Genomic DNA, 112,199 nt, shown 5'->3' on the forward strand with positions numbered 1-112,199 from the left:
GAGACCACGGGCAAGGAGTACAAGGCCGACGTGGTGGGCACCGACGCCACGAACGACGTCGCCGTCCTGAAGCTCGAGAACGCGTCCGGTTTGTCCACCGTCACGCTCGACGACGACGGCGAGCCGAGCACCGGCGACACCGTCACCGACGTCGGCAACGCGGAGGGCACGGGCAACCTCGTCGCCGCCGAGGGCACCGTCACCGCCACCGACCAGGACATCCAGGTGCAGAGCGAGTCCGGCACCGGCACCGAGTCGCTGTCCGGTCTGATCGAGATCGCGGCGGACATCGTCTCCGGCGACTCCGGCGGCCCCGTCGTCGACAGCGAGGGCGAGGTCGTCGGCATGGCGACCGCGGCGTCCTCGGGCACCGCGGACGTCACCGGGTACGCCATCCCGATCACCACCGCGAAGGCGATCGCCGAGAAGATCCTGGACGGGGAGTCGTCGAGCACGATCACCATCGGCCTGCCCGCGTTCCTCGGGGTCCAGGTCAGCAGCACCGCGGGCACGACGAGCGGTGTGGCCGTCGCCGGCACGGTCGAGGGTTCCGGGGCCGCGAGCGCCGGCCTGGCCGAGGGCGACACGATCACGAGCCTGGGCGGGACCACGGTCACGACCTCGGACGAGCTCACCGCCGCCGTGCAGTCGCACTCCGTCGGTGACAAGGTCGTGGTCGGCTACACCGACAGCACCGGCGCCGCCAAGACCGTCACCGTCACCCTGACCGCCGGCCCGGCCGCCTAAGCGGAAGGAAGCAGCGCCCGCACCACCGACCGGTACACGTTGGCCGGGGAGTCCGTCTGGAAGACGGTCTCCCCGGCCTCCGTCTTGCCCACCCGCGCGAAGCCGATCCCCTCGGCGCGCACGATCGTCACGGGCTTCGGCTTGCCCGGCCGCCGCAGGTACGACACCGTCCACGGCGCCGCCCAGAAGCGCGCGAGCCGCGGGTCCGCCTCGATGAGTGCCTCCGGCAGGTCCGGTGCGTCGGAGCCGCCGGCCAGCCGGCGGCCGAGCAGGTGCCCTGGCAGCGACCCCGTGCGGAACGGGAAGGTCCACGTCGGACCGATGCCGAGCCTCCCGGCCGTCAGCGCGACCGCGCGGTCCGGCGTGACGGACGCGACCACCGCGCCCGCCTCGGCGGTCCCGTCCACGACGGTCTGCGACCAGGCCTGGAGGCGCGACTCGCCACCGTCGGGCAGGTGCTGTTCCAGCGTGACCGGCTGGGCATCGCCCTGCCACGGTTCGAGCAGTGTCTGGGTCGACTCCGGCAGCGTGCCGAGCCGGCCGACGAGGCCCGCCTCGATGAGTTCGCGGCCCGCCGCCGTGCGGAGGAGCGTCGGGTTCCAGCGACGTCCGGCGAGGCTCTTGAGCGTGCCGACCGCGTCGGCGCTCAGGCGGGGGCCGTCGAGCTCCGGGCCGGGCACCGGGGTGGGCAGTGGTTCGAGGTCCCGCTCGGGGCGGACCGGGGACGGTTCGGTCGCGCGGACGCTCTCGAGGACGGCGAACACGAGTTCGTCGGTCTCGAGGAGTCGCGCCAGGGGCCGTTCGATCGTCAGGTCGACGCGGTGCCGGCCGGTGACGAAGAGCAGGTGTGCGCCGGCGACGTCGCCGTGTTCGTCGGGACGGACGTACTCGACCAGGCGCGCGGGAGCACCGGCGGCGGTCCAGGTGTCGCAGCCGACGAGCAGCAGGCCCTCGACGGAGCCGGGCAGTCTCGCGAGGAGCCCCGTGTTCTCGTCGCCGATCGCACGGTCGCTGGGGCGGGATCGGACGGTGAGGACGATGTCGTCGCCGGTGACGCGCAGGTCCGCCTGGGCTGAGTCCTCGCGGCGCCACTGGTCGGGGCGGCGGAGGGTGAGGCGGGCGGTGCGGTCCTCGGTGCCGAGCGGGACGGGGACTGCCATGGCACGAGGCTACGTCGGGTGCGGGGCGCGGAGGGGTGCGGCTCGCCGTGTGGGCGCGGGCGGGTGCGTGCGCCTCGCACGGTGCGGGTCTCGTCGCAGGGTGCGAGGTTGGCGGCTCCGTGCAGCGCAGCAAGCTCGCACCCAGCGACCTCGCTTGCGCGGACTGACGAACCCTGCACCGTGCGGGCGCGGCGACGCGAAACGTGCACGGTGCGTCTGCCGCCAACCGGTGCGAGGTTGGCGGCTCCGTGCAGCGCAGCAAGCTCGCACCGAGCAACCTCGCTCGCACGGCCTGACGAACCCTGCACCGTGCGAGCGCGACCAACGGCGCACGAACCTCGCACGGTGCGAGGTCAGCGGCGGGGCGCGCGCGGGGCCGGGGGCGGTGGGACGGGCTTCGCGGCGACGACGTCGGCGAGCCGGACCTCGACCAGGCCGCGGCGGGTGGCGATCGTCACGGTGTCGGGGCTGCGGGCGACGAGGTCTCCGAGGGCGTCCTGTGCACCGTCGCCGTGGTGCGCCCGGACGACGAGCCGGTCCCCGATCGCGGCGTCGTGCAGCACGCCGAGCGCTCGGGCCCGCGCGATCGCCGCCTGCTCCCCGGTGCTCACCCGCCCAGCGTAGGGGCCGCCTAGAGTGAGGGGATGGCCAAGGCTCGCGTGGACAGCTGGATCTGGGCGGTGCGGATCACCAAGACCCGCTCCGCTGCGACCGCCGCGTGCAAGGCCGGGCACGTCCGGGTGAACGGCGAGCGCGCGAAGCCCGCGCAGCCGATCGGCCCCGGCGACGAGGTCCGGGTGCGGCAGAACGGCTTCGACCGGATCGTCATCGTCACGGGCATCATCCTGAAGCGGACGAGCGCACCCGAGGCCGCGAAGCACTTCGAGGACAAGACCCCGCCGCGGCTCTCCAAGGAAGAGGCCGGGTTCGTCCCGATGCGTGACCGCGGTGCCGGACGCCCGAGCAAGCGGGAGCGCCGCGACCTCGAGAAGCTCCGCGGCTACTGACCCCCGCCGGACCTCAGACGAAGCGGACGGTCTGCTGCAGGCGGTCGCGGATCTCGAACACGTCGACCGATCCGGGCGGGGACCACACGCCGTTCAGGACCTGCCCGAGCGCACTGCGACGGACGACGAGCGCGGTCGGCTTCTTCGGGGAGCCGACGAGCTGCACGTCGACCTCGACGGCGGAGTCCGGCACGACGAGCAAGCGGCCGGTGAACCGCACCCGGGTCTGCTTCTGCACGGCACGGGCGGCGCGGACGAGCTCCTTGACCGGTCGTTCCCCCGGCGCCAGGGTCTCGCCGACGATGTCGCCGTGCTCCACCCGCACCGGGGCGCCCCAGTCGATCGACTCGACGGCCCAGAGTCCGCTCGGGGTCAGGACGGCGTGGTCGAGCTTGCCCTCGGCGCCGGCGTCCAGGTCGTGCCACACCGTCACGCCGATGCCCATGTCCGAGACGATCGAGGCGGTGGCCTCCTCGGCGAGTGCTTCGCCGAGCAGCCGCCTGATGTGCCGGGGCGCCGACCGGATGAGGGTGGGGTCGTAGGGGTCCTCGATGGGGTCGCCGAGTCCGACCCACTCGCGTTCCGCCTGCAGGAAGACCTCGCGGGAGCGTCCGCCGGGGTGTCCGTGGGACCGCGCGCGGGGGCGGGTGTCGCGACGGGCTGACGGAGGTGCGTAGGCGTCGCGACCGGAGTCGGGCCTCCCGGTCGACGAACCGGACGCACCCGACGCACCGGACGCACCGGACGTGCTGAACGGCCCGGTACCGCTGCTGCCGAACGAGCCGCGGGAGCCGGCGTCGTAGGCGCGGCGCGCAGCGGGCGTGCCGATGCGTTCCCAGGCGAGCTGGACGCGCCGGAAGTGCTGCGCGTCACCGCCGAGGTCGGGGTGGGATTCGCGAGCAGCGCGCCGGTAGGCGCGGCGGAGCGCGTCGTCGTCGGCGGTCGCGGGGACGCCGAGGACTTCGTACGGGGTGGCGTCGGCCGGGCTGTCGGTCATGGCCCTGCGACATTACCCGAGGCAGGGTACGAGTCCGCCGCGTGGTTGCTGGGGACGGCCTGGAGGCTGGGATGGACTCGACACCACCGGCTGCGGTCAGCGGCTGGTCGCCTCCACCACCCCGAACGCGACGGGCGCATCGAGGAACCGCGCGTACCGTGCGGCGGCCGCCTCGAGCGCGCGCACCGCAGCGGTGTCGAGTGCCGCGAAGGGCGTGACGGTGACGAGGACCCCGCCGGCGCGCTCGGTCCGCTTCCAGGTGCCGACGACCCGACCGCGGACGACGGCCATGGGCAGGAACATGCCGTTGGCCCCCGGCACCACCCGGTCGGCGTGTGCGGGGTCGAGCTGGGCGGAGCGGTCGGCGTACCCGAGCAGGTACTCGTCGAACCCGGGCAGCAGGTGCCCGGTGGGTGACCCGCCGGTGGTGGGACGGTCGGCCAGCGCGAGGAGTCCGTCGCCGAGGTCCTCGACGGCGTCGCCGGCTGCGGCTCGGGCACGGCGGAGGTCGCGGAGCGGGAGCTTCGTCCAGCCGGCGGCGTCGGTCTCGGTGGCGGGACCCCGGCCGCGCAGGTAGCCGACGAGGACGCGGCGGAGTGCTTCGTCGCGGTCGGGGACCTCGGCGGCCGCCGGTGCCCACTCGTCGAGGAGCACGAGTCCCTGGCCGACGCGGGCGGTGGGTCCCCAGGCGACGAGTCCCTCCTGCGAGAGCTGCAGCAGCAGGTGGTAGCCGCGGCCGGCGGCGGGGTCGATGCCGGCGGCGCGGTACTCCTCGAAGAGTTCGTCGCGGACGAGGGCACGACCGCCGGAGAGCGCGGCGACGGTGGTGTCCCGTGCTCGGTCGAGCAGGGGCCGGTCGATGCCGAGTTCGGTGGCGCGCCGGGCGATGCTCCGCAGGGTCCGTTCGGCGGTCAGGGAGAGCAGGAGTCGCAGGTCGTCGGGGCGCACGGCGTGCAGGGTTCCCCGCATCGGCCAGGAGCGGACGAGTGCACCGCGGTCGAAGGCGGCGCGGACGTCGTCGCGGGTCGCTCCGGGTGCGCGGACCCCGATGGCCCAGAGCGCCTGGCCGAGGTCCTGCCCCTGCACGGCGGTCATCCGCTCGACGGCGGCGGTGGGGTCGAGCCCGGGGACCGCGATCCCCTGCGCGGCGAGCCGCAGCGTGCGGAGCTGCGCAGGGGTCGGGGTCACGCGACGGCGGCGGCGATGGCGTCGGCGTGCTGCTCGAGGTAGGCGACGTCGGCCCGGTACAGGTCGGCGTGCCCGTGCGCCAGGTCACTGACGAACTTCGGGTTGCCCGCGGCGGCCTCCGTCTCCATGGTGGTGACCATCGCGACGAGGGACGCGGTCATCGTCTCGGCGAGGACGCTGCGGGAGCGGGCGTCGAGGTCGTAGGCACGGCAGAACTCCGCGGCACGGGCGAGCCTGTCCTCGAGGGCGGGGGCGGTCATGCCCTCGACGGCCCCCGTGGTGAACGGGGCGAACCGGTACACGGCACTCGCGACGTCCCAGACGCGGGGCCCAGGGTGGGCGGTGTCGAAGTCGATGAGCCCCACGGCCTGGATGCCGTCGTAGACGCAGTTGTACGGGGCGAAGTCGCCGTGCACGATCGTCTCGACGGGTGTCCGCTCGGCCTGGGACCAGCAGTCCCGCGATGCGTCCAACGGATAGGTGGCTGCGGCGTCGTGGAACTGCCGGAGCAGCCGGGCGCTCGTGACGAGGGCGGCTTCGCTCGCGACGTCCTCGGTCCACGGGTACTCCCCCGCGACCCCGGGGACGAACGACACCGTCTCGAGGGTGTCGCCGTGCTCGATCGGCTCCGGTGCCGCGACGAACCCCTGTTCGTGCAGGTGTGCGAGCAGCCGGTGGACGGTCGGTGTCCACGGCCCGGCCGGGCGGTGGACTCGGTCGTCGGCCCTGGTGATCCGCTCCATGGAGAACCTCCTGTGTGTGCGTCTCCGTTGACGTCCGGCCAGCGTACCGACGAGTGGGTCCGCTCGTGACACAGCGGTGTGAACAACACGTCACGGCGAGTGACACGGCGCGCCGTGTCACTCCGCCCCGCTAGGACTGGTCGCGCAGCCAGGACGGTCCGTGCACGACGGCGCCGATCGCCTCGACGCGGGCTCGGAGCTCACGGTCGGCGGTGACGACCACGACGGGGCCGTCCCCCGCGTCCACCGCGGACTGCGCAGCCGACACGATCGCGTCGTCGCCGGAGCCCGGAGCCTGCACGACCTCGACCGGTCCGGACCCGTCGGTCCCGTCCGCCGAAGCACCACGGGCTGCACCCTCGAGCACCACCGTCCACCGCGGCCACCACCGGGCGAACGGCAACGCGAGCAGGTCGGCCGGCACCCCGGACGCGGCGAGCGCCGTCACCGACGACAGCAGGCGCGCAGCGGCGCCCGCGCGGTCCTTCCACCACCCGTCGGGCACGCTGCCGACGACGTTCGCGGCGTCGACGACGATGTGCGGCGTGGTGGTGATGGACGCGCGGAGGGCCGGCCACGACCTGCCGAACCCGGGGTGCAGCGGGAGGTCGTCGACGTCGTCGACGGGGATCCAGGAGAGCGCGATGCTCTCGCGGTCCGCGATGACCGGTTCGAAGGGCCGGGAGGCGCGCCCCACGACGGTCGTGTAGGTCCAGAACCCCAGGTCGAGCAGTGCGGTGTGGCGCAGGTCGACGCCGTCGTGCGGCACCCCGGCTTCCTCCGCGGACTCGCGGAGTGCGCCGGTGACGGCGTCCTCGCCCTGGTGTCGTGCGCCGCCGGGGATGCCCCAGGTGCCGCCGTGGTGGCTCCACTCGACGCGGTGCTGCAGGAGCACGCGTCCGGCGCCGTCGTCGACGAGCAGTCCGGCGGCGCCGAAGAGTCCCCAGGCCTTGGTGCCGTCGGGGCCGACCGCCCAGGCGTCGCCGGGGTCGCGGGGGCCCGGGGGCGGTCCGGGAGGCGTGGTGTCTGGCACCCGTCAACCCTGTCACACGGGGCCGGACATGTGACCGGAGACGACGGCCGTGGCACCACGCAGCGGCTCGTGTACGGTGTCGCTCGAGACACGGGGTGCCGCAACCAGCGGCTGAGATCACACCCGTCGAACCTGCTCGAGCTCGTACTCGCGAAGGGATCGTCCATGGAAACCGCTGCGCCCTCCCCTGATTGGGCCCACCGAACCGCCGAACTGCTCGAGGCCGTCCGTGCCCGGAGTCCGTTGGTGCAGTGCATCACGAACACCGTGGTGCAGAACGTCACCGCGAACGTGCTGCTCGCGCTCGGTGCGTCACCCGCGATGGTCGACGTCCCGACCGAAGCGGGGCCGTTCGCCCGGGTGGCCGATGCCCTGTTGGTGAACACCGGCACCCCGCACGCCGAACCGCGGGTGGCCGCGCTCGAGGCCGCGCACGCCGCTCGCGACGCGGGCACCCCGTGGGTGCTCGACCCCGTCGCCGTCGGCTCGCTGCCGGTGCGCACCGCCCTGGCCCGCGACCTGCTCGGGTTGCACCCGACGGTGCTGCGGGGCAACGCCTCCGAGGTGCTCGCCCTGCTCGGCGACTCGGCCGGTGGCCGCGGCGTCGACAGCACGGTGGGCACCGAGGACGCCCGTCTCGCGTCCGTGCAGGCGTCGACCGGGAGGCTCGTGGCCGCGGTGGCCGTGTCGGGTCCCGTCGACCTGCTGGTCGCGCCGGGCACCGGTGTGGTGCGGGTCGCGAACGGCACCGACCTGTTGACGCGGATCACCGGGGGCGGGTGTGCCCTCGGCGCGGTCGTCGCCGCGTTCACGTCGGTCGCGCCCGACGACGCCGGCGCGGCCGCCGTCGCCGCGACCGCGGTGCACACCATCGCCGCGGAGCTCGCCGCACGCGAGGCCGGCGGCCCCGGCACGTTCCAGCCGCTGTTCCTCGACCGGTTGGCGTCGCTCACCCCGGAGGACGTCGTCCGCGAGGCCCGGATCACGGTCGAGGCCGAGCCCGCGTCCCTGGTGGTGCCGGCATGAGCGGGCCGCGGCGGGACGTCGGCGTCTACCTGGTCACCGACGGCGCGCTGGCCGACCGGCACGGTGTCGGGGTGCTCGGGGTGGTCCGCGCCGCGGTGCACGCCGGGGTCGGGATCGTGCAGGTGCGGGACAAGGACGCCTCGGCCCGTGACCTGCTCGCCCTGACGGCCGCCGTGGCCGACGCCGTCGGGGACCGCGCGATCGTGGTGGTCGACGACCGGCTCGACGTCGCCCTCGCCGCTCGGCACGCGGGGCACCGGGTCGCCGGGGTGCACCTCGGCCAGTCGGACGTGCCCGTGACGGCCGCGCGGGCGCTGCTCGGGCCGGACGCGCACGTCGGGTTGACGGCGAACACGCTCGAGCACCTGGCTGCCGTCGAGCGGCTGCCCCGCGGCACCGTCGACCTGCTCGGCGTCGGGGTCGTGCACCCCACGGCGACGAAGGCCGACCACCCGCCGGCGCTCGGCCACGACGGGTTCGCCCGGCTGGCCGCCGCGACCGAGGTACGGTGCGTGGCGATCGGCGGCGTCACGCTCGACGACGTCGTGCCGCTTCGAGCAGCGGGCGCTGCCGGGGTCGCGATCGTGTCGGGCATCTGCGCCGCGGCCGACCCGGGATCCGCGGCGGCCGCGTACGTGACCGCGTGGGGCTCTGGAACCGGGCACGGGGCGGAGCGGGGGCGGTCCACCCAGGGTGATCCGTTCCTCCCGGCCTCCTCGCACCACGGGGCGGACTCGTGACCGTCCCGCGCGTCCTGGCCGTCGCCGGGACCGACCCGACCGGCGGCGCCGGGCTGCAGGCCGACCTCAAGGCGATCGCCGCGCACGACGGCTACGGCATGGGGGTGGTGACGGCCCTCGTCGCGCAGAACACGCACGGCGTGCGGTCGGTGCACGTGCCGGACGTCGCGTTCCTGCGGGAGCAGCTCGACGCGGTGTCCGACGACGTGGTGATCGACGCCGTCAAGATCGGCATGCTCGGCACATCCGAGGTCGTGCGGACCGTGACGGACTGGCTGCGGGAGTACCGGCCGCACGTGGTCGTCGTGGACCCGGTGATGGTGGCGACGAGCGGGGACCGGCTGCTGGACGAGGACGCCGCCGCCGCGATGGGCACGTTGTTCGCCCTGGCCGACCTGGTCACGCCGAACCGGGCCGAGCTGGCGGTGCTGGCGGAGCTCGCCGGGGCTCCGTCGCGGGCTCCGCTGTCGTCGCTGGATGCTGCGCGGCTCGTGGCGTCGACGTGGGACGTCCTCGTGCTGGCGAAGGGCGGGCACGACGAGGGGCCGACCTCCGACGACGTGCTCGTGTCGCCCTCGGGGTCCGTTCGGCGGTTCACGGCTCCCCGCGTGGCGACGAGGAACACGCACGGCACCGGGTGCTCGCTGTCGAGCGCGATCGCGACGCTCGCCGCCCGGCACGGGGACTGGGAACTCGCGGTCGGGGTGGCGAAGCCCTGGCTGACGGCGGCGCTGCAGGGAGCCGATGCGCTGCGGGTCGGGTCCGGCAACGGGCCGATCGACCACGGCGCCGTGGTCCGCGCCGCGCTGCCCGTGATCCCGTCCACCGACGTGTGGTGGGAGGACGTCGGCTCCCTGCTGCGGTCGACGATCGAGTGCGGGTTCCTCGTGGGGCTGCGGGACGGGACGCTCGATGCGGACGTGTTCGCGGGGTACCTCGCACAGGACGTGCACTACCTGCGGGCCTACGAGCGGCACCTCGCGGCGCTGGCGGCGAGCGCTGCCGGTGCTGGTGCTGGTCCTGCGGCTGCCGCGTTCTGGGCTGCGGCGTCCGAGGGGTGTGCCGCCGAAGCCCGCGACCTGCACCACCGACGGCTCGCCGGCACCCACGCCGACGACCCAGTCCACCCGACGTGCGCCGGGTACCTGGCGCACCTGCAACGGGCGGCGGACTCCGGGTCGGCGGCTGTGCTCGCCGCGGCGGTGCTCCCCTGCTTCCTGGTCTACGCCTGGGTGGGCGCGCAGCTCGGCACGGCGCCGGACGGACACCCGTTCGCGGACTGGATCGCCGCGTACGGCGACGAGGGCTTCGCGGCGTCGAGCGCCGAGGCGACCCGGTTGGTCGAGGAGACGGCAGCAGCCGCGACCCCGGCCGAGCGAGGACGGATGGCGCGGGCGTTCCGCCGCTCGACCGAGTGGGAGCTGGCGTTCTTCGAGATGCCGCTGGGGTTGGGTGCCGGCGCTGGTGCCAGGGTCATTGCCGCGGAAGCGTCACTTCTACGCTGACGACCGCCGACCACCCCGCGAAAGCGACAGATGTCCGCCGATGTTCCGCGGGGATCTGTCGCTTTCGCGAACGGGGTGGCTGGGGCGGATCTCGGGTCAGCGCGCGGGCGGCGGCAGGCGCACCAGCTCGACGGTCAGGTCCGCGCCGGTCACCGTCCCGCGCATCCACGTGAAGTCCGGCTGCCGGCGACGATCGGTGGGCGACCCGGGGTTGAGCAGCCGCAGGCCCGACGGCGCGACGGTGTCCCACGGGATGTGCGAGTGCCCGAAGACGAGCACGTCGACGTCCGGGTACTCGGCGGCCATCCGGCGCTCCCGGCCCGTCGCGGCGCCGGTCTCGTGCACCAGGGCGAAGCGCAGGTCCTCGACGGCGAAGCGGGCGACGAGCGGGAGCCGGTCGTCGAACTCGGCGCCGTCGTTGTTGCCGCGCACCCCCTCGAACCGGCGCGATCGGGCCTGCACGGCGTCGAGGGTGGCAAGGTCGACCCAGTCCCCCGCGTGCACCACGAGGTCGGCGGCGTCGACGTCGGACCAGAGCGCCGCGGGCAGGTCCTTCGCCCGCTTCGGCAGGTGCGTGTCGGAGAGCAGGACGAACGAGGTCGTCACGTCGTCGCGCGCCCGGGCATCGGCAGCCCGGCCTCGTCCGAGGCGCCGAGCCGTTCCAGCAGGCCGGCGAGCAGGGCGATGTCGTCGTCGGACCAGCCGGCGAGCCGCTCCTCCAGCGCGTCGCGGTGCAGTTGCACGGAGCGTTCGAGCGCGGTGCGGCCGGCGTCCGTCGCCTCCAGCGGCTTCGCGTTGCCGGTGCCGCCGTCGGTCGTCCGGATCAGGCCCGTGGCGAGGAGACCGGAGAGCTGGCGGGAGATCGTCGAGCGGTTCAGGCGCAGGTACCGGGCGATGTCGATGGCCATGCAGCCGGGGTGCTGCACCACGAAGTCGACGAGGGACTGGTCGACGACGCTCAGCGCGTCGTCCGAACCGCGGGCGCGGATGCTCGCACGCCGGGTGATCCGGGCGAGTTCGGTGTACGCCCGGCCGATCTCACTGTTCCGGATCTGGGAGCTCGGGTGGTCCATCGTGGCTCCAGCCTGTCGGTGCCGGCGCCGGCCGGCGGTCTTCCGTGCCGACACCATACCGGGCGGTACGCGAGGTTCGGACTCAGTGGCCGGCGGCTGCGGCCCGGAGTGCGGAGATGTCGAGCTTCTGCATCGTCATCATCGCCTGGAAGACACGGGCGTTCGACTCGGGATCGCCCGACCCGGTCATCAGCTCGCCCATCATCGACGGCGTCACCTGCCAGGCCACACCCCAACGGTCGAACAACCAGCCGCACATGGTCGGCTTCCCGCCGTCGGCGAGCAGGGCGTCCCAGACGCGGTCGAGTTCGTCCTGCGTGTCCACGTCGACCTGGAACGAGACGGCGTCGGTGTGCGGGTGTCCCGGGCCGCCGTTCATCGCCCGGTACGGCTGCCCGAGCAACGTGAACTCGACGACCAGCGTCGCGCCGTCCGGGGTCTTCGCCACGCTGTCGATCGAGCTGCCGGGGAACAGGTCGACGTAGTACCGGGCAGCCTGCTCGGCCTGGTCGTCGTACCAGAGGAACGGGGTGATGGTGGGCATGTGGCCCTCTTCTCGCGTCGGCTCAGTCCGCGGCACTGCGGATGAGCAGGTCTGACTTCTCGGGGTGCTCGTCGAACCACTTGCCGACGAACCAGCACATCGGCACGACCCGCTTCGTCGAGTTCGACTCGACGTCCGCGACCGCGTACTCGACGAGCTCGGCCGCGTAGCCGTGCCCGCGGTGCTTCGGCACCGTGTACGTGTGCGGGAACGCGATCGCGTCGCCGTTCTCGCGGTAGTCGAGCACGCTCACGAGCTCGCCGCCGACGTACATGGCGTAGCGGTCCTGGTCGGTCTCGTCGCGGAACTCGTGGTCCATGCCGCCATCATGCTCCGCCCCGGGCGCACGCGCTCCACGGGGAATGCTCGTGGCCGCCGAGCGTTGGATGGACACCATGACAACGATCGGCATCATCGGCGCAGGCAACATCGGATCCCAACTCGCACGACTCGCGGTGCAGCACGGCCACCAGGTGGTGATCGCGAACTCCCGCGGCCCCGAGACCCTGACCGACCTGGTCACCGAGCTCGGCGACCGGGCCCGTGCGGCCACCCGCGACGAAGCAGCCGCCGCGGGCGAGGTCGTCGTCGTCACCGTGCCGCTCGCCGCGATCGACACGATCCCCGCGGAACCGCTCGTCGGCAAGGTCGTCATCGACACGAACAACTACTACTGGGAGCGCGACGGCCACATCGCCGCGCTCGACGACGGGTCGACGACGACCGCCGAGCTGCTGCAGGACCACCTGCCGGGCGCCCGGGTCGTCAAGGCGTTCAACCACATCGGCGCCGCGGACCTCACCGGCCACGCCACCCCGGCCGGCACCCCGGACCGCCGCGCCCTCGTGGTCGCGGGCGACGACGCCGAAGCGAAGCAGGTCACCACGGACCTCATCGACCAGTTCGGCTTCGACGTCGTCGACGCCGGCCCCCTCGCCGAGGGCTGGCGCATCCAGCGGGACACCCCCGGCTACGGCCCGCGCCTGACCGCCGACCAGTTGCGCGAGGCCCTGCGGGCAGCGACCCGCTGACGCCCCGAGCCTCGGCCCCCGCGGCGGGCGGCGGGCACTACGCCCGGTCGAAGATCTCCGTCATGTCGGCGATGTCGTCCTCGGTCGGCGTCCAGGTGGTGCCCGCCTCGACGTTCTGCGTGATCTGCTCCGGCTTCGTCGCTCCGGCGATGACGCTCGACAGCCCCGGCTGCGCGAGCAACCAGGCGAACGTCGCCTGCAGCATCGTGACGCCGCGGTGGTCGCAGAACCGCTGGTAGTCGTCGAGGACGTCCCACGGGGCGTCCTCGAGCAGCTGCGGCTTCGACGTCGACAGGCGCCCGTCGGCCGGGCCCCCGGCCTTCGTGTACTTGCCGGTCAGCAGCCCGTTGTACAGCGGGAAGAACGGCAGGAACCCGAGCGCGTACGCACGGACGGCCGGCAGCACCTCGGCCTCGGCGGCTCGGGCGAGCGGGCTGTACTCGTTCTGCGCGGACACGAACGCGGTGGTGCCGGCGATCGACGCCGTCAGCTCGGCCTCGGCGATCTGCCACCCGGCGAAGTTCGAGTGTCCGACGTACCGGATCTTGCCCTCGCGGACCAGGTCGTCGAGGACGGACAGCGTCTCCTCGATCGGCGTCACGTCGTCGGGCCGGTGCATCTGGTACAGGTCGATCCAGTCCGTGCCGAGGCGACGGAGCGACGACTCGACGGCCAGCCGGACGTACCGCCGCGAGCCGCGGACACCCCAGTCCGGGCCGTTCGCGCCCTGCATGTCCATGCCGAACTTCGTCGCGAGCACGATCTCGTCCCGCCGACCCGCGATCGACCGGCCGAGCATCTCCTCGGACATGCCGGGCCGGCCGCCGTAGATGTCCGCGGTGTCGAAGAGCGTGACACCGGCGTCGAGGGCCGCCCGCACGACGGCGTCGGTGCCCTCCTGCGACTCGGAGGCGGTCCCCGGTCGCCCGAAGTTGTTGCAGCCGAGGCCGACGGTGGAGACGACGAGCCCCGAGGGGCCCAGTGGACGGTGTTCGATTCCGGTCATGCCCCGAACGTACCGGCGACCCCGGAACTGGGGCTGCGACATCCGCGACCGTTGCCGCTAGAACTGACGATGGATCAGTCGACGAAGGGAGCACCGCAGTGGCGTCGCATCGCATGCAGGATTCGGAACGGCCGCGCCGTCCCGTCCCGTCCTGGGTGACCGCACCGGTCGTCGAACCGGCCGTGGCCGTCGAGCGGCTCGCCCCCGACGTCGCAGCGAGCACCGGCCAGGAGGCTCGCCCCACCCCCGCCACGTCGCGCACCACCCACGGTGCGCCCGCCCCCACCGCCGTGGTCGGCTCCGCCCCGCAGCCAACGGCCACGCTCGACCCGACGCCGGAGCCCGCGTCGATCGCGACCCTCGTCGAGGACGACGTCGCGGTCCCCGACTACCCGCCGCAGCAGGACCTCCTGCCGCCGGCGCCGACCTCACCGTCCGTGCACACCGTGCCGTTCGACACCGCCGCCGTGGCCTCCACCCCCGCCCCGGTCTCGCCGATCGACGCCGCTCCCCGCACCGCACCGGCTCCCGCGCCGTCGCCCGTGCCCACCGCCGGACAGCCCCGGTTCTCGGTACCCGGCCTGGAGCACGTCGTCGTCGAGGGCACCGAGCCCGAACCCGTCGGCCCGATCGGCTTCCGCACGCCCCGCCGCTTCGCCCACCAGCAGGCCGCCGCCACCGTGACACCGGCACCGACCCCGGCGTCCGCCCACGTGCGGTCCTTCGACGCGGTCCTGCAGGCGCCGTCGGTGCCGACCGCCTCGTCGACCGCACCGATGGCGCCGAACCCGGTCGTGCCCGTGACCGCACCCCGTGCCGAGGCGAGTGCGTCCGTCGGGGCCGACCCGGGCCTCCCGACCGAACTGCTCGACCAGCCCGTGGCCGCAGCCGCCGAGCCGGAGCCGCGCCGTGCACTCGGTGCGACGCCCGGCGCGGTGCTGGGCGCCGTGGCCGGCATCGCGACGCTCGGACTCGCGGCGTGGTGGTTCACCGCGCCGGCGACCGTGCACGGCGTCGGCGTCGTGCTCGGACTCCTCGCGCTGGTGGTGTCGATCGTGACGCTGCGCGACCGTGCGGCGACGTGGCAGCGGCCGGTCGCGCTGCTCGGTGCCGTGCTCGGTGGCGTCGGCGCGCTCGTGCTGCTGTGGGCCGTCGCCTCGGCGCTGCTGCCGCTCGCCGGGGTGACGCTGCCCGACCTGACCGGCACCGGGACGACCCCGACCCTCGCGCCGTAGCCCGCGCGTCCGCTGCACGCCGGTCGCGGTCAGACCGCGCGGACGACCCCGCGGGACAGGATCGCGTTCGTCAGGGCGTCGATCGGCTCGCGCTGCACCGTCGGGTTGGCGATGAGGACGTAGTCGACCGCCGGCAGGTCCGGCAGCCCCAGCCGCTGCGACACCTTCACCAGGTCCGCCGGGATGAGCGAGTGCGGGAACACCGCCACGCCGATCCCCGCCCGCACCGCCGCCAGGACACCGTTGACATCGCGGGTGTTGCAGGTGATCCGCCAGGTGCGGCCGGCGGCCTCGAGGGCGTCGATCGCCATCTGCCGGCTGATGCTCGGCGCCTGGTACGCGATGAGCGGCACGGGCTCGTCGCGTTCGACCGCGATGCCGTCCTGCGCCATCCACACCATCTGGTCGGTCGCGACGCGGGTGCCCTCGGCGGACTCCCCCGCGGTCTGCTTGATGAACACCAGGTCGAGCTGGCCGGCGTGCACCCGGCGCAGCAGCGGCGACGACTGGTTCACCGTCAGCTCGAGGTTCACCTGCGGGTGCAGCCGCCGGAAGTCGCGGAGGATGCGCGGCAACTGCGTGATCGCCAGGTCGTCGGCCGCGCCGAACCGGAGCCGCCCGCGAGTCGCCGACCCGGAGAAGTACGCGTCCGCGGTGGCGTGCGCGGCGAGGATCGTCCGGGCGAAGCCGGCCATCGCGTCGCCGTTGTCGGTGAGGGTGACGCCACGGGTGTCGCGTGCGACGAGGGTGCGGGACACCGCGGTCTCGAGCCGCCGGACGTGCTGGGACACGGTGGGCTGACTGATGCCGAGGCGGGCTCCGGCCTGCGTGAAGCTCTGCGTCTCGGCGACGGCCAGGAAGGTCTGCAGCAGGACCGGATCGAGCACGGGGCACCTCGTTCGTTCGCGCGGTCGTTCGCGCGGTCGTTCGCGCGGTCGTTCGCGCGGTCGTTCGCGCGGTCATTCGACATCGCAATGGATTGATAGCCACCATAGGGGTGTCGAATAGACCTCGGTCACGTAGTTTCGTTGGGGTACCAGATCCGCAACGACGTCCGGAGAACCCCTCACCGTGAGTGCGTCATCGACGACCCTCCCCCCGCCCACCGAACCGCTCCCGATCCAGGCCACCCGCCCGCCCTGGCGGCACACGCTCATCGCCCTGTCCGTGCCGAACTTCCGGCTGTTCACGGCCACCAACCTCGTCGCGATGACCGCCGGGTGGATGCAGCGCATCGCCCAGGACTGGCTCGTCCTGCAGCTGACCGGCTCGGTCGCGCAGGTCGGCATCACCGTCGCCTGCCAGTTCGCGCCGATGCTGCTGTTCGGGCTGCTCGGCGGGGTGCTCGTGGACCGGTTCTCGAAGCGTGCGCTGATGATGATCACGCAGGGCGCCTTCGCGGTGCTGTCCGCGCTGCTCGCCGTGCTGACGCTGGCCGGGGTGGTCGAGGCCTGGCACATCTGGGTGATCGCGTTCCTGGTCGGCATGGTCACCGTGATCGACAACCCAGCCCGGCAGGTGTTCGTCACCGAGATCGTCGGGCACCAGCACCTCCGCAACGCGATCAGCGTGAACTCGTCGGTGTTCCAGCTGGGCGGCATGATCGGACCGGCGCTGTCCGGCGCACTGCTCGTCGCCGTCGGGGCCGGGTGGTCGTTCGGCGTGAACGCGATCGCCTGCGTCGCCGTCGTCGTGACGCTCGGGTTCCTGAAGGTCTCGGAGCTGCACCGGACGCCCCCGGCGCCCCGCGGCAAGGGGCAGCTGATCGAGGGGCTCCGCTACGCCGTGAACAAGCCGACGATCATCGTGCCGGTGATCCTCGTCGCGTTCTTCTCGGTGTTCGCACTGACGATGCCCGTGCTGCTGTCGGCCTTCGCGTCACAGGTCTACGACGTCGGCGCCGCCGGGTACGGCGTGTTCAACTCCGCCGTGGCGATCGGCGCACTCGTCGGCGCCCTGCTCTCCACGCGGCGGGCGGTCGTGCGGCTCCGGACCATCGTGGGCGGGGTCTTCTGGACCGGGGTGCTGCTCGTGGTCTCCGGGTCCATCCCCGTGATCGCGCCGTTCACCGTGGCGCTCGTCGCCGTCGGGATGTCGCAGCTGCTGTTCCAGACCGCGTCGAACTCGCTCGTGCAGCTGTCCTCGAACGTGGCGATCCGCGGCCGGGTGATGTCGCTCTACGTGCTCGTGCTGCTCGGCGGCCAGGCGATCGGCGGGCCGCTGATGGGCCAGGTCGTCGACCACTTCGGGGCCCACGTCGGCATGATGGTCGCCGGCGGGGTGCCCGCTGCGGCCGCCGCCGTGATCGCGCTCGTGCTCGCCCGCCGCGGAGGCCTGCACGTGGCGGTGCGCATGCGCCACCACGTGCCGCTGCCGGCGATCGTCGCGCACTGAGCGGGCGCGGTCGCGAGATTGTCTGCCGGAACCAGGTTCCGGACACTGAACCACGCAAATCCGCGGTGCTGTGTCCGGAACCTGGTTCCTGAGCGGGGTGTGCCTCAGTAGGCGACGCCGAAGCGCGTCTGGTGGTGCGCCGGGTTCGCGATCTCGTCGACGAAGGCCAGACCGAAGTCGTCACCGGAGATGTCCGAGTTGCCCTCGGCGTCGGCGAGCAGGACCTCGTCGGTCGTGCGGTACGTGCCGCGACGCTCGCCCGGGTTGTAGCTGCCGTAGCCAGCGGCCGGGCTGACGTAGAACCAGTCGACGTCGGTGTCCGATGCACGGAGCGCGTCGAGGATCTGCGCGTGGCTCTTCGCCTCGCCCTTGAACGCGTCCGGGAACTCAGCCGAGTCGAACAGGCGCGGACCGCCCTCGGCGACGAGCAGCGAACCGGCGCCGCCGACGATGCCGAGCCGCGCACCGGCGCTGGCCGCAGCGTCGACGAAGTGCTGGAACTTGTCCTTGAGTTCACTGCCGTCCGACTGGACCGCGTGCAGCGCAACGACGATGACGTCGGCGTCCTTCGTGACCTCGGCCACGAAGTCGGCGTCGAACGCGTCGCCCTGCGCCAGGGTCAGACCCTCGGCGGCGTCGAGCTTGCTCGTGTCGCGCGCGACGGCGGTGACGGCGATGCCGCGGGAGAGGGCTTCGCGGGTGATGGCGGAGCCGGCGTAGCCGGTGCCTCCGAAGACGACGATGCTGGTCATGCTGTTCCTTTCGTGGGGCTGGTGCTGCTCACCGTACAAGAGTTACTCTCTTTGAGTAAGTAGGCACCTCACAGTGCGTAACGGAGCCCGTCGTCACGGAGGCCAGGCCAGGATGTCAGCACTCGAGTACAGCCCCTACGCGGCGGACTGCCCCAGCCGACAGTTGCTCGACCGCATCGGCGACCGCTGGAGCGTGCTGACGATCGGCACCCTCGCCGACGGTCCGCAACGGTACTCGGCGATCGCGAACCGGGTGCAGGGCGTGTCGCAGAAGATGCTCACGCAGACACTCCGCGCGCTCGAACGGGACGGGCTCGTGACGCGCACGGTGTTCCCGGAGATCCCGCCGCACGTCGAGTACGAACTGACCGATCGCGGGCGGTCACTCCGCCGGGTGCTCGAGCCGCTCGAGGCGTGGGCGACGTCCCACATGGACGACGTCGCCGTGTCGCGCGAGGAGTACGACGCGCGCTGAGCTGGCGGCGGCGGGCGGGCGGGCGGGGGCGCTTCGTGAGCAGAAATGGTCGGGTCCGCCGAACGCACCCGACCATTTGTGCTCACGAAGTGTCGCCACGCCCACACTCGGAATCCCCGACGGCGGCGAGTGGTTGCCTGGGGGCATGCGATCGATCGTCTACACGAAGCCCGGTGACAGCAGCGTCCTCGAACTCGTCGAGCGGGACGTCCCCGAACCCGGCGCCGGCGAGGTCCGCGTCCGCGTCGTCGTCTCCGGCGTGAACCCGACGGACTGGAAGGCGCGGGCCGGCGGCACCTACGGCGACGGCCTGCCGTTCCCCGAGATCACGCCGAACCAGGACGGCGCCGGTGTCGTCGACGCGGTCGGCCCGGGCGTCGAGGACCTCGCCGTCGGTGACCGTGTCTGGCTCTTCATGGCCGCCGCCTCGCGCCCGACCGGCACCGCGCAGGAGTACACCGTCGTGCCGGAGAGCCGCGCGGTCCGCCTGCCTGACGGCAGCTCGTTCGACGTCGGCGCCTCGCTGGGGGTGCCGGCGATGACGGCACACCGCGCCCTGACCACGCACGAGGACGGTCCGGCGCGACTCGGTCCCGGATCCCTCGACGGCTTCACCGTGCTCGTCGCGGGTGGTGCCGGCGCCGTGGGGCACGCTGCGATCCAGCTCGCCCGCTGGGCCGGCGCGACCGTCATCACGACGATCAGCTCGGACGATAAGGCGGCGCTCGCCACCGCCGCGGGCGCCCACCACGTCGTGAACTACCGACAGGACGACGCCGCGGCTCGCATTCGCGACATCGCTCCTGACGGCGTCGACATCGTCGTGGAGGTGTCGATCCCGCAGAACGCCGCCCTGGTCGCCGACGTGCTCGCGAACCACGGCGTCGTGTCGATCTACGCGAACAACGGCGGCGACGAGGCCTCGCTGCCGATCCGCCCGAACATGAGCGTCAACGCGCGGTACCAGTTCCTGCTGCTCTACACGATCGGCGACGAGGCCCTGGCCGCCGCGGCCGAGGACGTCACCGAGGCACTGCACGACGGCGTGCTGCCGGTCGGCGAGGACGCCGGGCTCCCGCTCACTCGGTTCACGCTCGAGCAGACGGCCCAGGCGCACGACGCGGTGGAGCAGGACACCGTCGGCAAGGTCGTCATCGACGTGACGAAGGCACCGTAGTCGCGACGCCCGGCGCCTCGACGCTCCACGACGAACGGCTCCCACACACGTGGGAGCCGTTCGTCGTGGAGGATGCGGGAAGGGTCAGCGACCCAGGCGCGCGGCGATGGCTGCGGCGACCCGGATCCGGGCTGCTTCGCGCTCGCGCTCGATGTTGGCGGCGATGACGTCGAGGTCTTCGTAGTCGGCGTCGGTGGTGGTGTCGTTCCAGTTGGGCGATGAGATCCGGGCACGCCCGAACGACGGCGGAGCAGGGTTCACGGTCGTCATGGGGGCATCGTACGTCGAGCGTCCGACAGAGCGTGTGAGCATCACGGGCCTTTCCTTGGATTGCGGTCGCGCTCGGGGAACGAGTAGGTCAACGAGAACGCCACGGCCATGAACGAGGCCATCATCGCGATGTTCTTCGCGTCGAGTTCGGTGAAGGCGTCGGGGACCGGGGAGTCGACGGTGAGCATGCCGAACGAGTACTGGTCGGACCGGATCACCACCGAGACGTACGAGGAGTACCGCGGTTCGAAGCCGGACACGTCCTGGTCGACATCGACGTCGGCGGAGCGGTCGCCGACGATCCGGGGTGATCCCCCGATCAGCACCCACTCGAGGTTGCGGTCGCCGTAGGGCGTGCCCGCGCGGAAGACCCCGGCGGTGTCGCCGGCGCCCCCGTGACCGATCGGCTCGAGCGCACGCAGATCGGTGGACAGCTGGTACACGTTGGCGCGGACGTCGGGCACCTTCGGCAGCAGGTAGAACGCCAGGGCCACGGCGACGCGGTCGGCGACGACGGAGAGTTCGCCGTGGCGCTCGGAACGGGGCAGTTCGGCGAACCGGACGAGCCGGGTGGCGATCTGGCCGAACGCGTACCGGACCGCCGTCGACTGTTCGAGCTCTGCCGCGGTCGCGTTCTCCTCGGCCGCCGAGCGCGCGGCGTCGCCGTGCCGAGTCCGGACCACCTGCACCGCCACGGCGACGGCCAGCACGACGAGCCCGAACACGACGAGTGACAGTCGGACCGCCGGGGTGGCGAACAGGTTCGGCAGCTGGAACGCCGCGGTGGGCGCGGCCGCCACCAGGATCGGCCACCCGACCGTGCCGACCCGTCCTGAACGCTGTTGCCCCATGACCACGACGCTAGGTCACGCCACCGACGCGATCGGAGTTGTCCACAGGGCAGTTCTCCACAGCGAGACCGGGTCTCCACCAGCGCGTCGCCGGCAGCTGGTAAGCAGGACCCATGACCGACGTCGCGACGCCCGTACCCGGAACCAGAGCCCTCGTCCTCGGCGGTGGTGGTGTCGCCGGGATCGCGTGGGAGGTCGGTGTGCTCTCCGCCCTGCAGGACGCCGGCGTCGACCTCGACGCAGCAGACCTCGTCGTCGGCACGAGCGCCGGCAGCGTCGTCGGGGCCTTCGTCCGCAACGGCGCGGTACAGCAGGCGTACGACCAGCAGCACACCCCGGCGCCGACGACCTACGTCGAGCCGCCGGCCATCGACACCGACGCCGTCCAGCAGCGGATCGGCGGCGCGCTCGAGGGGGCGACCGGCGAGCAGGACGCCCGCGCCCGCCTCGGCCTCGCCGCCCAGCAGGTCACCGACGGACAGACCGACGACGACCGCGTGGCGACCTTCGCCGAGACCCTGCCGTCCACCGAGTGGCCGGGCAAGCCGCTCGCGATCACCGCGGTCGACGCCACCGACGGCACGTTCCGGCTGCTGACCGCGGCCGACGGCGTCCCGCTCCCCCGCGCGGTCGCCGCGAGCTGCTCCGTGCCCTTCGTGTGGTCGCCCGTCGGCATCGAGGGCCGACCGTACGTCGACGGCGGGGTCCGTTCCGGCACGAACGCCGACGCCGCCGCCGGCCACGAGCGTGTCCTCGTCATCGCCTGCGGTCCCGAGGGTCCGTCGCCGGTCGGCCCCTGGCTCGACGTCGCGGTCGAGTCGCTCCGCGCCGGCGGCAGCTCGGTCGAGGTCGTCGTGGCCGACAGCACCGCGCAGGAAGCCTTCGGCACGAACTCGCTCTCGCTGGCCACCCAGGCGCCGTCGGCCGAGGCCGGCCGCACCCAGGGCACGGCGGTCGCCGAGCAGATCGCCGCGTTCTGGGCGGACGACCTGGTGAGCGTGGACGCATGACGACACCGTTCTCCGACCTCGACCAGTACATCGCCCTCCCCCGAGTCGACGGGATCGCGATCAGCCCCGACGGTGAGCGCGTCGCCCTGACGGTCAGTGCGCTCGACCCGGACCGCACCGGGTACCGCCGCTCGATCTGGCAGGTGCCAGCAGGGAACGACGCCGACGCGGCCAGCGGAGACGCACCTGGTACCGCCGTCCGCCTCACCCGCTCCGCCAAGGGCGAGGGCGGGGTCGCCTTCACCCGCACCGGCGACCTGCTCTTCGTCTCCGCGCGGCCCGACGCCGACGCCGACGAACTCGAGACAGCTCAGCTCTGGGTGCTCCCGGCGACCGGCGGCGAGGCCCGTCCCCTCACCCGGCTCGCCGGGGGCGTCGGCGGCGTCCTGGCCACCGCGGCGTCGTCGGACGTCGTCGCGCTCACCGCCGACCTGCTGCCGGGTGCCGGCTCCGAGCCGGAGACGGTACTCGAGGCCGACGCAGCACTCCGCAAGGCCCGCACGGACAAGAAGGTCCGCGCGATCCTGCACGAGACGTACCCGGTCCGGTACTGGGACCACGACCTCGGGCCGGCCCAGACCCACGTCCTCACGCTCGACACCGCCGGCGGCGCGGACGAAGTCGCTCAGCCCGTCGACCGCACACCGGCCCCGGGCCGGTCGCTGGACCACGTCGCCGGGGCGCTCACGCCCGACGGATCGGTCCTGCTGGCAGCCGTGGGCGTCCGGGAGGCCCGTGGGGACCGCTCGACGCTCGTCACGATCGACTGCACCAGCGGCCACCGCACGGTGCTGTTCGACGACGTCGACGTCGACCACGAGATGCCCGCTCTGAGCCACGACGGCCGCACGATCGCGTGGGTCCGGACGGTTCGCTCCACGCCCGCCGGCGCGGCCCAGCAAGAAGTCTGGACCGCCGGCATCGACGGGTCGGACCCGCACCGCATCGCCACCGACTGGGACCGCTGGCCGAGCGAGCTCGTGTTCGAGCACGGCGACCGGGCACTGCTCGCCGTGGCCGACCAGGACGGCCGGGCGCCCGTGTTCCGCATCCCGCTCGACGGCGCAGCCGTCGAGCAGCTGACCCACGACGACTGGGCGTACTCGAGCCTGCGCGTGGCGGAGGCGACCGGTGCGGTCGTGGCGCTCCGGGCCTCCTGGGCGGCGCCGCTGCACCCCGTGCGGATCGCGACGGACGGGGTGGTGACCCCGCTCGCGACGCCGGCGGCCCTGCCCGACGTCCCCGCGCACCTGGAGGAGGTCGAGACCACCGCGGCCGACGGTGCGCGCGTGCGCGGCTGGCTGGTGGTGCCGGAGGGCGACGGGCCGCACCCGCTGCTGCTCTGGATCCACGGTGGACCGCTCAACTCGTGGAACCAGTGGTCGTGGCGGTGGAACCCGATGCTCCTGGCGGCGCGCGGGTACGCCGTGCTGCTGCCGGACCCGGCGCTGTCGACCGGCTACGGGCTCGACTTCGTGAACCGCGGGTGGAACGCGTGGGGGCAGGCTCCGTACACCGACCTGATGGCGATCACCGATGCGGTCGAGGCGCGCGCCGACATCGACGAGACCCGCACGGCCGCGATGGGCGGGTCGTTCGGTGGGTACATGGCGAACTGGGTCGCCGGGCACACCGACCGGTTCCGCGCGATCGTCACGCACGCCAGCCTGTGGGCGCTCGACCAGTTCAACGGCACCACGGACTCGTCGCAGTACTGGTCGTCGATCTTCGACGCCGCCGGCATCGAGGCGAACGACCCGCACCGCTTCGTGGCCGACATCACGTCACCAATGCTCGTGATCCACGGCGACAAGGACTACCGGGTGCCGATCGGCGAGGGGCTGCGGCTCTGGTCCGAGCTCGCCGAGCACCACGCGGCGCCGGACGGCACGATGCCGCACCGGTTCCTGTACTTCCCGGACGAGAACCACTGGGTGCTCTCGCCGCAGCACGCTGTGGTTTGGTACGAGACGGTGTTCGCGTTCCTCGGGCAGCACGTGATCGGCCAGGAGTGGGAGCGGCCGGAGCTGCTCGGGTAGTCACGGCCCTGGACGACCCGGAACGACACGATCGACGTCGTACGACATCGTGGATGTCGTTCCGGGTCGGACCCGCCGAGCCGACGCGCCTAGACGAACGCGGCCTGCCCGGTGATCGCCCGTCCGACGATGAGCGTGTTCACCTCGCGTGTGCCCTCGTACGAGTAGATCGCCTCGGCGTCCGCGAAGAACCGGGCGACACCCTTGTCGAGCACGATGCCGTTCCCGCCCTGGACCTCGCGGCACCAGCCGACGGTCTCGCGCATCTTCGCGGTCGCGAACGCCTTCGCCAGGGCGGAGTGCTCGTCTCCCCCGACACCGGCGTCCTGCATGGCCGAGGCCTGCGTGCAGAGCGCGATCGAGGCCGTGATGTTCGACAGCGACTTCACGAGCAGGTCCTGCACGAGTTGGTGCGACGCGATGGGCTTGCCGAACTGGATACGTTCGCGGGCGTAGGCGAGCGCTGCTTCGTACGCGCCGACCGCGATGCCGACGGCCTGCCAGGCCACCTCGGTGCGGGTCAGGCGCAGCACCTCGGCCGTCGACCGGAACGAGTCCGCACGCTGCAGTCGACGCGACTCGGGCACGCGGACGCCCTGCATGACGATGTCGGCGTTCTGCACCCCGCGCAGCGCGATCTTGTCCTCGATCTTGGTGGCGGTGAAACCGGGGGTGTCAGTGGTGACCAGGAATCCCTTCACCTGCTCGTCCGCGACGTCCTTCGCCCAGATGACGACGACGTCGGCGAAGGTGGCGTTGCCGATCCAGCGCTTCTCACCGTCGAGCACCCACGTGTCGCCGTCGCGCCGGGCGGTGGTGCGCAGGCCGCGGGCGGAGTCGCTGCCGGACAGCGGTTCGGTCAGACCGAACGCCCCGATGAGCTCGCCGGCCGCCATGCGCGGCAGCCACTCGCGCTGCTGCTCCTCGCTGCCGGCCACCGCGATCGAGTTCATCGCCAGGCCGGACTGGACGCCGATGAACGTCGCGACGCTCGCGTCGACCCGTCCGAGTTCGAGCGCCGCCCACCCGCGGTACACGGCCGAGTTCTCGAACTGGCGCACGAGCGGGATCCCCGGCCCGTACATACCCAGCTCGGCGAGCGGAGCAATCACCTGCATCGGGAACTCGGCGCGTGCCCAGTACCCGTCGGCGATGGGCGCGACCTCGTGTTCGAGGTACTCGCGGAGTCGCCCGATCGACGCGCGCTCCGGCTCGGTCAGCTGCTGTTGGAAGCCGTAGAAGTCCGATTCGAGGAGGCCCGTCGTGGGCGTCAGCGTTGACATGGAACCAACGATGCATCATTCTCGAAAACGTTGCAAGGGAGGGTCGCGTGTACACATCGGATTCTGCGCTGCGCGCCTTCCGGGAGGCCCGCCACACCTTCATCGACGGCGCACGGATCGACATGGGCGCCTTGGCTGCCGCACTCGGCGTGGACCGTACGTCGCTGTTCCGGTGGGTGGGCAACCGTGACCGGTTGCTGTCCGAGATCCTGTGGTCCCTCGCAGTCCCGACGCTCGACCGGGCGTCCCGCGCTGCCGACACGATCGGGTCGACCGGCGCAGCACGCATCGTCGACGTGCTCGACCGGTTCACCGTCGACCTCATCGACGCCACCTACTTCCGCGCGTTCCTCACCCGCGAGCCCGCGCGGGCGATGCGCCTGCTGACCACCTCGGAGAGCGACGTGCAGAGCCGGTTCGTCGACCGGATCACTGCACTCGTCGTCGAGGAACAGTCGTCCGGCGAGTTCGATCCGGCCCCGCTCTCCGCCGAAGAGCTCGCCCGGCTGCTCGTCCGGATCTCAGAGTCGTTCACCTACGCTGAGTTCATCTCCGGTGAGGCCCCCGACCCTGTCCGGGCACGCGCCGCGTTCGAGTACGTGCTGCGCCCCGCCGCCGATCACGCCACACCCGCACCTCCGATCGGAGACCGATGACCATCGACGAGTACCCGTTCCGCCGCCTCTACCCCACGCGGTGGAACGACAACGACATGTTCGGGCACGTCAACAACACGATCTACTACTCGGCGATGGACAACGCGTCGACGTACTGGTTCCGCGAGCAAGCGGGGCTCGACCCGTTCTCGTCGGAGTGGATCGCGGTGCTGGTGTCGTCGAGCTGCCGGTTCGTCGAGTCCGCCGTGTGGCCGGACGTCATCGAGGTCGGGATGCGCTCCAAGCACCTCGGCACCACGAGCCTGTCGTGGGAGTTCGGCCTGTTCCGCCAGTCCGACGGCGCGCTGCTCGCCACCGGCGAGTTCGTGCACGTGATCATCGACCGCGAAGGTGCCCGCCGGCCGATCCCCCTGCCGGAGTCGCTGCGCGAGCTCGTGACCGGCACGATGGTCGCCCAGCAGCCCGCCGTCGCCGACTGACCGCGCGCACGACGCCCGGTCAGGGGCGGTAGTCGTCGCGGCTCGGCCGGTTCAGCCGCGCGGCGAGGTCGTCGCCCGCGGGCTTCGCGCCGTTCAGGGTCCCGAGCACCTTCGCGATGGTCGACGACACGAAGCCGATCCCCCGGCCGATGGCGTGTACGAAGCGCATGACGTCCCCTCTCGTCACCCCATGCTAGCCCGCGGCCCGAGGACTGCTCAGGACTTGAGGGCTGCGAGCTCGAGGTTGATGTCGTCGGGGTCCTGCACGGAGAGGATCACCATGCCGGCGTCCCCGAGGTCGGTCACCTCGCCGTGCTCGACCCCCGCGGCGTCGAGACGTGCGGCCGCCTGGTGCAGCTCGTCGACCGACCCCACGACGAAGCTCACGTGGTCGAGCCCGACGGTGTCCGGGTCGAACGTCTGCCCCGCCGGAGCGACCGGGCGGAGACCGAAGACCTGGTCGCCGAGCCGGAACACGGAGCCGCCGTAGAAGCGCTCGCGGTCCTCGCGCACGCCGGGCTCGTCGACCTGGTCGCTGAAGTCGATCGCCGGGTCGGTGCCGAGCAGCTGCTGGTAGAACGCCTTGCTGCGGTGGATGTCGGTCACGGTGACGCGGACGTGGGCCAGGGCGGTCGGGCGTGCGAACGGTTCGGTCATGGTGGAGCTCCTTCGGGTTCGACCCGACGCAGGGCCGTCGGGTGCGCGCCGTGGTTGCGACGCACACCCGAGGCAACCCCAGCCACCTCGGTGCATCCCGACACCGTGCGGCGACCGGACAGCGGCGCTGGACCCGAACGCCAGCGCCGCGGTCCGGTCAGATCAGGTCGTCGGTCAGGTGGTTCGGCGTGCCGAAGCGGTGCGCCGTGATCGACACCGCCTGCTCGCGGACGAACGGCAGGATCTCGAGCCGCCCGGCCTCGGTCACGGGGCCGCCGTACACCGCGACGTCGGGACGCCCGCCGATCGCCGAGTACAGCGCCGAGGTGTCGCCGCCGATGAGCCGGACCCGGGTCGACGGGCCCGCCGCGATCGACGACGCGAAGGCCTCGTCGGAGGCCGACTGCGTCACGGACCGGACGATGGGCAGCGAGCGGAGCGCCGATGCGACGGACTCGGGCAGCGCGGCGGCCGTCGAGACGTCGATCGCCGTGCCGGCCCGGAGCGCAGCCGCGACGACGCGGACGAGGTCAGGAACAGCATCCTCGTCACCAGAAGCCAGGCGCACCTGCACCGACGGGAACGGCAGGTACCGCGCGATGTTCCGCTCGGCGCTCAGGGCCGAGACGTCGGTCGCGGTGCCGAACAGCGTCGACCAGGCCTGCTCGTCGGACGCCAGCGCACGGTCGAGCACCGGCGACGACACCTCGGCCGCCCGGACGAACGCCCGGATCGGGGCCGACGGAGCCGCCGAAGCGGTAGCAGCAGCGGGGGTCCACGACCCGAGCCCGAGCAGGTAGTTCAGCCCACCGGCCTTCGTGCCCGCGCCGACGGCCGACTTCTTCCACCCACCGAACGGCTGGCGGCGGACGATCGCACCGGTGATGCCGCGGTTGACGTAGAGGTTGCCCGCCTGGATCCGGCCGAGCCACGTGTCGATCTCGGCCGGGTCGAGCGAGTGCAGGCCCGAGGTCAGGCCGTAGTCGACCTCGTTGACGATGTCGATCGCTTCGTCGAGGGTGTCGGCGGTCATCATGCCGAGGATCGGACCGAAGTACTCGGTGCGGTGGAACTCCGAGCCGCGTCGGACGCCCTGACGGACACCCGGGCTCCAGAGCTTGCCGGTCTCGTCGAGCTGCTTCGGCTCGACGGCCCAGGACTCGCCCGCGCCGAGCGTCGTCAGGCCGTCGAGCAGCTTGCCCGACGCCGGCTCGATGACCGGGCCCATCTGCGTCGCGGCGTCGGTCGGGTAGCCGACGGTGAGTGAGGACACGGCGTCGAGGAGCTGGTTGCGGAAGCGCTTCGACTTCGCGACCGACCCGACCATCACCACGAGCGACGCGGCCGAGCACTTCTGGCCGGCGTGCCCGAAGGCCGAGGCGACGACGTCCTTCACCGCGAGGTCGAGGTCCGACGACGGGGTGACGATGACGGCGTTCTTGCCCGAGGTCTCGGCGAGCAGCGGCAGGTCCGGACGGAAGGAACGGAACAGCTCGGCGGTCTCGTACGCGCCGGTGAGGATCACCTGATCGACCATCGGCGAGGCGATGAGCTGCTCGCCGAGCTCGTTCTCGGACACCTGCAGGAACGCGAGCACGTCGGCCGGGGCGCCGTGTGCGTCGAGCGCGGTCTCGATGATCGAGGCGAGGACTGCGCCGGAGCGCTCGGCGGGCGGTGCCGGCTTGAGGACCACGGCGGACCCTGCGGCCAGCGCGGCCAGGGTCGAGCCCGCGGGGATCGCGACCGGGAAGTTCCACGGCGGCGCGACGAGGGTCAGGCTCGCCGGGGTGAACGTCGCGCCGTCGACCTCGTCCAACGAGCCAGCGAGCGTGCCGTAGAAGTGCGCGAAGTCGATCGCCTCGGACACCTCGGGGTCGGCCTGGTCGATGGTCTTGCCGGTCTCGGCGGCCATGACCTCGATGAGTGCGGCGCGGTTCGCCTCGAGCGCGTCGCCGACGGCGTGCAGCACGGCGCCACGAGCGCCACCGGACCAGGTGCCCCAGACGGCACCGGCGGCCTTGGCGCGGCCGAGCGCGGCGTCGAGCGCCGTGGCGGAGTCGACCCGGGCCTCCTGGACGGCGCGGACGCCGAGCGTCGACGACGCGACGCGTGCGGTGATGGCGTCGCCCCAGGCGCGGACGGCGCCGACCGAGGGGTCGCTGTCCGGGGTGTTCTCGAAGTGGCCCGGACCGGGGCGGCCGACGGCGGCGTACCGGTCGGCGACGCGGTGCGACGGCGGTGCGTCGAGTCCGCCGGGCTGCGCGAGCGGCTCGAGCGAGGCGCGGAAGCGGGCTTCCTCGCGGGCGAACAGCGGCGGCGAGGAGACCAGCGAGAAGACCGCGGACATGAAGTTGTCCTGCGACGCGCCCTCTTCCAGACGACGGATCAGGTAGGCGATCGCGACGTCGAACTCGCCCGGGTGGACGACCGGCGTGTAGAGCAGGAGCGAGCCGACCGTGTTCTTCACGGCCGACGCCTGCCCCTGCGCCATGCCGAGCAGCATCTCGAACTCGATGCCGTCCCGCACGCCCCGCTCACCGGCGAGCAGCCACGCGTGCGCGACGTCGAACAGGTTGTGCCCGGCGACGCCGACGCGGACGTTCGCGACGCGCGACGGCGTGAGCGCCCAGTCGAGCACGCGCTTGTAGTTGGTGTCGGAGTCCTGCTTGGTGTGCCAGGTGGCGAGCGGCCAGCCGTGCACCGAGGCCTCGACCTGCTCCATGGGCAGGTTCGCGCCCTTGACCAGTCGGACCTTGATGCCGGCACCACCGCGGGCACGGCGAGCGGCGGACCACTCCTGCAGCTGCTCCATCGCGGCGAGGGCGTCGGGCAGGTACGCCTGCAGCACGATGCCGGCCTCGAGGCCGAGGAACGCGGGCTCGTCGAGGAGCTTCGTGAAGACCGCGATCGTCAGGTCGAGGTCCTTGTACTCCTCCATGTCGAGGTTGATGAACTTCGACGGGGTCGCGGCGGCGGCACGCTCGAACAGCGGGCGGAGCTGCTCCACGATGTCGTCGACGGCGTGGTCGAACGCCCACGGCGAGTGCGGGTGCACGGTCGACGAGACCTTGATCGACACGTAGTCGACGTCGTCGCGGGCCAGGAGCTTGTGCGTGCCCTCGAGCCGTCGTGCGGCCTCGCGCTCGCCCAGCACGGCCTCACCGAGCAGGTTCACGTTGAGCCGGACGCCGTCCCGCTTGATCTTGGCGATCGCGGGGCCGAGCTTCGAGTCGGTCGCGTCGACGATGAGGTGGCCGACCATGCCGCGCAGCACCCGGCGGGCGATGGGCACGACGACGTTCGGCAGGACCGGTGCCATGCCGCCACCGAGGCGCACGAGTCCGCGCATCGCGGCGGGCAGGAACCCGGGGGCGCCGGGCGCGATCTGCCGGAGCTTGCGCGCGGCGACGGCGAGGTCTTCCGGGCGGACGACGCCGTCCACGAAGCCGACCGCGAAGTCCAGACCGGCGGGGTCGGCGAGCACCCCGGCGAGCTGCTTGGCAGAGCCGTCCACCGGGAACGACTCGGCCTCGGCCAGCCACTGTCGGACGAGTGCGACGGACTGGTCCGCCAGGGCGTCGTGGTCGGTGGCGGGGTGCTCCTGCAGGGTCGTCATGGGATCAGTGTGGAGGCCCGGGATACGGTAGCGGAAGCGACCGTTCCTGATGGGTACCGTTCAGTTGCACTACCGAATCCGCTGCGACCCCGCTACCGTCGGATCATGCTCGACGTCCGCCGCCTGGTCCTGCTCCGCGAGCTGTCGATCCGCGGCACCATCGCGGCCGTCGCCGAGGCCATGAACTTCACCCCGTCGGCGGTGTCGCAGCAACTCAGCGCCCTGGAACGCGAGGCCGGTGTCCAGCTCCTGCGCAAGGCCGGACGGCGGTTGCAGCTCACCCCGCAGGCCGAGGTGCTCGTCGCCGCCGCCGGCCACGTGCAGGACGTGCTCGAGCAGGCCCAGGCGCAGGTCGAGGACACCCTGCCGTCCGTCCAGGGGCGGGTGCGCGTCGCCGTGTTCCAGTCCGCCGCCCTGGCCCTGATGCCGAACGCCCTGCACGAGATGGCCACCGAGCACCCCGACGTCCGCGTCGAGATGGTGCAGCGCGAGCCCGAGACCGCGCTGAACGAGACGTGGGCGCGCGACTTCGACATGGTCATCGCCGAGCAGTACCCGGCGCACGCCGCACCGCACCTGTCCGGGCTCGACCGCTCCGACCTGACCACCGATGCGGTCCGGTTGGCGTTGCCGCCGCTGGACACGGCGCTGTTGCCGGTCTCGAGCCTCGAGGACGCCGAGGCCCTGCCGTGGGTGATGGAGCCGCGTGGGACGGCCTCGCGACACTTCGCCGAGCAGGTGTGCCGACGCTGGGGCTTCGAGCCGGACGTCCGCTACGAGACCGCCGACCTGCAGACCCAGATCCGCCTGGTCGAGTCCGGCAACGCCGTCAGCCTGATGCCCGACCTGATGTGGACCGGGCGCACGACGACCTGCCGCCTGCTCGAACTCCCCGAGCAGCCCCGTCGCACGATCTTCACGGTCGTGCGCGCGGCCGGGGCGTCCTCGCCCGCGGTCCGTGCACTGCGCGCAGCGCTCGAACGCGCCGCGGCGGCCGTCGGCGACTGACGGGGCCTGTCCCCGATCCGGCTGACCGCACCGAGACCGAACCGAGACCTGACGCGCCGTCAGGATCGCTGGATCGACGACATCTCCTTGGTGAGGGCACTTCTCGTTGCCCCGTCCGGTATCCGAGGGGGATCCCATGAGTCAGCCCTGCACGTCCACCACGCGTCGCGTCGCCGCGATCGGCGCCGCCGTCGCCATCGTCGCCGCCTCGTCGGCCCTCGGCATCGGCGCCACGACCGCCGTCGCCGCCGCCGAGGAACCGACCGCGACCAGCACCGTGACACCGGCGGCGACGAGCGCCGCGACACCCGCTGCGTCCGCCTCGCCCGAGACGCCCGTCCCGACCGACACCCCCGACGAGCAGCCGGGAGGCACGACTCCCGATCCGACGCCGGCTCCCGCCGACGAGTCGGAGACCCCACCGCCCGCCGAGCCAGCCGACGACGCCGCCACGCCGAAACCGACAGCGACCTCGACTTCGACTTCGACGGAAGCGGGAGCGGGAGCACCGGCGGACATCCCCGCCGCCGAGGACGGCAGCGACCTCGCGTTCACGGAGCCGTCGACCGAAGACGCCCCACTCGCCCTCACCGCGACCGTCGGCACCCCGTTCTCGCACACCTTCCAGACCACCGGCGGCAACGGCACCGTGGGCTACGCGATCCAGGACGCCCCGTCCTCGGCCGCCGGGCCGTCCGACTACAGCGTCAACGTCGAGACCGGCGTGCTGAGCGGCACCCCGACGGACGCCGGCACCTTCCGCTTCGAGGTCGTCGCCCTGAGCGGCTCGACCCAGATCACCGAACACGTCGAGCTCACCGTCTCCCCCGCCGCAGAGCCGGACGTCATCACGTTCGACGAGCAGTCGAAGCCCGAGTCCCCGATCCGCATCGAGACCACGGCCGGTGACACGGTCGACCGGACCTTCACCGCGACGGGATCGTCGAGCGAGCTGCACTACATCCTGCTCAGCGGTCCGACCGCCTTCCCGGTGCCGGGCAACGCGTACCCGACGGCTCCGGCGGGCCTGTCCGTGGACGAGGCGACGGGCCGACTCAGCGGTGCACCGACCCAGGCGGGCGAGTGGGACTTCCAGGTCATGGCGATGAACGGCGCCCGCGCGGCGACGCAGTACGTCCACCTGTCCATCCGTCCGGCCGCCACAGCCCACCTCGAGCTGCTCATCGGGGTCATCGGGACGGGCCAGGCCTGGCAGGCGGGCGAACACGGTCTGCGCGAGATCTTCGCCGAGAGCCCCGACGCGAACCCGGTCGACGCTGTCCCGGCAGCCCAGGGCGCGACGATGTCCGTCCGGGTCACGCCGCTCGACGCGTACGGCAACCCGACCGAGGACCACGAGGGAACGACGCCGACGGTGACGAGCAGCGTCTCGTCGGACGAGGTCTCGTTCCCTTCCGACCCCTGGAACGCTCGCGTCGGGTTCCCGCACGCGTCGCCGCACACGATCACGGTCGCTCTCGACGGGGTGTCCACCTCGTTCGACGTGGACGTGCAGCCGGCGGCAGCGACCATCGGCACCACGACCCCGACAGTCGGCTCCGGGACCGGCACCCTCGCCTACACGGGCGCGGAGACGTCCGGCCCGCTCGCCTGGGCGCTCGGCCTGCTGGCCGCCGGCGGCGGCCTGCTCGTCCACCGGCTGCGTCGCCGACGCGCCTGACGCGGTGCAGCGCACCGGATGACGGACGGGAGGCCCGTGGCGGATCCGCCACGGGCCTCCCGTCCGACGCGGGTTCCCGCACGGACCCCCAACCATGGTCACATTCCGGTCACCGACCCCTGACCGGCCACGCAGCCGCACTACGATCCGAGCAGGCCGAAACTCTCGGCAGATTCTTACGATCCGGCCACCCAGCCGGACCTGAACATGGGGGGAACCCGTGCACCGCAGCACCTCCGCCGTCCGTCGCGCATGCGCCGTCGGCACCACCGTCGCACTCGTCGGTCTGACCACCGGTCTCGGCATCATGTCCGCGACCGCCGCCAGCGCCGTCGAGCCGGTCGACTCGACGCAGCCCGTCGTCTCCGAGGAGACCCCGGCACCCGTCGACGCGACGGAGACGCCCGCACCGACCGACGACCCGTCGGCCCCCGCAGACGAGACCCCGGCCCCTGCCCCCGCCGAGGAGACCCCGGCCCCGACCCCGAGCGACGACGCGACCGCCCCGGCCGACGAGCCGGCCGCTCCGGAGACGACGGCTCCGGCCGCCGAGACCCCGGCGCCGACCGCGAAGCCGACCCCGGACGTGACCACCAAGGCCGCCGACGCCACCGTCACCATCGACGGCGCGGCGAAGGTCGGCACGCTCCTGAGCGCCGTCGTCACCGGCTTCGACGAGGACTCCTCGTACAAGTACGTGTGGGCTGACCAGGACCGCAACGTCCTGTCGAAGACCGCGACCTACCGCATCGACCCCACCGACGTGCGCAAGACGATCACCGTCACCGTGACCGGCACGCTGCCCGGTGCCACGGACACCACCTCGGTGACCTCCGACGCGACGGCGCCCGTCAGCCAGACCCCCGCTTTCCTCGGCGAGGACGGCAAGCCGACGAAGGCCGGCGCCGACGTCGACCACCCGCTCGAGCTGAGCACCACCGCCGGTGACGCGTTCTCGTACACGTTCCGTGCGCAGGGCTTCCCGGAGCCGACGTACAAGCTCGCGTACTTCTTCGACGAGGATGCCGAGTTCAACGACTCCCCCGCCGACCAGCTGCCCGACGGCCTGACCTTCGACGCGTCGACCGGTGAGCTCAGCGGTGTCACGACCTGGAGCTCCGACTGGACCTTCGCCGTCACCGCGACCAGCGGCACCGAGACCGTCACGCAGTACGTGGACCTGACCGTCGAGGCAGCAGCACCGCTGGGCGTGGTGGTCTTCACGACGGACCGTGCCGGCGCGTTCGACTTCGACGACGACGACACGAGCACCCGGACCACCTGGGTCATCGACCCGGAGGGCAAGGTCTACACGATCACCATGAAGGGTGACGGCGAAGGTGGGTCCGTCGGGACCGAGGTCGACGGTGGTCGACCGACCATCAAGCAGGGCGGCACCCTGGTCGTCTCCGGCAACCTGGTCGACCGGTACGGCAACGAGATCCTCGACGAGAACGACGAGTCGATCGTCCCGACCGTCACGTCCGACGTCGCCAGCGACGTCATCGCTCCGGACCCCGACCTGGACTTCTTCGGTCTCGTGAACGTCACGTTCCCGCACGCGTCGATCCACAACCTGACCGTCGCCGCCGGCGAGTTCAGCACCTCGTTCGCGGTGGACGTCCAGCCGACCGCCGTCCCGGCCGTGCCCGGCGTCTCCACCCCGGTCGCACCGGTCCCCGCGGCCGCACCGGTCACCCCGACGAACCGTGGCGGCCAGCTGGCCTACACGGGTTCGGACGCCACCGGTGCCCTGCCCTGGGCCCTCGGCCTGCTCGTCGCCGGTGCCGGCCTGATCGGCGCCCGCACCCTGCGCCGTCGCCGCGCACAGCGCTGACGTACAACGAGCGCTGACGGCCCCCGTCGTCTCCCGTCCGTCACGTGCCCGCGTGACGGACGGGAGGCCCACCTCGGCCCCGCCTGACCCCGCACCGGGGCGGCGGGGCCGTTTCCGTGCCACCGTCGGTAGCGTGGGCACCATGCCCACGCTGCTGCACATCGACTCCTCGGCCGACCTCGCTCACTCCCGTTCGCGCGCGCTGACCGCCGCGTTCGCCGACGCCTGGCGCGCCCGCGGACCGGAGTACACGGTGGTCCGCCGCGACCTGCACGTCGACCAGCTCCCGCACCTCGAGACCTCGGCGCTGCACTGGGCGGCAGCGGACCGCACCGCGGACGAGACCGTCGCCCCCGAGGCCGAGGCGCTCCGCCAGGAGGTCATCGACGAACTCCTCGCCGCCGACGTCGTGGTGGTCGGTTCGCCGCTGTACAACTACACGGTGCCGTCGACGCTCAAGGCGTGGATCGACCGCATCCACGTCCCCGGCGTCCTGGCCGGCGACGTGCAGCCCCTGGCCGGCCGTCAGGTCGTGACCGTGGTCAGCCGCGGCGCGACGTACGACGCCGGCACCCCGACCGAGGACTGGGACCACGGCTCGCCGGTCCTGCACCTGATCCTCGGCACGGCGCTCGGCATGAAGCTCTACCCGATCACGGTCAGTGCGACCCTGGCCGACCGGCTGCCCGACCTCGCCCCGCTCGCCGAGCATGCGTCCGCCGAGCTCGCCGACGCAAAGACGACGATCGAGCGCTTGGCCACCACGCTCGGCTGAGCGATCAGGCGGGACGGATCTCGTCGGAACGTCCGAGCAGCTCCGCGTGGAACGCCGTCTGCGTCAGCGCACTCGCGAGCAGGAAACCGGTCATCGACTCGATCCCGCCGCTGAACGGCACCCGCGCGGCGACCTCGAACAGCGTGGGCCGATCGAGCACGTCGAGCGCCTCAGCGACGTGCCGTGACCGTTCCTCGCGGTGCCGCGTCAGCGTCCGTGCGCGGGCGACGACGTCGGTGAACCGGTACTCGTGGCCCGGGCAGACCTCGAGCCCGGCGTACACGTCGAGTCGGCCGAGCGACGCCAGGTAGTCGCCGAGCGGGTTCGTGGCGGTCCGACCGCCGAGGCCGATCCCGGAATTGATCCGCGGCAGCACGTGGTCGCCGGTGAACAACAGTCCGTCGGCCTCGTCGACGAAGCACACGTGCCCGGCGGTGTGCCCGGGCGTCCAGAGCGTCCGGATGGTGCGACCGGGGATCGGCAGCACGTCGCCGTCCGCCAGCAGCAGGTCGGCGTACGGCGCCTCGCTCCGCCCGAGCCCGATCCGTCGCCCGCTCCCCCAGGCCGCGACGACGCCGTCGTGCAGCTCGGGCGGCAGGCCCCACGTGGCGATGTCGGCGTCGTTCTGCACGGCGTCGGCGCGCTCGCGGTCCAGCGCCTCGACCTCGAGCCCGTGCATCGCGACCCGCGCACCGGTCGCTCGGCGGATCGCGGCGGCGGCACCGAGGTGGTCGGCGTGCAGGTGCGTGACGGCCACCAGGGACACGTCGTCGAGCGACCGGTCGATCGCCGACAGTGCGGCGCGGACCTCGTCGACCCCGCCGTCGGCCGACCACCCGGGGTCGATCAGCGCGAGCGAGCCGTCCACCCCTTCGACCGCGTAGACCAGGGTCGCGTCGGGCACACCGAACCGGAACGGCACCGCGAAGGTCCAGATCCCCGGCCGCACCTGTTCGACGGGCGGCAGGACGCCGTCGCGGAGCGCGGCGGCCTGCACGGGGCTGATCGGTTCCGGAGCCGGCGCTGCCGACGGGGGCACGGTCGTCACCCGCACCACACTACTGACGCGCGCCGAGCCGCCCAGGGCGAGCGGTGCCTCCCGGCCGCACTTCGTGAGCAGAAATGGTCGAGTCGTCGCGCCGGACCCGACCATTCCTGCTCACGAAGCGCACACCCCGCCCACGCAAGCCCAACCCGCGCCCGAGTAGACACGACGCATGGAGATCGCACCGATGCTGGCCAAGGCCGTCGCCGACGTCCCGGACCCCGACAGCGTGACCGGCGGCCTGCGGTACGAACCGAAGTGGGACGGCTTCCGCGGCATCGTGACGATCGACGGCGACGACGTCGAGATCGGCAGCCGCGGGGCGAAACCGCTCACCCGCTACTTCCCCGAACTCGTCGAGGCGTTCCGCGCCCAGTTCGGCGGCCGCGACCATCCCGTCGTGCTCGACGGCGAGGTGATCCTGCGCTCCGGCGAGCCCGGAGCCGAACGTCTCGACTGGGAGGCGCTGTCGCAACGCATCCACCCGGCGGCGTCACGGATCGCGAAGCTCAGCGCCGAGACGCCGGCCCAGTTCGTGGCGTTCGACCTGCTCGCGGCGGACGGCAACGAACTGGTCGACCTGCCGTTCGACGAGCGACGCGAACGCCTGGAGCAGCTCGCGAGCGGCATGTCCGACCCGCTGTTCGTCACGCGCACCACGCTCGACGTCGAACAGGCCCGCGAGTGGCTCACCACCTTCGAGGGCGCCGGACTCGACGGCGTCGTCGCCAAACGCCGGGCCAAGCCGTACGAGCCGGGCAAGCGGACGATGCTCAAGATCAAGCACCACCGGACGGCGGACGTCGTCGCGATCGGGTACCGCGTGCACAAGAGCGGTTCGGGGGTCGGGTCGCTGCTCGTCGGGTTGTACGGCGACGACGGCGAGCTCCGCCAGGTCGGCGGCGTCTCCGCCTTCTCCGACAAGCGCCGGCTCGCCCTGGTCGACGAGCTCGAGCCCGTCGTGCTCCGCGATGCGGACGGGAGGCCCGTCACCGGCGACGGGGAACGGTCGCGTTTCTCGTCGGGTCGCGACACGTCGTTCGTCCGGCTGGCGCCGGAGGTCGTGCTCGAGGTCCGGTACGACCAGATGGAGGGCGACCGGTTCCGGCACACGGTGCAGTTCGAACGGTGGCGCCCGGACCGCGACGCGGAGTCGTGCGGCTTCGACCAGCTCGAGGTGCCCTCGGCCTACGACCTGCGGGATGTCCTGTCCTGACGCATCGTTGTCCGTTTTTCGACGTGTTCGCGGCACCAGCAGGAAAGTAGTTAGGCAAACTAGCGACGCACTGCCAGCATGGTGATCAGCAGCACGAGGCGCCCATCCCGGGAGCCCCAGGATCGAAAGCGGATCGACATGAGCACCAGCACGCTTGTCCGCCACTCGCAGCGGAACCCCTTCACCGAGGTGCGCGAGGCACGCCGCCAGCGCACCCTCCAGCTCAGTGCGGTCATCAGCGCCATCGCCGGCGTGACCGCCACGGCGCTGGCCCTGGTCACGATCGGTCTGGGCTCGTGATCGTCGACGGCATCAGCGACGCGCACCGCGGCACCTGGTCGCGGCTGACCCGCCTGCACACGGCGAGCGTCGGGCTGCCCCTGCAGACGTCACGTGTCGACGACCCGGATCGTTCGACGGACACGCTGCCCGCCGTCTGACGGTTCGCGCTGGCCCCGGTCAGGGCTTCTTCGCTCGCGACGGCTGCACGCGCGGCGGTTCCCCGGGCATCTTCGGGAAGTCCGGCGGGAAGGGCAGCTCGCCTTCGCCGTTCTCCAGGTCGCGCTCCCACCACTCCAGCAGTGTGGCGATGCTCGCGTGCTCGTCGTGCATCGCCTGCCACGGATCACCGATCGTCGCCAGACGTTCCGGGACCGTTCGGATCGTGAACGTCGTCGGGTCGGCTGTCGGCAGTTCGTCCCAAGTGATCGGCGTCGACACCGAAGCGTGCGCCAGTGCCCGCGGACTGTAGGCACCGGCCATCGTGCGGTCGCGGTTCGCCTGGTTGAAGTCGACGAAGACCCGCTGGCCCCGCTCCTCCTTCCACCACGCCGTCGTGACCCGGTCGGGCATGCGCCGTTCGAGTTCGCGGGCGGCGGCGATCACGGCGTGCCGGACGTCGAGGAACTCGTGCTCGGGTGCGATCGGGGCGAACACGTGCAGACCGCGGTTGCCGCTCGTCTTGATCCACGCCGACAGGCCCGCTTCCGCCAGGACCTTCCGGAGCTCCTGCGCCACCGGCACCGTGTCCGAGAAGTCCGTGCCGGGCTGCGGGTCGAGGTCGATGCGGAGCTGGTCCGGGTGGTCGCTGTCCTCGGCGCGCGACGCCCAGGGGTGGAAGACCACGGTGTTCATCTGCGCGGCCCAAACCGCCACGGCCGGCTCGTCGACCACGAGCTGCGGGTGCTTCCGGCCGCTCGGGTACGTCACCGTGACCGATCGCACGTACTCCGGGGCGCCCTTCGGCGGGTTCTTCGAGAAGAACTGCTCGCCGTCGACGCCGCCGGGGAACCGCTGCAGCGAGATGGGCCGGTCGCCGTTGGCCCGGACGAAGGCGTCGCCCACGGTCACCAGGTACTCGGCGAGGTCGAGCTTCGTGATCCCGGCCTCCGGCCAGAGCACGCGCGATGGACTGCTGATCCGGACCTCGCGCTCCCCGTCGGGCCCGGGTACCCGCACCGTCGTCGCTTCGCTCGCCATGCAGCGGAAGGTACTCGGTGCACGATGGACGAGTGAGCGCGTACCTCGGAGTGGACCTGGCGTGGGGGCTCGGCACCGCGAGCCGCGCCCCGAACGAGACCGGACTGGTCGCGATGGAGTCCGACGGCACGATCACCGATGCCGGATGGGCCCGCGGGGTCGACGACGTGACCGACTGGATCGCGGCGCACCTCGGGCCGCGGTCGCTCATCGCGGTCGACGCCTCACTCGTGGTGACGAACCCGACGGGCATCCGCGAAGCGGAACGGCAGGTGGGGCAGCGGTACGGCCGGTGGAAGGTCGCGGCGAACCCGACGAACCAGGCTTCCGCGGCGAGCGCCGGCGCCCAGCTGCTCGACCGGCTCACCGAACTCGGCGTCGAGTACGTGTCCGACACCGCATCGATGCACGACAGGACCGGGCCGGCGGTGTTCGAGTGCTACCCCTACACGACGCTCGTCGGGGTGGAGGAGCTCGGGTACGACGTCGAGCGTCCCCGCTACAAGCGACTCGACCTCCGGATCCCCGCCGCCGAGGCACGTGCCCGTCGCGCCGAGGCGTTCGACGAGCTGGTCCGGCGTCTGCGAGTGACGCCGCTCGACCCGGCGCTGCTGCTCGACTCGCACCCGCTGACAGCGCGGCTCGCCGACCCGTCGGTGCTGCACGGTCCGACGCACAAGCACCGCGAGGACCTGCTCGACGGTGCCCTCTGCGCCTGGACGGCGGCGTTCTGGGAGCGACACGGCGACCAGCGCGTGCAGATCCTGGGAGGCGAGCCGAGCCTCCCCACCGATCCTGTGGACGAGGCGGGCCGCCGGCCCGTCGTGGTGGCGCCCGCGCGCCCGTCGCAGCGGAGACCGCGCGGCTAGGGTTGACCGGTGAGCACGACGAGCGAACCCCTGCACATCGGGCTGGTGTCGCTGCACACCTCCCCCGGAGACGAACCCGGGTCGGGTGAGGTCGGCGGCATGAACGTCGTCGTCCGACACCAGGCCGAGGCGTTGGCCGACCGTGGCCACCACGTCGACATCATCACGCGGCGATCGGCGCCGACGCAGCCGGACTCGGTGTCGCTCGTACCGGGTGTGTGCCTGCGGTTCCTGTCGGCGGGTCCGGCGGAGCCCGTGCCGAAGGGCGAGCACGACGCGTTCATCGGGCCGTTCCGGCGCGAGCTCGAGCAGCTCGGGCCGTTCGACGTCCTGCACTCGCACCACTGGTTCTCCGGTGCCGCTGCGCTGCCGGTCGCCCGTGAGCGCGGCATCCCGCACGTGCAGTCCTTCCACTCGATCGCGGCCGACCCCGAGACACCGCTGTCCGAGGGCGAGCGGCCCGAGTCGGCCGGGCGCATCGCGGGCGAGCAGCTGCTGGCCCGTGAGTCGGACGCGGTCGTCGTGGTGTCCGAAGCGGAGGCCTCGACGGTCCGGACGCGGCTCGGCGGTGCCGACGCGCGCATCTGGATCGTGCCGCCCGGGGTCGACGGGTCCGTCTTCCGCCCCGCCGCCGTCGGTGCGCGCCGAGCCGCCACCCCCTACGTCGTCGCAGCGGCTCGCGTCCAGCCGTTGAAGGGGCTCGACCTGGCCATCGAGGCGATCGCGGGCATCAGCCAGGAGGCCCGCCCCACGTTGGTCATCGCGGGCGATGCCTCGAGTGAGGCGGGTGACTACGTGGACGAACTGCGTCGGCTCGCCGCCGCGCGTGGCATCGCCGACCGCGTCACCTTCATCGGGCCGCAGTCGCGTGCCGACCTGGCGTTCCTGTTCCGTGGCGCGGCAGCCGTGCTCGTGCCGTCGCACTCCGAGACGTACGGTCTCGTGGCGCTGGAGGGCTCGGCGTCCGGCGTGCCGGTCGTGGCCGCTGCTGCCGGGGGTCTGCGCGAGGCCGTGGTCGACGGGGAGACGGGCGTCGTGCTCGAGTCCCGTGAGCCGTCGGTGTGGGCTGCCGAGATCGAGCGGATCCTGACGGACTCCGGGTACGCGGCGGGGCTGGCCTCGGCGGGCCGCGAGCACGCGGAGCGTCTGAGCTGGGAGCGGTCGGCTTCGGGCCTCGAGGACGTGTACCGCCGGGTGCTCGGCAGCGGGTCGCGGGTCGGATCGTGAGGTGACGGCGTTCGACGCGTTCTGGGCGGCGCTCGACGCCGTGCCGGTCGAGCCCGACGCCGAAGCGCTGTACGACCTCGGTTCGGCCGAGGGACGACTGCGCCGGTCGAACCTGCAGCGGTACCTGGAGCGCTTCGGGCCGGCGGCGGACACCCTGCTCGTGGCCGAGGCGCCCGGGTGGCGCGGCATGACGAACACCGGCATCCCGTTCACGAGCATGCGCGAGCTCGGACCCGGGTACTCCGCACCTCCTGAGCCGACGGCACCGTGGGAGGCTTCGTCGCGCGTCGTGCACGCCGCGCTGGAGGGCTGGCGCGGTGCGCTCCCGGTCGCGTGGGCGATCTTCCCGCACCACCCGTTCGTGGCACCGGACCGGCTGACGAACCGGACGCCGCGGCCCGCCGAGGTCCGCTCGGGAGCACCCGTCGCCCTCGCGCTGCTGGAGGCCCTCGGCGGCGTCGACCGGGTCCGGGTGGTCGCCGTGGGTCGGAAGGCCCAGGGTGCGCTCGCGCTGGCCGGCATCGAGGCGATCGCCGTCCGGCACCCGGCGCAGGGCGGCGCGACGCAGTTCACCGAGCAGCTACGGGCGCTGAACCGGTAGCCCGTGCCGGTTCCTCCGCTCAGGCCGAGCGGACCTCGACGCCCTTCGCGGCCAGGGCCTCGGCGACGTGGGCGGGCAGCGGTGCCGCGGCGTACACGGTGCGGAGTGCCGGCAGGTCGAGGACGTCGTCCCAGTTCTGCGGGTCGAAGCGGTCGTCGGAGCCCTCCCACCCGGGGTGCACGTCCTGGAGCACCTCGAGGTCGGTGTCGACGGTGAGCTCCGTGACGAGCGACAGGTGCGACGGCAGGAGTTCCAGGTCGTCGTAGTACTCGCGGGCGCGGTCGTCCTGGCCGTCCACGTCGAGGTCCTCGTCCGTCTCGTCGGCGGTCTCCGGGTCGTACGGGTCGAGGACGTCGAGGTCGTAGCAGAGGACGTCGAGCACGAGCAGCTTCGCGTTGAAGTCGGCGAACTCGACGGGCTCTTCGGTGGTGTTCGACTCGTGGTCCATGGCCCGGAGAGTATCCGTCGCCGTGCGACCGTGTTGCGATCGCGAGAAACCTTCCTGTGGGACTAGACAGCAAGGCGTCCCGCGCGCAAGGGTGACGCATGGCCACCACCAAGACGGACCGACCACAGCAGGAGCAGCCCGAGCTCCGCAGGGTCATCGGTCCCAAGCTCCTGCTGCTGTTCATCGTCGGCGACATCCTGGGGACGGGTGTCTACGCGCTCACCGGTCAGGTCGCGGCAGAGGTCGGAGGAGCAGCGTGGCTCCCCTTCCTCATCGCCTTCGCGGTCGCCCTGCTGACGGCGTTCTCGTACCTGGAACTCGTGACGAAGTACCCGCAGACCGCGGGCGCTGCGCTCTACGTGCACAAGGCGTTCGGCGTCCACTTCATCACCTTCATCGTGACCTTCATCGTGATGTGCTCCGGCATCACCTCGGCGTCGACGGCGTCGCGTGCGTTCGCCGCCAACCTCGGCGTCGGGTTCGGGCTCGAGTTGCCGAACGTCGTCGTGATGCTCATCGCCATGGGCTTCATGCTCGCGGTGATGGCGATCAACTTCCGCGGCGTCAGCGAGAGCGTGAAGACGAACGTCGTTCTCACCCTGGTCGAGCTGTCCGGTCTCGTCATGGTGATCCTCATCGGCTTCTGGGCCATCGCGGGCGGCAACGCGGACTTCTCGCGCGTGGTGATGTTCGAGACCCCCGAGGACAAGACCCTGCTCATGTCGATCTCCACGGCGACGTCGCTGGCGTTCTTCGCGATGGTCGGCTTCGAGGACTCGGTGAACATGGCGGAGGAGACGAAGGACCCCTCACGGATCTTCCCGAAGGTCATGCTCACCGGCCTCGGCATCACGGCCGTGATCTACACGCTCGTGTCCATCTGCGCCGTCGCCGTCGTCCCGATCGGTGAGCTCGCCGGCAACGAGACTCCGCTCGTCACCGTCGTGCAGACCGCGGCGCCGGACTTCCCGATCGCCGACCTGCTGCCGTTCATCTCGATGTTCGCCGTGGCCAACACCGCCCTGATCAACATGATGATGGCGTCGCGACTGCTGTACGGCATGAGCAAGCAGGGCGTGCTGCCGGGCTTCCTGGCCCGCATCTCCCCCGCCCGGCGCACCCCGTCGAACGCGATCGTCTTCACCACCGCGATCTCCCTGCTGCTCATCGGCTGGGTCTCGCTCGACCCGGACTCCCCGATCGTGGTCGTCCTCGGTGGCACGACCTCGCTCCTGTTGCTCACCGTGTTCGCCGTCGTGAACCTGACGGTGCTCGTGCTCCGCCGCGACAAGGTCGACCACAGGCACTTCCGTGCCGGCGTCATCATCCCCGTCATCGGCATCATCACCTGCCTGTGGCTCGTCCTGCCGTTCTCGTCCGGACGTGACCCCCAGCAGTACCAGATCGCCGGCGCACTGCTGGCCCTCGGCGTGGTGCTGTGGGCGGTGACGTGGTTCACGCACGGCCGCAAGCAGCCGGAGAAGGCACCGACCGGCCTGGTCACCGAACCGACGAAGGTGCAGCACCCGCCGCACGACCACCGCGACGTCTGATGGACGCGACCGCCGTCATCTGGACGATCGTCATCGCGGCCATCGCGCTCGTCTCGCTCTCCGCCGGCGGATGGGGTCGGAGCAGGTCACGCCGACGCCGCCGCTGACGTCGGGCCGAAGCTGACGTCGGGCCGAAGCTCGTGTTGCCGTTGACGGTCCTGGTTCCCGAACCCCGCGTTCGGCGCACCAGGACCGTCAGCACGTCACCGCGGCCCCCGATCGGGCGGGTGCGGTTCCCAGGCGGCGCCCGTACGCTCGTCGTGCTCCGCCTGCCCCGCCCCGTCCGTCGAGAGGTCCCGTCATGCGCCGTGTCGGCATCACGCTCGCGTCGGTGTTCGGCGCCGGCATCGTGGTCGTCGGCATCGGGGTCGTGGTGCTCGTCGTCATCGCGGTCAACTCGATCGCCGGGATCGCGAAGTCCAGCGCCGCCGACGCCACCCCCACGTGCCCGAAGGTCGCCTCGAAGACCGTCGGTGGCATGGTCGTCCCCGCCGGTCCCATCGCGGGATTCTGCCAGGACCGCCTGGTCAACGCTGCGTCGGTGATCCAGGCCGCGAAGGCGCTCGGCATCGGGCCGCACACCCAGGCCGTCGGGGTCATGACGGCGATCGGCGAGTCGAGTCTGGTGAACCTGGACCACGGCGACGCCGCCGGCCCGGACAGCCGCGGCCTGTTCCAGCAGCGCGACAACGGCGCCTGGGGCACGTACGAGCAGCGGATGGACCCGTACACGGCGGCGTCGATGTTCTACGCGAAGCTCGTCAAGGTGCCCGGTTGGAAGACGATGACGCCGACGCAGATGGCGCACGCGGTGCAGATCAACTCGGACCCCGAGCACTACGCGAAGTCCTGGCCCGCGGCCAAGGCCGTCGTCGAGGGGCTGACGGGCGAGACCGTGCCCGACACCGCGCCACAGGGCTGACCCGTCACGAGACCACCGGGCCCGACGGTCACGCCACTTCCTGGTCGTGCTCGTCGAGTTCGATCATCGCGGCACCGCCGTCGTGGACGATCACCTGGGCGCGCAGCCGGATCGCGTGCTCGTCGAGGGCGCAGGCGCACGCGTCGACCCACTCCCAGTCGACCGGGTGCACCCGGTCGACGCCAGGCCGCTCCCACGCGAGCACCACGTCGACCGCGCCGAGCTGCCCGACGATCTCGGAGATCAACGACGCGAAGTCGTTGACGTGCTCGTCCGGCTGGTACGGCAGGTCGGCGATGGGCAGCAGGAACGGGATCGACATCCCGAGTTCGTCGAGGAACACCACCCAGCACTGCCGGCGCACCGGGCGGTCGACCAAGGCGGCGACGAGTTGGACGACGTCGTCGTCGGTACGGACAGGGGTTCGGATCAGGCGGTCGAGGGTGTCGGTGTCAGGCATGCCTCCAGCGTCGCGAACACCACCCGCTCACCGACGACCATCGCGTGTATCTGTGGACAACCTCGCCGCCGCAGCCACCTGTGGAGGACGACCTTGAGGCCGCGAGCCGACCGACTTCGACCAGCGCGATAACGACGTTGGACGAGCCTTCAGTCCGGACCTGACCGGCTCGGCGAGGTTCCACGACATGCTGCACGCTGATCGCCGAGGTTCCAGATCTCGACAAATGGGACGCCGACATGCCGAGATTTTGGAACCTCGGGACGACTCGGGACGACTCGGAACCTCGGGACGGCAGCGCCGTTCAGATGCCGTGCGTCACCGAGCTCTCGATGAGGAGCAACGCCGCGAAGAAGACGGCCACCACCGCAGCCATCCCCACGAGCACCACCGGCCACGCCAGCCGACGCCGCACCAGCCGCAGGATGCACACCACGATCGACGCGACCAGCACCAGCGCGATCAGGATCGGCCCGACGGTCACGACCGAGTCGCCCAGCCCCACGTTGCAGGTGTTCCCCGGGGCCGCGCACGACACGAACGCCAACGACATGAGCTTGATGCCCCACCCCGCTGCCAACGCTTCGAGCGTCAGCACGACGAGCAGGGCGATGGAGGCGACCATGTCCGCGACGCGGCGGCGTCCTGCCAACGGGTGGCGGGCCTCCCGTCCGAACCGTGCCGGAGCCGACCCGAGCGGATCGAGAGCCGAACCAGGAACCGACCCTCGGACCGACTCCGGACTCGACCCGGGAACCGGGCCGACGTCGGCCGGACCGGACGACCGAGCGGGCGCGTCCATCAGGACCGCCGGCCGCGCGTGGACCAGAGGGCAGCAGCGATGAGGAGCGGCTGACCGAACAGGCGCGCGACCCGCTTCTCGTCGCTGTCGAGACCGAAGGCGTCGCGGCGGTTCACCCACTGCGACAGGTTGCCCGGGAAGATCACCGTGAAGAACAGTGCAGCGACGGAACCGACGAAGCGCCGAGCCGGCTTCGGTGCGAGGACGAGCGCCGAACCGAGGGTGATCTCCGCGACACCCGACGCCAGCACGGTCGTGTCCTCCGACAACGGCACGAACTCGGGCACCTGGGCCGTGAACTCCTTGCGCGCAAAGGTGAGGTGACTCGTGCCGGCGAACACGAGCGCCAGGCCGAGCAGGACGCGGAGGAAGGAACGCATGCCTCCATGGTGCCCGCTCCCGGACGACGGCGCTCGGGCGTGTACGGAACGCGGCCCGCTCGGTAGATTCAGACGCATGGGAGCACCCGCTCGGGACCACGAACCGCCAGCAGCCCCCGCGACCGTCGCGGTGCTGCTCGGCCCGGTCGCGTTCTACCTCGGCATCATCGTGCCGGCGCAGGGCACGGTCCGGCACGTCCTGCTCGGCGCCGCGTTCGGCATCATCTGCGTGCTGAGCGGCTGGCGCGCGATCACGATCGCCGGCCGCCGTCGCCGGGCGGTGCAGGTCTGGGCGTGGATCGGCATCGTCATCGGTGCGGCCGGGCTGATCATGATCGTCTGGCAGCTGCTGGTCATCGCGACCGCCGGCGCGTTCCCGCCGCCGTTCTGGTCGCCCTACGCGAACCGCTGACGCGGGTCACCAGCCGAGCGTGCCCGGCGCCCCCTTGAACGGGCCGACGACGTCCGACGTGATCCAGCCGCCGTAGAAGTCGCCGTCCTGCGACTGCACGATCTCGCCGCCGACCTCGCACGAGTCCATCGCCGACGGGTAGATCGCGACGCGGTCCCGGAGCGACTCGTAGCCGGGCTCGGGCGTCGGGTAGTTCCACGCGGCGCGGCTCGCGACGGTACCGTCCCCGCCGACCACGTCGAAGTACCGTGCACGGCCCTTGAACTCGCACATGCTCGACCCCTGGGCGGGCCGGAGGTCGAGGTCCGCCATCGGCAGGTAGTACACCGGCGGGTGCGAGGTCTCCAGGACCCGCACCGCATCGGTCGTGTCGGCCACGACGGCGCCGCCGAACCGGACGACGACGCGGGCGGTGACGGGCTCGACGGCGGGCGGGCGGGGGTAGTCCCAGACCGATTCCTGTCCGGGGCCGGGTTCGATCCGTTTCGGGTGGCGCATGGGGTCATGTGTACGCCGCGCGGCTGCGGTCGGCCTGCGCGGTGCGGGCCTGAGACTCGGCCCGCCGACCGCCCGCGCGCGGAGCCGCCGCAGGGTGCACCATGGGCGGGTGACGACGACGACACGCACGCTCTTCCGACGGAAGCCCATCGAGACGATCGATGACGACACCGGAGCCGAGGGTGGCCTGAAACGGCACCTCGGCCTCTGGCAGCTCACCGCGATCGGCATCGGCGGCATCATCGGCGCGGGGATCTTCACCCTCGCCGGCACCGTGGCCAACGGCGTCGCCGGTCCCGCGGTCCTCATCAGCTTCCTGGTGGCCGGCGTCTCGAGTGCCGCGGCAGCGCTGTCGTACGCCGAGTTCGCCGGCCTGATCCCGAAGGCCGGCAGTGCGTACACGTACGGCTACGCGGTCCTCGGCGAGATCGTCGGGTGGTTCATCGGCTGGGACCTGCTGCTCGAGTACACCGCGATCGTGGCGGTGGTCGCGATCGGCATCTCCGGGTACGTCGGCTTCCTGGTGGGCCAGTTCGGCATCGACCTGCCCGCGTGGATGCTCGGCGCGCCCGGCACCGGCGACGGCCACGTGATCGACGTCTTCGCGATCATCCTGTGCCTCGTCACCGCGTTCGTGCTCACCCGCGGCATCCGCAGCGCCGCCCGGTTCGAGTTCGTGGCCGTCGGCATCAAGGTGGCGCTCGTCGTGCTCATCGTCGTGCTCGGCGTGTTCCACATCAACAGCGCGAACTACTCCCCCTACTTCCCGTTCGGCTTCGGCGGCGTGATGACCGGTGCCGCGACGGTGTTCTTCGCGGTGTTCGGCTACGACGCCATGTCCACCGCGGCCGAGGAGTCGACCGACGCCCGCAAGCACATGCCGAAGGCGATCCTGCTGTCGCTCGGCATCTCGATGGTCCTGTACGTGCTGGCCACCCTTGTGCTGACCGGCATGCAGAAGTACACCGACATCGACCCGGCCTCGGGCTTCTCGTCGGCGTTCGCCTCGGTCGGGCTCGGCGGGGTCGCGAACGTCATCGCGATCGGAGCCATCGTCGGCATCGTCACGGTGCTCGTCACCTTCATGCTCGGTGCCAGCCGCGTCTGGTTCTCGATGAGCCGCGACGGCCTCATGCCGAAGTGGTTCGCGAAGACCGACCCGAAACGCCACGTCCCGACCCGCGTGACCTGGATCCTCGGCATCGCGTCGGCGATCCTCGCGGGCGTCCTGCCGATCGGCGTCGTGGCCGAGCTCACGAACATCGGCATCCTGCTCGCGTTCGTGGTGGTCTGCTCCGCCGTGATCGTGCTCCGCTACCGGCAGCCCGACCTCGACCGCCAGTTCAAGCTGCCGTTCATGCCGGTCATCCCGATCATCGGCGTCATCGCGTCGCTGTGGCTCGTGACGTTCCTGCAGTGGGAGACGTGGGTGCGGTTCGCGATCTGGTTCGCGATCGGCCTGGGCGTGTACTTCGGGTACTCGCGGAAGCACAGCAAGCTCGCGCAACAGCCGCAACAGCCGCAACAGCCGCAGCAGGACTGATCCCGCTCAGCGCCGCAGCGTCTCCCGCGGGTACTCCCCGAACCGGGCCGCGTACGCCGCAGCGAACCGGCCCAGGTGCGCGAAGCCCCACCGCCGCGCGACGTCGGCCACCGAGGTCGTCGACGGGTCGAGCGTGCGCAGCTCCTCGCGCACGCGCCCCAGCCGGACCTCGCGCAGGTAGGTCATCGGTGAGCGCTCGAACGCCCGCTGGAACGACTCCTGGGTCCCCCGGACACTCAGGCCGGCGGCCTGGGCGACGTCGGAGACCGTCAGGGGTTCGTGCGCGTGTGCCTGGACGTACTCGACCGCGGCGCGCAGACGTCCGTCGCTCCGTGTGCTGTAGCCCGCGGGGAACCGCTCGGCCTGCAGCGGGTACATCCGGAGCAGTGCCCGCGCGACGTCGCGCTGCGCCTCGTGCCAGGCGAGCGAGCCGTCGCCGTGCTCACGGAGGGCTCGCAGGGCCCCGGCGACCGAGGTCCGCCACTGCGCGACCGCCTCGGCGCCGGGTTCGGTCAAGCGGTCGAAGGTCATGGAGCCGTCGACCAGGTGGCGTTCGGCGGCGACGTCGAGCACCAGGTCGCGGCGCAGGTGCACCAGGCGCTGGTCCCAGTCCTGGTACTCCATCTCGAACCGGCGCTCGACGGGGAACAGGGTCGGCACACCGGGGCGCATCCGGACCTCGTCGCCGCCGACGTCGACCCGGGCTTCGCCGCGCTCGAGCCACTGCACGACGACCTCGCCCTCGGTGGCGACGTCACCGCGCAGGTACCCGTGCATCTGCGAGCGCCGGATGCTCAGGTGCTCGTCACCGACGCCGACGTACTTGAACCAGTAGTCCTGGTCGAGCGCTCGCGAGTACCAGGCCTTCCCCGCGTACATGCCGGCGAGGGAGGCGATGGCGGAGTCGGTGTCCCGTCCGCCGAGCGCGACGAGCGAGCGTGCCGCGCCGGGCGTGCTCGGGCCGGGCGTGCTCGGAGTGGGCGTCGACGTCTCGGTGTCGGTCATGCGGGCGCCTCCTCCACGGAACAGCACCGCGGGCATCAGCGGTGCCCCTACACGCTACGGACCAGCGGGCCGGCGAGTGCGTTCGTTGCGCTCCGCGGCCTAGCGTCCGCTCCAGCGTACCCAGCCCTGCACCTGCGCCGCGGCGCTCTCGAGCGACGAGTGCGCCCCAGCGATCGAGTTGTCGGGCGAACCGACGGTGAACTGGTCCGTCCGGGTGACGTCGCAGACGACCTCGGAGCCCAGCCACACGTTCCAGTGGTCTGCAGAATCGTGCACCCACCGCAAGCGGTCCGGCATGAGCGTGTCCAATCGAGTGGAGAGCGGCGAGCAGTCGTCGCCCGTCCACGCAGACGGTAGCCCCGTCCGATGTGTGTCGTTCGGGTCCGCTACGACAGGGGCTCGTAGTCCATGACCTGGCCGTCGTCGGTGCACACGGTCGAGGTCGCGCCGGAGTCGTCGATGACGGTGTACTTCGGCGACCACCAGGTCGGGGTGAGTGCGTCGTCCTTCGGGAACGTCCCGACGATCGTGTCCCCCGAAGTCTCGGGTTCACCGTCGATCGGGTCGACGGCGTTCGATCCCTGCGGCATGACGCCGTACGTGGTGCCGGTGACGGTGTCGTACTGGATGTACAGGTCGACGCCGCCCTGCATCTCGTCGTTGCCGAGCTGCACCTCGTAGGTGGTGCGGTTGTCGTCCGGGTCGACGGGGACACCCGTCCACTCGATGCGGTAGGCGTCGGCGGTCTCCTCGAGCGTCACGCTGCCGCGGCCGGTGACGAGGTCGCAGGCTGCGGTCCCCGGCGTCGTCGCCGCGGTGGTCTCGGTCGGTGTCGGTCCCGCGTCACCGGACCCGTCCGTCCCTCCGGATGCGCACCCCGCGAGCGCAGTGGTCACGAGCGCCGCTCCCGCGAGCAGCATGCCGATCCGTCGGTTCATCCCCATGGTGTTCCCCCTGTCGTGGTGCGCCGCTCCGGCGCGGTTCCACCGTAGCAACGGACGTCGGTGGCACCTGGCACGATTGACCCGTGCCAGCAGCCCCGATGATCGACGCCGTCGACGTCATCCGCTTCGTCGGGCCGCAGACCTTCGGTCGCGCGCGCGACGTCGTCCGCGCGGGCCTGGTCGACGACGCCGTCTGGGACCCCGACGACGGCACCGTCACGGCGACCGTCTCCGGCACCGCCGACGACCCCTACGAGTGCCGCATCGACATGACCGTGGCCCGCGGCGACTTCATCCGGCCGGTCCGCAGCACGTGCAGCTGTCCCCTCGGCGGCGACTGCAAGCACGTCGCCGCTGCGCTGCTCACCATCAACGCGCGTGCCCTGGCCGCGAACGCCGGCCCGCGTCCGGAGGCGCCGGCTCCGCCGCCCTCGGACTGGAGGCACGACCTCGCCCGCCTCGCCGGTGACGACGCGCAGGCGGTCACCCCGCAGAGCACCCGCATGGGTCTGCAGTTCGAGTTGCGTGACGCGGTCCCCGCTGCGCTCGCGGCGCGAGCCCGGGCCGCCGGGCGCGCGCTGCCGGCGCCGTCCCGCAGCGTGCGGCTCGGGGTCCGGCCGGTGACCCGGAGCGACGCCGGCAACTGGGTGCGCGGGCAGCTGACCTGGGGCACGCTCCCCTACTCGCAGAACCGCCTGGGCCTCGGCGCCGAGCAGCACGGGTGGTTCATGCAGCTCGCGGCCCTGCACCGCGCCGGTCAGCTCGCGGGGCTGCCCGGCGAGAGCGACTGGCTCCACCTCGACGACTTCCGCAGTCCGCTGCTGTGGCCGTTGCTCCGGCAGGCGTCGGGGCTCGGCATCGCCTTCGTGACCGGCAAGCGCGAGGGCGGGGCGATCCTCGGCGAGCAGGCCCAGGTGCTGCTCGACGTCGCCCGGCACGACGACGCCGTGGTGATCGGTGCGAGCGCGGTGCTCGACGGCCGCCCGGTCGTCCACGGTGCAGCGCGGATGGTCGGCGACCACGGTGTGTACGTGTTCCGCGAGAGCCCCGAGTTCACGGTCGGACTCGCACCGACCCCGGCGCCCGTGCCCGAGGACCAACGCCGCATGCTCCTCGAGGGCACCCGCATCACGGTGCCGACGGCAGAGGTCGACGAGTTCCTGGCCGACTGGTCCCCCCGACTGCGCGGTGCCCTCGGACTCGTCAGTTCCGACGGGTCGGTCGAGCTGCCCGAGCGCACGCCGCCCGAACTCGTGCTCACGGCGACGTTCGAGCCGGCCCGCGCGCCCCGCACCGACGACCGGGTGCACCTGCACTGGCGCTGGCACGTCGACGGCCGCAAGGACCCGGTCTCGCTGCACGGCCCACTCCCCGACCTGTCCGGGCTGCGCGCCGCGGACGATCCCGCCAGCACCGACGATCCTGCGGACGCGGCGGACGCGGCCAAAGCCCTGGACCCGGCCACGTCGACGGCGCTGGCCGACGACGCGACGGCAGCCGAGCCTCCCGTCCGCCCTGCCGGCCCCGGTGGCGGACTGGACTGGTTCCAGGACGGCACCATCGACGGAGCCGACGTCGCGGTGTTCGCGAACGAGTTCCTGCCCGAGCTGCCGGCACTCGGCGTCCGGACCGTCGTGCAGGGCGAGCGGCTCGACTACGAGCGACTGAGCGGGCGGCCGCACATCCGCGTCACGACGATGCCGTCGGACAAGCACGACTGGTTCGACCTCGGGATCATCGTCAGTGTCAACGGCAAGCAGATCCCGTTCACGCCGCTGCTCACCGCACTCGCGGGTCGGCAGCGGCGGCTCAAGCTCGTCGACAACTCCTACCTGTCACTGGCCGACCCCGCGTTCGACCGGCTCAAGGAACTCATCGACGAGGCCCGCGACCTCGACGAGTGGGAGCCCGACCAGCCGATCCAGGTGACGCCGCTGCAGGCCGGGCTGTGGACCGAGTTCGACCTGCTCGCCGACGAGACCTCGCACGACGAACGCTGGCAGGAGATCACCGCGGGGCTGATGGGGGCGACTCCCCCGGGCGACGTCCCCGTGCCGGACACCGTGCACGCCGAACTGCGGCCGTACCAGCACGCCGGGTACGCGTGGCTGTCGTTCCTGGCGTCGCACGGCATCGGCGGGGTACTCGCCGACGACATGGGCCTCGGCAAGACCCTGCAGGTGCTCGCGATGGTCGCCGCCCGCCGTGCAGCAGACCCCGAGGCGCCGCCGTTCCTCGTCGTCGCCCCCACCTCGGTCGTCGGCAACTGGGTGGCCGAGGCCGCGAAGTTCACGCCGTCACTGCGGGTGGCCGCCGTCACCTCGACCTCGCTGAAGGACCCCGGGCTCGTCGCCCGCACCGCGTCGCAGGCCGACGTCGTCGTCACCTCGTACGCGCTGCTCCGGCTCGACTCCCCGGCGTGGACCGACCTGCCGTGGTCGGCGCTCGTGCTCGACGAGGCGCAGTTCGTGAAGAACCCGCAGTCGCAGACCCACCGGGTGGCGTCCGACCTGCGGGCTCCGGTGAAGTTCGCGATCACCGGCACCCCGCTCGAGAACGGGCTGACCGACCTGTGGGCGCTGTTCCACATCGTCGCGCCCGGACTGCTGTCCACCTGGACCCGGTTCGGCGACGACTACGTCAAGCCGCTCGCCTCCCCCGACCTGCGGGGCGAGGCCCGTCAGCAACTGACCGCGAAGCTCCGGCGTCGGATCCGGCCGCTCATGCTCCGCCGGACGAAGCAGGCCGTCGCCGCCGACCTGCCACCGAAGCAGGAGCAGGTCGTCCGCGTCACGCTCGACCCCGCCCACCGCGAACTGTACGAGCGCACGCTCAACCGCGAGCGGCTGAAGGTCCTCGACCTCATCGACGACCTGTCGAAGAACCGGATGATCGTGTTCCGGTCGCTGACGCTCCTGCGGATGCTCGCGCTGTCGCCCGCGCTGGTCTCGAGCGGTTCGGGCACGGCGGATCCGGACGTCACGTCTCCGTCGACGCCGATCCCCTCCGCCAAGCTCGACCTGCTGCTCGACGAGCTCGAACAGCTCGCCGCCGAGGGCCGCCGCGCCCTGGTGTTCAGCCAGTTCACGTCGTTCCTGCGGATGGTGTCCGACGCCCTCGACGAGCGGGGTGTCGGCTACGAGTACCTCGACGGGTCGACCCGCAAGCGCCCGGAGGTCATCGAGCGCTTCCGGCAGGGCACCGCGCCGGCGTTCCTCATCTCACTCAAAGCCGGCGGCTTCGGGCTCACCCTGACCGAGGCGGACACCGTGTTCGTCCTCGACCCGTGGTGGAACCCCGCCGCCGAGTCGCAGGCCGTCGACCGCACCCACCGCATCGGGCAGACCCGGTCGGTCAGCGTGCAGCGCTTCATCGCCGAGGACACCATCGAGGAGAAGGTCCTCGCCCTCGCCGCGCGCAAGGCCGAACTGTTCGCCACGATGATCGACGACGACGCACTGTTCGCCGAGGACCTGACGGCCGACGACATCCGCTCGCTGCTCGCCTGACGCGCCGGAGCGATCAGGCGAGCGCGAGCGTCAGCGCGGGCGCGGGCGCGGGCGCGGGCGTCAGCGTGCGAGCGCGTCGATCGCCGTGACCTCGTCCGCCGAGAGCTCGATGCGGGCGCCGGCGGCGTTCGACCGGATGCGCTCCGGGTTCGACGACTTCGGGATGACGACGAAGCCGTGCGCGACGTGCCACGCGACGATGACCTGGGCGCTGTCGGCGTCGTGTGCGGTCGCGATGTCGAGCAGCGTCGGGTCCTGCAGGTTGCTCGCCTTGAAGGGGCTGTAGCCCTCGAGGACGACCCCGCGTTCGGCCAGCCCGTCCGCGATCGTCCGGTCGTACTCGACCGGGCTCCACTTGATCTGGTTCACGGCGGGGGTGGTGCCGGTCGCGGTGACGAGTTCGTCGATCTGGTCGAGCGAGTAGTTGCTCACGCCCACGGCCCGGGTCAGTCCGTCGGACTGGGCCTGGACGACCTGCTCCCACACGTCCGGGCGGGCCTCGCCGTTCGGCGGCCAGTGCACGAGCCAGAGGTCCAGGTGGTCGAGGCCCAGCTGGTCGAGGCTCTCCTCGATGGTCTCGCGCACGCGGTCGGCGTTGTCCGGCGGCAGCTTCGTCGTCACGAACACGTCGTCGCGGGCCAGGCCGGACTCGGCGAGGGCCGTGCCGACGCCGCGCTGGTTGCTGTAGCCGGTGGCGGTGTCGATGTGGCGGTACCCGGCCGCCAGTGCTTCGCCGACGGCGGCGGGGGCCTCGCCGTCGGGGATCTGCCAGGTGCCGAAGCCCAGGAGCGGCATCGACCCACCGGTGACGGACACGGACGGATTCGCGTAATCGGTCATGCCCCCGTGTCTACGCCGTCGGCGTCCGCCCGTTCGGAGCGTGGCCTCCGCGGCGGTGTCCGAGGTCTCCGGCATGATCGTCGAGGCCACCCGGCCCGCACCACCGCACCACCGCACCACGCAGGAGCCCCACCCGCATGACGTCCCGCCGACGCCGCCGTACCCGCATCAGCCTCACCTCCGTCCTCGTCGTCCTCGCCCTCGCGGTCGGTGGCTACGCGCTCGACGCCACCGGCGTCCTCGGTCCGGACGCCGACGCGGCTGCCGGGCCCACGGCAGTCGCCACGGCCACCGTCGGCACGGACAGCGGCGCACCGGAGCCGAGCCGCGCCTCCAGTCCGACCGTCAGCTCGTCGACCGACACCGACGCTGCGGACGCCCGCGCGCTCCTCGCCACGCTGCCCGTCAAGGGCAAGGCCGCCGGCACCGGGTACGACCGCACCGGTGCGTTCGGCAGCGCGTGGATCGACGTCGACCACAACGGCTGCGACACCCGGAACGACGTGCTCGCGCGCGATCTCAGGAGCATCGTTCGCCAGGGTCCGTGCAAGGTGATGACCGGCACGCTCGTGTCGCCGTACACCGGGGCGACGATCGACTTCGTGCGCGGGAACACGACCTCGACCCTCGTGCAGATCGACCACGTCGTCGCACTCGAGAACGCCTGGCGCACCGGCGCGCAGCAGCTCAGCCAGTCGGAGCGGGAGGCCCTGGCGAACGACCCGTCGAACCTGTTCGCCGTCGACGGCCGGTCCAACTCGCAGAAGGGCTCCGGCGACGCAGCGACCTGGCTGCCCGCCGACAAGGCGTTCCGCTGCACGTACATCGAGCACCAGGTCACGGTGAAGGCGAAGTACCACCTGTGGGTGGCCCCGGCAGAGCGGGACGCGATGGTGCGGGTGCTCGACGCCTGCTGACGTCGAGCGGTCAGCCGCTGCTGGGCGTCAGCCTGGAGGCCCGGCACACCTCCGCCACGCATGGCAGGCTGCGGACATGGCTGAGCAACTCACGGTCCCGCAGGCGTTCGCGCTCCTCCAGATCGAGCCCGATGGCCGGAAGTCCCTCGACGGGCAGACGTTGGACACCGGTCTCGCGGGCGCGGTCCTCGCCGACCTCGCGCTCCGCGGTGCGGTCTCGCTGCAGAACGGCCTGGTCACCGTCGTCGACGGCGCTGCCACTGGCGACCCGGTGCTCGACGGCGTCGTCGGCTCGATCGCGGCGTCCGGTGTGCCGCGCAAGGCGAAGTGGTGGGTGAGCCGGCTCGGGAAGCAGCGACTCCGCGACGACGTCGTCGCCGGACTCGTCGAGCGAGGGACCATCAGCGTCGAGCAGAGCAAGGTCCTCGGGCTCTTCCCCACCACGAAGCACCCGGAGCGCGACGGAGCCCCGGAGGCACTGCTGCGATCCGGCATCGCGGACGTCCTGGCTCGGCGGGCGGAACCGACGCCGTTCTCCGCCGCGGTCATCGGGCTGCTCGACGCCACGAACACGCTGCGCAAGCAGTTCGGCGCCGTCGACAAGGACCTGGTCAAGGAGATCACCTCGGGCACCTGGGCCAGCCCCGCGGTGAAGGCCGTGCTCGAGGAGATCCAAGCGGCGGCGATGATCGCCATTATGGCGGCGACCACCGCGACGACGACCACGATCGTCACGAGCTGAGGTCGGTCGCGCGACGGGCCCTGGTCGCGATTTAAAACAACAGGTGTAGTCTAGACGTCTCGATGCAGATGCATCGATCGGACTCGCTGCCCCACCGCGGACCCCGAGCCCTTCACCGTCGAAGACCTCAGGAGGCCTCCCCCATGCCCGAAACCAACTCCGTCACGTCCCGCTTCGCCGACCGCGTCGTCCTCATCACCGGCGGCGGCTCCGGCCTCGGCCGTGCGACCGCCGTCCGCCTGGCCGCCGAGGGCGCCGCGCTCTCCCTCGTCGACGTCTCCGAGCAGGGACTCGACGCCACGAAGGCCGCCGTGCTCGAGGCCACCCCGGACGCACAGGTCCTGACGACCGTCGCCGACGTGTCCGACGAGGCCCAGGTCGACGCGTACGTCACCGCCACCACCGAGCGCTTCGGCCGCATCGACGGCTTCTTCAACAACGCCGGCATCGAGGGCAAGCAGAACCCCACGGAGTCCTTCACCGCCGCCGAGTTCGACAAGGTCGTGTCGATCAACCTGCGTGGCGTGTTCCTCGGCCTCGAGAAGGTCCTCAAGGTCATGCGTGAGCAGGGCTCCGGCATGGTCGTGAACACCGCGAGCGTCGGCGGCATCCGCGGCATCGGCAACCAGTCCGGGTACGCCGCCGCCAAGCACGGCGTCGTCGGCCTGACCCGCAACTCCGCCGTCGAGTACGGCCGCTACGGCATCCGCATCAACGCCATCGCCCCCGGCGCCATCTGGACCCCCATGGTCGAGAACTCGATGAAGCAGCTCGACGCGGAGAACCCCCGCAAGGCCGCCGAGGAGTTCATCCAGGTCAACCCCACCAAGCGCTACGGCGAAGCCCCCGAGATCGCTGCCGTCGTCGCCTTCCTGCTGTCCGACGACGCGTCCTACGTCAACGCGACGGTCGTCCCGATCGACGGTGGGCAGTCGGCCGCGTACTGAGCCGCTCCGTGACAGCATGGCTGGCGTGAGTACCGATCAGACCAACGGATCAGCCTTCGGCCGAGGCGTCGACAAAGCCCCGCCGACCGCGGCCGCCGAACTCCGCCGCCGGATGGCAGCCTCGCCAGCGGGCTTCCTGCGGAGCGCGGCGTGGGTCCCCTGGAAGCCGGCGGGCGCTCCGGAGGCCGGCAGCGTCGCCCACGTCATGATCCGTGACAAGCCGTTCGTGCCCGTCTTCGCCGACCCGGACGAACTCGCCGCTGGTCTGCCCGACGCCGAGGGCCGTCCGGTGCCGATGTCCGAACTCGTGTCCGCGCTCCCCGAGGAGTTCGGCATCGTGGTCGACCCCACCAGCGCGGCCGAGGCGAACTTCCTGCACGCGGACGTCCTCGCCGAGATGCGGGCGCAGATGCAGAGCGGCGTCCCGACCAGCGACGACTGACCCGCTCCGTCTGACCCCCCGCTCCGGGGCGAGTGCGGGGCATTTCCGCTGGGTGACGGTTCTGGTTCGCGATCCTCGGGTTTCGTGAACCGAAACCGTCAAGCGGGCGTCAGGAACCCGACGCCGCCCCAATCACCGCAAGCGTCAGTGCGATCGCGATCGCTACCGCCGCAGCCGTCCCGAGCGCGACGAGCCACCCGAGCGGCCGCTTCCGACGGACCTTCGCCGCGAGCACTCCGCCCGCCGTGCACACGAAGACCAGGAAGATCGCCTCGACCACTGCGGTCTGCATGCCCATGGACCGGTTGCACACGCGTGTCGAGGACTCCCAGTCACACCCGTACTGCGACATCGTGCCGAGGACCCAGCCGAACAGCACCGCGAAGCCGCTGAGCATCGCGATGACCACGAACAGGGCGACGGTGACGACCAGGTCAACCGTCCGAGCCACGTTCGGCTTCGGTGCCGCGACCGTGTCCGGCGCTGGTCCCCCGGCCGGCAGTGATCCTTGCGATCCTGCAGACATCGTCCCCCGCTCCCCTGGCCCCCTCGGCCATCTGCAGCCTAGAGGACTCGGCGCGTCGACTCGGTCAGCGAGCCGGTTCGACGAGCTCGACGAAGCGGGACAGCAGCGAGAGTCCCGCGATCGACGGCGGCAACCCGGTGGTCAGCGCCGGCGAATGCACGAGGTAGGCCGCCCACTTCGCCCGCGAGATCGCCACGTTCAACCGGTTCGGCATGAGCAGGAAGTCGAGGCCGCGCGGGATGTCGGCCGCACTCGATGCCGCCAGGGACACGATCGACACCACGGCCTCGCGGCCCTGGAACAGGTCGACCGTGCCGACCTGGGTGCCGGTGAAGCCAGCGCGGTCGAGCTCCTGCCGGATCAGTGCCCCCTGCGCGTTGTACGGGGCGACCACGATGACGTCCTCGTCGGTCAGAGAGCGGGTCTCGGAACCGTCGGTCCACGTGCGGTCGACGATGTCGGCGACGAGTGCGACGACCCGTGCAGCCTCTTCAGCAGAGGACGTCGTGTTGCCCGCGTGCACGACCGGCACGGGGTGCACGCCCGCGTCGATGCCGTCGAGGTGCCGACCGGAGACCATCGACGCGAGCTGCCCGTCGTAGGACAACGCCGAGACGGACTCGGTGAGCGCCGGCTCCATGCGCCGGGTGCGGGCCAGGAAGTAGCCGAACTCCGGCGGCAGGACGTGCTCGCCGTCCGCCAGCCAGCCCAGCGCCGACTCGTCGACGGGCTCCGGGTGCGAGCCCTGGGAGACCTGCGGGAGCTGCTGCGGGTCCCCGAGCAGCAGGAGTCGGGTCGCGGCGACCGACGACGCGATGGTCGGAGCGAGGGAGAACTGCCCGGCCTCGTCGACGACGAGCAGGTCGAGGGACCGGCGCTCGATCGTCGACGCGTTCGCGAACGTCCACGCGGTCCCGCCGACCACGCCGCCGGTGCCAGACGCCTCGCACGATGACAGGAACGCGGCGACGGCGGCACCGTTCTTCACGGGCGTCCACGCGGCGACGTCGAGCTCGTCCTCGGTCGCACCGGACTTCGGCACCTTCACGACCCGGTCCGCGGGCACGCCGGCGCTCACGACCGAGGACAGGAAGTTCTCCGACGTCGCGTGGGACTGGCCGACGACGCCGACCCGCCAGCCGTGCTCGCCGACGAGCCGTGCGACGACGTTCGACCCGACGTAGGTCTTGCCCGTGCCGGGAGGCCCCTGGATCGCCAGGTACGAGTGGTCGAGGCCGAGCAGCGTCGACACCACGGCGGACACCGTGTCGTCGCCCTGTACGGGCACGATCGCACCGCGCGGCGGCACCCGGCGCAGCAGGTCGAAGGCCGGGTCCGCCACCATCGAGGGCAGCTCGTCGAGGACCTGCTGCCCCCACTCGGCGATCGCCTCGGGCTGCGGCTTCGCGCGGGGCGGTGCGGACGGCGCGAGCGCGACCGGGAACTCGTGGTGCGGCTCCGCTCCGACGGGCAGCCCTTCCTTCACCAGCACCTCGACCGCATCGCCGTCGTCCCACACGTCCACGATCACGGCGCGAGATGACGTGCCCTTCGACCCGGGGCCCGGAGACACGACCGACGGCGGGAGTGGGTCGTCGTAGACGAGGTGGGGCGTGCCTCCCGGCCGGAGCCGCGAACCGGGCGCGAGCGTCCCCGACAACCGGAGTTCCCGCGACTGCGAGCGGGCACGCGGCAGCGTGTCCCAGTCCCGCTCGACGGACGCACGCTCCACGACGAGCACATCGCGGGTGTCGGCCCAGTCGTCGACAGGGTTGCGCAGGCGGTCGAAGTGGTCCTGCCAAAAGGTCTTCGCCTCGCGCCGGTGGTAGTCGATCGCCGCTGCGGCGAGCGCCAATGCGGTCTCGTCCGGCGTGCGATCGAGGGCGTCGACACCCTCGAGGTGCGACGCGAGTGCGACGTACACCGGGTTCGGCTCGCGCTCGACGGGGATCGGCGGGAGCTCGAGTTCGAGCGCGGGGTCGGCTGCGTCCGGGTCGTCGGTGCGCAGCGACCGGAGCCAATCGCGCAGGCGCAGGGTCGAGCGGCAGTCGTAGGCGTTGTAGTCGGCGACCTCGTCGAGCATGTGCTGGCCGGCGGCGGGGTCGCCGTTCCGGAGCTCCTCGATCGCGTCGACGTAGGCGGTGATGCTGTCGGCGGCGTTCGTGACGTCGCTCTCGCGCAGGTCGTCGCCCATGTAGAGCGGCTCGAGCTTCTTGATCGAGTAGCTGTGGCTCCCCACGACCAGGGCCTTGCGGACGATCGGGTACAGGTCGACCAGGACCCCGGCGCGCAGCAGGTCGTCGACGGCCTCTTCACCGACGCCGTGCCGCGCGGCGAGCGACAGCAGGTGCGTCCGCTCGTAGGCCGCGTAGTGGTAGATGTGCATGCCCGGGTACTGCTGCCGCCGGGCTTCGATGAACGCGAGGAACTGCTCCAGCGCAACTCGCTCGTCGCGGATCGTGTGCGCCCAGAACGCGGTGAACGCCGCGCGGTCGTCGACCAGGCCGAACAGGTAGTCGAGGCCCCAGTGCACGCCGTCCTCGGTGTGCAGCGGGTCGCCCTCGAAGTCGAAGAACACGTCGCCCGGGTCTGGTGCCGGGATCGCGTCGAGCGCGCGAGCATCGAGGACCTCGAAGCGCGGCTTCGCGGGCTGGTCCGGCCGGTCGGTGCCGTTCCGTCGGGCGGTCTCCGTCTCGATCTGGAGGCTCGCCTGGCGCACCAGCCGATCCTGCGTCGCGCGGGACAAGCCCGGCACTGCCCGGGTGCGGACCGCCAGTTCGTCGATCGTCCGCACCTCGTGCTTGATGAGCTTCGCCCGCTGATCCAGGCGCATTCCCGCGACGAGGACGAGGTCGCGGTGCTCGGCAACCTGGGTCGAGCAGACGTCGCAGCGGCCACACGAGGAGTAGCGCGGGTCGCCCCACTGCAGTGGCTCGTCGGCGGTGATGCGCTCGGCGATCACCCGCTGCAGTTCGGCGCGCTGCGTGCGGTACACCGGCGCGATGTCGGCGAGGTCGTGCGTGGTCGTCGTACGGTCGCCGAGCACCAGGTGCACCTGCTGCCCGGTGGGGATGCCGTGCGCCTGCATCTGCTCGGCGTAGGCGGCGAGCTGCAGCAGGGCGCTGATCTTGGCGTGCCGGGCGAGCTTGGTGTCGTAGACCTCGTACTCGCCCTGGTCGTTGCGGATGATGAAGTCCGCGAACCCGATGAACCCTGGGCTGTCCGTCGAGGGCGCCGCGTGGAACGTCGGCTGGTACAGGACGTCGGCGCCGTCGGCGAAGGCCTGTCGCGCTTCGGCTGCGGCGCGTGCGTAGTCCGGCGGGGCGGGGCGGTCGAACTCGACGACGTTCCGGGTCTGCTTGAGGATGTCGAGATAGTCGAGCTCGTGCTGGTCCCCCAGGCGGGCGGTGCGCTCGAGCATGTCGTCGTGCGCCTCGGGCAGGGCTTCCCCGCGGCCGAGCTTGACGTCGAGGCGGCGCAGGAACGCCCACTCGCAGGCCGACCACGTGCTGAGGTCGCTCGGGCTGAGCAGCACGTGCCCGTCGACGCCGATCTGCATGCGTTCCCCCGTCTCTCTGGTGCCCTGCGAGCCTAGGGCCGCCCGCCGACACCGGCGCCGCGCGCGGTCAGACGGCCGCGGCCGGCGTCAGCGCACCTCCGCGGAGTCCCAAAGGCGGCGCACCAGCCGACCGGCCTCGAGGACGGCAGGCCAAACGACCACGGCGAGCAGACAGCCGTCCGTGAGGGCGCGTGTCAGCGGAACGAGCAGCAACGGCACCTGCGTCCAACTCGCGAGCATCCAGCAGCCCGCGGCGATCCCGATGATGCACCCGAGACGGCACAGTGCCGTGGAACCGGCCCGACGGGCGATCACCACGCCGATGGCGAGCGCGAGGACCGGCCCGAGCATGTGCGCAACCGACACCGACCAGTACACGGCCATCGGTTCCACATCGACAGCCATGCGACCAACCACCTGAACAGCCAGGGCACCGAGCGTCCAGCACACGATCCGGTCTCCACGCCAGCTGAGCACGCCCCCGATCAGCAGCAGCACGATGCTCGCACCCGCCAACACGGCGGACGAGCCGGCCATCGGACTCTCGAAGAAGATGCGGGTGAAGTCATCGGCTGCCTGGATAGTCACTCCGAGAGCCCCGAGCGTCCCGGCGCTTCGTCCGATCGACACAACGCGCATCAGTCCTCCGCTCCAGACCGGAGCAGGTCGTCGTGCCGTGACATGGCTGTTCGACACACCTGTTTCCACGCGGGGCCGCGCTCGGACAGAATCGATGGCCATCGCGCCTCGTCGTCCTCCGCACGGAGGAGCGCCAGATCACGCTGGTCCAACGACGCTCGCACGGCTTCGCCGACGCCAGAGAACGCCCGGTCGTAGTACGCGCCGTCCGTCTCCGTCACCCGCTCACCGCGGATCGCACGGACGGCCTCGTCGAACGTGTACTGGGAGCAGTTGGTCAGGAACTCCTGCTGCGCCGTCGGGGCAGGGGCGGATGTCGACGACGACCGCACCTCGGGATCCTCGCGAGGCGGATCGACCTGGGAGATCAGATCGCGCGGTCCGACGACGAACCAGTTCACGCCGCGCCGGACTCCGCGTCCGTCCACGAGAGCGTCAGCCCATGACGGGAGGATCTGGTCGACGGACCGGCTGCTGCCGTACACACGAACGGAGACCGTGTCGGCCGCGTCCACGCAGTCGTAGCCACGCATCGAGTCCCAGAACGTCACGTCGTCCTGGTAGTCGTCCCGGTCCTCACATGGGAGCCCCGCAATGAGCACATCGGCAAGACGCTGCTGCGAAACGGTCTCGATGATCCGGGCGCTTTCCGTCGCCGGGCGGACGGTTGTGGTGGTCCGGGGCGTTCGGGTCGTCGTCGGGTCGGGAGCACCGCACCCGGTCGCGGCGACCGCGACGGCGCAAGCGCCCGCCCAGATGAGCGAGCGCCTGCGCCGACGTGTCGCGATCAGCCCCACTGCACGCCCGCGACGCCCGAAGCAGTCATTCCCCGGATCTGCTTCGATGCCGCAACGATGCCCCAGTTGATGACCACGCCACGGCGACCGGTCCCGCATCCCGACGCGGTCCACGTCGTCTGCGCACGAGCGTTGAAGCCCTTGCTCCACACGCAGACCCCGACCCGGCCTTGGTCGCGGTACCAGCTGTACGTGACCTTCGTCTTCGTGCTCGACCCGATGATGCTGCACCCCGACACGGACGTGAGCATCTTCGGGATCGCCGCGAACGCGCGGTCATGGCAGGGAGTCTTCCGGCTGATCGAGTTCCCGTCCTCGTCGACCCGGGTCGCGTTCGCGGGGTCGAAGGTCGGGTCGACGACCACGTTGTCGGGAACGGCCGACGATGGGTCAGGTTCGGCCGCGACCGCCGGGCCAGCTGCCAGCAACGGTGAGACCACCGCGGCGACCGCGGCGACGACCAGCATTTGCTTCATGGTGTGCTGCACTGCACACCCCCCTCTCAGTCAGACAACCGCTCTGGTTGCCGCTGCCAGGTATATCAATGTGGTCGATGATATGACAAATCCAGCTGGTCCGCGCTCGGTGCCGGCACGAACCGCGGCCCGTCGTACCCGTCACGGGTCACGTGCGCCGTGAAGTCCGCGAGCGTGCGGACCCAGTGCCCCCGCTCGCCGTACAGCGCCTGGTAGACGACGACCGGTTCCTCGGTCTCGACGTCACGGGCAACGAGCAGCACCTCGTAGTCGTTGCCCTTGAAGTGGCGGTACCGGCCAGAAGTCACGTCGTCGCTCACACCCGCGATGCTAGGGCCGGCTGGCAGAGCGCTCCTACACTCGGGCCATGACCGAGCACGCTCGAACGGACCGCGGCCTCGACCGACTCGTCAACTTCTCGGACGCCACCGTCGCCATCGCGATCACGCTCCTGATCCTGCCGCTGGTCGACATCGCCAGTGACCTGCGCGACGGCGAGGGCGCGGGCGACCTGCTCAGAGCGCACTGGCCCGCCCTGCTCGAGTTCCTCATCACGTTCTGGTTGATCTCGCGGTTCTGGATCCTCCACCACCAGGTGTTCGAGCACGTCCGCTCCTACAACGCCCGGGTCATGCAGTTGAACTTCGTGTGGCTCATCAGCATCGTGTTCCTGCCCTTCGCCGCCAACCTGCTCAACAGCGGCGAGAACGACGACCGGGTGGCCCACGCGCTGTACCTCGGCAGCATGGTCGTGACGAGCCTGGCGCTCACCGGCATCGAACTCGTGCTGCGCCGGAACCCGGAGTTGCTCGCCACACCGCTGGGCGACTCGGCGCGGGGGCTCATCGCCGCCGGACTGCTGTCGCTCGCCCTGGTCCTGTCGGTGGTGTTCCCGAGCATCGGCCTGCTCTGGGCCCTGCTCCTCGTGCTGCAGGGCACGGTCGCTCGGCTGCTCCGCCGAATCTGATCGCGGTACGGTCAGCGCATGGGCCTGGGCGACGCGGAGACCGTACTGGCACGCAAGAACGCGAACTTCGTCATCGACGACGCGGCAGCGGAGGCCGGCCTCGTCCGTTCGATCGCAGCACCCGGCCGGTTCGGGATGCGCCGCCACGAAGCCGCGGGAGGCCGACTCACCCTCACCCCCGCGGTCCTCTGGTTCCGCGCGCACCCGTTCAACTTCGTCCGGCCGACGTTCGGCATCCCGCTCGACTCCATCGCGGAGCTCCACGACACCTCACGCAACGTCTCGCGGCAGATGCAGGTCGTGCTGCAGGACGGGCAACGCTTGACCTTCGTCATCTGGGGCGTTCGAGCGTTCATCAAGCGGATCGACCAGGCGCGCGCCGCGCTCTGACGACACGCGAGCCCACCCGCGTCACGTCGCCGGCCCACCGCGTCCGGCGACCGCCGAGCGCCGCCCTGGGCGGCGGTCCAGGTGTTGGTCCCGGTCCCGGTCCCGGTCCCGGTCCCGGTCCCGGTCCCGGTCCCTTGAATAGTATGCCTATTCTAGGCGCCGGCGACCGGCCGCCCGGTCTGACCTCCGGACGCGAGCCCCTCCACGATCGTCCGACCCCACCGAGACCGTCACGTTCGGTCACGTTCGGTCACGGACGCACCCGAACGACGTACCGTCACGGCATGACCGTCATCGTGGCCGTCGCCGTCCTGGTGGGAGTCCTCGCACTCGCCACCGTGATCGGCCTGCTCCTGCGCGCGAGGACGGGCCGAGCCGTTCCCCAGACCGGCAGCGCGCTCAACACGCCAGCCAGCCTCAACAGCAGCGTCGCCGACATCGCTCCCCCGACCGCCTTCGGCACCCGCGCCACCCTCGTCCAGTTCTCCACGCCGACCTGCGCCCGCTGCCCGGCGACGGCCCGCCAGCTCGACGCGCTCGCAGCGCAGCACGCCGGCGTCGAACGGCTCGAAATCGACCTCGCCGAGCACCCGCACCTCGCCACCCGCTTCAACGTCCTGCAGACCCCCACGGTCCTGCTCGTCGACGGCGCCCGTGCCGTCCGCACCCGCTTCGGAGGGCCACCCCGCCCGCCGGAGCTCGCCGCAGCCCTCGACACCGTCCTCACCGGCCCACAGGAGTCCCGATGACCACCGCCCCCGCCAAAGCAGGCATCGACCCGCGCTCCCCGCGCTTCGGCGCCGCGATCACCACGGTCCTGCTCGCGCTGACGATCGTCCTGACGCTGATCCCCGCGACGTGGGTCGTCGGCATCGTCCTGCTCGCGGTCATCGTCGTGCTCTTCGCCATCGGCGGCATCGCCGGCATCCGCCGCCACCCCTACGGCGCGATCTTCCGTCGCTTCGTCCGGCCGCGGCTCGCCCCGCCTGCCGAGCTCGAGGCCCCCGAACCCCCGACCTTCGCCCAGCAGGTCGGCGTGTTCGTGACCGCGGTTGCGCTGCTCCTCGCCGTGCTCGGCGTCCCGTACGCGGCCCCGATCGGAGCCGCCGTCGCCCTGATCGCAGCCTTCCTCAACGCCGTCTTCGACGTCTGCATCGGGTGCTTGCTCTACGTGTGGCTGGTCCGCGCAGGCGTCTTCCGTCCGCGACGCGGCATCGCCTGACGGCGGTCGACCGGGAGGCCCGGCTCACCTCCGCCTCGCCCGGCGGCGGAGGCTCCCCCCACGGCAGCCTCCGACGCCGGGTCGGTCAGACGGCGAGCGCCTGCTCACTGAGCGCGACGAGGTCGTCCGCGCGCAGGTTCGGCCAGCCGTGCAGCAGCTCCCGCCACTGGGCCGGCAACGACGACGCCCCGTACAGCGCACCTGCAAGGCCACCGGCGATCGCGGCGACCGTGTCGGTGTCGTTGCCGGTGCGCACTGCGCGGACCAGGGCGTCCTCGAGCGAGGAGCTCTGCTTGACCGCGGCGTAGGCGGCCTGCAGCGCGGACACCACCCACCCGTTCGACTCCGTGAAGTCCACCGGCTCCGAGTGCTCGGCCGTGACGATCCGGTCCACCCACACTCGGCGCCGGTCGAGGTCGAGCAGGTCGACCCCACGCAGGACGTCGAGCTCGCCGGTCAGCACCGCGTGCCGGATCGCCACGCACCAGAGCACGCACGCGTCCCCCGCGTCCGATTCGAAGTGCGTCAGGTCGCTGATCGCGCGAGCCGCCGAGGCGAGCCGCTCCTCTTCGCCGGCGTCACCGCGGAGGTAGGCGAGCACCAGCGGTGCGGTCCGCATCAGCGACCCGTTGCCGGCGGAGCGGCCCGTGAACTCGTGCTCCTGCCGGGCCGCAGCCCGCGCGACGGAGGCGATCCGCGCCTCCAGACCGGTCAACACGTTGCGCGTCTGGATGCCGACGTCGGGCGCGTTGACCGACCACGCTGCCCAGGCGGCCACCAGGCCGTCGAGGGCTGCCTCCGACGCCGGGTCGCCGCCGCGGGCGACCGTGCGGAGGATCGGAACGGCCATGCTCGTGTCGTCCGTCCACTCCCCCGGCGCCCACCCGAGGGAGCCGCCGCCGGTCATCGTGATCGGGGTCGGCGCGGGTACTGCCGGTCGGAACTCGTACCCGGCACCGAGGGCGTCGCCGGCGGCGGAGCCGAGGACGGCACCGACTGCTCGGTCGTGGATCTGCGGGGTGGTCATGTGGGACCTCCGGATCGGGTTTGCGCGGAATCGCGTAAAACCGATCCTGCACCACCCGCCGCGTTTACGCAAGTGTGCGTAAAATCGCGAGCATGACCGAGGAGTACCGCGACGCGAGCGGCCGACGACTGACGGACTACCCGCGACCGTCCGTCGCCGTGGACACCGCCGTGCTGACCGTCCCCGTGGGCGGGCCACTGTCCGTCGTGCAGGTGCGCGATGCATCTGAGGGCGACTGGCGACTCCCCGGGACGTTCGTGCACGAGGGCGAGCGGCTGGCGGACGCGGTGCTGCGGTCGCTCTCCACGAAGGCGGGCGTGACGGGGCTCGCACCGCAGCAGCTGCACGTGTTCGACGACCCCTCGCGGGATGACCGTGGGTGGGTGCTGTCAGTGGCGCACCTCGACGTGGTGCCGGCTCATGCTCTGGACCTGGACGAACCCCAGGTGCGACTCGCGCCGGTGACCGAGGCGCGCGGGATGGTGCACGGGCACGACGACATCCTCGAGTTCGCGGTCGCTCGGCTCCGGTCCGTCTCCATCGACGCACCGGATCCACACGGGTTGCTCGAGGAGCCGTTCACGATGTCGGAGTTGCGGCAGCTGCACGAGGCAGTCCTCGGCGAGCGCCTGCTGCCGGACTCGTTCCGGCGAGCGATGCTGCCGAAGCTGGTCGCGACGGACACGAAGCGGGCGGACGGGCCGGGGAAGCCGGCGACGCGGTACCGGCGGGGGTGACGGAGCCGGTCGCTCGCCGAGGGTGCGCGCGAACGCCGAACTCACCTACTGGCTGTTCGTCGCGCCGATCGTCATCGTCGCGACCGTCGTCACCGTCGGGCGATCCGCTCGTAGGGTGGGGGCATGGGGGAACTCGAACTGACAGCACGGCGCGCCTGGCGACGGACGACCCTGCTCGCACTGATCGGAGCCGTCGTCGGCGCCGTCATCGGCGGGCTGCTGGCCACGACCGAGTCGGGCGCCGTCGCAGTCCTCACCGTCGTCGGTTTCGGCGCGTCCGTCGGTGGCCTGACCGGTACCTTCTCGATCCTCGTCACGACGATCGGGATGTCGACCGCGATGCTGGCCACCACGGCGGGGCTCTCCCCTGCCGGCAAGCGCCTGGTGACGCAAGCGATCAGGACCGGCAGCCCGATCCAGCCGCCCGAGTCCGACCTCGCCCTCCGGGCACGCGAGCATGCACGACTGCTCTCCACCTACCAGCCGCTCGCCCTCGCCCAGTTCCTCCTGCTCTACCTCGGCATCGCTGGCGCCCAGTTCCCGATGTTCGCTGACGACGACGTCTCCGGCTCGGCGTTCCCCCGGTTCCTCTGCGCAGCACTGCTCATCACCGCACTGATCATGACGCCGATCCTGCTGCGCGCCGTACGTCGATCGCGGCGGTACCTGCGGGCGGCGACTGTCGTGGCATCCCCGTCCCCGCAGGCCTGACGAGCGCGACCGCCCAGGTTCGCGTCCGCCGCTCATCGAGTGAGCAGAAAACGTCGAGTCCGCTGCGGCGACTCGACCTTTTCTGCTCACTGAACGCGCGAGCCCCCGCCACGCAGCCACCGCACCACCCGTAACACGCAATTTACTTTCACCACTGGCACTCGCGCACGAAAGACGCTTTCATAGCGGGATGACGATCACCGAGCGAGCCGATCGGGTCGAGCGCGCCGACGCCTTCGCCCTCGTCCGCACCCAGTCGGCCACGATGCCGTCGAGCATGCGCGCCATCGCCGACGCCGTGCTCGAGGACCCGGCAGCCGCCGCCACCACGAACGCCGCCGAGCTCGCCGGCCGCGCGGGCGTCTCCCCCGCCACCGTCTCCCGCTTCGCCCAGCACCTCGGCTTCGCGAACTTCGCCGGCCTGCAGCGCAGCATGACCCGGGCCGTGGAGCGCGGCATCCACGAGCGCGAACACACCGAGATCCACGCCGGCGTCGCTGTCGACGACGACGTCGCCACCGTGATCGCGAAGGTCACCGAGGACGTCCGCGCCGTGATGGCCGACACTCGTGCCGCGCTCGACCCGCACGCCCTCGAAGCAGCGGCCGCAGCCGTGAGCGAAGCCCGCCGCGTCGTCCTGTACGGCGTCGGCGCGAGCGGCATCGTCGCGCGGGACCTGCACCTCAAGCTCGAACGCATCGGCATCGTGAGCTCGATCGCCGACGACCCGCACAACGCCCTGACCCTCGCGAGCGTCATCGGCGAGCACGACGTCCTGGTGCTCGTCAGCCACTCGGGCTCCACCACCGAGACCCTCGAGGTCGCCCACGCCGCCGCAGCCCAGCGGTCGACGATCGTCGCCATCACCGGCCACGCCAACGCCCCGCTCGCCACCACGGCCCACCACGTCCTGCTCGGTGTCGCCGGTGCAGAGAGCGCCCTCCGACCCGCCGCCATGGGCAGCCGGATGAGCCAACTCGCCATCGTCGACGCCCTGTTCATCGTCGTCGCGCAGCGCACCGACGAGCGGTCCCAGCCGCTCCTCGCCCGCAGCCGCGATGCCGTCCGCACCCACCACCGGAACTGAGCACCACCATGACCCACACCCACGACGCCCTCCGCGACGAACTCGCGGCCCTCACCACCGAGGCGACCGACCACTCGCTGGACGACATCGACACGATCTCCACGCTGGAAGCTGCCCAGCGCATGAATGCCGGAGACCGCAGCGTGCCTGCGGCACTGGAGCCGTGCCTCCCGGCCATCGCCCTGGCGGCAGACTCGATCGCCGCAGCGTTCGCGCGCGGCGGCAGACTCGTCTACGTCGGTGCTGGCACGCCGGGCCGGCTCGGCGTCCTCGACGCCAGCGAGTGCCCGCCCACCTTCGGCACCGACCCCTCGCAGGTGGTGGGGCTCATCGCCGGCGGCGACGTCGCCCTGACCACCGCCGTCGAGGGTGCGGAGGACGACGAAGCAGCGGCCGTCCGCGAACTCGACGCACTCGGCCTGACGGCCGACGATGTAGTCGTCGGGATCAGCGCGTCCGGCAGGACGCCCTACGTCATCGCAGCCATCCTGGAGGCCCGGCGCCGCTCCGCCCTGTCGGTCTCCGTCGCGTGCAACCCCGACTCGGCCGCGGGACGGGAGGCGGACATCGCCATCGACGTCGTCGTCGGCCCCGAGTTCATCGCCGGCTCGACCCGCCTGAAGGCGGGCACCGCGCAGAAGCTCGTGCTGAACATGCTCACCACGCTCGCGATGGTGCGCAGCCACAAGACGTACGGCAACCGCATGGTCGACGTGCGGGCGACGAACGCGAAGCTCGTCGCCCGGGCGTTCTCGCTCGTGCAGGACGTCACCGGCGCTGCTTCCGCCGAAGTCCAGGCGGCGCTCGATGCCTCGGACGGCGAGGTGAAGACCGCCATCGCCGTGATCCTGACCGGCGCCTCGGCTGCTTCGGCCCGTGAGCGCCTCGTCGCTGCTTCCGGCTCGTTGCGCGCCGTGCTGTAGATCCCGTTCCCCTTTTTCGTTTCCTTTCCCCCGAGGAGCACCCCATGCCCGATGCACAGCAACTCGCCCAGCAGATCCTCGACTCCGTCGGAGGCTCCGCGAACATCGCCGACGTCGAGAACTGCATGACCCGACTCCGGGTCGAGGTTTCGTCTCCCGCGTCGGTCGACCTGCCGGCTCTCCAGGCCACCGACGGCGTCATGGCCGCCATCGCGGCCGGCTCGAACCTGCAGATCGTGCTCGGCCCGGGTCTCGTCGACCGCGTGGCCGTCGACCTGGAGGCCCTCCGCGCGGCCGCCCCGGCGGCTGCGGCTGGTGGGGCTGGCGCGTCCAGTGCCGCAGGTGCGTCTGGTGCGTCGCCTGAGGAGCTCGCCGCTCGCGGCGCGTCGATCAAGGCGTCAGCGCGGTCCCGCTCCGACGGCCGAACCATGCGCGCGATCCGGAAGATCTCCGCGATCTTCATCCCGCTCATCCCCGCGCTGATCGCCTGCGGGCTCATCGCCGGGATCAACGGCATCCTGACGAACCTGGGGTGGGTGCCCGGAGTGACGCCGTTCCTCGGGGTGCTCTCGTCCGGCTTCCTCTCGCTGCTCGCCGTGTTCGTCGGGATGAACGCCGCGAAGGAGTTCGGCGGCACGCCCATCCTCGGCGGTGCGGTCGGCGGCATCATCGTCGCGGCCGGCGTCGCGAACGTCACAGTGTTCGGCGAGACCCTGGCTCCAGGGCAGGGCGGTGTGCTCGGTGCGCTGGCCGGCGGCATCCTCGCCGCCTACGTCGAGCGCTTCATGCGCCGGATCACGCCCGACGTCATCGCGCTCATCGTCGTGCCGACCGTCACCGTCCTGGTCGCCGGCTCGATCACCCTCGGCGTCCTGATGTCCGTCGCCGGTGTCGTCTCGGTCGCGATCGGGACCGCTGCCACCTGGCTGCTCGCGAACGGTGGGGCCTTCGCCGGCTTCGTGCTCGGAGGACTCTTCCTGCCGCTCGTCATGACCGGCATGCACCAGGGGCTCATCCCGATCCACACCACCCTGATCGACCAGACCGGGTGGACCGTGCTGCTGCCCGTGCTGGCGATGGGTGGTGCCGGGCAGATCGGTGCGTGCATCGCGCTGTGGGTGCGGTTCCGATCGAATGCCTCGCTGGTGCGGACCATCCGCGGTGCGCTTCCGGCCGGGTTCCTCGGTGTCGGCGAGCCCCTGATCTACGGTGTGACGCTCCCCCTCGGTCGGCCGTTCATCACCGCGTGCATCGGTGGGGCGTTCGGCGGCGGTGTCGTCGGACTGTTCGACCAGCTCGGGCACTCCGTCGGGGCGATCGCCATCGGGGCCTCGGACCTGTCGCTCATCCCGCTGCTGAACGGCTCCTCCGGGTTCGGCTGGGCGCTGCTCGGGTACGGGTCCGGGCTCATCGTGGCGTACGTCGTCGGGTTCGTGGCGACCCTGCTGTTCGGGGTCTCCGACTCGGTGCGAGCTGACCTCGAAGCGCAATCGTCTGCGCCGTCCGGCGACCCCGTCGCTCCGGAAGCCCCGCTCGACGTGCAGGTCACGCCGGCTCACTCCGTGGGAGCTGCACGCTGATGCGGTTGGGCGCGAGCGCGTACCTGGCGCACGGTCCGCTGGCTGGTCCGACCTTCGAGGCCGCCGCGGCCGCGGGTGCGACGCTCGCGTTCACCTCGTTGCACATCCCGGAGAACTCCCCTTCGGGTGCCCGGGCTGCTGCAACCGCGATCGTGTCGGCTGCTCTTTTGCGCGAACACGGAGTCGCCATGTCCGGGATGTACCCGCCAACCGGTCGGAAACTGTACCTCGGACGACGCGGGCGCGGGCGCGGGACGGCCTGCGGGTTGGCCGGACGCGATATAGCACGTGATGGGTACCCCGTCACCGGTGGCATTCGAACCCATCGCCGTCCGGTCACTCGGGCGCACCCGCGCGTCCGATCGCTACAACTCAGGCGATGTAGCCAACCGCTCGAGCCAGGCGAAGCCGTCCCTACCAAGTCGGGTCGCACCACCATGCACCACAGCACCGACTTCTTGGGTCAACTGAAGCGAGTTCGACCGTCAGCGGGTTGGGACAACCTTGGCTGTTCATAGCACCGTCCCCCACGAGGTGACGGCTTAGTCGAAGTTGTCTGCTTGTTTGGCGGCCACGAGGCTGCGTCGAGGTTGATGCTGAGAATCACGGGTGACCCGCGTTCGGCAGCTGCGCGCTTCGGAGCCCTCGACCGTCCCTTCGCTCAACATCTCGAAGCACCTAACTACGGGAGCGGCTGATCCGTGCGGGGTCGTCCAACCATTACCCTGAGAGCGCCGCACATCTTCCTTCCAGCGGCGAGAAGGAGCCTCAACCTTGGACACCTATTCGCCTGCGCAGGGCCGCGTGTCCGAACGGCCAGCAAACGAGGCGACTCACTTCGACCGACTCCTCGACGAGCTGCGCAGGCTGGCCGACAGCGAGCGGATGAAGGGCAACTACCTCGAGCAGCTAGCGAAGCACTTTCTCACGATCGAACCGCTATGGGCCGATCAACTCGGCAGCGTGTGGCTGTGGAAGGACTGGCCGGCACGTGCGGGCCGCCCCGACACCGGCATCGATCTAGTCGCTGAGATTCAGGGCGGCGGTTTGCTGGCCGTCCAGGTGAAGTTCTTCAAGGAGAACCACCGCATCGACAAGAAGGACCTCGACTCGTTCTTCGAGGCCATGGGCAAGGAGCCCTTCACAGAGGGCCTGGTCATCGACACGACCGCTGGTCCCTGGTCGGCGCACGCGGAAGAGGCGCTACGTAACCGAACGAAGCCAGTGCGGCGCGCGAGTCTTGATGAGCTGCGGCACTGTGCCATCGACTGGTCCAGCTACGAGCTGAAGTACCCGGCGAAGGCGCCAACACGCCATACCCGGAAAACCGAACGCGCCCATCAGCGCGCAGCAATCTCCGCCGTCATCAACGGCTTCAGCGGAACCGGAGAGGGAGCCGGCGTCGATCGCGGCAAAATGATCATGGCCTGCGGAACGGGCAAGACTTTCACCTCGCTCAAGCTCGCCGAAAGGTGGACACGCGAGTACTCGGCCGGCACCTCGTCGATCCTCTTCATGGTTCCCTCTCTCGCCCTCCTGCAGCAATCGCTGACGGAGTGGAGCGCCGAACGCGACCCGGAGTTGGGGTTCCAGGCCTTCGCAGTAGGCAGCGACCTCAACATCGGACGCACCAAAAACGACGACCTCACCAGCGTCAGGCTGGAAGATCTTGGTGCGCCAGCCACCACCGACGGGCGGCGTCTGGCCGAGCTGCTGGACGAACACGATGGCATGGACGGTATGACCGTCGTTTTCTCGACCTATCAGTCAGTCGACGCAATCGCTAGTGCCCAACAGCTGGGCGCTCCGGTCTTCGATCTGATCATCTGCGACGAAGCTCATCGCACCACCGGCGCGACCCTGCCCGGCGAGGACGAATCACACTTCGTGCGGATTCACGACGACACGTACGTGGCCGGCATCAAGCGCATCTACATGACGGCTACTCCTCGTATCTTCGCGCCGGAGGTGAAGAACCTGGCGCGGCAGAAAGACGCCGAGCTCATCTCCATGGACGACGAGTCCCTGTTCGGGCCGGAGCTGTACCGCATCGGCTTCGACGAGGCCGTGCGCGCCCAATTGCTTACCGACTACAAAGTCATCGTGCTCGGCGTCAGCGAGGACCAGATCGTCGAAGGCTTCCAGCGAGAACTCGCCGACGATGGTCACGAGCTGCAAATCGGCGACGTCGCCAAGCTCATCGGCTGTTACAACGCCTTAGCCAAGCGGAATGCAGGACAGCTTGCAGACGGGTTTGGAACGGACCTTGAACCGATGCGAAGGGCTGTCGCATTCGCAAAGGACATCAAGACCTCCAAAGGCATCGCCAATGACTTCGAGACGCTGGTCGACGGGCACCTGTCAAACATTCTCAACGACGACCCCACGGACGACTTGACAGTCCAGGCGCGACACATTGACGGCACCATGAATGCCACCGAACGCGGCGTACTGCTGGACTGGCTGAAGTCCGAGAACGTCACCGACCGCTTCGACAGGTCGGTTGCGCGGGTTCTCACGAACGCCCGCTGCCTCAGCGAAGGCGTCGACGTGCCGAGCCTGGACGCAGTGCTCTTTCTGCACCCGCGCAAAAGCCAGGTCGACGTCGTCCAGGCGGTCGGGCGGGTCATGCGCCGCGCCGAAGGGAAGCGATTCGGATACATCGTGCTTCCGATTGCGATTCCCGCCGGCCTGGAGCCGGAGGAAGCCCTGAACGACAATGACCGCTACCGGGTGGTTTGGCAGGTGCTGCAGGCGCTGCGCGCCCACGACGAACGCCTGGATACCGCGATCAACCAGGCGGCGCTGACAGGCGTCCCGCCGGAACAAATCACCGTTCTACGACTCGACCTCACCACGAAGAAGGTGTCCGACAGCCACGGGATCGGCGACGGGGGCGGACATGACGACACCCTCGAAGGAGGAAGCGGCACCCAATCGGCGGCCTTGACCGCACAGACCCCACTGTTCGCTCTGGCGGATGCCGGAAAATGGAAAGACGCCGTCTTCGCGAAGCTCGTCGCGAAAGTCGGCGACAGAATGTATTGGGACGATTGGGCTGGAGGGATCGCCGACATCGCTCAGCGCTTCATCGCCCTGATTCGCGCGCATCTGGACGCCCCCGGAACCGACAAAGATCCGTTCGACACCTTCCTCGCCGCACTGCTGGCCACCGTCAATCCGGATGTGGGTGAGGAAGAGGCTATCGAGATGTTGGCCCAGCACCTTATCACCAAGCCGGTCTTCGAAGCGATGTTCCCAGACAGCAGCTTCTCTCAGGACAACCCGGTTTCTCTTGCGCTCGAAGCGGTCCTGGACACGTTCCAGGACAACTCTGCTTTCGAGCGCGAACGCGAGCCCCTAGACCTGTTCTACGCACGAGTAACCGACCGCATCCGACGCCTGCCCACCGTGCGCGCGAAGCAGGAGCTTCTGCGAACCCTTTACGACAAGTTCTTCACGAAGGCCTTCCCGCTCCTGGCGGAAAAGATGGGCATCGTGTTCACCCCTGTCGAATTGGTCGATTACATCCTTCGCTCGGCCGACGAGCTCTCGAGGACCCACTTTGGGAAGGGGGTTGGCGCCCCCGGCGTGAACATCATCGACCCGTTCGTCGGAACGGGAACCTTCATGACCCGCCTCTTGCAGATCGGCCTTGTCCAGCCGGCAGACCTATCCCGCAAGTACAGCCGGGAGATGTTCGCAAATGAGATCGTGTTGCTGAGCTATTACATTGCCGCCGTCAACATTGAAAGCGTCTACCGCGAGATATGTGCCGACCACGGAATCGAGCCCGAGGCCAGCGGCTTCCAGGGGATCAGCCTCACGGACACCTTCGCGATGGACGAGCGTGACAATGAACTTGCCGGCGGCGTGTTCCCTGAGAACGCAGCGCGCCTGGAAAAGCAACGGTCGATGCCCATCAACGTAGTCGTCATGAATCCGCCATATCGCGCCGGTCAGTCGAGCGCGAACGACGACAGCAAGAACGCAAAATACCCGACGATTGACGAACAGATTAAGCGCTCCTACGTTGCGCTCTCGTCTGGCACCCGCAAGGCCGATTTGTACGACTCGTATTATCGGGCCATTCGTTGGGCGACCGACCGCATCGGCGGAGCTGGGATCATCGCCTTCGTCTCGAACTCTGGCTTTCTCGAAGGGGCGACTGCTCAGGGAGTGCGCCTGAGTTGGGTGACAGAGTTCAGCCAGGTCATCGTCTACAACTTGCGCGGGAACCAGCGCAAGAAGGAGTGGAGGGCCGAGGGCGGCAAGGTCTTCGGCGAGGGCAGCCAGACCGGTGTGGCGATCACATTTCTGATTAAGGAACCGGATCACCAGGGGCCGGCCCACGTTCACTACCGCGACATCGGCGACTCCCTCAGCCGCGAAGAAAAGCTCGAACGGCTTGTGATGGAGGTTTCGGTCGAGGGCACCGAGTTCACAACGGTGACCCCCAATGAGTCCGGAGACTGGATCAATCATCGCGACGAGCGCTTCGGGACGTTCCAGCCGATTGGCGACAAAGCCACTAAGGGCAAAGTGGGCACCCCGGGCGTTTTCGCCACCTTTGCGCTTGGCACATCGACGAACCGTGACGCATGGGTGTACAACTTCAGCCGAGCCTCCCTGCGCAATCATATTGGGCGGCTCATCGACGAGTTCGCTGAGCATGTCGACGACCCGCAACGCAAGATCGACGGTGCCCGCATCGGATGGTCGAGCAAATTCGATACGCTCCGGCGGCGTGGGAAGAAGCTGAACCTCGAAGACGGCTCTGTGCGCCGCGTCAATTATCGTCCCTTCTTGCCGATCAATCTCTGGTACGACACAGCGATGATCGACAGGCCCGGAATCTCTGAGAAACTCTCACCCACGGAAGGGCACCATAACCTTTCGATCGCGGTCACCACCGATTCCCGCAAGCCGTCTCCCCCGCTGATCGTGCGAGGCTTAGTTGATCTCAACCTGAACTGGTCGACGCAGGTCTTCCCGCGATACATCTGGGAACCGACAGCCCTCCCTGACGGTGGGATCAACCTGGATGCGCTGGAGGGCAAGAACGAGACAAACGCTGGCTATCGCCGCATCGATAACATAACCGACGCAACTCTCGTTCGATACAGAGAGTCCTTCGGAGCCTCCGTCTCGAAGGATGACATTTTCTACGGCGTCTACGCGCTGCTCCATCACCCCTCGTATCGGGAGCAATACGCGGCTGATCTTACAAAAATGCTTCCGCGAATCCCGCTAGTGAAGAATTTCCCGAGATACTCCGAAATCGGGCGCGAGCTTGCGGAGCTGCACCTCAACTACGAGGACGCGCCGCCTCACCCCGATGTTCGCGAGGAGTGGAAACCGACAGCGCCGGACGAGGCGACTGCGCGACTTTCCATCACAAAGCCAGCGTGGGCTTCACGGAAGGACCACACTATGTTGCGCTACAACGAGCACTTGACCTTGACCGGCATTCCGGAGGCGGAGGCGTTTTACAAAGTCGGAGGGAGGAGCCCGTTAGAGTGGGTTATTGATCGCTACTACATCAAGGCCGACGCGGCCAGCGGCATCGTCAACGACCCAAATGATTGGCTCCGTGAGCAGGGCAATCCCCGTTACCTCGTCGACCTCATGCGGTCGCTCGTTACCGTGAGCCTGGAAACTCAGCGCCTACTCACCCAGCTTCCCGACTTCGTGGTGACCGAGTCTTAGGTTGGGGGGGTAAATCCCACAAGTATTCGTTATGAATTTATTGGTCCGGCCCTCCCTGCTCCTCAGCTTCCCCTCCCGCGATCGGATTGATCTGAGGTCGGATATCGGCGGCCCGCTCGAAGGTGCTCACTACAGCATTACCCGCCGGACCTGCGATGCCCGCTTCGCAATGCCGCTACCGGTGCCCAGAAGTTCATTCCAGGGAGCCTCCGAGAACAGCGCGACCCGCCGAATAAGCGGGCCTTCGATCACATCAACACGGCACGCGGCGCCGTCACCCGCCGCGTACACCAACCGCCCCTCGCCTAACCCGTACTTCCTGCAGTACGCCGCCATCTGGTACAGATCAGCGTTCGGGTACTGACCGTGCTTCTCGACCTTGTACTTCACATCGATGCACGCCCGTACCTCTCCGTCGACGAGCCACACGAGGTCAGGCGCGATCTTCACCGTCCCTTCGACGTCGAGCGTCGACTGGTATTGCGACACCAGCACTCCCCCTTACGGCTTGAATGCCTCACGCAGGGCAGCCAATACGAAGTCCTTGGAGACCGACCACATGTCGACCAAGAAACCGGGCGCGACAACCTCCCAGCGCGTTGTTCGACCGACGACCCCGCCAGCACGAGCGATGCCAACGCCAGCACCGACGTGTACCGCGCGTTCTGTCGATCCGGCCGGAAGACCGGCACCGGCGCCCCGACGGGGATCACCGACACTCCGTCGAGCACTCGCACGATCAGTCGCAGCGCCCCGAGCACATCGGCTGGCACACCCGGCGGTCGCAACAACCGCGTCGTTGCGGAGAGCCGCACCTGGTTCTCCGCGATGTCCTCGACGTAGTCGTCGAACGATACCTCGACCGGCAGCGGCTGCCCACCCCGCCGCGTCAGCTGGTCCCCGATCCGCCACCGACCACGCACGAGCGGCAGCGCATCCTCGCGCGTGACGTATCCACGGAGCGGGCCACCGGCCAGCGCCCGCGAGGCCTGCCGCACGAACGCGTGCGCCAACGCCGGCACGAGGTCCTCGTCCTCCTCGAACCCGAAGTCGTCCTCGGTTCAGATCGCACTCCCCGCCCGCGCGTACTCGAGCATCGCGAAAAGCCGCCGCACCGGCGTCTTCGGCTTCAGCCACACCGTGTGCCCGGCGATCCGCACGACGCCGACCTTCCGCACACCGCTCATGCGGTACTCGTCGTCGCCGAGCGTCGGCGCGACCGTCGCGATGTTCGCCGACGCAAGCCCGACCGCCACCGCCCGCGGCAGCCGGTGCACCACCGGCTGGTCTGCTTCCCGCAGCTCAATCGTCGACGGAAGCACCCTCAGCCCCGTCCGCAGAGGAGGACGTTGCTTGGCGACGCAACGTTGCCAGGCCGTACCTCGCCTCCAGGTCGCCCCCTCCGCCTTAGTGGTGCTCCGCCAGGAGCGGCAAGATCTCGTACCGCCACACGTCCTGCAGACCGGTTCCGGCGAGATCGCGCATCAGGAACGACGGCCCGACCTTGGCATCGTGGTCCTGGATCTGTGCGTTGACTCGCGTCAGCAGGTCGACGCCGCTATGTGGATCAGCTTCGAACTGAGCGCAATCCGTCATCTGAAGCGGCGGCCTCGAGCAGGCTGACCGCCGGGATCTCCTCCGCAGGCAGGTTCATGAAACTGGCGATCAGCTCCCCGAAGCCTGCCGCGGATCGGCGCGCTGCACCCGTCTTCGCCCACGCGGGGAAGCGGAGGGTTACGTCCGCGTCCTTGGTGATGATCTCGACGACGGGTGGCCGCTCCGGAGCGTCCGAACGACGGACGTACCGGATGTTCGCGAGGCTCAACTCGGAGTCGATCGCACCAACCCGTCGCAACGAGTCCTGCTTGGTCAGGAGCAGACGTCGGTCGGTAACGGCAACCCAACCGTCGCTCAATCGGGGAAGGGTGATCCGGTCGAACGAGACGTCCGCCAGGGCGAGCACCTGCTCCCCCGGCTGGAGGCGGAACGGGAGGATCCGAACGAGCTCCTCCGGAACGTCGTCCTCGAAGACCAGCAACGACGGAAGCTCGAGGGACTCTCGGTCGCGGGCCGCCTCGAGGCCTCGGATGTGCCCGAGGGCGTCCTGGAGCTCGCGCACCATGAGGTGCGACTCCTTCGCCGCTCGTGCGGTACCCCCGATCTTGAACGTCCGCTTGCCCGGCAGTTCGGCGATGATCGCGAACTCTCGAGCGAGTTGGTCCAGCAGCTCGTCTGTCTGGGCAAGCGACTGCTCGTGCAGATCGCGCGCGTCGGTCACCAATCCGTCGAGCAGCTTGGCGTCTGCCTCGTTCGTCTTCGCACTCCGCAACAGGTGGCCTGCGCGGAGGGATTGGTAGACGAACCAGGATGTCTGCGAGAGCAGCAGCGCCTGGACATCGGCGATGATCGCCTGCCCGTTGTCGGCGAGGTACTGCTGGCGGTCCTTGTGCCCGATCTTCTTCTCGAGCTCGTCGACGTATCGCTGGACTGCGTGCTTGTTCGCATCCCACTGCGACGTGAGCTCACCCTGGTAGCCACGCACCTCAGCGAAGACGGCGTCGGTTACTTCCCCGATCCGTCGGGCGTGCCGCAGTTCGCGGATGAGGGTCTCGTAGTGTCCGGTCACCGCGGACCACTGGCCCTGGCGCACGACCTGCAGCACCTTCGAGGTCAGTTCCAGATTGTGCTGGGCAACGGCAGCGATCTGGTTCAGCTGGAACTGGATGACCATCAACGTGATCGCGGGCCCCATCGAGGCGAGGACCGAGGCAGTCGTCGCTGCAGTGGCGGGGAGCCAGCGGACCGACGCTGTGAACGAACCGCCGCCGCTCGCGAGGGTCCCGAGGTTCCAGCCGTCCTTGACTATCGGTGTCGCCGTCTTGAGCGCCTCGAGAGTCTGAGGTGCCAGTCGCACGAGTCCCTGGGCCTGCATCGCTGCGTTGACGCCCTGCGCGCCGACGCTTCCAAGGCCGACGGCGTTCCCGACGGCCGTCGAGACTGCGCGCAGCGTTGGCTCGTCGATGAACGAGAACGGAACGACCTCGAGTCCATCCGGGACATCGGTGCCGAAGAAGATGGCGAGACCGTCCTCGAACTCGACCAGCCCCGACGAGGGTGCCTCGTCGTTCTGTGACTCATCCTCGTGCACTTCGTCGTGGAGCTCATCGCTCATCGGTGTCTCCTTCAGCGTTCTGTGTGTTGGGATTGAGCTGGTCGACAAACCACCGCAGCGCGTCAACGACCTGCTCGCGGGCAGCGGTCGCGTTGAGCACATCGATCGCGAACGACGGCCGCTTGTCGATCCTGCTGGCGGCGAGGTCGATCCCCGGCACGGCATTGAGTCGGCTACGGAACTCTTGCCGCAGCGCGAGGTCATCGAACGGCGGGCGGACTCGTAGGTGCTGGAACACCACCTCGACGCTCCCGGAGATCGGGTAGATCGCGAAGGGCCAGTGCGACGGCCCCTCCTCGGAGCGACGCGGTGCCGTCATGAACGCGCTGCTCTCCCGGTTCGACCCGAACTCGACAGTGCCGCCGAGTTCCTTCCATGCGGCGAAGAGCTCGGAGACGGCGTGGAACGTCGTCGGCGGGTTCGCGCTGGAGAGTTGGCCCATGAAGGTGCCATCCGACACGGCGTCCGTGCCGTTGACTCCGTCAGTGACGAGGCCGACGCGCTCGGCGAGCGCCGCCGTTGAGAGACGGGCGGCCTCGTCGGCGGCGCCGTTCGTCCAGAACCGCAGGCCCTCCTCTTTCAGAACCGCACGGGGGTCTCGATCATCTGACGGGTCCGGCCAACGGAACCCAGGCGAGATCGTGCCGCCGCCCTGCAGCACCCGGTGTGCTCCGATGACCTCGTGGCTCGCTAGATGAACGCCGAGCGGGACCGGGTGCGTGCCGACGAGAGCAGCGACGTCACCGTACGACGACCAGTGGCCGGCGGGGATGGCCATGATCGCTTGGTGTACGAGCGACCAGTCGCGGCCGGTGTCGGATGACTGCAGCCGTTCGTTCGGGCCGGCCCACTGCTCGACGATCCGTTCGGCGAACCAATCACCACGAGCAAGGATCTCGGCGCGCCCCCACGTCGAGGCTTCAAGGACAAGCCGGTTCAGACCGCTGAAGCTGCTCTTTCGGAAATCTTCCTGCTTCGAGGGGAAGGGCCGGTTGCTGAGCTCGGAGTTGTACCCGGTCAGCGTCAGGTTGCCGAGCGAGTGCACGAGCTGCTCGTGCACGAGGTCGGCCGTCTCGTCGTCGGCGAGATTGACATCGAGTGCTGCACGCCATTCTGGGGTCAGCGTCTGCGGCAAGATGTGCTCGATCGTCGACTTCTCGACGTCGACCGGTTCCTTCGCGTTGAGTTCCTCCTGCACCCACTTCAGGATCAGCTTCTGCTGGGTCCGCAGACCACGTAGGTAGAACGGCTGGGTGCGGACCGCGTCGCGGATCTGGTCGTCGGTCGAGAAGTACTTTCGCCCGGTCGAGAAGTAGTCGACGAGAACCCGGTCGACCGGTCGATCATCAAGGACGCCGCACGCCTGCAGGATGGTGCGGTTGAGGCCCTGGCCCGAGCGCCCACCGATGGTCCGGCGAACGATGTAGGACTCGACTGCTGCGAGCGCGCCCGCGACCTGCTCCGTGCTGCTGGCGCCGGCGGCGCGCCGTGCGAGGAGCCGAAGGGTGAGCGGCACGGTGGTCGTCGACCCCCACTCCGCCAGGTGCTGCAGGTGCTTGCGAACACCGGGGTCAGGCTCGCGGGAAGGCTCCCGGATCACCTCGAGCTGCTCGGACAAACGGCTGAAGCGTTCGATCTCTGCGAGGATCTGCTCGTCGTCCATCTTGGCAAGCCGCGCCTGCTGGTAGCTGTAGATGTCGCCCTGCTTGAGCAGCGGTTCGTCTGCGACGGCGTCGAGCCAGAAGATCAGCTCGAGGTCGTTGACGCTGAGCCGGCGCTGCATCGGGAGCCACCACGACGTGTACACCGACTCCCCACGGGACACGAGTCGCATGAACAGGTAGTTGCGGACGAGGTCACCCTGCGTCAGTCGGAGACCCGTGTTGTTGAGCGACTCGAAGATCCGGTAGACGTTGTCTTCGTCGCGAGCGGTGATGGACACGAAGCTCAGACCGCCGAGGACGGCCTCGCGGATCCGTTCGATGTCGTGGGGATCGTCCGGGTCGTCGGCGAGCTCGAGCTCGCGACGGAAGAACGAGTAGGCGTCGCCCACCCCGGAAGTGGAATCGGCGCCGACTGCGCCGTCGACGACGGCTCGGAAAGAGTCGCGATCCGCCTGCGTGGGCAGGAGCTTCAGTCGGGCGTCGCCGGGCTTGAAGCGGTCCGCGATGTACTGCTCGTGGATGCTCTCGGCAAGCATCGGCGCGTCGGTCTGGTGCACCCGGAGGTAGTCCCGGAGCGCGCAGAGCAGGATCGACAACGTTGTCAGTCGCTGCTGGCCATCGACGACGAGGAACTCCATGCCGGTCGGCACGATTGCGCCGGTCGAGAGCACGAGTGAGCCCATGAAGTGCGTCGCGCTCGGGTTCGTCCGGCGGGTCTCGGCGAGTTCGAGGATGTCGCTCCACAGGCGCCTCCGCTGACGCACCTCCCACGCGTAGGGCCGCTGGTAGAGCGGCACCAGGTACTGCTTGGGTCCGCCGAGCAGTTCCTGCAGGGTGGTTTCACGTACGTCCATGTATCGTCCTCCGTCATCGAGATCCTAGAGACAGAACCGAGTCCTTCTCGACACTGCCCATTGGGCATCGGAAGTAATCCCGGAAATCCGGCGGAAACCCGCATTGCCAGTCCTATTGATGTGTAACGTATCAACGGGAGTTTGGGTCAGCAGCACCCCAGAACAGGTGCTCCCGAGGCGGCGTCACATCCACGAGGATGAATCAGCACCGCGCGCTACGGGGACGGCGAACGGTCGAGACGAACAGATCCACCGAGGGGCAACACCATGACGATGGCCGGAGAATCCGCAGGGGTCGAGGCACACCGCCAGCGCAGCCATGCACGCGAACTCCGCCGCCAGGCAGACGACGCCGAGCAACGCGCTGCCCGCTTCGAGATCGCCCACCGCACCGAGAGCGAGACCGCGCGGATCCTCGCCCCCCTCGCCGGCATCGGCTACCACCTGCTCGCGGACCGCAGCTGGCCAGGCAGCCGCACAGCGCAGGTCGACATGGTCGTCGTCGGCCGCGCCGGCGTCTTCATCGTCGACACGAAGGCCTGGCGCGAGGTCGCGGTCCACGGCGACCGGATCACCCGCGGCCAAGAGGACGTCACCGACGACATCGCCCGACTCGCCGATCTCGCGTACAGCACCGAGGCAACACTGGCGGACACGGGCCTGGCGCCCGGCGAGGTGCATGCGGTCGCCGCACTCGCAGGCCAGAAGCGCATGCACGCTCGCGTCGCCTCGGTCGATGTCATCGGGGCGCACGACCTCGTCGGCTACATCACGAAGCGTGGAGCCCGATTGTCCGCGTCCCGCGTCGACGAGGTCCTCGCCGCGATGCTGCACCACTTCCCCGTGATCGGCGACGGCGGAGCAACACCGCCACAGGTCGTCGTCCCGGCACCGGTGCTCCCCCGCGAACCCGACGTCCTCGTCCCGAGGGTCGACACCGCGGACGACGAGCTGACCGACCAGCTCCTCGACGGCGTGCTCGAAGCGCCGATCGAGGACTGGATGGCGTTCCTCGACCCGGCACAGGCCAAGCTCGTCCGCCGCAGCTTCAACGGCCCGGCACGCATCCGCGGCGCTGCCGGCACCGGCAAGACCGTCGTCGGCCTGCACCGGGCCGCGTACCTCGCACGCGCGACCGGCGGTCGCGTGCTGTTCACGACGTACATCAGCACCCTGCCGAAGGTCCTCGAGTCCCTCCTCGAACGCCTCGCGCCCGACATGGTCGGTCGCGTCGACTTCATGGGCGTCCACGCGTTCGCCACGCGCCTGCTGAAGGAACGCGGCATCGCGTTCCGCACTCCTGGACGGGAGGCCCAGCTTGCGTTCGACGACGCGTGGAACGCGATCCGCGCCTCCAGTCCGTTGCGGTCGTCGCGATTCTCGCGCTCGTACTGGGAAGACGAGATCAGCCACGTCATCAAGGGCCGCGGCCTGACGCGGTTCGACGAGTACGCGGACCTGGCTCGCGTCGGGCGCAAGCACGCGCTCCCGCTGGAGACGCGGCAAGCCGTCTGGGACCTGTACGAGGCGTACGCGCGCGGGCTGCGTGAGCGACGGGCGCACGACTGGCAGGACATCGTCCTGCTCGCACGCGATGCGGTCCGCGCGGTACCGCTCGAGCGGTACGACGCGGTCATCGTGGACGAGGCGCAGGACCTGTCCTGCGCGATGGTCGCGCTGGTGCACCAGCTCGTGGGTGACCGGACCGACGGCCTGACACTCATCGGTGACGGACAGCAGACGATCTACCCCGGCGGGTACACGCTCGGCGAGGTCGGCATCAATCTTTCGGGCCGAGGCGTGGTGCTCGACGTCAACCACCGGAACACCGCTGAGATCCTCGAGTTCGCGAAGGAGATGGTGGCGGACGACCAGTTCGTGGACATCGAGGGCGTTGATGGGGTCGGTGACGCGGTGTCCGACGTCTCGCGCTCCGGTGCTGCTCCGACGATGACGCGGTTCGCGAGTCGTGCCGACCACGACCGGGCGATGCTCGACCGGCTGACCGAGGTCCTCCGGCTGGTCGGGACCGGTCACGGTGACGTCGGCATCCTCACGGCGACGAACCGGCAGGCGGACGACGTCATCGAAGCATTGGGGCGAGCCGGCGTCCCGACCGTCTCGCTGCAGCAGTACGCGGGACGGAGCTCCGATGCGGTCCGCGTGGGGACGGTGAAGCGTGCGAAGGGCCTCGAGTTCAAGCAGGTGCTGCTCGCGCACGGCGATCCCCGGCTGCTCGATGCTGCCTCGGCCGATCCGTCGGAGACCGAACGGGAGCGGCGGGAGCGAGGCCGCCGGGAGCTCTACGTTGGGATGACACGAGCACGAGATGGTCTGTGGGTGGGCGTCCGGAGCGGAACGTCACGCGGTCGCTGAGTCGATGGCGAATGCGAGTGCAGATCGTCAGCGCGAGTCCGACATCTGATATTGTCACCGCCGGAGGGGCAACATTGGGGAATCTCATGGTCGATCTCGCAGCGATGAACGCAGCGAGCACGACCATCACGAGGATCAGCGCAGCGCTGAACGAGGCAGCTGGCGCTGCTGGCATCGCGGCGGACTTCGGGAGCGACGCGGTCGCAGCAGCCCACAGCGAGGCCTCGACGTCACACGAGCGATCCGTGCGGGCAATCGCAGAGATGACTGACACCATCGGCGGGTGGGTGCGAACTGCAGCTGAAGAATTCAGCCGCCGCGACGCTGACCTCGCGGGCGACGCCGAATGACGGCTGATCCGACCCGCGGCGCTCCGGCTTCGATCAGGGTCACCGCGCGGCGGCATGAGGCACGTGCCCAAGCGCTCCGCGACGAGCAGACCCGTCTGGAACGCGCAGCGGGAGGCCTGAGCGCCGGTGAGTGGTCCGGCTCAGCCAAACGGCAATTCACGTCGGCGGCTGGGACCCTCGGACCGTCCTACTCACGGACGGCATCCCTCATCGAGCACGTCGCACAGACGCTGTCGCGGTACGCCGACGAAGTCGAGCGCATCCAGGATGAAGCCGCCCGCATCCGCTCCGCACAGGACAGCGCTGCGGCCGATCGGGATCGGCTCGTCACGGACCGCTCCCGGCTCAATGAGGCTGTCGACTCCGGGACGGATGTGGAAGCCGATCACGTCATGCTCCGCCGGGTCGCTGACGCGCTGACACAGCAAGACACTCTGGACTCTCAACTGTCCACGCGATGGGCCGAGCTCGTCGCTGAGCGGACACGACTGGACGACTCGACGGCCGCGGAGCTCTCCGACGTCGACTCCGTCGGCGTCGTTGCAGTTCAAGCACACTCAGTGGGCCGGATGTCGGATCGTCAGCTCCTGACCTGGTTGGGTTCGTTGACACCTGACCAGCTCCTTGCACTGCGCGACGATCCCGCGATCGCCGACCGGCTTGGTTCGGTTTCCGACCCTGAGTTGATCGCTGACTGGTGGTCCTCGGCCGGCGGGTCACACGAGCGGGGAAGCAACGACGGGCACTCTTCCGAGCAGGACGCCTTGATCGCAGCGTTCCCCCGCCGTGATCGGCAACCTGAACGGCGTTGCGTACTGGGCAAGGGACAGGGCGAACCGCAGCCAACTCAAGACGCTCATCGGGTCTGCGTCAGGCGAGGACCTCGCCGCGTACAAGAACATCCGCGCGTCCCTCGGGAAGTACAAGGGGGTCCAGCTGACCTCGCTCGTCCCACACCACCCGCCACTCGCCGCTGTCTCGATCGGTGATCTCGACAGAGCTCACGATGTCACGTACCTCGTCCCCGGGATGGACTCGGACACGAGGAACATGACAGTCGTGGAGCGAGCCGCTTACAACCTCCGGGTCCGCCAACAGGACTACGTCGGAGACGCAGCAGTCGTCGCATGGATCAACTACGAGACCCCGACGCCGAAGACGGTTCTGCACGGCGATCTCGCTCGGGCAGGCAGCGAACGACTCGGGCAGGACCTCGCGGGGTTCAATGCTGCCCGCGGCTCGACCAAGGGAACGCTCAACGTGGTCGGGCACTCCTACGGGTCAACGACGTCCTCGCTCACCCTCGCTGACGGTGATTACGGGGTCGACTCGTACGTGACGGTCGGATCGGCCGGACTGGAACGCGAGATCAAGACCGCCGACGACATCCACTCCGATCAGGTCTTCGCCGCGCAGGCTCCGCGTTCGATCCCTGGCCTGCCGGGCGACAACTGGTCGTGGATCGGGCAGGCTTTCAGCATGACTCGCCGAGATCCAGCTAGCCCGTCGTTCGGCGCCACATACCTGCCGACAGCTGGTCTCCCGCACGACCCGACGATGAACGGCGTGAATCGCCACGATCCGATCTGGAACAACGCGACTGACCACGCCGGCCAGTACGGGTACTTCGACAAGAACACCGAGTCACTCGACAACATCGCCCGCGCGACCACCGGGAAGGTCAGCGACCGATGAGCACACGCACTACGACAGTGATCCTGAGCTTGGTCCGCACTTCGGTGCTGCTCGCCGGATGTGCGCAACAACCGAAAGGCAGCGAGATGGACGCCGAACAGGCTCGAGACGGCATGGTCAGCCTGGTCAAGCAGACGATGGATGCTGCCGGTGGGGACTGGACGTCGCTCTCGGACACACCTGCATCGTCGGAGTGCTCGACGGCCAACGTCGCGGGTGTCACGTTCTCGTGGGACCAGGAGCGCGCTGGCTCCGAGAACCCGGAATCCCTCGTTCGCGCGGTCGCGAAGACGTGGAAGCAGCACGACTACGACGTGACGATTCGGCAGGACACGATCGACGACGGACGGCCGCTCTGGTCCGCGGTCACCACCGGCCAGGCTGTGGAATCGATCTCGGTCAACGCCAGTCCTCGACGGGTATCGATCGAGGTGCAGTCGGCTTGCGGCACTGGTGACATCGCAGACTACGAGTGACCGACGACGTAGCACTCCAGCGGAAGGACTGAGCAGATGGTGACGGCAGGCGCTCGCGCTTCGGTGCTGGACCGGGTGCTCATCGAAGCTGGACTGATACGGGCTACCGCACGACCGCGACCACCGCGACTCGCGGACCTTTCCGGGCCGCTGCGGAGCGAGGTCCTCGGCCTCTACCGCCAGCTCGGAGGCAAACTCGATGAACCACTCCTTCGACCGGGCGCTTGGGATCTGCCGTACTCGGACGTAATCGTCGAACTTGATGAAGACATGCACTTCAACCGGTATCGAAGACGCTGCAAGCGCCGTTCGCAGCAGTACTTCCGTGGGCGGCGGCGTACCGTCAGCACGCTGGAGCCCACGAAGGCCGCGCAGGGACCGGTGGCAGACGATGGACCAGTCCCCCGGCCGAGCGCATGTTCGGGCCAGCCGACGAGAAGTGGGTGTTCGACCACGGCGGGGCTCCGCGATGGAAGCAACGAGCGCTGTACGACGCGATCAAGGATGCTGCGGCCGCAACTGGACTTGTCCAGCTGGCGCGCATCTCAATCTACGACGCTGTGGACGGAATCTGTATCGAGGAAGCTCTTCGTGGTCGCGAGACGATCGCGCCGGACTCGCTCCGACGGTTCGTTGAGTCGCGTTCATTTACTCAGGCATGAGGGCCGAAAGACAGAAGAGGCACGATGCCAACCAGCACCGCGCCTCCCGTCCATCACCGCGTCGTCAACTCACCAAGTGAGCACAAACCGCCCCCGCGTTCCCCCGGCCTCCAACCGCTCATGCGCCTCCACAGCCCGCGCAGCCGGCAGCGCCTCGGCAACCCGCGGCGTCAACGTCCCACTCTCCACCGCGTGCCGCAGCTGCTCGAGCTTGTCGAACGACCGGTACTCCGAGAACACCATCACCTGCACGAACTCGATCCCCCGAGCCCCGTTCCCCTGCCACCCACGCACGTCGAAGAACACTCCGCCGTCGCGGACCGCATCCACGACCGAGGACCGCTGCACCGCAGCATCGGCGAGCGCATCGGCCCCGTCCGGCACGAGCTCGCGCACCGCGGCAGCAAACCCATCACCGCGAGGCACGATGTGGTCCGGCCCGAGCGACCGAACCAGCGCCTCGTCCTTGTCAGCAGCATCCGCGATCACGGTCAGCCCGGCGGCCTTCGCCAGCTGCACCACGTAGTTCCCGAGCAGCCCGGCAGCACCGGTCACGGCGAGTGTGTCCCCACGCGACAGCCCGGCGAGCGACAGGATCTGCAGCGCGGTCAGCCCGTTCATCGGCACCGTGGACGCGGCCTCGAGCGACGTCCCCCGCGGGATCCGCGTGAACGACCCCACCGGCGCCACGAGCTCCTGCACGTACGCCCCGCCGTGCGTGCTGAGCGGCAACGCGATCGCCATGACCTCGTCGCCGACCTGCCATCCGGTGACGTCGGGCCCGACCTCGTCGATGACGCCGGCGGCGTCCATCCCTGGCACGTACGGCGGTGAGGCTTGCGAGCTGTCCCGCTCCCCGGCACGCACCCCCGTGTCGGTCGGGTTCACGGCGAACGCCTGCACCCGGATCCGCACGGACCCCGCACCGGCGTGCGGCTCCGGCACCTCGTGGACGGCGAGGGCCTCCGGCCCTCCGAACTGTTCGACTCCGACGACCTGCATCCTCCCGGTCTACGCGCACCCTCCGCAGCACAACCAGTGAACGTTCTGAATTTGGGGCGAACCGACAACGGGCCTACGGTTGATCCGGATTTCAACTGTTCCACATCGGGCGCAAGTGCAAAGCTCGTTGGCCCTTTGATCCCTGGTCGCTGGCCCGATGCGCGTCGTTCCTGGGGAGTCAAACGCTTCAGCACTGTCTTGAGCGCAGCCGACGTCCGATCGAACGGACGACAGGCGAGCCGTATTTTCACTGCGTACAGTCGTCTCTGTAGCGCGAAGCCGCTCTGGTAAGCCGCAACTTGCAGCCGGTTCGATCGAACACGACTAGCGCCGACAGAAGGGCCTCTCCCGCCTCGTGCTCGATAGGCTCTCGGTCATGTCGGATTACAGCCTCGCTCCCAGACCTGGCAGCCAAACCACGATCGTCTTCACGATCTTGGAACCAGGCGGGCTCACGCTTCCCACGCTGAAAACCAACCTCGACGATTTTGCAAGGCTGACTAGCTTCTCTACGCTACTCAACGTCGACGAGTATCGGTACTGGTCCCGTACCTCTCAACCGGACCTTCGAGTCGACAGGTTGCGCTACGGAAGTCCTTTTGAAATCGTTGGCCAGCTTCCGGAAGTAGCAAACGCCTTGGCCCCACATCTCGTGTGGCCTTCCGTTGGCTTCGGAGTGATCCTCGCAAATCAGGTTCTCAAGCAGGTGAGGGGCTTATTCAGAGACTGGACGGGCGGATGGCGAGAACTGAGCGAGTCAGCCAAAATGCGAGCGGAAGCAGATCTAGCTCGCGCACAGGCCGAGGAGAGTCGGGCTCGATCGAGCCGCGAGAGGTGGGAGCTTGAAGCCCGACGCCAGCGTGAAGCAATTGAAGTGCCGGAAGCCGAAGCCCTAACACGACTGATGATGCCCGACTTCCTGGCAGATGCGGCAGCAATCGCAGACCTGCCTCAGGAGGCTCGGGATAATCTCCTGAATATGCTCAGGGAACTCGACCGGCAGGATAAGACTGCATTGCACTGGAACGCAACCAGCGTTCCCGTGACCTCGAGACCTTCGAAGGAGAGGGACATGGTCCGAATGTTCAGCCGCTTGGTATTCAAAGAAGAAGCCGAAATTCGACCAAATGGAGACCCGCGCCCCTGACAGCTTATCGTCGATGGGTCACATCTACCAGGTTTCTGGAATGTCTCGCTCGTTGTCTCGTAATGGATCATTCAATCACACAGTTCAGCGAAGCCATGCTTGCCGCGGTTTTGCGGAACGCCGAGCCGGACGGCCGTGCGGCGCGCACGCTTCGACGTGCCGACGGCATGGATTCGCCCGCGGTGACGGACTGGATCCGCCCGCAGTACTGAGACGGTGACGGTTTCGGTTCACGATCCCCGACGATCGCGAACCAGAACCGTCACCGGCCGGAAGCCGAACCACCTTTCCCGGCCGCACCATCCCCCGATCGGACGATGCCGAGACCACCGCCCCCACCGATCCCCCGCGGCGCCCCACCGGCCAGGCTGGACCCATGCCCGAGTCCCCCGCCATCGAGGTCCAGCACCTCAGCAAGCAGTACGCCACCGGCAAGGTCGCCGTCGACGACGTCAGCTTCGACATCCAGCCCGGCGAGACCTTCGCCCTCCTCGGCCCGAACGGCGCCGGCAAGTCCACCACGGTCGAGATCCTCGAGGGGTACCGCTCCCGCACGGCCGGCGAGGTCCGCGTCCTCGGCCACGACCCCGCACGGACGAGCCGCAGCCACAACGCACGCATCGGCATCGTCCTGCAGACCAGCGCCGAGTCCCCGAACGTCACCGTCGCCGAGCAGCTGCACCACTTCGCGACGCTCTACCCGAAGCACCGCAGCGTCGACGACCTCATCGCGGCCGTCGGGCTCACCGCCCAGCGCAACACCCGCATCGCCCGACTCTCCGGTGGCCAGCGCCGCCGCGTGGACGTCGCCCTCGGCATCATCGGCCGCCCCGAGGTCCTGTTCCTCGACGAACCGACCACGGGCTTCGACCCCGAGGCCCGCCGCCAGTTCTGGGAGCTCCTGCGCCAGGTGCAGGCCGAGGGCACGACGATCCTGCTCACCACGCACTACCTCGACGAAGCAGCCCAGCTCGCCGACCGTGCAGCGGTGATCGCGGACGGGAAGCTGCTCGACATCGCCCCGATCGACGAGATCGGCGGCGCCGCAGCCCGCACACCACGGGTCCGCTGGCGCGACGATGCCGGCGAACACCACGACGAACGCACGACCGACCCGACCGCACTCGTCCGCAGCAGCACCACGGCCATGCACGACCTCGAAGTCATCCGCCCGTCCCTCGAGGACGTCTACCTCGGAATGGTGGGCCAGCAGTGAACACCGCGACCAGCCGCATCTCGTACGAGATCCGCTCCTACTTCCGCGCCCCCGACGCCGTCTTCTTCACGTTCCTCTTCCCGATCATCATGTTGGCGCTCTTCTCGGTCGCTTTCGCGGACGCCGACCCGATCCGCGCCGTCGCCAGCAACGGGCGGCCGATCAGCGTCGACTACGCCACCTACTACCTGCCGGGTCTGGTCGCGACGGGCATCCTGCTCTCCGGCACCCAGTCCCTCGGCGTCGACATCGCGACCGAACGCAGTGACGGCACGTTGAAGCGCCTCGGCGGCACACCGCTGCCGGTCCTGAGCTACTTCGTCGGCAAGATCGGCATGGTCCTCGTCACGACCATCGTGCAGACGGCGTTGCTGCTCGGGATCGCGAGCCTGGTGTTCGGCGTCGACCTACCGACCGCGGCGAGCAACTGGGGCGTCTTCGCGGGTGTGATGGTCCTCGGTATCGCGACCAGCTGCGTCCTTGGCATCGCGATCTCGGCGCTCCCCCGCGAGGGCCGCCGCGCCACCGCCACGATCGTCCCCATCGTCCTGGTGTTGCAGTTCATCTCCGGCGTCTACCTGCCCTTCACGCAACTGCCCGATTGGCTGCAGAACGTCGCGTCCGTCTTCCCCCTGCGCTGGATGGCGTCCGGCATGCGGTCCGTCTTCCTGCCCGACGCGTTCGCGTCCGCCGAGCCGGGAGGCGCGTGGCACCTCGCCCTCGGAACGCTCGTCCTGGTCGCGTGGCTGGTCGGGGGCACGGTGGCCTGCGCCCTCACCTTCCGCTGGAACCGCAAGGACGCCTGATGGGGCCTGTGGAGAACCGCTCCGCGGTCCTGCATCGATGGGATGCTGTGGTCATGAGCGGCGAGACGTGGGTGCGCAACCGGTGGTTGCACGTGTTCTTCGCGGGCACGATGCTCCTCACCGCCGTGATCACCGCGCTCGGCTGGTCCCCGTGGTCGACCCGCTGGCCGGCGTACCTGGCGGTCGTGGTCCTCGTCGTGGCGTACCTCGCGTACGGGCACCGCGGCTACGACAGCCCCCGAGCCGCCGCCGCGTTCCTGCCGCTCGTCGTCGTCGCCGCCCTGGTGCTGCCGGCCGTCGTGCCGAGCACCGCCTTCGTGCAGTGCATCGTGTTCCCGCTCGTCTGGGTGCAGTCCGAGCGGGTCCGCACCGCGGTCCTGTTGTCCATCGCGGTCGGCGTCGCGAGCGGCATCGGTCTGCAGGTCTCCGAGGGCCCGGACGCCCTCGTCAGCACCCTGCTCATCGAGGGCATCAGCGTCATCGGCGCCTGCGCGATGGGCGTGTGGATCTCGAGCGTCGCCGGCCTGTCCGAGGAGCGCCGCCAGCTCGTCGAGGAACTCCGCGCCACCCAGCAGTCCCTCGCCGACGCGAACCGCACGGCGGGCATCGCGAGCGAACGGGAGCGCCTGGCCCGCGAGATCCACGACACCGTCGCGCAGAACCTCGCCGGGATCGTCATGCTCACCGAACGGGCTCGCGGGGACCTGGCGAACGACCGCTCCGACGCGCTCGAGGAACGACTCACCGTCCTCGAGGAATCCGCACGCGCCGCCCTCGAGGAATCCCGCACCCTCGTCGCAGCCGGGGCAGCCGGCATGACCCACGACAGCCTCGCCGGCGCCCTCCACCGTCTCGCCGAACGGCACACCCGCGAGACCGGAGCAGTCGTCACCGTCGACGCGTCCGACTGCGTGCTGGATCGCGATGCGCAGGTGGTCCTGCTGCGGGTCGCGCAAGAGGCCCTCTCCAACGTCCGCGCGCACGCCGGCTCCGCCTCCGTGCAGGTCGGTCTGTTCCGCGACGAAGAGCAGACCGTGCTGCGGGTCACCGACGACGGCGCCGGGTTCGACCCCGAGCAGCCCACCGCCGGGCACGGCCTGCGCGGACTCCGCGAGCGCCTCGCCCTCGCCGGCGGGACCTGCACGATCACGAGCGCCCTGGGCCGGGGCACCGTCGTCGAGGCGATCCTGCCCACCGGAGCCGCACCGGGCCACCCGTCCGCCGTTCGTCACCCCGTGGCGGAGGTGACCCGGTGATCCGCGTCGTGGTCGCCGACGACCACCCGATCGTCCGCTCCGGCATCGTCGCGCTGCTGCAGGACGCCGACGACATCGACGTGGTGGGCCAGGCCAGCGACGGCCGTGCCGCGGTGTCCGTCGTGCTGGCGGAGCGCCCCGACGTCGTGCTGATGGACCTGCGGATGCCCGAGCTCGACGGTGATGCTGCGACGGCGGAGATCCTCGCGGCGGAGCCGGCCGTCCGCGTCCTGATCCTGACGACGTACGAGTCCGACGACCAGATCCTCGCGGCCATCGAGGCCGGGGCCACCGGCTACCTGCTCAAGGCAGCCCCGGAGTCCGAGATCCTCGCCGGGGTTCGGGCGACGGCGCGGGGCGAGACGGCACTGGCTCCCTCGGCCGCGGCGGCGCTCGTCAGGCGGGCCACCGGTGGGATCCCGACGGGCCCGTCCCTGACCCCGCGCGAACTCGAGGTCCTGCAGCTCGTCGCCCAGGGCAACTCGAACCCGGCGATCGGCCGCGCCCTGTTCCTCAGCGAGACGACGGTGAAGACGCACCTCGGGCACGTGTTCGAGAAGCTCGGCGTCAACGACCGCACCCGTGCCGTGACCCGTGCGATGGAGCTCCGACTCCTCCCCTGACCCCCGCGCTTCCCGACGCGCGCTCGGTGAGCAGAAATGGTCGGGTGCGTCACCGCGACCCGACCATTCCTGCTCACCATGTGACGCGCCCCGCTGCCATCGAGGCGCGCCCCACCCGGTGTCACCACCGCTCAGTGCTCCGCGCCCGCCTCCTCCGGTCGGATGCGGAACACCCGTGCCGTCGGGGTGGCGCCACCGTGACCGACGTGGAGCACGCCCGCCGATGCCTCCCACGAGACGGACCACGATCCGAGCACCGTCGGGAACAGCGGCTCGACGACCACCGCCTGCCCGGCGAACGCCGGCAGCGGCACCGACACCGACGCCGACGCCGACGCACCGGGCAGCGACCACACCGACAGGTACAGGTCGCCCGTGGTGGCGCACAGGCCGAGCGCGATCCAGGGGTCCTCCCAGGCGGGCAGCCCGAGCGGCCACTCCGGCACCGACGACTCGATCACCTCGAGCACGGCCCGGTGTGCCTCGATCGCAGAACGCACGACCGCCCGCTGCGATGTGCTCATCGCGTTCAGGTAGCCGGACAGGTACATCCGCCCGAGCACCCCGTTCACGAGCGACAGCGCGAACAGGTCGGGCGACATCGACGGCGCCGGGTACGCCCAGTTCCCCGCCTGCTCGGGCAGCATCGCGGCGGGGGCAGCAGCCGCGATCGACGCGGACAGCACCGGGTCCTGCTGGTCCGAGGTCGACTGCATGTGCAACCGGGACAGCATCGCGGAGTCGGCGCGCATCGCTCCCGAGGCGCAATTCTCGATGAGCAGCGACGGGTACCGGGCCTGCACGGCGTCGAGCCAGTCGAGCAGCGCCCGCTGGTGGTCGAGCATCCCGGTGAACGGCCCCGTCATGGTGTTGTTGTCCATCTTGAAGAACGTCACCCCGAGCTCCCCGACCAACCGGTCGACGACCGCGTCCAGGTGCGCCCGAGCCTCCGGCGAACGGAGGTCGAGCAGGTGCCGTCCGTGCTCGGCGACCCGCACACCGTCGTGGTGCACGAAGGCCGGCGACGGCAGCGACACCGCCAGCGGCGAGTGGATGCCGATGACCTCGGGCTCGAGCCACAGCCCGGCCTGCATGCCCCGCGACCGGATGTGGTCGATGACGGACCCGAGCCCGGTCGGGAACCGCGACGCAGCTTCCTCCCACGGTCCGACGGTCTCCCACCAGTGCCCCTCGGCGTACCAGCCGGCGTCGATGCAGAACAGGTCCGCTCCGGCGTCGGCAGCGGCGTCGATCAACGGCAGCAGCTTCTCGGTGGTCGGGTCGCCCATGAGCGTGTTCATGTAGTCGTTGAACACGAGCGGCAGGGCTCGATCGGCCTCGCGCACGTGCCGGAACGCCCGACGCTGCGCCGTGAGCACCTCGAACGCGCCACCCACCGAACCGGCGATCCCCACCGACACCGGAACGGACACGAACGGCTGCCCCGGAGCGACGACGGCCGTCCACTGGTGTTCCTGGTCGGTCGGTCCGCTCAGCAGCACGTACGCGTGCCGCCGGGTCTCGCCGAGTTCGTACAGCCACGGCCCGTTGTGCTCGATCTGCCACACAAGCGCGTACGGAGTCGGCACAGCGCTGTCCGCCTGCAGCACCCCGATCGGCAGGGCCTCTCCCGTCGACCACGATCCCCGGTTCTGCACGACGGCACGGCTTCGGGGCGGGTGGTGCTGCGCCTCGCGGTCGATGCGCGCCAGCCCGATCGACCGCAGCGGATCGGTCCGCCACCGGCTCTCGGCCGCCCAGTCGTTGTCCGCGTGCACGAGGGCCAGGTCGTCGACGCCGACACCGGAGTCCGTCAGGAACGCCCCGGTCGCGAACGACGACACGAAGTCCACGACGTGCTCGCCGTCGTCGGCGGAAACCTCGGTCCACGTCTGGAACGCCGCGACGTGGGCGCGCGCCCGGAACACCGACTCGACCTGGAGGCCCGTGGCCGCGTCCGTCTGCACGATCCGGAACCACGGATCGGTCGCGTCGTCGGACCCACGCCAGGAAACGGGTCGCAGTCGCGCCCCGATCGTGGAGTCCACGTGCCGGAACCCGCCCGGGAACCGCCCGTGTCCGATCGTGGTCAGCTCGACCAACGGCTGCGGGTCGTCGGGTCCGTCGGCGAGCGCTCCACCGGCCGGCACGAAGGACACGAGTGCGGCGGGCTGGTCGTCGCCGATCCGGAAGCGTGCCGAGAACCCGGGCGTGACCCAGTCGGCGAAGGCTCCGCTCACCGTGCGCCGACCGGCGCGGGCGAACTCGTCACCCAGTCACCGACGCCGTGGTCGTAGCAGGTGGTGTTGTCGATCTTCGCGCGGTCGAGGGCGCTGCCCGAGGTCACCTTGCGGTCGATCCGCTCGGGGTCGGGGGCGGCCTCGGCGAGCAGCCGGGTGTAGTCGTGCTGCGGGTTGAGGATCACGGCGTCGGAGGGTCCGCGTTCGACGACCCGGCCGCGGTAGAGCACCAGGATCTCGTCGGAGAAGTGGCGTGCGGTCGCCAGGTCGTGCGTGATGTACAGCACGGCGAGGTGGTCCTCGCGCTGCAGGCGTCCCATCAGGTTGAGCACGCTGAGCCGGATCGACACGTCGAGCATCGACACCGGTTCGTCGGCGATGAGCACCTGGGCGCCCGGGGCGAGTGCGCGGGCGATGGCGACGCGCTGCCGCTGCCCGCCGGAGAGCTCGTGCGGTCGGCGGCTCGCGAAGTCCTCGTCGAGGTTGACGCGGCCGAGCAGTTCCCGCACCTTCTCGGCGGTCTCGTCGGCACCTCGGGCTCGGTGGTGCAGCTGCAGCGGCCGGGCGATGTGGTGCTCGATCGAGTGGAACGGGTTGAGCGACGCGAAGGGGTCCTGGAACACCATCTGCACGTGCCGTCGGTACATGCTGCCGACGACGGGCGTGCCGTCCTCGAGCCGCACGTCGATGGAGCCGCGGGTGGTGCTCTCGAGCTTGGCGAGCATCCGCGCGATGGTCGACTTGCCCGAGCCGGACTCCCCCACGAGCGCGACGGTCCGGCCCGGCAACAGGTCGAACGACACGTCGTCGACGGCGCGCAGGGTGGTCCGCTTCAGGCCCTTGCGGGTGTGGAAGTCCTTGCCGAGGTGGCTGACGGTCACACTGGTCATCGGATCTCCTCGTGGACTGCGGCCGCGTGGTCGTCGACGCCGGAGCGGATGAACGCGCCGCGCTCCCCCGACAGGCTCGGGAACGACTGCAGCAGCTTCTGCGTGTACGGGTGCTTCGGATCGTGCTGGATGACGGAGGCGCGGTCGCACTCGACGACCTCGCCGCGCAGCATGATCGCGATCCGGTCGCTGATCTCGAGCAGCAGCGGCAGGTCGTGCGTGATGAACACGACGGCGAACCCGAGCTCGTCGCGCAGTCGGACGATCTCGCGCAGGATCTCGCGCTGCACCACGACGTCGAGCGCGGTGGTGGGCTCGTCCATGATCATGATCTGCGGTTCGAGCAGCATCGCCATCGCGATCATCACGCGCTGCCGCATGCCGCCGGACAGCTCGTGCGGGTACGCGGTGATGCGGGACGGGTCGACGCCGACGCGGCTCAGCGCGTCCTCGGCGATCGCCCGCCGTTCCTTGCGGGACAGGTCGCGCCGGTGTTCCTTCAGGGCGTCGTCGAGCTGTGCCCGGATGGTGGTGACCGGGTTGAGGGCGTTCATCGCGCCCTGGAACACCATCGACAGCTTCGACCAGCGCACGGCCCGCAGCTGTTCGTGCGGCAGCCCGAGCAGGTCGATGTCGGTGCCGTCGCGGTCGTGGAACGTGATGCTGCCCGAGGCGACCTTCGCCGGCGGTCGGTGCAGCCGGGTGATGGCGTAGGCCAGGGTCGTCTTGCCGCAGCCGGACTCCCCCGCCAGCCCGAGGATCTCGCCGGGGGCCAGGGTGAGCGACACGTCCTTGACGGCGTGCACGGGGTGTTCGGTCTCGTAGACGACGTCGAGGTGGTCGATCGTCAGCACGGCTTCGGCACTCATCGGACGAACTCCTTCGTGGTGCGTGCGGAACGCGTGGCGCGGGCGGCGCGCTTCGCACGACGGTCGCGCCGTCGCTGCGCCCGCACGTTGGCGAGCCGCGGGTTGATGACCTCGTCGATCGAGAAGTTCACCAGGGACAGGCCCATGCCGAGCAGCGCGATGAGCAGGCCGGGTGGTACGAACCACCACCAGGCACCGTTCGCCAGCGCGAAGCCGTTCTGGGCGTAGAAGAGCATGGTGCCGAGCGTCGACGAGTTCGACGCCCCGAGCCCGAGGAACGACAGTCCCGCTTCCCCGAGGATCGCGGCGATCACCGCGAACACGAACTGCGACGCCAGGACGGGCAGCAGGTTCGGCAGGATCTCGACGGCGATGACCCGCCAGGGCCGCTCGCCGGCGACGCGGGCGGCGGAGACGTAGTCGCGGTTGCGGATCGACATCGTCTGCGCACGCAGCACCCGGGCGGACCCGGCCCACGAGGTGATCGCGAGGACGACGGCGATGGTCCAGAGCCCACGGGCCTCGCGCGGCACCAGGCCGGAGATCACGATGACGAGCGGCAGGCCGGGGATGACGAGGAACACGTTCGAGAACAGCGAGAACGCCTCGTCCATGATCCCGCCCAGGTAGGCGCCGAGGATCCCGAAGAACGCGGACAGCACCGTGGCGAGCACGCCGACGATCAGGCCGATCTGCAGGCTGCCGCGGGTGGCGTAGGCGAGCTGGGCGAGGACGTCCTGCCCGGTCTGGGTCGTGCCCAGGACGTTCGAGCCGCTCGGCCCCTGCAGTCCGGAGTCGCGGATGGTGGTCGGGTCGCCGACGAGCAGCGGCCCGACGACGCCGAACAGCGTGACGCCGGCGACGAGCGCGATGCCCGTGACGAGCCACGGGGTCAGGGTCGGCAGGAAACGGCGGATGCCGCCCTTGGTCTGCCGCCGGGTGGCGATGGACGTGGTGGTGTCGGCCTCTTCGGCGAGTGCGCCGATGGTGGGTTCGGTGTCCTGCTGGATGTTGGTCATGGCGTGTCCTCCCTAGCTCCGCGCCCGCGTCCGCGGGTCGATGAGCCCGTACAGCAGGTCGACGACGAGGTTCGCGCCGAGGACCGCCAGGGTGATGAACAGGAAGATCCCCTGCATGAGCGCGTAGTCGTTGTTCGTCACGGCGGACAGCAGCTTCGACCCGATGCCCGGGTACGAGAACACCTGCTCGGTGACGACGGAGCCGGACACGATGAACCCGAGGGAGATCGCGAAGCCGGCGACCGAGGGCAGGACGGCGTTCCGGGCGGCGTAGTTCCGCAGGATCTTGCCGTCGGAGAGCCCCTTGGCCTGGGCGGTGGTGATGTAGTCCTCGGACAGCGTCGACACCATCATGTTGCGCATGCCGAGCAGCCAGCCGCCCAGGGACGCGAGCACGATCGTCACGGCGGGCAGCACCCCGTACTGGACCGCCGAGGCGATGAAGTCCCAGTTGAACCCGGGGGTCAGGATGACGTCGTAGCCGCCCTGCGCCGGGAACAGGTGGATGCCGGTGGCGAAGAAGTACACCAGGATCAGCGCGAGCCAGAAGTACGGCACCGCGGCGAGCAGGGTGGTGGCGGGCACGAACGAGTCGAGCCAGGTGCCCGGACGCCAGCCGACGAAGGCACCGAGGCCGACGCCGATGATCGCGGCGAGGATCGTCGCGATCCCGACCAGGGCGATCGTCCACGGCAGCGAGCTCGCGATGACCTCGGTGACGGGCGCCGGGAAGTAGCTGACGGACACCCCCAGGTCACCGCGGAACACGTTGACCAGGTAGTGGCCGTACTGGGAGATCAACGGTTCCGAGGAATCGCCACCGAGGAGCAGCTCGTACGCCTGCCGTGTCGCCGGGGTCACCTGCCCGCCGCGCTGCTGGAGCTTGGCGAGCAGGATGTCCACCGGGTTCCCGGGCAGCAGCCGCGGGATGATGAAGTTCAGCGTCAGTGCCGCCCACAGCGCGACGATGTAGAAGCCGATCTTGCGCAGGAAGTAGGTCATCGTCGAGTGCTCCTCGGTCGCGATCCCATCGTGGTCAGCCCTTCGCCGGCTTCAGTGCCTTGAAGATCTCGGCGTTGTCCGGGCTCGCCCAGACCGCCGGGAAGGCGTAGAGGTCGTCCTTCGTGGGCCAGCCGGTGAACTTCGCCGCGTGGAACTCGCTCGTCGTGCCGCCGGTCATGACGGGGATGTACGGCAGGTCCTCGACGATGTGCTGCTGGATGGTGTCGAGCTCCGGCTGTGTGGCGGCGGTGTCCTCGGGGTCGATCGTGGCGAGCTTCGCGATGGCCTTGTCGACGTCGGGGTTGCTGTACCGCGAGATGTTCATCGGGGCCGCTTCACCGACCTTCGCGGTGTTCGCCGTCGTGAAGTAGTTGTTGTACAGGTAGTACGGGTTCGCCGTCGGGCCCTGGCCGAGCGAGTCGATCGCGAGCTCGAAGTTGCCCTTGGTCTTCTTGTCGGTCCACTCGTTCCACGACGACTGCTGCGCCTTGAGCTCGATGCCCGCGGCCTTGAGCTGCTGCGTCATCGTGTCGATCGCGGTGATGTAGTCGGTCCAGCCGGTGACGACCTCGACGGTCAGGGACAGCTTCTTGCCGTCCTTGGCGTAGATGCCGTCAGCGCCCTTCTTCCACCCGGCGTCCTCGAGCGTCGACGCGGCGGCGGCCTTGTCGGCGGTCTCCGGCATCACGGCGGGCTCGATGTCCTTCGAGATGGTGTCCTTCTGCGTCGTGGTGAGCGCGAAGGTCGGCGAGATCTCGCTCGCGGTGTTCTCGAACGCCAGCGAGTTGAGCTGCTTGCGGTTGATGGCGTCGGCGATGGCGTGGCGGACGGCCGGGTCGGTCTGCGGGCCGGCGCAGCCGAGGTCCGTGTTCGCGCAGGTGAGCAGCGCCATCTGGTTCTGGCCCACGGTGATGCCGTCGTAGCCGTTGTAGTTGCCGGCGATGTCGTCCATGTTCGGCACCGGGCCGGTCTGCCAGTCGATCGAGCCCTGCTTGAGCGCGTCGGCGCCGGCGGTGTTGCCGGAGAGCGACAGGTAGCGGATGGTCTTCACGGCCGGGGCGCCGTCCCAGTACTTCTTGTTCGCCTCGAGGGTGAAGGCCTGCGCCTTGAAGGTGCCGAGCGTGTACGGGCCGGTGCCGACGGGCTCGCGCACGACGTCGGTGGTCGGGTCGATGTCCTTCCACAGGTGCTCCGGCACGATCCAGGTCTTGCCGAGCAGGTTCGGGCCGAGCACGAACGACGGCTTGTCGAACGTCACGACGACCTTGTCGTCGCCGTCGGCCTTCGCGGTGCCGTCGTAGCCGATCGAGTTCAGGGCCTTCTGCTTCGTGAGCATGTCGAGCGTGAACACGACGTCCTTCGAGGTGAACGGCTCGCCGTCGCTCCAGGTCGCCCCGTCGCGCAGCGTGATGGTGAGCTGGGTGCCGTCCGTGTTCCACTCGTAGGACTTGCCGAGCAGCGGCTTCGGGTCCTTCGTGTTGACGTTGGTGATGAAGAACAGCGACTCGTAGATCGTGCCGACGCCACCGATGTTGGACGGCGACCACGGGTTGAAGTTGATCTGGTAGTCGCCGGACTGTCCGGTGTAGGCGACCAGGGTCGAGGCTGCGTCGCCCTTCGTGCTGGCGTTGCCGCTCGCGCTGCAGCCGCTCAGCGCGAGGCCGGCGGCGAGGAGTACGGCGGCGCCGATGGCGAGCCGTGAACGGGTTGGGTTGAACATCGTTGTCCTCTCGGTCTGCGTCGTCGCAGGATCCACGTTGTGAGCGTGATTGTTACACGCGTAAACTAAGGCGGTCAAGGGGTCGTGTCACGGCCCCGTAACGATGAGGAGACGCAATGGAGCGGACCACCCTGGACGGCACGTGGACGGTCGAGGCGGTGCACGGACCGGCACAGGCCGATGCGCACCGGGAGCCGGTCGCCGCGATCGTCCCCGGCTGCGTGCACACCGACCTGCTGCGGGCGGGCCGGATCCCCGACCCGTTCGACGGCGACAACGAGGCCGCGACCCAGTGGATCGGCGACACGGTCTGGCGGTACCGCCGCACCTTCGAGTGGTCGGGCACGGGCACGCACGACCGCCACGACCTGGTCGCCGACGGTCTCGACACCCTCGCGACGATCGAGCTGAACGGCGTCGTCGTCGCGACCACCGCGAACCAGCACCGCGCGTACCGGTTCCCCGTCGGGCACCTGCTGCGCCCCGGCGCGAACGAGCTCGTCGTCACCTTCGACGCCCCGGTCCCCGCGGCCGAGCGGTTGTCCGCCCTGCACGGCGGCGAACTCCCCCACGTCAACCACCACCCGTACAACGCGCTGCGCAAGAACGCGTCGAACTTCGGCTGGGACTGGGGCATCGACGTCGCCACGAGCGGCATCTGGAAGTCGATCGGCATCGAGTCGTGGAGCGGCGCCCGCATCGCGGCCGTCCGCCCGCTCGTCGACGTCGACGGCACCACCGGCGTGCTCACCGCGCACGTGGACGTCGAGTTCGCCGGCTCCTCCGGCGCCTTCTCGCAGGCCATCGGCAGCGCGCCCGTCGCGTCCGCGGGCGGTGACGCCGGTGCCGGACTGGAGGCCCGGATCACCCTGGCCCCGCACCACGCGTCCGCAGCGCACCCCGGTGCCGACACCGTGCCTCCCGTCCGCCCCGCCGACCACGCGGACACCGCCGGCCGGGTCGTCGGCGCGCGCCCCGTCGTGACCGGTCCGGACCGCACGGCCGGGTCCGCCGTCGTGCGGCTCGAGGTGCCCGAGGTCGCCGTCTGGTGGCCGCGCGGCGAGGGCGACCAGCCGTTGTACGACGTCCGGGTCGAGGTCGGCGACGACGTCTGGACCGGCCGCGTCGGGTTCCGCACCGTCACGCTCGACACCGCGGCCGACGCCGGTGGAGCGCCGTTCCTGCTCCGGGTGAACGACCGGCCCGTGATCGTGCGCGGCGCGAACTGGATCCCCGACCACGCGTACCTGACCGAGATGACGCCCGAGCGCTACGCCGACCGGATCGACGACGCGATCGACGCGAACGTCAACCTGCTCCGCGTCTGGGGCGGCGGAATCTACGAGTCCGACGACCTGTACGACCGGTGCGACGAACTCGGCGTGCTCGTCTGGCAGGACTTCCTGTTCGCCTGCGCCGCCTACGCCGAGGAACCCTGGCTCGCCGACGAGGTCGAGCCCGAGGTCCGCGAAGCCGTCACCCGGCTCAGCCCGCACCCGTCGCTCGTGGTGTGGAACGGCAACAACGAGAACCTCGTCGCGTACGCCGAGTGGGGGTGGCGGCCGTCGCTCGTCGGCCGGACCTGGGGCAACGGCTACTACCGTTCGCTGCTGCCGTCGATCGTCGCCGAGCTCGACCCGACCCGTCCGTACACGCCGGGCAGCCCGTTCTCGTTCGACGAGTACCTGACGCCGAACGACGAGCGGAACGGCAGCGTGCACATCTGGGACGTCTGGAACCGGCTCGACTACCGCGCCTACGCCGACTGGAACCCGCGGTTCGTGGCGGAGTTCGGGTTCCAGGGGCCGCCCGCGTGGTCGACCCTGACCGCGGTGGTCCACGACGAGCCGCTCGACCCCGACGGTCACGAGATGCTCGTGCACCAGAAGGCCGACCAGGGCAACCAGAAGCTCGCCGACGGCGTGCGCGGGCACCTGCCCGCACCGACGAGCATCGAGGACTGGCACTTCGCCGCGCAGCTCAACCAGGCGCACGCGATCCGCTTCGGCATGGAGTGGTTCCGGTCCCGCACGCCCGACAACACCGGCATGATCGTCTGGCAGCTCAACGACGACTGGCCCGTGGTGTCCTGGGCACTCGTCGACCACGCGGGCATCCGGAAGCCGGTCTGGTACGCGGTGCGGCAGGCATACCAGCCGGTCCTGCTCACCGTGCAGCCCGCTGCGTCCGGTGCTGCGGGTGCTGCGGGTGGGCTCGACGTCGTGCTCGTGAACGCGTCCGGGGCACCGGTCGCCGAGGAGGTCACGGTCTCCCGCGTCGCGTTCGACGGCACCGTGCTCGAGTCGTCCTCGTTCCCGCTCACCGCCGGGCCCGCCGACGCCGACCGGGTCACGCTGCCGGCTGCGCTCGCAGTGCCCGGAGATACCGGCTCCGAGGTGCTGGTCGTCACCGGGGCAGGGACCCGCACGGTGTTCGACTTCGCCGAGGTCGTCGATCAGGTCCTCGCCCGGTCGCCGCTCTCGACGTCGGTCACGGCGACCGACGACGGGGCGGTCGTGACGGTGACGGCGACGTCCTACGCGCGGGACGTCTCGCTGTTCCCGGACCGCGTGGACCCGGCCGCTCGGGTCGACGACGGCCTGGTGTCCCTGCTCGCCGGCGAGTCGGTGACGTTCACGGTGACGGGTGCGCCGGGCATCGACCCCGAGGCGCTCGTCGGGCCGCTCGTCCTGCGCCACGCGGGCTCGCTGCTCCCCTGACGCGGGCGGGGCGGGTCAGTCGAGGGCGGTCAGTTCGAACACGATCGCGGTCGCGGGGGCCAGCAACGGCAGCCGCGCCCCGACGTCCTCGAGCACCGCACCCGACAGCTCCAGGTGCCCGCGCACGAGCCACGCCGGCGGCACCATGTCGAGCCCGTGCGGCACCCGCAGCCCCGCGACCGGGGCCAGCCGGTAGCGCCGAGCCCGGTCGAGCCCCCGCATCCGCAACGGCACCGGCAGCGACTGCGGCCCGGTCTCGGTCCGTGCGACCCGCACCAGCGCCCGCGACCGGTCGACGGCCACCACCGAGGTCGCCACGAGCCCGGGGTCGCCGAGCTCCAGGTGCCGCAGCCGCCCGGTGTGCAGCAGCCCGCGCTCCCGCTTGTACAGCGTCGTCCACGCCCGCAACCGGTCGAGCTCCGACGGTGACAGCCGGGTGACGTCGGTCTCGATGCCGGCCGAGCCGAACAACGACACCGCCATCCGGAAGTCCAGGTCCAGGTGCCGTCCGGTGGTGTGCGAGACCTCGGGGCCGACGTGCGAACCGATCAGCTCGAGGGGCAGCAGCGCCTCGGTCCACCGCTGGATCGGCAGCCGTTCGAAGGCGTCGTTCGAGTCCGACGGCCACACCCGGTCGGTGCGCTCCAGCACGCCGAGGTCCACTCGGGCGCCCCCGCTCGCGCACGCCTCGATCTCGAGCCACGGGTGCCGGGCGCGCAGGGCGTCCATCAGCGCCCAGACCCCGCGGGTGTGCGCGTCGATGCCGGCGCGTCCGGCGTGCACCGCGTGCACGATGTCGCGGTTCTGGTCCCACTTCACGAAGTCGACGTGGTGCGCCGCGATCACGGCGGACATCGCCTCGAGCACGTACGCCCGCGCGAGCGGGTTCGCCATGTCGAGCACGTACTGGTTCCGCCAGGTGCGGACGTCGTCCTCGGGGCGCTGCAGCAGCCACTCGGGGTGCGCCGCCGCGAGTTCGGACACCGGGCTCACCATCTCGGGCTCGAACCACAGCCCGAACTCCATGCCGAGTCCGCGGACCCGGTCGACCAGCGGCCCGAGGCCGTCGGGCCACACCGTCGGGTCGACGCGCCAGTCGCCGAGCGACGTCGAGTCCGAACGCCGTCCGAGGAACCAGCCGTCGTCGAGCACGAACCGCTCGACGCCGATGTCCGCCGCGGTCTCGGCCAGGGCCACCAGGGGCGCGAGCTCCTGCCGGAAGTAGACGGCCTCCCAGGTGTTGAGCACCACGGGCCTCGGACGCTTCGGGTGGCCGGGGCGGCTGCGGAGCGAGTCGTGCAGCCGGTCGGACAGGCCGTCCAGCCCGGCGTCGCTCCAGACGAAGACGGCGTCGGGCGCGGCGAAGGACTCCCCCTGCCCGAGGACGACCTCGCCGGCGCGCAGGAGTTCCCCGGCGCCGAGCAGCGGTCGCGCTTCGGCGAGCACGTCGTACCGGTGCACCGAGTCGGCGCTCCAGGCCAGGTGCACGCCCCAGACCGCACCGGAAGCGTCCGAGAACCCGGGCGTCCCGAGCACGAGCAGCGTCGGGGCGTCGTGGCCCGTGCGACCACGACGGCTCTCCCGCGCGTGGCTCCCGGCGGTCAGGGCTCGACGCTGCGGGGTCCGCTCCCGGGTCCAGCGTCCGGCCAGGTCGAGCACCTCGCCGACCCGTTCGTCGACCGGCAGCGTCGCCTCGAGCGCCTGCAGGTGCACGGGCGCTGCAGCTGCGTTCGTCACGGTGTGCCCCACGCGCAGCACCCCCGCGCCGTCGAGCCGGAAGGCACTCCGCAGCAGCAGTTCGTCGGACACCGCGGTGACGAGCAGAGCGCCCGGCTCTGCGGTCACCTCGACGTCGCGCCACCGCGGCACGAGCGGCAGCCCGTCGACGTGCCCCGCGATCCCCGGTCGGCCCTCCCACCCGTCGCGTTCGGTCGGCAGCACGGTCAGCGGCCAGGCCGCGTCGAGGGCGCTCGGTCCGAGCGGCCGTCCGACCGCGAGCCGCAGGTCGTCGCCGTCGCTCTCCGCGACGGATCCGACGTCGCGGCCCCAGTGCAGCACCTCGGGCAGTCCCTCGTCGGCGGTCGCGAGCACGAGCGACACCCCTCCGTCGCGCAGGACGTGCACCCGCCGGCCGTCCAGCGCGTGCGCCGGCGCCGGGTCGCGGTCCACGACGGTCACGACGCACGCTCCTCGCGCAGGACGCGGACGCGTCCCGCGGGGACGACGGTCTCCGGCCCGTGGCCGGAACCGTCGAGCAGGTCCGTACCGGACGCGGTGACCGTGACGTCGTCAGCGCGGTGGTTGACGAGGAACAGGAACACGGAACCGTCGTCGTGGACGCGGCGCACCGCCTCCAGGCCGGGAGGCGCGGTGACCGTCCGCGGGAGCGCGCGCTCCTCGATGACCCGGTCCACGAGCCGCTGGGTGCTCTGGGCAGGCAGCATCGCGGACACGTACCAGGCGCCGCCGCCGACAGCGCGGCGGGTGACCGCTGCGCGGTCCGCGAGCGGGCCACCCGTGTACCGGAGCACGACGTCGGCGTCGTCGACCACCACGGCCTCGGCCCAGTCGGTGACGGTCCCGCCGTCGTCGAGCGTGCGGGTCTCGTCACGCTGCAGCGGGGTGAACTCCTCGCTCCAGGCGCCGAGCACCTGCCGGAACGCGCCCGGGTAGCCGCCGGCGCGGATGCGGGCGGTCTCGTCGGCCACGCCGGACAGGTAGGTGACGATCATGGTCGCACCACGGTCGACCACCGCGGCGATCCGCGCGGCGGTGGCGTCGTCGACGACGAGCATCGTCGGGACGACGACCACGTCGTACCCGTCGAGGTCGGCGTCCGAGGGCACGACGTCGGTGAGCACCTGCCGGTCGTGGAACGCGGCGTACCAGGCACGGAGCTCCCGCGAGTACCGCAGGGCTCGGTGCGGCTTCAGCCCGGACTGCAGTGCCCAGCCGGACGGCTCGTCGACGACGATCGCGACCCGCGCCGGTTCGACGCGACTGCCCTGCACCGGGGCGAGGTCACGGAGTGCACGCCCGAGCGCGACGACCTCCCGCCAGATGCGCGTGCGGGTGCCGGCGTGCGGGACCATCGCGGAGTGGAACTGCTCGGCCCCCGCGGTCGACGCCCGCCACTGGAAGAACAGCGCGCCGTCGGATCCGCGGGCGACGTGCACGAGCGAGTTCCGCAGGATCTCCCCCGGCTCCTTCGCCCGGTTGCGCTGCTGCCAGCTCGGCCCGCCCGTCGAGTGCTCCATGAGCAGCCAGGGGGTCCGGCCGGCGGTGATGCCGCGCATCCGGTCGGCGGCGAGGGCGAGGTCCTGCTCGCGGTGCGGGTCGTCGACGAGCGTGTAGTGGTCGTTGGCCGGGATCGCGACGTGCTTCGCCCACTCGGCGTAGTCGACGACCTGCGATCCCGCACCGACCATGAAGTTCGTCGTGACGGGGACGTCCGAGTGCTGCTCGATGACGGCCTTCTCGGCGTCGAAGTGCCGGAGCAGGGCGTCGGAGGAGTACCGCTCGAAGTCCAGCGCGAGGCCGGGGTTCGGTGCGCCGCCGACGCCTCGAGGGGGCGAGACCTCGTCGAAGGACGTGTAGGTGTGCCCCCAGAACGCCGTCCCCCACGCGGCGTTCGCGGCGTCGACGTCCCCGTACCGCTCGGCGAGCCAGCGTCGGAAGTCCGCTGCCGACTCCTCGCAGTAGCAGCGACCGTTCCCGCCGCCGAGCTCGTTGCTCACGTGCCAGAGCCGCACCGCCGGGTGGTGTCCGTAGCGTTCGGCCAGGGCACCGACGATCCGCAGGGCGTGCTCGCGGAAGACCGTCGAGGCGGAGCACCACCCGAGGCGTCCACCCGGACGCTCGCGGCGCTCCGTGGCGTCCACCGGCAGGACCTCCGGGTGGGCGGTCAGCAGCCAGTTCGGCGGGGCGGCGGTCGGCGTCGCGAGGTCCACCTCGATGCCGTTCTCGTGCAGCAGGGCGATGACGTCGTCGAGCCAGTCGAAGGTGTACTCCCCCGGCGACCGCTCGAGCAGCGCCCACGAGAAGACCCCGATCGTGACCAGGTTCACCCCGGCCTCGCGCATCAGGCGGACGTCCTCGAGCCAGACCGCACGGGGCCATTGTTCCGGGCTGTAGTCGCCGCCGAACGACAGGCCGTCGGTCGGCCACGGGACGGTGGGGGCAGCGGTCACGGCATCTCCTTCGATGGGTGGACCGCACCAGCCTCCCGTCTCAGGCGACGTTTGTCAACGTGTGTAACTAAGGCGTTGGGAGTGCTGCGGCATCAGGTCTCGAGCAGCTGCCGGATCGCGACGACCGCACCCGCGCGCGCCCACTCCGAGAACTCGAACGGCTGCACCTCGACGGTCACCGGCTGCCGGTACGGAGCCAGGGCTGCCCGGAGTGCCTCGTCGACCGTCGACCGCGCCAGGTCGTACACCGGCAGTCCGTCCCCGGTCAGGACGATGGCGGCGGGATCGGCGATGTGGACGGCCGTCGCCAGCACCACCCCGAGCGCTCGGCCGGCGTCCTCGAACGCGGATACGGCCCGCTCGTCGCCGGTGCGCGCCAGTTCGACGACCTGCTCGTACGTCGAGCCCTCCCGCCCGGCGTTGCGGACGATCACCGGGCTCGGCAGGAAGCTCGAGGCGCACCCCTCGTGCCCGATGCCGCAGTCGGGTCCCCCACCGAGGACCGGCAGGTGCCCGATCCGGCCCAGTCGCCCGTGTTCGCCCGTGGACACCTGCCCGTTCACGATGAGCCCGAGACCGAGCCCCTCGCCGACGGTGACCAGGGCCATCGAGCCACGGCCGGCGCCGGCACCGAACCAGTGCTCCTTGACGGTCAGGGCGTGGACGTCGTTCGCCGTGAAGGCAGCCGACCCGGTGCGCTCCCGGACCATCCGCGCGAACGGGACGTCGGTCCACCCGAGGAACGGCGACGACGCCACGACGGCCTCTCCGCCCCGGACGAGCACGTCACCCGGCAGGGAGACCCCGACGGCACAGATCGCGGGATGTGCGGCCCGGAGGCGCTCGTGCACCGCGCTGATCTGGTCGGCCAGGGCTTCCGGAACCGTGGAGGCGACGGCCTCCTCGTGCAGGGCGAGCACGCGGCCGCCCAGGTCGGTCACGGCGGCGTACAGGCGCTCACGGGTGAGCTTCACGCCGAGGAACTCCCACTGCCCCGAACTCGACTGCAACAGCTCCGACGGCCGGCCCGTGGCACCCCGCACACCGGTGCCGACCTCGACGACCAGCCGGTGTGCCACGAGGATGCGCATCGCCCGGGTCAGGCTCGCCCGCGACAGCCCGAGCGACCGAGCGATCTCGGCG

Annotated in this window: 106 protein-coding genes, 2 pseudogenes and 1 riboswitch (2 of these 109 only partly in view); of the genes and pseudogenes, 55 read left to right on the forward strand and 53 right to left on the reverse strand. The window is 70.5% G+C overall.

The window, feature by feature from the left end; translation table 11 throughout:
* A protein-coding gene (locus tag ACVKXF_RS13230; protein ID WP_456795969.1) for a S1C family serine protease crosses the window boundary here: on the forward strand, positions 1-747 show its 3' end. It extends 780 nt beyond the left edge of the window; 747 of the gene's 1,527 nt are visible here — the last part of the coding sequence; the start codon falls outside the window, past its left edge; the stop codon is at positions 745-747.
* Here the strand turns inward: ACVKXF_RS13230 and ACVKXF_RS13235 are convergent.
* Both ACVKXF_RS13235 and ACVKXF_RS13240 read right to left on the reverse strand, forming a co-directional pair.
* Positions 744-1,907, reverse strand: a complete 1,164-nt coding sequence (locus ACVKXF_RS13235; protein WP_456795970.1) for a hypothetical protein — start codon at positions 1,905-1,907, stop codon at positions 744-746. The genes ACVKXF_RS13230 and ACVKXF_RS13235 overlap by 4 nt on opposite strands.
* Positions 1,908-2,260: 353 nt before the next feature.
* Positions 2,261-2,518 (reverse strand): hypothetical protein, encoded by a 258-nt coding sequence (locus tag ACVKXF_RS13240; RefSeq protein WP_456795971.1) that lies wholly within the window; start codon positions 2,516-2,518, stop codon positions 2,261-2,263.
* 33 nt (positions 2,519-2,551) lie between these two features.
* Here ACVKXF_RS13240 and ACVKXF_RS13245 point away from each other — a divergent pair, with 33 nt between their 5' ends.
* On the forward strand, positions 2,552-2,914 hold the full coding sequence (locus ACVKXF_RS13245; protein ID WP_340197122.1) for an RNA-binding S4 domain-containing protein: 363 nt from the start codon (positions 2,552-2,554) through the stop codon (positions 2,912-2,914).
* Between the two features lie 13 nt (positions 2,915-2,927).
* Here ACVKXF_RS13245 and ACVKXF_RS13250 read toward each other — a convergent pair whose 3' ends face one another.
* The 4 genes from ACVKXF_RS13250 to ACVKXF_RS13265 form a co-directional block, all read right to left on the reverse strand.
* Positions 2,928-3,911, reverse strand: a complete 984-nt coding sequence (locus ACVKXF_RS13250) for a DnaJ domain-containing protein (protein WP_340197124.1) — start codon at positions 3,909-3,911, stop codon at positions 2,928-2,930.
* Between the two features lie 96 nt (positions 3,912-4,007).
* Positions 4,008-5,099: a winged helix DNA-binding domain-containing protein gene (locus ACVKXF_RS13255; protein ID WP_456795972.1), complete on the reverse strand. Its 1,092-nt coding sequence runs from the start codon at positions 5,097-5,099 to the stop codon at positions 4,008-4,010.
* Positions 5,096-5,842 carry a phosphotransferase enzyme family protein gene (locus ACVKXF_RS13260; RefSeq protein WP_340197126.1) on the reverse strand — a complete coding sequence of 249 codons (747 nt, stop codon included), beginning with the start codon at positions 5,840-5,842 and terminating at the stop codon, positions 5,096-5,098. The genes ACVKXF_RS13255 and ACVKXF_RS13260 overlap by 4 nt, the downstream gene beginning before the upstream one ends.
* 130 nt (positions 5,843-5,972) lie before the next feature.
* A complete protein-coding gene (locus ACVKXF_RS13265) occupies positions 5,973-6,875 on the reverse strand; it encodes an NUDIX domain-containing protein (protein WP_456795973.1) in 903 nt (300 codons plus the stop codon).
* 81 nt (positions 6,876-6,956) lie between these two features.
* Positions 6,957-7,052, forward strand: a riboswitch (TPP riboswitch).
* On the opposite strand from ACVKXF_RS13265, the gene thiM reads away from it, so the two are divergent.
* The 3 genes from thiM (at position 7,041) to thiD (ending at position 10,146) form a co-directional block, all read left to right on the forward strand.
* Positions 7,041-7,901, forward strand: a complete 861-nt coding sequence (gene thiM, locus ACVKXF_RS13270) for a hydroxyethylthiazole kinase (protein WP_456795974.1) — start codon at positions 7,041-7,043, stop codon at positions 7,899-7,901. (Overlaps the previous riboswitch by 12 nt.)
* A complete protein-coding gene (gene thiE, locus ACVKXF_RS13275; RefSeq protein WP_456795975.1) occupies positions 7,898-8,641 on the forward strand; it encodes a thiamine phosphate synthase in 744 nt (247 codons plus the stop codon). Before thiM ends, thiE begins: the two co-directional genes overlap by 4 nt.
* Positions 8,638-10,146: a bifunctional hydroxymethylpyrimidine kinase/phosphomethylpyrimidine kinase gene (gene thiD / locus ACVKXF_RS13280; RefSeq protein ID WP_456795976.1), complete on the forward strand. Its 1,509-nt coding sequence runs from the start codon at positions 8,638-8,640 to the stop codon at positions 10,144-10,146. Before thiE ends, thiD begins: the two co-directional genes overlap by 4 nt.
* A 96-nt stretch (positions 10,147-10,242) precedes the next feature.
* Here thiD and ACVKXF_RS13285 read toward each other — a convergent pair whose 3' ends face one another.
* The 4 genes from ACVKXF_RS13285 to ACVKXF_RS13300 all read right to left on the reverse strand — a co-directional run bounded on the left by ACVKXF_RS13285 (position 10,243) and on the right by ACVKXF_RS13300 (position 12,082).
* On the reverse strand, positions 10,243-10,752 hold the full coding sequence (locus ACVKXF_RS13285) for a metallophosphoesterase family protein (RefSeq protein WP_456795977.1): 510 nt from the start codon (positions 10,750-10,752) through the stop codon (positions 10,243-10,245).
* The gene (locus tag ACVKXF_RS13290) at positions 10,749-11,219 is read right to left on the reverse strand and encodes a MarR family winged helix-turn-helix transcriptional regulator (protein ID WP_456795978.1); all 471 of its coding nucleotides are present in this window, start codon (positions 11,217-11,219) and stop codon (positions 10,749-10,751) included. The genes ACVKXF_RS13285 and ACVKXF_RS13290 overlap by 4 nt, the downstream gene beginning before the upstream one ends.
* A gap of 82 nt (positions 11,220-11,301) precedes the next feature.
* Positions 11,302-11,763, reverse strand: a complete 462-nt coding sequence (locus tag ACVKXF_RS13295) for a VOC family protein (RefSeq protein WP_123312980.1) — start codon at positions 11,761-11,763, stop codon at positions 11,302-11,304.
* Between the two features lie 22 nt (positions 11,764-11,785).
* Positions 11,786-12,082, reverse strand: coding sequence for a GNAT family N-acetyltransferase (locus tag ACVKXF_RS13300; RefSeq protein ID WP_222660658.1), 297 nt, complete (start codon positions 12,080-12,082; stop codon positions 11,786-11,788).
* Positions 12,083-12,158: 76 nt separating this feature from the next.
* Here ACVKXF_RS13300 and ACVKXF_RS13305 point away from each other — a divergent pair, with 76 nt between their 5' ends.
* On the forward strand, positions 12,159-12,794 hold the full coding sequence (locus tag ACVKXF_RS13305; protein ID WP_456795979.1) for an NADPH-dependent F420 reductase: 636 nt from the start codon (positions 12,159-12,161) through the stop codon (positions 12,792-12,794).
* A 37-nt stretch (positions 12,795-12,831) separates the two neighbouring features.
* Here ACVKXF_RS13305 and ACVKXF_RS13310 read toward each other — a convergent pair whose 3' ends face one another.
* Positions 12,832-13,800: an aldo/keto reductase gene (locus ACVKXF_RS13310; RefSeq protein WP_123312982.1), complete on the reverse strand. Its 969-nt coding sequence runs from the start codon at positions 13,798-13,800 to the stop codon at positions 12,832-12,834.
* Positions 13,801-13,955: 155 nt separating this feature from the next.
* On the opposite strand from ACVKXF_RS13310, the gene ACVKXF_RS13315 reads away from it, so the two are divergent.
* On the forward strand, positions 13,956-15,035 hold the full coding sequence (locus ACVKXF_RS13315) for a hypothetical protein (RefSeq protein WP_456795980.1): 1,080 nt from the start codon (positions 13,956-13,958) through the stop codon (positions 15,033-15,035).
* A gap of 29 nt (positions 15,036-15,064) precedes the next feature.
* Here the strand turns inward: ACVKXF_RS13315 and ACVKXF_RS13320 are convergent, their stop codons facing one another.
* Positions 15,065-15,922 carry a LysR substrate-binding domain-containing protein gene (locus ACVKXF_RS13320; RefSeq protein ID WP_123292823.1) on the reverse strand — a complete coding sequence of 286 codons (858 nt, stop codon included), beginning with the start codon at positions 15,920-15,922 and terminating at the stop codon, positions 15,065-15,067.
* Positions 15,923-16,106: 184 nt separating this feature from the next.
* Here ACVKXF_RS13320 and ACVKXF_RS13325 point away from each other — a divergent pair, with 184 nt between their 5' ends.
* Positions 16,107-17,429 (forward strand): MFS transporter, encoded by a 1,323-nt coding sequence (locus tag ACVKXF_RS13325; RefSeq protein WP_123312984.1) that lies wholly within the window; start codon positions 16,107-16,109, stop codon positions 17,427-17,429.
* A 104-nt stretch (positions 17,430-17,533) separates the two neighbouring features.
* On the opposite strand, the gene ACVKXF_RS13330 is transcribed toward ACVKXF_RS13325, so the two are convergent.
* Positions 17,534-18,181, reverse strand: coding sequence for an NAD(P)-dependent oxidoreductase (locus ACVKXF_RS13330; protein WP_396290920.1), 648 nt, complete (start codon positions 18,179-18,181; stop codon positions 17,534-17,536).
* Positions 18,182-18,293: 112 nt separating this feature from the next.
* On the opposite strand from ACVKXF_RS13330, the gene ACVKXF_RS13335 reads away from it, so the two are divergent.
* Both ACVKXF_RS13335 and ACVKXF_RS13340 read left to right on the forward strand, forming a co-directional pair.
* Positions 18,294-18,656 (forward strand): winged helix-turn-helix transcriptional regulator, encoded by a 363-nt coding sequence (locus ACVKXF_RS13335; protein WP_222660651.1) that lies wholly within the window; start codon positions 18,294-18,296, stop codon positions 18,654-18,656.
* Positions 18,657-18,801: 145 nt separating this feature from the next.
* Positions 18,802-19,833, forward strand: a complete 1,032-nt coding sequence (locus tag ACVKXF_RS13340; protein ID WP_456795981.1) for an NADPH:quinone reductase — start codon at positions 18,802-18,804, stop codon at positions 19,831-19,833.
* An 84-nt stretch (positions 19,834-19,917) separates the two neighbouring features.
* Here ACVKXF_RS13340 and ACVKXF_RS13345 read toward each other — a convergent pair whose 3' ends face one another.
* Positions 19,918-20,103, reverse strand: coding sequence for a hypothetical protein (locus tag ACVKXF_RS13345; RefSeq protein ID WP_123312988.1), 186 nt, complete (start codon positions 20,101-20,103; stop codon positions 19,918-19,920).
* A gap of 41 nt (positions 20,104-20,144) precedes the next feature.
* Positions 20,145-20,954, reverse strand: a complete 810-nt coding sequence (locus ACVKXF_RS13350) for a hypothetical protein (RefSeq protein ID WP_456795982.1) — start codon at positions 20,952-20,954, stop codon at positions 20,145-20,147.
* A gap of 113 nt (positions 20,955-21,067) precedes the next feature.
* Between ACVKXF_RS13350 and ACVKXF_RS13355 the strand changes: the two genes are divergently transcribed.
* Both ACVKXF_RS13355 and ACVKXF_RS13360 read left to right on the forward strand, forming a co-directional pair.
* Positions 21,068-21,964 (forward strand): patatin-like phospholipase family protein, encoded by an 897-nt coding sequence (locus ACVKXF_RS13355; protein WP_123312990.1) that lies wholly within the window; start codon positions 21,068-21,070, stop codon positions 21,962-21,964.
* The gene (locus tag ACVKXF_RS13360; protein WP_456795983.1) at positions 21,961-24,003 is read left to right on the forward strand and encodes an alpha/beta fold hydrolase; all 2,043 of its coding nucleotides are present in this window, start codon (positions 21,961-21,963) and stop codon (positions 24,001-24,003) included. The genes ACVKXF_RS13355 and ACVKXF_RS13360 overlap by 4 nt, the downstream gene beginning before the upstream one ends.
* An 89-nt stretch (positions 24,004-24,092) precedes the next feature.
* Here the strand turns inward: ACVKXF_RS13360 and ACVKXF_RS13365 are convergent, their stop codons facing one another.
* On the reverse strand, positions 24,093-25,286 hold the full coding sequence (locus ACVKXF_RS13365) for an acyl-CoA dehydrogenase family protein (RefSeq protein WP_456795984.1): 1,194 nt from the start codon (positions 25,284-25,286) through the stop codon (positions 24,093-24,095).
* A 47-nt stretch (positions 25,287-25,333) separates the two neighbouring features.
* Between ACVKXF_RS13365 and ACVKXF_RS13370 the strand changes: the two genes are divergently transcribed.
* Both ACVKXF_RS13370 and ACVKXF_RS13375 read left to right on the forward strand, forming a co-directional pair.
* A complete protein-coding gene (locus ACVKXF_RS13370; RefSeq protein ID WP_456795985.1) occupies positions 25,334-25,942 on the forward strand; it encodes a QsdR family transcriptional regulator in 609 nt (202 codons plus the stop codon).
* The gene (locus tag ACVKXF_RS13375) at positions 25,939-26,382 is read left to right on the forward strand and encodes an acyl-CoA thioesterase (RefSeq protein WP_396290908.1); all 444 of its coding nucleotides are present in this window, start codon (positions 25,939-25,941) and stop codon (positions 26,380-26,382) included. Before ACVKXF_RS13370 ends, ACVKXF_RS13375 begins: the two co-directional genes overlap by 4 nt.
* A gap of 19 nt (positions 26,383-26,401) precedes the next feature.
* Here the strand turns inward: ACVKXF_RS13375 and ACVKXF_RS13380 are convergent, their stop codons facing one another.
* The 3 genes from ACVKXF_RS13380 to ACVKXF_RS13390 all read right to left on the reverse strand — a co-directional run bounded on the left by ACVKXF_RS13380 (position 26,402) and on the right by ACVKXF_RS13390 (position 30,655).
* The gene (locus ACVKXF_RS13380; protein WP_185021375.1) at positions 26,402-26,551 is read right to left on the reverse strand and encodes a hypothetical protein; all 150 of its coding nucleotides are present in this window, start codon (positions 26,549-26,551) and stop codon (positions 26,402-26,404) included.
* A 47-nt stretch (positions 26,552-26,598) separates the two neighbouring features.
* Complete coding sequence (locus tag ACVKXF_RS13385) at positions 26,599-27,039, reverse strand: VOC family protein (RefSeq protein ID WP_123292422.1); 441 nt, start codon at positions 27,037-27,039, stop codon at positions 26,599-26,601.
* A 157-nt stretch (positions 27,040-27,196) separates the two neighbouring features.
* Positions 27,197-30,655, reverse strand: coding sequence for a bifunctional proline dehydrogenase/L-glutamate gamma-semialdehyde dehydrogenase (locus ACVKXF_RS13390; protein WP_456795986.1), 3,459 nt, complete (start codon positions 30,653-30,655; stop codon positions 27,197-27,199).
* A 105-nt stretch (positions 30,656-30,760) separates the two neighbouring features.
* Between ACVKXF_RS13390 and ACVKXF_RS13395 the strand changes: the two genes are divergently transcribed.
* From ACVKXF_RS13395 to ACVKXF_RS13410, 4 genes are all read left to right on the forward strand, one after another.
* Positions 30,761-31,663, forward strand: coding sequence for a LysR substrate-binding domain-containing protein (locus tag ACVKXF_RS13395; protein ID WP_111086860.1), 903 nt, complete (start codon positions 30,761-30,763; stop codon positions 31,661-31,663).
* 136 nt (positions 31,664-31,799) lie between these two features.
* A complete protein-coding gene (locus tag ACVKXF_RS13400; RefSeq protein ID WP_456795987.1) occupies positions 31,800-33,344 on the forward strand; it encodes a putative Ig domain-containing protein in 1,545 nt (514 codons plus the stop codon).
* 220 nt (positions 33,345-33,564) lie between these two features.
* Positions 33,565-35,181: a putative Ig domain-containing protein gene (locus ACVKXF_RS13405; RefSeq protein ID WP_456795988.1), complete on the forward strand. Its 1,617-nt coding sequence runs from the start codon at positions 33,565-33,567 to the stop codon at positions 35,179-35,181.
* Between the two features lie 142 nt (positions 35,182-35,323).
* Entirely contained in the window at positions 35,324-35,956 is a 633-nt protein-coding gene (locus tag ACVKXF_RS13410; protein ID WP_456795989.1) for an FMN-dependent NADH-azoreductase, read from the forward strand.
* Positions 35,957-35,960: 4 nt separating this feature from the next.
* Here ACVKXF_RS13410 and ACVKXF_RS13415 read toward each other — a convergent pair whose 3' ends face one another.
* On the reverse strand, positions 35,961-37,004 hold the full coding sequence (locus ACVKXF_RS13415) for an MBL fold metallo-hydrolase (protein WP_456795990.1): 1,044 nt from the start codon (positions 37,002-37,004) through the stop codon (positions 35,961-35,963).
* A 169-nt stretch (positions 37,005-37,173) separates the two neighbouring features.
* Here ACVKXF_RS13415 and ACVKXF_RS13420 point away from each other — a divergent pair, with 169 nt between their 5' ends.
* The 3 genes from ACVKXF_RS13420 to ACVKXF_RS13430 all read left to right on the forward strand — a co-directional run bounded on the left by ACVKXF_RS13420 (position 37,174) and on the right by ACVKXF_RS13430 (position 38,657).
* Positions 37,174-38,217 carry an ATP-dependent DNA ligase gene (locus tag ACVKXF_RS13420; protein ID WP_456795991.1) on the forward strand — a complete coding sequence of 348 codons (1,044 nt, stop codon included), beginning with the start codon at positions 37,174-37,176 and terminating at the stop codon, positions 38,215-38,217.
* 138 nt (positions 38,218-38,355) lie between these two features.
* Positions 38,356-38,517: a hypothetical protein gene (locus ACVKXF_RS13425; RefSeq protein ID WP_159573681.1), complete on the forward strand. Its 162-nt coding sequence runs from the start codon at positions 38,356-38,358 to the stop codon at positions 38,515-38,517.
* On the forward strand, positions 38,514-38,657 hold the full coding sequence (locus ACVKXF_RS13430) for a hypothetical protein (RefSeq protein ID WP_185021377.1): 144 nt from the start codon (positions 38,514-38,516) through the stop codon (positions 38,655-38,657). The genes ACVKXF_RS13425 and ACVKXF_RS13430 overlap by 4 nt, the downstream gene beginning before the upstream one ends.
* A gap of 19 nt (positions 38,658-38,676) precedes the next feature.
* On the opposite strand, the gene ligD is transcribed toward ACVKXF_RS13430, so the two are convergent.
* Entirely contained in the window at positions 38,677-39,696 is a 1,020-nt protein-coding gene (gene ligD / locus ACVKXF_RS13435) for a non-homologous end-joining DNA ligase (protein WP_456795992.1), read from the reverse strand.
* Positions 39,697-39,728: 32 nt separating this feature from the next.
* On the opposite strand from ligD, the gene ACVKXF_RS13440 reads away from it, so the two are divergent.
* The 3 genes from ACVKXF_RS13440 to ACVKXF_RS13450 are packed head-to-tail and all read left to right on the forward strand — an operon-like array spanning position 39,729 to position 42,393.
* Positions 39,729-40,565: a DUF429 domain-containing protein gene (locus ACVKXF_RS13440; RefSeq protein WP_456795993.1), complete on the forward strand. Its 837-nt coding sequence runs from the start codon at positions 39,729-39,731 to the stop codon at positions 40,563-40,565.
* 9 nt (positions 40,566-40,574) lie between these two features.
* Positions 40,575-41,792 carry a glycosyltransferase gene (locus tag ACVKXF_RS13445; protein WP_456795994.1) on the forward strand — a complete coding sequence of 406 codons (1,218 nt, stop codon included), beginning with the start codon at positions 40,575-40,577 and terminating at the stop codon, positions 41,790-41,792.
* A 1-nt stretch (position 41,793) separates the two neighbouring features.
* On the forward strand, positions 41,794-42,393 hold the full coding sequence (locus tag ACVKXF_RS13450) for a uracil-DNA glycosylase (RefSeq protein WP_456795995.1): 600 nt from the start codon (positions 41,794-41,796) through the stop codon (positions 42,391-42,393).
* Between the two features lie 19 nt (positions 42,394-42,412).
* On the opposite strand, the gene ACVKXF_RS13455 is transcribed toward ACVKXF_RS13450, so the two are convergent.
* The gene (locus ACVKXF_RS13455) at positions 42,413-42,841 is read right to left on the reverse strand and encodes a DUF6892 domain-containing protein (RefSeq protein ID WP_396290890.1); all 429 of its coding nucleotides are present in this window, start codon (positions 42,839-42,841) and stop codon (positions 42,413-42,415) included.
* Positions 42,842-42,939: 98 nt separating this feature from the next.
* Here ACVKXF_RS13455 and ACVKXF_RS13460 point away from each other — a divergent pair, with 98 nt between their 5' ends.
* Together ACVKXF_RS13460 and ACVKXF_RS13465 are read left to right on the forward strand one after the other, a co-directional pair.
* Entirely contained in the window at positions 42,940-44,394 is a 1,455-nt protein-coding gene (locus ACVKXF_RS13460; protein WP_456795996.1) for an APC family permease, read from the forward strand.
* Between the two features lie 301 nt (positions 44,395-44,695).
* The gene (locus ACVKXF_RS13465; protein ID WP_123313009.1) at positions 44,696-45,316 is read left to right on the forward strand and encodes a hypothetical protein; all 621 of its coding nucleotides are present in this window, start codon (positions 44,696-44,698) and stop codon (positions 45,314-45,316) included.
* 28 nt (positions 45,317-45,344) lie between these two features.
* Here ACVKXF_RS13465 and ACVKXF_RS13470 read toward each other — a convergent pair whose 3' ends face one another.
* From ACVKXF_RS13470 to ACVKXF_RS13480, 3 genes are all read right to left on the reverse strand, one after another.
* The gene (locus ACVKXF_RS13470; protein WP_123313010.1) at positions 45,345-45,776 is read right to left on the reverse strand and encodes a hypothetical protein; all 432 of its coding nucleotides are present in this window, start codon (positions 45,774-45,776) and stop codon (positions 45,345-45,347) included.
* Positions 45,777-46,080: 304 nt separating this feature from the next.
* Positions 46,081-46,578, reverse strand: coding sequence for a DUF6264 family protein (locus tag ACVKXF_RS13475; RefSeq protein ID WP_456795997.1), 498 nt, complete (start codon positions 46,576-46,578; stop codon positions 46,081-46,083).
* The gene (locus tag ACVKXF_RS13480; protein WP_222660605.1) at positions 46,578-46,958 is read right to left on the reverse strand and encodes a DoxX family protein; all 381 of its coding nucleotides are present in this window, start codon (positions 46,956-46,958) and stop codon (positions 46,578-46,580) included. The genes ACVKXF_RS13475 and ACVKXF_RS13480 overlap by 1 nt, the downstream gene beginning before the upstream one ends.
* Before the next feature lie 76 nt (positions 46,959-47,034).
* Here ACVKXF_RS13480 and ACVKXF_RS13485 point away from each other — a divergent pair, with 76 nt between their 5' ends.
* Positions 47,035-47,370 carry a hypothetical protein gene (locus tag ACVKXF_RS13485; RefSeq protein WP_456795998.1) on the forward strand — a complete coding sequence of 112 codons (336 nt, stop codon included), beginning with the start codon at positions 47,035-47,037 and terminating at the stop codon, positions 47,368-47,370.
* 6 nt (positions 47,371-47,376) lie between these two features.
* On the opposite strand, the gene ACVKXF_RS13490 is transcribed toward ACVKXF_RS13485, so the two are convergent.
* Positions 47,377-47,868 (reverse strand): DUF427 domain-containing protein, encoded by a 492-nt coding sequence (locus ACVKXF_RS13490; RefSeq protein ID WP_456795999.1) that lies wholly within the window; start codon positions 47,866-47,868, stop codon positions 47,377-47,379.
* 109 nt (positions 47,869-47,977) lie between these two features.
* Between ACVKXF_RS13490 and ACVKXF_RS13495 the strand changes: the two genes are divergently transcribed.
* Positions 47,978-49,411 carry an amino acid permease gene (locus ACVKXF_RS13495; protein ID WP_456796000.1) on the forward strand — a complete coding sequence of 478 codons (1,434 nt, stop codon included), beginning with the start codon at positions 47,978-47,980 and terminating at the stop codon, positions 49,409-49,411.
* A gap of 6 nt (positions 49,412-49,417) precedes the next feature.
* Here the strand turns inward: ACVKXF_RS13495 and ACVKXF_RS13500 are convergent, their stop codons facing one another.
* The 3 genes from ACVKXF_RS13500 to ACVKXF_RS13510 all read right to left on the reverse strand — a co-directional run bounded on the left by ACVKXF_RS13500 (position 49,418) and on the right by ACVKXF_RS13510 (position 51,360).
* A complete protein-coding gene (locus ACVKXF_RS13500; RefSeq protein WP_456796001.1) occupies positions 49,418-50,416 on the reverse strand; it encodes a helix-turn-helix transcriptional regulator in 999 nt (332 codons plus the stop codon).
* A gap of 99 nt (positions 50,417-50,515) precedes the next feature.
* Positions 50,516-50,692: a hypothetical protein gene (locus ACVKXF_RS13505; RefSeq protein WP_185021381.1), complete on the reverse strand. Its 177-nt coding sequence runs from the start codon at positions 50,690-50,692 to the stop codon at positions 50,516-50,518.
* Positions 50,693-50,802: 110 nt separating this feature from the next.
* A complete protein-coding gene (locus tag ACVKXF_RS13510; protein ID WP_123313018.1) occupies positions 50,803-51,360 on the reverse strand; it encodes a hypothetical protein in 558 nt (185 codons plus the stop codon).
* An 83-nt stretch (positions 51,361-51,443) separates the two neighbouring features.
* Between ACVKXF_RS13510 and ACVKXF_RS13515 the strand changes: the two genes are divergently transcribed.
* Positions 51,444-54,869 carry a DEAD/DEAH box helicase gene (locus ACVKXF_RS13515; RefSeq protein WP_456796002.1) on the forward strand — a complete coding sequence of 1,142 codons (3,426 nt, stop codon included), beginning with the start codon at positions 51,444-51,446 and terminating at the stop codon, positions 54,867-54,869.
* Between the two features lie 60 nt (positions 54,870-54,929).
* On the opposite strand, the gene ACVKXF_RS13520 is transcribed toward ACVKXF_RS13515, so the two are convergent.
* Entirely contained in the window at positions 54,930-55,709 is a 780-nt protein-coding gene (locus ACVKXF_RS13520) for an aldo/keto reductase (RefSeq protein WP_456796003.1), read from the reverse strand.
* 137 nt (positions 55,710-55,846) lie between these two features.
* Between ACVKXF_RS13520 and ACVKXF_RS13525 the strand changes: the two genes are divergently transcribed.
* The 4 genes from ACVKXF_RS13525 (at position 55,847) to ACVKXF_RS13540 (ending at position 58,757) form a co-directional block, all read left to right on the forward strand.
* Entirely contained in the window at positions 55,847-56,626 is a 780-nt protein-coding gene (locus ACVKXF_RS13525) for an HNH endonuclease family protein (RefSeq protein WP_456796004.1), read from the forward strand.
* A 76-nt stretch (positions 56,627-56,702) separates the two neighbouring features.
* Positions 56,703-57,368, forward strand: coding sequence for a GOLPH3/VPS74 family protein (locus ACVKXF_RS13530; protein WP_456796005.1), 666 nt, complete (start codon positions 56,703-56,705; stop codon positions 57,366-57,368).
* Positions 57,369-57,511: 143 nt separating this feature from the next.
* Positions 57,512-58,315 (forward strand): SDR family oxidoreductase, encoded by an 804-nt coding sequence (locus tag ACVKXF_RS13535; RefSeq protein ID WP_340197179.1) that lies wholly within the window; start codon positions 57,512-57,514, stop codon positions 58,313-58,315.
* Between the two features lie 25 nt (positions 58,316-58,340).
* Positions 58,341-58,757: an SseB family protein gene (locus tag ACVKXF_RS13540; protein ID WP_456796006.1), complete on the forward strand. Its 417-nt coding sequence runs from the start codon at positions 58,341-58,343 to the stop codon at positions 58,755-58,757.
* A 109-nt stretch (positions 58,758-58,866) separates the two neighbouring features.
* On the opposite strand, the gene ACVKXF_RS13545 is transcribed toward ACVKXF_RS13540, so the two are convergent.
* The 6 genes from ACVKXF_RS13545 to ACVKXF_RS13570 all read right to left on the reverse strand — a co-directional run bounded on the left by ACVKXF_RS13545 (position 58,867) and on the right by ACVKXF_RS13570 (position 65,074).
* Positions 58,867-59,208: a hypothetical protein gene (locus ACVKXF_RS13545; RefSeq protein WP_340197176.1), complete on the reverse strand. Its 342-nt coding sequence runs from the start codon at positions 59,206-59,208 to the stop codon at positions 58,867-58,869.
* Positions 59,209-59,347: 139 nt separating this feature from the next.
* Positions 59,348-62,842, reverse strand: coding sequence for a TM0106 family RecB-like putative nuclease (locus ACVKXF_RS13550; RefSeq protein ID WP_456796007.1), 3,495 nt, complete (start codon positions 62,840-62,842; stop codon positions 59,348-59,350).
* Between the two features lie 87 nt (positions 62,843-62,929).
* Positions 62,930-63,481, reverse strand: a complete 552-nt coding sequence (locus ACVKXF_RS13555) for a hypothetical protein (RefSeq protein WP_456796008.1) — start codon at positions 63,479-63,481, stop codon at positions 62,930-62,932.
* Positions 63,481-64,278: a hypothetical protein gene (locus ACVKXF_RS13560; RefSeq protein ID WP_456796009.1), complete on the reverse strand. Its 798-nt coding sequence runs from the start codon at positions 64,276-64,278 to the stop codon at positions 63,481-63,483. Before ACVKXF_RS13560 ends, ACVKXF_RS13555 begins: the two co-directional genes overlap by 1 nt.
* Positions 64,269-64,754 (reverse strand): hypothetical protein, encoded by a 486-nt coding sequence (locus tag ACVKXF_RS13565; RefSeq protein ID WP_456796010.1) that lies wholly within the window; start codon positions 64,752-64,754, stop codon positions 64,269-64,271. The genes ACVKXF_RS13560 and ACVKXF_RS13565 overlap by 10 nt, the downstream gene beginning before the upstream one ends.
* 65 nt (positions 64,755-64,819) lie before the next feature.
* Positions 64,820-65,074, reverse strand: coding sequence for a DUF1653 domain-containing protein (locus ACVKXF_RS13570; protein WP_456796011.1), 255 nt, complete (start codon positions 65,072-65,074; stop codon positions 64,820-64,822).
* Between the two features lie 47 nt (positions 65,075-65,121).
* Here ACVKXF_RS13570 and ACVKXF_RS13575 point away from each other — a divergent pair, with 47 nt between their 5' ends.
* The 4 genes from ACVKXF_RS13575 (at position 65,122) to ACVKXF_RS13590 (ending at position 67,333) form a co-directional block, all read left to right on the forward strand.
* On the forward strand, positions 65,122-65,721 hold the full coding sequence (locus tag ACVKXF_RS13575) for a TMEM175 family protein (RefSeq protein WP_456796012.1): 600 nt from the start codon (positions 65,122-65,124) through the stop codon (positions 65,719-65,721).
* Positions 65,722-65,739: 18 nt separating this feature from the next.
* Positions 65,740-66,111, forward strand: coding sequence for a hypothetical protein (locus ACVKXF_RS13580; RefSeq protein ID WP_456796013.1), 372 nt, complete (start codon positions 65,740-65,742; stop codon positions 66,109-66,111).
* Between the two features lie 284 nt (positions 66,112-66,395).
* Positions 66,396-66,860: a thioredoxin family protein gene (locus ACVKXF_RS13585; RefSeq protein WP_456796014.1), complete on the forward strand. Its 465-nt coding sequence runs from the start codon at positions 66,396-66,398 to the stop codon at positions 66,858-66,860.
* The gene (locus ACVKXF_RS13590) at positions 66,857-67,333 is read left to right on the forward strand and encodes a DUF4395 domain-containing protein (RefSeq protein ID WP_456796015.1); all 477 of its coding nucleotides are present in this window, start codon (positions 66,857-66,859) and stop codon (positions 67,331-67,333) included. Before ACVKXF_RS13585 ends, ACVKXF_RS13590 begins: the two co-directional genes overlap by 4 nt.
* 85 nt (positions 67,334-67,418) lie before the next feature.
* Here ACVKXF_RS13590 and ACVKXF_RS13595 read toward each other — a convergent pair whose 3' ends face one another.
* Positions 67,419-68,360, reverse strand: coding sequence for an ADP-ribosylglycohydrolase family protein (locus ACVKXF_RS13595; protein WP_456796016.1), 942 nt, complete (start codon positions 68,358-68,360; stop codon positions 67,419-67,421).
* Positions 68,361-68,452: 92 nt separating this feature from the next.
* Here ACVKXF_RS13595 and ACVKXF_RS13600 point away from each other — a divergent pair, with 92 nt between their 5' ends.
* The 6 genes from ACVKXF_RS13600 to ACVKXF_RS13625 all read left to right on the forward strand — a co-directional run bounded on the left by ACVKXF_RS13600 (position 68,453) and on the right by ACVKXF_RS13625 (position 79,107).
* Positions 68,453-69,097, forward strand: a complete 645-nt coding sequence (locus ACVKXF_RS13600) for an NUDIX hydrolase (RefSeq protein ID WP_456796017.1) — start codon at positions 68,453-68,455, stop codon at positions 69,095-69,097.
* A 123-nt stretch (positions 69,098-69,220) separates the two neighbouring features.
* Positions 69,221-69,808: a hypothetical protein gene (locus tag ACVKXF_RS13605; RefSeq protein WP_456796018.1), complete on the forward strand. Its 588-nt coding sequence runs from the start codon at positions 69,221-69,223 to the stop codon at positions 69,806-69,808.
* Positions 69,809-69,998: 190 nt separating this feature from the next.
* Positions 69,999-70,895 carry a MurR/RpiR family transcriptional regulator gene (locus ACVKXF_RS13610; protein ID WP_456796019.1) on the forward strand — a complete coding sequence of 299 codons (897 nt, stop codon included), beginning with the start codon at positions 69,999-70,001 and terminating at the stop codon, positions 70,893-70,895.
* An 8-nt stretch (positions 70,896-70,903) separates the two neighbouring features.
* Positions 70,904-71,818 (forward strand): N-acetylmuramic acid 6-phosphate etherase, encoded by a 915-nt coding sequence (murQ, locus tag ACVKXF_RS13615; RefSeq protein WP_456796020.1) that lies wholly within the window; start codon positions 70,904-70,906, stop codon positions 71,816-71,818.
* Positions 71,819-71,862: 44 nt separating this feature from the next.
* Complete coding sequence (locus ACVKXF_RS13620) at positions 71,863-73,398, forward strand: PTS transporter subunit EIIC (RefSeq protein WP_456796021.1); 1,536 nt, start codon at positions 71,863-71,865, stop codon at positions 73,396-73,398.
* 774 nt (positions 73,399-74,172) lie between these two features.
* The gene (locus tag ACVKXF_RS13625) at positions 74,173-79,107 is read left to right on the forward strand and encodes a type ISP restriction/modification enzyme (RefSeq protein WP_456796022.1); all 4,935 of its coding nucleotides are present in this window, start codon (positions 74,173-74,175) and stop codon (positions 79,105-79,107) included.
* Positions 79,108-79,236: 129 nt separating this feature from the next.
* Here the strand turns inward: ACVKXF_RS13625 and ACVKXF_RS13630 are convergent, their stop codons facing one another.
* The 5 genes from ACVKXF_RS13630 to ACVKXF_RS13650 all read right to left on the reverse strand — a co-directional run bounded on the left by ACVKXF_RS13630 (position 79,237) and on the right by ACVKXF_RS13650 (position 84,797).
* Entirely contained in the window at positions 79,237-79,596 is a 360-nt protein-coding gene (locus ACVKXF_RS13630; protein ID WP_456796023.1) for a 5-methylcytosine restriction system specificity protein McrC, read from the reverse strand.
* Positions 79,554-80,129, reverse strand: coding sequence for a 5-methylcytosine restriction system specificity protein McrC (locus ACVKXF_RS13635; protein ID WP_456796024.1), 576 nt, complete (start codon positions 80,127-80,129; stop codon positions 79,554-79,556). The genes ACVKXF_RS13630 and ACVKXF_RS13635 overlap by 43 nt, the downstream gene beginning before the upstream one ends.
* A 39-nt stretch (positions 80,130-80,168) precedes the next feature.
* Complete coding sequence (locus ACVKXF_RS13640) at positions 80,169-80,387, reverse strand: hypothetical protein (protein ID WP_456796025.1); 219 nt, start codon at positions 80,385-80,387, stop codon at positions 80,169-80,171.
* 287 nt (positions 80,388-80,674) lie between these two features.
* Complete coding sequence (locus ACVKXF_RS13645; protein ID WP_456796026.1) at positions 80,675-82,279, reverse strand: hypothetical protein; 1,605 nt, start codon at positions 82,277-82,279, stop codon at positions 80,675-80,677.
* Positions 82,269-84,797, reverse strand: a complete 2,529-nt coding sequence (locus tag ACVKXF_RS13650) for a GmrSD restriction endonuclease domain-containing protein (RefSeq protein ID WP_456796027.1) — start codon at positions 84,795-84,797, stop codon at positions 82,269-82,271. The genes ACVKXF_RS13645 and ACVKXF_RS13650 overlap by 11 nt, the downstream gene beginning before the upstream one ends.
* A gap of 267 nt (positions 84,798-85,064) precedes the next feature.
* On the opposite strand from ACVKXF_RS13650, the gene ACVKXF_RS13655 reads away from it, so the two are divergent.
* The 3 genes and pseudogenes from ACVKXF_RS13655 to ACVKXF_RS13665 all read left to right on the forward strand — a co-directional run.
* Positions 85,065-87,173 carry a UvrD-helicase domain-containing protein gene (locus ACVKXF_RS13655; RefSeq protein ID WP_456796028.1) on the forward strand — a complete coding sequence of 703 codons (2,109 nt, stop codon included), beginning with the start codon at positions 85,065-85,067 and terminating at the stop codon, positions 87,171-87,173.
* A gap of 86 nt (positions 87,174-87,259) precedes the next feature.
* Positions 87,260-87,523 (forward strand): hypothetical protein, encoded by a 264-nt coding sequence (locus ACVKXF_RS13660; protein ID WP_456796029.1) that lies wholly within the window; start codon positions 87,260-87,262, stop codon positions 87,521-87,523.
* Positions 87,520-87,720 (forward strand): annotated as a pseudogene (locus tag ACVKXF_RS13665) (alpha/beta hydrolase); the annotation flags it as partial. The gene ACVKXF_RS13660 and the pseudogene ACVKXF_RS13665, both read left to right, overlap by 4 nt.
* Here the strand turns inward: ACVKXF_RS13665 and ACVKXF_RS13670 are convergent.
* Positions 87,715-87,912: a hypothetical protein gene (locus ACVKXF_RS13670; RefSeq protein WP_456796047.1), complete on the reverse strand. Its 198-nt coding sequence runs from the start codon at positions 87,910-87,912 to the stop codon at positions 87,715-87,717. The pseudogene ACVKXF_RS13665 and the gene ACVKXF_RS13670 overlap by 6 nt on opposite strands.
* Positions 87,913-88,309: 397 nt before the next feature.
* On the opposite strand from ACVKXF_RS13670, the gene ACVKXF_RS13675 reads away from it, so the two are divergent.
* From ACVKXF_RS13675 to ACVKXF_RS13685, 3 genes and pseudogenes are all read left to right on the forward strand, one after another.
* Entirely contained in the window at positions 88,310-89,218 is a 909-nt protein-coding gene (locus tag ACVKXF_RS13675; protein WP_456796030.1) for an alpha/beta hydrolase, read from the forward strand.
* The gene (locus tag ACVKXF_RS13680) at positions 89,215-89,694 is read left to right on the forward strand and encodes a hypothetical protein (RefSeq protein ID WP_456796031.1); all 480 of its coding nucleotides are present in this window, start codon (positions 89,215-89,217) and stop codon (positions 89,692-89,694) included. The genes ACVKXF_RS13675 and ACVKXF_RS13680 overlap by 4 nt, the downstream gene beginning before the upstream one ends.
* Before the next feature lie 36 nt (positions 89,695-89,730).
* Positions 89,731-90,356, forward strand: a pseudogene (locus ACVKXF_RS13685) (DUF7255 family protein).
* Between the two features lie 69 nt (positions 90,357-90,425).
* Here ACVKXF_RS13685 and ACVKXF_RS13690 read toward each other — a convergent pair.
* Positions 90,426-91,358 carry an NADP-dependent oxidoreductase gene (locus ACVKXF_RS13690; RefSeq protein ID WP_456796032.1) on the reverse strand — a complete coding sequence of 311 codons (933 nt, stop codon included), beginning with the start codon at positions 91,356-91,358 and terminating at the stop codon, positions 90,426-90,428.
* Between the two features lie 376 nt (positions 91,359-91,734).
* Here ACVKXF_RS13690 and ACVKXF_RS13695 point away from each other — a divergent pair, with 376 nt between their 5' ends.
* From ACVKXF_RS13695 to ACVKXF_RS13715, 5 genes are all read left to right on the forward strand, one after another.
* Positions 91,735-92,505: a hypothetical protein gene (locus ACVKXF_RS13695; RefSeq protein WP_456796033.1), complete on the forward strand. Its 771-nt coding sequence runs from the start codon at positions 91,735-91,737 to the stop codon at positions 92,503-92,505.
* Positions 92,506-92,881: 376 nt separating this feature from the next.
* Entirely contained in the window at positions 92,882-93,721 is an 840-nt protein-coding gene (locus ACVKXF_RS13700; protein ID WP_456796034.1) for an ABC transporter ATP-binding protein, read from the forward strand.
* Complete coding sequence (locus tag ACVKXF_RS13705; RefSeq protein ID WP_123313053.1) at positions 93,718-94,527, forward strand: ABC transporter permease; 810 nt, start codon at positions 93,718-93,720, stop codon at positions 94,525-94,527. Before ACVKXF_RS13700 ends, ACVKXF_RS13705 begins: the two co-directional genes overlap by 4 nt.
* A gap of 53 nt (positions 94,528-94,580) precedes the next feature.
* On the forward strand, positions 94,581-95,783 hold the full coding sequence (locus ACVKXF_RS13710; protein WP_456796035.1) for a sensor histidine kinase: 1,203 nt from the start codon (positions 94,581-94,583) through the stop codon (positions 95,781-95,783).
* On the forward strand, positions 95,780-96,406 hold the full coding sequence (locus ACVKXF_RS13715; RefSeq protein ID WP_456796036.1) for a response regulator: 627 nt from the start codon (positions 95,780-95,782) through the stop codon (positions 96,404-96,406). Before ACVKXF_RS13710 ends, ACVKXF_RS13715 begins: the two co-directional genes overlap by 4 nt.
* 131 nt (positions 96,407-96,537) lie before the next feature.
* Here ACVKXF_RS13715 and ACVKXF_RS13720 read toward each other — a convergent pair whose 3' ends face one another.
* Genes ACVKXF_RS13720 through ACVKXF_RS13745 form a run of 6 tightly spaced genes read right to left on the reverse strand, consistent with a single transcriptional unit; the run spans position 96,538 to position 104,146 of the window.
* Positions 96,538-98,646, reverse strand: a complete 2,109-nt coding sequence (locus tag ACVKXF_RS13720; RefSeq protein WP_456796037.1) for a glycoside hydrolase family 36 protein — start codon at positions 98,644-98,646, stop codon at positions 96,538-96,540.
* Positions 98,643-99,536: an ABC transporter ATP-binding protein gene (locus ACVKXF_RS13725; RefSeq protein ID WP_456796038.1), complete on the reverse strand. Its 894-nt coding sequence runs from the start codon at positions 99,534-99,536 to the stop codon at positions 98,643-98,645. Before ACVKXF_RS13725 ends, ACVKXF_RS13720 begins: the two co-directional genes overlap by 4 nt.
* On the reverse strand, positions 99,533-100,405 hold the full coding sequence (locus tag ACVKXF_RS13730) for an ABC transporter ATP-binding protein (RefSeq protein WP_123313058.1): 873 nt from the start codon (positions 100,403-100,405) through the stop codon (positions 99,533-99,535). The genes ACVKXF_RS13725 and ACVKXF_RS13730 overlap by 4 nt, the downstream gene beginning before the upstream one ends.
* Complete coding sequence (locus ACVKXF_RS13735) at positions 100,402-101,424, reverse strand: ABC transporter permease (RefSeq protein ID WP_123313059.1); 1,023 nt, start codon at positions 101,422-101,424, stop codon at positions 100,402-100,404. Before ACVKXF_RS13735 ends, ACVKXF_RS13730 begins: the two co-directional genes overlap by 4 nt.
* 12 nt (positions 101,425-101,436) lie before the next feature.
* Positions 101,437-102,426 (reverse strand): ABC transporter permease, encoded by a 990-nt coding sequence (locus ACVKXF_RS13740; RefSeq protein WP_123313060.1) that lies wholly within the window; start codon positions 102,424-102,426, stop codon positions 101,437-101,439.
* A 34-nt stretch (positions 102,427-102,460) separates the two neighbouring features.
* Positions 102,461-104,146 carry an ABC transporter substrate-binding protein gene (locus ACVKXF_RS13745; protein ID WP_456796039.1) on the reverse strand — a complete coding sequence of 562 codons (1,686 nt, stop codon included), beginning with the start codon at positions 104,144-104,146 and terminating at the stop codon, positions 102,461-102,463.
* Positions 104,147-104,262: 116 nt separating this feature from the next.
* Between ACVKXF_RS13745 and ACVKXF_RS13750 the strand changes: the two genes are divergently transcribed.
* Complete coding sequence (locus tag ACVKXF_RS13750; RefSeq protein WP_456796040.1) at positions 104,263-106,866, forward strand: glycoside hydrolase family 2 protein; 2,604 nt, start codon at positions 104,263-104,265, stop codon at positions 106,864-106,866.
* Between the two features lie 15 nt (positions 106,867-106,881).
* On the opposite strand, the gene ACVKXF_RS13755 is transcribed toward ACVKXF_RS13750, so the two are convergent.
* The 3 genes from ACVKXF_RS13755 to ACVKXF_RS13765 form a co-directional block, all read right to left on the reverse strand.
* Positions 106,882-109,044: an alpha-galactosidase gene (locus ACVKXF_RS13755; protein ID WP_456796041.1), complete on the reverse strand. Its 2,163-nt coding sequence runs from the start codon at positions 109,042-109,044 to the stop codon at positions 106,882-106,884.
* Positions 109,041-111,056: a beta-galactosidase gene (locus ACVKXF_RS13760; protein WP_456796042.1), complete on the reverse strand. Its 2,016-nt coding sequence runs from the start codon at positions 111,054-111,056 to the stop codon at positions 109,041-109,043. The genes ACVKXF_RS13755 and ACVKXF_RS13760 overlap by 4 nt, the downstream gene beginning before the upstream one ends.
* Before the next feature lie 92 nt (positions 111,057-111,148).
* On the reverse strand, positions 111,149-112,199 hold the 3' portion of the coding sequence (locus tag ACVKXF_RS13765; RefSeq protein ID WP_456796043.1) for an ROK family transcriptional regulator. 80 nt of this gene lie beyond the right edge of the window; 1,051 of the gene's 1,131 nt are visible here — the last part of the coding sequence; the start codon falls outside the window, past its right edge; the stop codon is at positions 111,149-111,151.

The organism is Curtobacterium sp. PvP017 (assembly GCF_054060195.1).

Bases quoted from the DNA above. Each gene is read 5' to 3' on its own strand.
- ACVKXF_RS13305 (WP_456795979.1), top strand. From the start codon at position 12,159: ATGACAACGATCGGCATCATCGGCGCAGGCAACATCGGATCCCAACTC.
- ACVKXF_RS13355 (WP_123312990.1), top strand. From the start codon at position 21,068: ATGACCGACGTCGCGACGCCCGTACCCGGAACCAGAGCCCTCGTCCTC.
- ACVKXF_RS13695 (WP_456796033.1), top strand. From the start codon at position 91,735: ATGTCGGATTACAGCCTCGCTCCCAGACCTGGCAGCCAAACCACGATC.
- ACVKXF_RS13395 (WP_111086860.1), top strand. From the start codon at position 30,761: ATGCTCGACGTCCGCCGCCTGGTCCTGCTCCGCGAGCTGTCGATCCGC.
- ACVKXF_RS13485 (WP_456795998.1), top strand. From the start codon at position 47,035: ATGGGAGCACCCGCTCGGGACCACGAACCGCCAGCAGCCCCCGCGACC.
- ACVKXF_RS13345 (WP_123312988.1), bottom strand. From the start codon at position 20,103: ATGACGACCGTGAACCCTGCTCCGCCGTCGTTCGGGCGTGCCCGGATC.
- ACVKXF_RS13500 (WP_456796001.1), bottom strand. From the start codon at position 50,416: ATGACCGACACCGAGACGTCGACGCCCACTCCGAGCACGCCCGGCCCG.
- ACVKXF_RS13250 (WP_340197124.1), bottom strand. From the start codon at position 3,911: ATGACCGACAGCCCGGCCGACGCCACCCCGTACGAAGTCCTCGGCGTC.
- ACVKXF_RS13555 (WP_456796008.1), bottom strand. From the start codon at position 63,481: ATGCGCGTTGTGTCGATCGGACGAAGCGCCGGGACGCTCGGGGCTCTC.
- ACVKXF_RS13710 (WP_456796035.1), top strand. From the start codon at position 94,581: ATGAGCGGCGAGACGTGGGTGCGCAACCGGTGGTTGCACGTGTTCTTC.
- ACVKXF_RS13600 (WP_456796017.1), top strand. From the start codon at position 68,453: ATGACCGAGGAGTACCGCGACGCGAGCGGCCGACGACTGACGGACTAC.
- ACVKXF_RS13735 (WP_123313059.1), bottom strand. From the start codon at position 101,424: ATGACCAACATCCAGCAGGACACCGAACCCACCATCGGCGCACTCGCC.
- ACVKXF_RS13650 (WP_456796027.1), bottom strand. From the start codon at position 84,797: ATGGACGTACGTGAAACCACCCTGCAGGAACTGCTCGGCGGACCCAAG.
- ACVKXF_RS13260 (WP_340197126.1), bottom strand. From the start codon at position 5,842: ATGGAGCGGATCACCAGGGCCGACGACCGAGTCCACCGCCCGGCCGGG.
- ACVKXF_RS13300 (WP_222660658.1), bottom strand. From the start codon at position 12,082: ATGGACCACGAGTTCCGCGACGAGACCGACCAGGACCGCTACGCCATG.
- ACVKXF_RS13520 (WP_456796003.1), bottom strand. From the start codon at position 55,709: ATGACCGATTACGCGAATCCGTCCGTGTCCGTCACCGGTGGGTCGATG.
- ACVKXF_RS13470 (WP_123313010.1), bottom strand. From the start codon at position 45,776: ATGCCTGACACCGACACCCTCGACCGCCTGATCCGAACCCCTGTCCGT.
- ACVKXF_RS13565 (WP_456796010.1), bottom strand. From the start codon at position 64,754: ATGAAGCAAATGCTGGTCGTCGCCGCGGTCGCCGCGGTGGTCTCACCG.
- ACVKXF_RS13335 (WP_222660651.1), top strand. From the start codon at position 18,294: ATGTCAGCACTCGAGTACAGCCCCTACGCGGCGGACTGCCCCAGCCGA.
- thiM (WP_456795974.1), top strand. From the start codon at position 7,041: ATGGAAACCGCTGCGCCCTCCCCTGATTGGGCCCACCGAACCGCCGAA.
- ACVKXF_RS13590 (WP_456796015.1), top strand. From the start codon at position 66,857: ATGACCACCGCCCCCGCCAAAGCAGGCATCGACCCGCGCTCCCCGCGC.
- ACVKXF_RS13330 (WP_396290920.1), bottom strand. From the start codon at position 18,181: ATGACCAGCATCGTCGTCTTCGGAGGCACCGGCTACGCCGGCTCCGCC.
- thiE (WP_456795975.1), top strand. From the start codon at position 7,898: ATGAGCGGGCCGCGGCGGGACGTCGGCGTCTACCTGGTCACCGACGGC.
- ACVKXF_RS13465 (WP_123313009.1), top strand. From the start codon at position 44,696: ATGCGCCGTGTCGGCATCACGCTCGCGTCGGTGTTCGGCGCCGGCATC.
- ACVKXF_RS13360 (WP_456795983.1), top strand. From the start codon at position 21,961: ATGACGACACCGTTCTCCGACCTCGACCAGTACATCGCCCTCCCCCGA.
- ACVKXF_RS13460 (WP_456795996.1), top strand. From the start codon at position 42,940: ATGGCCACCACCAAGACGGACCGACCACAGCAGGAGCAGCCCGAGCTC.
- ACVKXF_RS13290 (WP_456795978.1), bottom strand. From the start codon at position 11,219: ATGGACCACCCGAGCTCCCAGATCCGGAACAGTGAGATCGGCCGGGCG.
- ACVKXF_RS13490 (WP_456795999.1), bottom strand. From the start codon at position 47,868: ATGCGCCACCCGAAACGGATCGAACCCGGCCCCGGACAGGAATCGGTC.
- ACVKXF_RS13510 (WP_123313018.1), bottom strand. From the start codon at position 51,360: ATGGGGATGAACCGACGGATCGGCATGCTGCTCGCGGGAGCGGCGCTC.
- ACVKXF_RS13375 (WP_396290908.1), top strand. From the start codon at position 25,939: ATGACCATCGACGAGTACCCGTTCCGCCGCCTCTACCCCACGCGGTGG.
- ACVKXF_RS13295 (WP_123312980.1), bottom strand. From the start codon at position 11,763: ATGCCCACCATCACCCCGTTCCTCTGGTACGACGACCAGGCCGAGCAG.
- ACVKXF_RS13380 (WP_185021375.1), bottom strand. From the start codon at position 26,551: ATGCGCTTCGTACACGCCATCGGCCGGGGGATCGGCTTCGTGTCGTCG.
- ACVKXF_RS13750 (WP_456796040.1), top strand. From the start codon at position 104,263: ATGGAGCGGACCACCCTGGACGGCACGTGGACGGTCGAGGCGGTGCAC.
- ACVKXF_RS13550 (WP_456796007.1), bottom strand. From the start codon at position 62,842: ATGCAGATCGGCGTCGACGGGCACGTGCTGCTCAGCCCGAGCGACCTC.
- ACVKXF_RS13740 (WP_123313060.1), bottom strand. From the start codon at position 102,426: ATGACCTACTTCCTGCGCAAGATCGGCTTCTACATCGTCGCGCTGTGG.
- ACVKXF_RS13310 (WP_123312982.1), bottom strand. From the start codon at position 13,800: ATGACCGGAATCGAACACCGTCCACTGGGCCCCTCGGGGCTCGTCGTC.
- ligD (WP_456795992.1), bottom strand. From the start codon at position 39,696: ATGGCGAGCGAAGCGACGACGGTGCGGGTACCCGGGCCCGACGGGGAG.
- ACVKXF_RS13525 (WP_456796004.1), top strand. From the start codon at position 55,847: ATGACGTCCCGCCGACGCCGCCGTACCCGCATCAGCCTCACCTCCGTC.
- ACVKXF_RS13575 (WP_456796012.1), top strand. From the start codon at position 65,122: ATGACCGAGCACGCTCGAACGGACCGCGGCCTCGACCGACTCGTCAAC.
- ACVKXF_RS13340 (WP_456795981.1), top strand. From the start codon at position 18,802: ATGCGATCGATCGTCTACACGAAGCCCGGTGACAGCAGCGTCCTCGAA.
- ACVKXF_RS13660 (WP_456796029.1), top strand. From the start codon at position 87,260: ATGGTCGATCTCGCAGCGATGAACGCAGCGAGCACGACCATCACGAGG.
- ACVKXF_RS13245 (WP_340197122.1), top strand. From the start codon at position 2,552: ATGGCCAAGGCTCGCGTGGACAGCTGGATCTGGGCGGTGCGGATCACC.
- ACVKXF_RS13410 (WP_456795989.1), top strand. From the start codon at position 35,324: ATGCCCACGCTGCTGCACATCGACTCCTCGGCCGACCTCGCTCACTCC.
- ACVKXF_RS13475 (WP_456795997.1), bottom strand. From the start codon at position 46,578: ATGGACGCGCCCGCTCGGTCGTCCGGTCCGGCCGACGTCGGCCCGGTT.
- ACVKXF_RS13610 (WP_456796019.1), top strand. From the start codon at position 69,999: ATGACGATCACCGAGCGAGCCGATCGGGTCGAGCGCGCCGACGCCTTC.
- ACVKXF_RS13725 (WP_456796038.1), bottom strand. From the start codon at position 99,536: ATGACCAGTGTGACCGTCAGCCACCTCGGCAAGGACTTCCACACCCGC.
- ACVKXF_RS13425 (WP_159573681.1), top strand. From the start codon at position 38,356: ATGAGCACCAGCACGCTTGTCCGCCACTCGCAGCGGAACCCCTTCACC.
- ACVKXF_RS13455 (WP_396290890.1), bottom strand. From the start codon at position 42,841: ATGGACCACGAGTCGAACACCACCGAAGAGCCCGTCGAGTTCGCCGAC.
- ACVKXF_RS13385 (WP_123292422.1), bottom strand. From the start codon at position 27,039: ATGACCGAACCGTTCGCACGCCCGACCGCCCTGGCCCACGTCCGCGTC.
- ACVKXF_RS13480 (WP_222660605.1), bottom strand. From the start codon at position 46,958: ATGCGTTCCTTCCTCCGCGTCCTGCTCGGCCTGGCGCTCGTGTTCGCC.
- ACVKXF_RS13585 (WP_456796014.1), top strand. From the start codon at position 66,396: ATGACCGTCATCGTGGCCGTCGCCGTCCTGGTGGGAGTCCTCGCACTC.
- ACVKXF_RS13400 (WP_456795987.1), top strand. From the start codon at position 31,800: ATGAGTCAGCCCTGCACGTCCACCACGCGTCGCGTCGCCGCGATCGGC.
- ACVKXF_RS13620 (WP_456796021.1), top strand. From the start codon at position 71,863: ATGCCCGATGCACAGCAACTCGCCCAGCAGATCCTCGACTCCGTCGGA.
- ACVKXF_RS13605 (WP_456796018.1), top strand. From the start codon at position 69,221: ATGGGGGAACTCGAACTGACAGCACGGCGCGCCTGGCGACGGACGACC.
- ACVKXF_RS13530 (WP_456796005.1), top strand. From the start codon at position 56,703: ATGGCTGAGCAACTCACGGTCCCGCAGGCGTTCGCGCTCCTCCAGATC.
- ACVKXF_RS13235 (WP_456795970.1), bottom strand. From the start codon at position 1,907: ATGGCAGTCCCCGTCCCGCTCGGCACCGAGGACCGCACCGCCCGCCTC.
- ACVKXF_RS13700 (WP_456796034.1), top strand. From the start codon at position 92,882: ATGCCCGAGTCCCCCGCCATCGAGGTCCAGCACCTCAGCAAGCAGTAC.
- ACVKXF_RS13655 (WP_456796028.1), top strand. From the start codon at position 85,065: ATGACGATGGCCGGAGAATCCGCAGGGGTCGAGGCACACCGCCAGCGC.
- ACVKXF_RS13535 (WP_340197179.1), top strand. From the start codon at position 57,512: ATGCCCGAAACCAACTCCGTCACGTCCCGCTTCGCCGACCGCGTCGTC.
- ACVKXF_RS13745 (WP_456796039.1), bottom strand. From the start codon at position 104,146: ATGTTCAACCCAACCCGTTCACGGCTCGCCATCGGCGCCGCCGTACTC.
- ACVKXF_RS13365 (WP_456795984.1), bottom strand. From the start codon at position 25,286: ATGTCAACGCTGACGCCCACGACGGGCCTCCTCGAATCGGACTTCTAC.
- ACVKXF_RS13730 (WP_123313058.1), bottom strand. From the start codon at position 100,405: ATGAGTGCCGAAGCCGTGCTGACGATCGACCACCTCGACGTCGTCTAC.
- ACVKXF_RS13595 (WP_456796016.1), bottom strand. From the start codon at position 68,360: ATGACCACCCCGCAGATCCACGACCGAGCAGTCGGTGCCGTCCTCGGC.
- ACVKXF_RS13645 (WP_456796026.1), bottom strand. From the start codon at position 82,279: ATGAGCGATGAGCTCCACGACGAAGTGCACGAGGATGAGTCACAGAAC.
- murQ (WP_456796020.1), top strand. From the start codon at position 70,904: ATGACCCACACCCACGACGCCCTCCGCGACGAACTCGCGGCCCTCACC.
- ACVKXF_RS13390 (WP_456795986.1), bottom strand. From the start codon at position 30,655: ATGACGACCCTGCAGGAGCACCCCGCCACCGACCACGACGCCCTGGCG.
- ACVKXF_RS13350 (WP_456795982.1), bottom strand. From the start codon at position 20,954: ATGGGGCAACAGCGTTCAGGACGGGTCGGCACGGTCGGGTGGCCGATC.
- ACVKXF_RS13690 (WP_456796032.1), bottom strand. From the start codon at position 91,358: ATGCAGGTCGTCGGAGTCGAACAGTTCGGAGGGCCGGAGGCCCTCGCC.
- ACVKXF_RS13580 (WP_456796013.1), top strand. From the start codon at position 65,740: ATGGGCCTGGGCGACGCGGAGACCGTACTGGCACGCAAGAACGCGAAC.
- ACVKXF_RS13420 (WP_456795991.1), top strand. From the start codon at position 37,174: ATGGAGATCGCACCGATGCTGGCCAAGGCCGTCGCCGACGTCCCGGAC.
- ACVKXF_RS13680 (WP_456796031.1), top strand. From the start codon at position 89,215: ATGAGCACACGCACTACGACAGTGATCCTGAGCTTGGTCCGCACTTCG.